This is a genomic window from Methylomonas rosea (assembly GCF_024505055.1).
Lineage (GTDB): Bacteria > Pseudomonadota > Gammaproteobacteria > Methylococcales > Methylomonadaceae > Methylomonas > Methylomonas rosea.
This window is the reverse complement of sequence record NZ_JANIBL010000003.1, coordinates 1-111718: the sequence shown is the minus strand read 5'-3', so window position 1 is coordinate 111718 and position 111718 is coordinate 1. Positions and strand designations below refer to the sequence as shown.

Genomic DNA, 111718 nt, shown 5'->3' with positions numbered 1-111718 from the left:
TATTATGATGCCGGTCATGGATGGTCTGGAGGCTATCAAAGCAATTAGAGCACTCACCCTGGACAAGTGGGTGCCGATTTTTGTGCTAAGCGCGCTAGCTGATGACCAAAATGTCTTGGATGGGCTGCAAGCCGGTGCCGACGACTATCTGCAAAAACCGTTCAATCGGGCCATTCTTGCCGCCAAGTTAGGCTCGGTGCAACGCGTGATCGATATGCAAAACCTGATTATCGCCGATACGCAGTTACTTAAAGCCTATCGCGACGAAAACGAAGCGGAGCAACAGTTTTTACAGAGTATTTTTGAAAGGCTAATTAAGCAGAGTGATCTTAAAGACGATCATTTGCAGTTTTGGTTATTGCCGGCCAAGCGTTTTAGCGGCGATTTGATTTGTGCCAGACGCGTCAGTAACCAACAAATTTATTTTATGCTCGCGGATTCGACCGGTCATGGCTTGGCGGCGGCGTTGCCGACGGTCATTGTCAATCAAGCGTTTCAGGCAATGACCAAAAAAGGACTGGCTGTCTCCATTATCGTCCGCGAGATCAATCGCCTGTTGCATAGTCAGATGCCGGCGGGCCGTTTCGTGGCTTTGGTATTGGGCATGATAGATGAGGAAAAAAAGTCGGTGGAATTGTGGAACGGCGGCTTACCCGATGTATTTGCGCTGGATAGCCAGGGCAACACAGTGCATGCGTTTCGTTCCACGCATCCCTCCGCCGGCATTCTCGGCAACCGGGACTTCGATGATACTTGCGAAATTTGGCATTGGCAGGAGGCTTGCGAGTTGTTTATGTACTCTGACGGCTTGACCGATGCCCAGGATCCGGATGGGCTGTTATTCGGTCAGGAGCGAGTGTTGCAAACCCTCAGAACGGCGCGGCCCGGTGTTGAAGTGACGGCGATACAACAGGCTTTGGAAGCGCATATGGCTAATCGGGAGACGCAAGACGATATTTCCTGTATGGCAATTCGCTGTCGATAAATATTCTCGACCTTGGGCAGAGCCGGACTTTTATTCCTGGAATCTTTTTGGCTGTTAGATTGAGTGCCTGCGTTAGGCTATAAAAAGCAGACTCGCCTAATTTGGCTATACTCAGAATCTCGCGGATAACCGACTAAGCAGGGGGACCGGCGCGACCGGACCGCTAGGTTTTCGCTCCCAACTTGACGACCCTTTAAAAACAGCAACGTGGACTTAAAACAGCATATTCTGCAAGCCGCCATTCTCATCGTCGACGACGAACCCGCTAACGTCAAATTGTTGGAAAAAATTTTGCAGCGCCAGGGTTACCGGAATATTCAATCGACCTGCGACTCACGCGAAGTAGCTCCCCTGTGCGATACCACCCGCTTCGATGCATTTTTACTGGACATCCGCATGCCGCATTTGAGCGGTTTCGATGTGATGGAGCAGCTGCAACAGCGCTTTAGGGGCGATTATTTGCCGGTGTTGGTACTTAGTGCGCAACCGGACATGGAGACTCGGCTGAAAGCGTTGAGTTTGGGCGCCAAGGACTTTCTGACCAAGCCCTTCGATCAACTGGAAGCCGTCACCCGCATACACAATCTGCTGGAAGTGCGCTTGATGCACAATCAGGTCCGCGACCAGAACCGTCTCCTCGAACAACAGGTAAAAACCAGAACCGATGAACTGTATCGTACTCGTCAGGAAGTGATACGCAGGCTGGGCCTGGCCGCCGAATATCGGGACAACGAAACCGGCAACCACATCATTCGCATGAGTAAATATGCCCAGCTATTGGCTTTGGCTTATGGTTTAACCGAGCAGGACGCGGAAATTATTCTGAATGCGGCACCCATGCACGATATAGGCAAGATCGGTATCCCGGACCGGATTCTGTTAAAAACCGGCAAGCTGGACCCCGAGGAATGGCGGATCATGCAAACCCATGTGCAAATGGGCGCAAATATCTTATCCGGTTCGCCTACCGAGTTGATGCGAGCGGCGCGCACCATTGCTCAACATCACCATGAAAAATGGGATGGTAGCGGTTACCCGAATGGCTTGAGAGAAGAGGATATTTCGATTGCGGGCAGAATTTGCGCGCTTGCCGACGTGTTCGACGCACTGACTTCGCAACGCCCCTATAAGCCGGCCTGGACAGTGGAAGAAACCTTGGCTTATATCGCCTCTGAATCCGGCAAACATTTCGACCCTAAATTGGCGCCGCTGCTGAAAAAGAATTTGCCGGAAATTTTAGTCATCAAAAGCGAATATGCCGATCCCGAGCTTATTCGGGATTCGAACTAATAGCCAGCTGTTTTAAGCTTTTTAAGCTGCGCGAATAGACTCGACACCGCTAATCAGCTCGGCGGTTGCCAATTCCATGCCGCGTTTGAAGTAATCGCAGGCTTGATCCTTGTCGCCTTTGGTAAACAACAACTCGCCCAGCAATTGATAGGTCGCTACCGACGCTTCGGTATTCAGGCTTTTCAACAAATATTGTTCGGCTTTCTCCATTTGCGCGGCTTTCAAAGCCAGCTTGCCCAGCACTCTTAACAGCACTGCATTGCTGGGGTAAACCGCCAGCCATTGTTCGACCGACTGCAATTGCTTGGCTTTATCTTCCGCTTCGATATTCGAAACCAATACCAGCAAAGTGTCGTCCCAATGCCGGCCCAATTGCTTAAGCATGGCCGATTCAACGCTGGCTCCGGCGCCCGCTGCAATCATCGCCGCAAAATAGATATTGGCGATACCCGGCAGGGCTTTGATGTGATCGGGGATGCCTTCCCAGCAGGTTTGGATCGCTTGGCGGTCGCCCTGGGCGATGGTCTGTTTCAGCAAGCGGCTAAAGGTTTCCGTTTCCAGCAATTTAACTTCGGTTTCCATCAACACTTTGTGCTGTTGCAGCGAAGGCAATAGCTTGCTCAAACCCTCCCAGTCACCCAGATGCTGATAAGCCTGATGCATCATTTTCAAAACCCGCGCATGGCCGGGATTGATCGAGTGCAATTTGCCCAGGGTTTCCAAGGCTTGCTCGAATTGTTTTTCTGACAGATGCAGTTCGGCCTGGGTTAAGCCGACAGTCATATTGGTGTCCGAGGATTGCTCGCTGGCTTTTTGCAGATATTCGTCGCGTTTGTCCAGTGCGCCGCGCGATTGAGCTGCTCTGGCGGCAGTCAGATAATGCAGTAAAGGTGCGCCACTATGCGCGGCATGTTTGATCAGCACTTTCTCCGCGCGCTCCCAATTGCCGTCTGCCGCGTCGAATAAGCCGGCGACCAAAGCCTCCTGTGAGCGATTGAAGCGGATATTGCGGCGGCGCTTGGCAAATTGGTTGGGCATGCGAATCAAGACACCCATCAAGCGGAAAAAATTGTATAGAAAGAAAAAGCCGATCACTTGCGCGACGGCGAATACGGTCAAAGAGGTTTCCAGCGACCAGTGGCCGAAACCGATCAGCACATAACCGGGATCGTTCTGTTTGACCAGCCAGCTATGCAGCAAAAACGCCACCAAAACGGCGCAAAGCAAGGAGCCGAGAAAATACATGAGATTTTTCATAATGCCACTCGCTTATTGCTGGCCGGCTGTGGGTGTTGCCGGCGAGGCCGTTTCCGCTGGCGGATTGTTCAGCACGGCTTTATCGGATTCGATGCGCAATTTGCTGATGTCTTTCAGTAGCTTCAACGAGCCGCTGACATCCGGATATTGACTGCGGATTTGTACATTGGCCAATTTATCGAGTTCCGCCACGAATTTATCGGTTTGCTGGTTTTCCGCGAAGTTTTTCTTCAGCCATTGCTTGGCGTCGGCGATACTGCTGGAAAACAAGGTGTCATTTTGTTGCACCAGCGCAATTTCGATCATTTCCAGCCGGACTTTCAACTGCTGCTTGATAAAGTGCGCTTCTTCCGGGGTCAGGATGGCGTTGACTGGTTGTTCGGTGTGACGCAATACCACGTAGCCTTCCAGTTGCTTGGCTACGGTGTTCAATATTTCATGGCCGTGTTCGGACAGGTCGCTATTGGGTTCGGGTTTTTCCGGCTGCTTGCCGGCGTGCGGCAAGAACACCGCCAGGCTTTCCACGGCATCCTGTAAATGTTGAATACCACTGTAGATGCCGACGATATCCGGCACGGTGGCGCCGTTCAACAAGGCAATTTCCTTGGCGATTTGCTCGCGGACTTTAAATACTGCCGCGTCGCCGCTCTCTCTTAATCGTTGATCGGCAGCTTCCAGCGCTTCGCGGGTGGTGGTCACGTCGCCGACCAGATGCAAACGCTGATTGGCAACGGTCAACAAGTATTCGGCATCGGCCAGCAGCCAGTCGCCGCGGGTTTTTCCCAGCTGCCGTTGTAAGGCCGTAATCGAGGCCTCCAGTTCTTTGCGGGCGGTGTTGAGTCGCTCTTCATGCAGCTTGGAGAAATCTGCCAAGGTCTCGTTGAAATGATTGTCCTTGCCGGTCATTTCCGCGTTGACGTTGGCGATTTGGGTTTGCACACCGTTCAATTGATCGCGCAGGCCGTTAAGTTCTTTATCGAGTTCGATCAGTTTCAGATTGTCCTGATTGTTTTCGGTATCTTGACTAAAGCGCAATTGCTGGAAAAAGAAAAAACCTGCACCAGCCAAAGCGATCACCAGCACGATGGAGGTGATGCCTATCCATAATCCGGCGTGAGACTTTTTAACCACCACTACCGGAGCTGGATTTTCTTGTTGTTCTTCAATTACTTCGGCCACTGTTTTCCCCGTTCAATAACGTCGTCAAGGTCTCTAAAATCGCTGCATCCGTGGGCTGTGCGCTCACTGCAATCTGTTTAAATCCGAAATCTTCGGCCGCTTGGCCGATCCGCTCGCTCATTACGACTAAAAGTATCGACTTCAACAATACTATCGACTCGTCATCCAGTATCGCTAACAAGTTTTGCAAAGCTTCGACGCTGGTAATAGTCACTGCGTCCAGCCGCCCTTGTGCAATGTCTGCCCGTAAATCCGCGCTGTCCGCCATCGGCTGTCGGCGGTTATACACTTCCAGATAAACCGCTTCCGCACCACGGCTGCGCAAGCTCTCCGCCAATTTCTCGCGGCCACCGACGCCGCGCACAATCACGCAGCGCATGCCGGCTACAACTTGCAATTCAGGTTCGGCCAGCAAGCCTTCGCTGTTAAATTCGCTGGCAGGTACGCAATCAACTGACCAACCTGCTAGTCGCAACGCGCCGGCGGTTGCTTCGCCGACAGCCGCGATTTTGAATTGTCGCAAGGCCGGCATTTTGCCACCGAACGCCTTGATAGCAAAATCCACAGCGTTGGTACTGGTAAAAATCAGCCAGTCGCTGGCCGCGGCTTGCCTCAATAAATCCGGATCGGGCTGCTCCTCGACAATTTCCAGCGTCGGAAAGCGTATCGGCACACCACCCCGTTGTTCAATCAGATGACACAAATTCTCAGCTTGCGCGGCGGGCCTCGTCACCAGAATGCGCGCGCCGTTTAGAGCCGAGTTCACTGATATAGCTCGCGCAATATCCTGTCTGCGCCTTGTGCCAATAAATCCTCGGCTATGGCTTTGCCCAAGGCATCGAAGTCCGCCAGGCTACTTTCCGCCTCGGCTCTATATAACAAAGAACCGTCGGGGCTGCCGACCAGGCCGCGCATGAACAAACGCTCGCCTTTGATTTCCGCAAAACCGGCAATCGGCACCTGGCAGCCGCCGTTGAGCCGGGCATTCATCGCCCGCTCCGCGCCGACCCTGATGCTGGTGTCTTTGTCGTGCAATACCTTTAAATACTCGTGTATCTCGGCGTCGTCGATGCGGCACTCGATGCCGATAGCGCCTTGGCCCATCGCCGGCAGACTTTCCGTCGGTTCCAGTTGGGCCGTGATACGTTCCCCCATCCCCAGCCGTTTTAAGCCGGCCGATGCCAGAATGATCGCATCGTATTCGCCGGCATCCAGTTTCGCCAGACGGGTGTTGACGTTACCGCGCAAGCTGAGAATTTCCGCGTTCGGGAATTTTTCCTTGATTTGGCATTGGCGACGCAAACTGGATGTGCCGATGCGAGCATTCGCCGGCAATTCGGCCAGGCTGCGATAGTGATTGGAAACAAACGCGTCGGTTGGATCTTCTCTATCCAGAATCACCGCCAGATGTAAGCCTTCCGGAAACTCCACCGGTACGTCTTTCATCGAATGCACCGCGATATCTGCCGTGCCTTCCAGCATGCCTTGTTCCAGTTCCTTCACGAACAAACCTTTGCCGCCAACTTTGGCCAGAGGTGCGTCGAGGATTTTGTCGCCGCGAGTGACCATTTTTACCAGCTTGGTTTGCAATCCGGGAAACGCCTGTTCAAGCCGCGCCGCGACATGCTCGGCCTGCCACAAGGCCAGCGGGCTTTGCCGGGTAGCGATACGAATAATTCTGTCTGCCAAAACTGCTCCTGCCGATTGCTGGCGGGCGTCTAAGCTGCGCCCTTTGTTGAGAATAAATGTTCGCTATTGTAATCCGATTTGGGGGGGAAGGTGCTTAGAAGTTGTTTGCATAGATAAGTAGCAGGTAACCGGTTGCCAGGTTAAAGATTGAGAAGTAGATGTTAAGTGGAGCGAATCAAAATGTCGCCCGACATTAGAGCACCTACCTAACCTCAAACATCTCAAAATGCTCGTCCACCTCATACGGGGTGGTGATTACTTCGCTAACCTTGGCCAATATCGGCCCCTTATGACACCATGCTACCAGCTTTTGTAGTTCGTCCGGATGGCCGCTGGCGACGATTTCGACACTGCCGTCGGCCAGATTTCTGACAAAACCTTTCACATTCAACTTCACCGCCTGCTTTTGGGTATAGGCGCGAAAATACACGCCCTGTACCCGGCCCTTGACGATGATGTGCAAACACTCGCTCATCGTGTAATCCTCCAGCAATAATGAATTTTTTGATCGCGGGCGAAATCCTCCGGAATGGTTTGCGCGCTGATGTCTTCTATTTGCAAATCCGCCAAGGCTTGCCTGTCCAGTTTGAAGCGGCGGAAGTTGGTGGAAAAATACAGCACGCCGTCCGCTGCCAGCAGCGCGACGGCACTGCGCAGCAAGTGCAGATGATCGTTCTGAATATCAAAGGCTTCGTCCATTTTTTTGGAATTGGAAAAAGTCGGCGGATCGAGAAAGATCAAATCGAATTGCGGCTTGTCTTTGGCGGCGGCTTGTTCCGCCAGCCATTCCACACAATTCGCGCGCACTAACTTGTGGTCGCCTTGAATCCCATTCAGGTCGAAATTGCGCTTGGCCCAATCCAGATAGGTATTGGACATGTCAACCGTGACGCTGGACACCGCGCCGCCGACCGCCGCATGCACGCTGGCACTGCCGGTATAGGCAAACAGGTTCAGGAAGCGCCTGCCCTTGGCTTGCTTTTGGATCAACAACCGTATCGGTCGATGATCCAGGAACAGGCCGGTATCCAGATAATCTTCGAAATTCACCCAAAACTTGCAGCCGCCTTCCTCGACCACATGGAAGCGGCCGGACTCGCCCTGTTTTTCGTATTGATCGGTACTTTTCTGCTTACGGCGGATTTTTAAAAACACCTGCTCCTTCGGTATGTTCAATACCTTGGGGATTTCCACCATCGCCCCGGCTAGACGTTGATTGGCCTTGGCCGGATCGATGGTTTTCGGCGACTCGTATTCCTGGACGTTGACCCAGGTCTGCTCGCCCTGATAAACATCCACCGCCACCGCGTATTCCGGCAAATCGGCGTCGTACAACCGGTAGCAACTGATATGGTTTTGCTTGGCCCATTTGCCGATTTTTTTCAGATTCTTGCGCAAGCGGTTGGCGAACATTTCCGCCTGATTATCCGGCTGTTCGGTTTCGGTACGCCGGCTGATTTGGGCTATGCGTTCCTGCTGGGATTTGGCTTTGGGTTCGAAGAAGGTCTGCTCTTCGATATTGAAGCGCAGCAATTTGCACTCCAGCGCGCCGTTGAACAAGGTAATCGGCTTTTGCGAACGTACGCCCAACCTGAAACCCAGCTCCGGGTTGCTGATGATCATCGCTACTTGCCAGCCGACGAAACGTTGTTTCAGCACCTCGCCAAAGCGGCGATACAACTCGGAGGTTTCCGCCTCGTCGCCCAGCCTTTCACCATAAGGCGGATTGCAGGCGATCAAACCTTTGGGCCAACTTTCCGCGGCTGTCGCATCGGCGATGTCGCGCCGTTCGATATGAATCTTGCCGGCCAGACCGGCGTTTTCGACATGCTGCAAGGCTGCCACTACGGTACGCCGGTCCTGATCGAAACCGACGATGACCGGCATTTTGCTCAAGCCGATGTCGCGGCGTTGCTTGGCTTCATCCAACAGGCTTTGCCACAGCGCGGCATCGTGTTTCTTCCAGCCCAGAAAGCCAAAGTAGTCGCGCTGTAAGCCCGGTGCATAATCGGCGGCGATCATCGCCCCTTCAAGCAGCATAGTGCCGGAGCCGCACATCGGATCAAGCAGCGAACCGCCTTGTTCGGCAATTTTCGGCCAGCCGGCGCGCAGCAAAATGGCCGCCGCCAGGTTTTCCTTGATCGGCGCGGCGATGTTGACATCGCGATAGCCGCGTCTGTGCAAACTCTCGCCGGATAAGTCCAGGCTCAGTTGTGCGGTTTCGTTATGTAGATAAACGTTGACGCGAATGCTGGGCCGATCCGTGTCGATATTGGGTCGTTTGTTGAACTTGGCGCGCATCTGATCGACGATGGCGTCCTTGACCTTCAAGGCACCGAAATGGGTGTTGTTGATGGCCGGGTTGTTTTTGCTGCTAAACGAGACCGCCAGGCTGTCGTCGGGCTTGATATGTTCGAACCAGTTGATCTTTTTCACACCGTCGTACAAATCCTGCTGGGATTTGACCTCGAAGCTGCTCAAGGGCAGAAACACCCGGTTGGCGGTACGCGACCACAAACAGACCCGGTAAGCCAAGGCCAGATCGCCATCGAAAGAAACGCCGGCCATTTTTTCGCGAACGTTTTGGCCGCCCAGAGCTTTGATTTCGTTGGCAAGAATGCCTTCCATCGCTTTGGGCGTGGTGGCGAAGAGTGGGTATTGGGTCATGATTTACGGCTGAGTGCGGAATGGTTGGCTAGGATACTAAAATGTCCCGCTACTGAGGCGGATATTTTTATCCCCGGCCCTTAACTTCCCGGTGGTGGTCATTCCGGTGCAAGCGTGATAGCGCGTGGATAATAGGCAAGCCGGCTGTCTGCACTCAGCCTACTTTGCTGCCCAAGCTGCTGATAGCCGAACCTATTGGCCCGGCCAGCATTGGCGCCAATGTCGCGACGATTTGGGGAAGTTGCCGGATGGGGGCGCTGGAAAAGCCGAATTTGTCCAGCCAGTCGGCCAACTCGGATTCCGACCAGTCCGGCAGCGCCTGCTGCAAGGAGCCTTCCGCCTTTATAGTGAGTGCCCAGGAGCAGGGAATGTAAAATGCGGCGATCATCAGTGAGTATGCGGTGCCGCAATACAGCGTGACGGATAGCGCCCATTCGCCTAAGGCTTTCTGTATGGCGGGGTCCGCGGTAAACGCGATGGGCCAACGCAGCCAAACCAGCATATGCAACGCACCCGCCACCAACAAAGCCGAACCCAAGTCGGTTAGGGTTTTCAATTGGGTCATGCGCCGACGTAGAAATCGTCTGGGATCGGTTGTTTTACTATGCGAGAGTTCGGTTAACAAACTACAGCCGGCCAGCATGACGAAAATCGGTGCAATCGCCGCCAATACATTCACTAGCGTAACCAGAGTGGTGATGGAGGCCAGATCGGTTTCGGTAAAACGAGCGGAATTGTGTAGGCCGGCATGGGTAATTCTAAAAATCAGCCCGAGGTTCGAATCAGGCACGGTGCTGGCCCAGAGCTGGGCCAGCCCGACCACGGATAATGTCGCGCCGGCCAACAGGAAGCTCATGAATCCCTGTGCGGACAAGACCGAGCGCATGATTATAATACTGGTCGCCATCACGGCAATTGCCAACGCGCCGAATAGCAACACCGCTGACAACCAGGTAACGCGAGCATGGTTTATATTGAACGTGGCGGATGATAACTCGGCCGGGGTATTTAGTTGCGGGTGGAGTGTTTCGGCTACTGCTGTGAACCCCAATCCGCCGAATTCCAGAATCGCCAACGCCATGCTATATACCAGTAGCGGTGCCAGCGCAAAACGTAGTGCTCTCGTTTCCGAGAAGTCTAGGGTGTTCATGGTAAGTGCCTTTGGGGTAATGTTGCGGCGCCCTGTCGATAGAGTTTGAACTGAGGTGCTTACAAGGAGTTTAACGGAATTATTCACCAAGGTCTCGAGTTTGCTGGGGGCGTATTACTGGTGCGACGGCTCGTGTTGCAGTTTGTCTGACGCAAAGCAGCCATGCGCCAATCCTGAGCAGCGTGCACCAAAACGGCCTAGGTGCGGACTCGTGTGGCGATCCTTGCTCCGATGCCGGTCCAAGCCTTGTTATGGCCGGTAAATCCTCAGCGATGTGTCGAAGCGTTTTACAATCGTCCCGACAGTGTGCGGCAATGAATTGCTAAAGATTTGAGGTGGCAGCCGAATTTTGTATTGGCCGAATTCTTGCTAAATATGTATTGGCACCAGGACATTCGACAGATTAACTTCCCACAACATTTAACACGGCCGTGGCTATGTATCCGCAAAAACGCTCCGAAACCTACTACGATCCCCACCAGCGCATCCGCGCCTTCAAGATAACGCCCGGCGAGTATTGCGTTATCAAATCCGCGGAAGTGATCGTCACCGTGTTGGGGTCCTGCGTTACTGCCTGTATCCGTGATCGTCGCCAGGGCATAGGCGGGATGTATCACTTCATGGTGGCTAACGTGAACGAAGACCAACGCATGGAGAACATAGCCAATGCCGGCATGGACAAGTTCATCAATCATCTGGTCAATATGGGCGCGCAAGCGGCTGATCTGGAAGCCAAGGTGTTTGGTGGCGGTAATATTCTTAACGGTCTGAAGCGCGATAATGTCGGCGCCCGCAGCGCGCAATTCTTGCGTGGTTATCTGGCCAGTCGGAACATTCCGGTCGTCGCGGACGACATGCTGGATATTTATCCCCGCAAGGTCTACTTCTTTCCGGAAACCGGCAAGGTACTGGTGAAAAAGCTTAAGGATATTAAAAACGAAACTATTTTGTTACGGGAGCAGGCGTATTCGGAGTGGTTGTTTGCGGGGAAATTGGCGTAGCGGTGTTTGTTTTGGTTAAGCTTGTTGGGTTTGTGTCGCTGACGCGACGGGTGTTTTAGAAGTCGGTTCTCGCACCGACAGGCGAGATACTTTCGTTACGAAAACCCTCCCTGGTTTTCGCCCTTCGGGCCAGCCTATCGGCTGTTCAAATTCGTTCCAGACGAATTTGTGCTTGGCCAAAAGAAAGTATCCAAAGAAAAGGCGGCCCGAATGCCGCTTGTTTCCTGCGTTCCTCGCTTTTGAACGGGATTGCCGAAAGGGGCTTCCTGCCCCTTCGGCAACGCGCCGCATCCCTGCGGCGCCCCTAGCGGGCTGATCCGTTCAAAAGCTCCGGTGCTCGGCGCGGCATACGGGAGAAAACCCTCGCGCGATTTGCAGAATTTGAGTTTGCAAAAATGTAGCCTAAGGGGAGTAGCTCCGAATAGCGAAGCGTATTCGGAGGAACGAAGGAAATACCGGGCATCGTTTGGCTTATTGGCGACAACGCAGAGCAGCGTAATCCAACATGCGTCCGATTACGCTCCGCTAATCGGTTCTAAGGCTCTAAGGCCATTTTTTCTTTCTAAGTACATAGGCTCTATCGTCCCAAATCCATTCGAGAAACTCTTGCATTTGAGGAAATGGAGGCTCTCGGCCTCCGCACGCATACGCCTTGTGGCTAACGTCGGATGTTAGGTCGCGTAGTTCTGTAAGCATCTTCATTATGTAGAGGACGGCGTAGCGAACCGCTTGATCATGAAGTTCGGGCAGTGCCAGTGCTTGCTCCGTCGTGAGAGACTGTTTGTCTAGTCCTTGCATTAAAGTAATAGCTTTCTCTGCAAGCGCGCTGGATACTGCGTTTGCTTGTGAGAGTATCCGGTCCTGCTTCGTTTTGGATACATCCTTCCTGAGAATGGACGTCATCACATTGTTCCAGTGCTCAAGAGGATCTGTCTGTGTTTGAAGCCTGCTCAAGGCGTCTAGGTTGTGATATCTGGTTGTTTGTGCAAAGTCGTTTAGTAAAGCCAGAATCTCCGCAGTTATTGGCTCAAGGTTTTGAATTGGAGTGAGTTTCGAGTTTTCTGCTGCTGAAATTGAGACACATGAAGTATACAGGCCGACAATGTCGTGACCGTATTCTTTCAATTTCTTTCGAGACGGAACTGCAAGTTGGTTCATCATCATGTGATCCATGATGATGATTGCTTTCATCAGTCGTTCTAACCCGACCGATATATTCAACAGTGCTGCGTAGAAGGCTCCTTTGTTATGGACGTGGGCACGCCGAAGTTCTGATAAGCCCGTCGCTAGGCACGAACTGATGAGGTAACCCTCTTGCTGAAGTAACAGGAATGAGGGTGGAAATGCTGGAGGGCTGACCATGTTTGTTCGTATGTCAAACGGGATATTAGATGGTTCCTTTACATTTTTCTGGATTAGACAATATTCACTTTCTGTCAATTCAAGGGACAGTCTAGCTAGAAATGTGTTTTTTCATGACCGGATTGTGTTTCGTCCCTAAAACAACATACCTACATGATGAAGGTTGAAAATCGATTTAGACTGGCTAGGGCTTCGATTTTGGGACGGGTTTATCCCGTATGCCGCGCCGAGCACCGGAGCTTTTGGCGGGATCAGCCCGAAGGGCCGCCGCAGGGATGCGGCGCGTTGACGAAGGGGCAGGAAGCCCCTTTCGGCACCCCCCGGCAAAAGCGAGGAGCGCAGGGAATAAGCGGCATCCGGGCCGCCTTTTCTTTGGATACTTTCTTTTGGCGGAGCAAAAGAAAGTGTCTCGGCTGTCGGGCCGAGACCCGACTTCTAAACAATCAGTCGCGCTAGCGACACCAACTCAGTTGACCTTAATCAACTCAACATCAAAAATCAACGCCGCATTAGGCCCAATATCCCGCCCCGCGCCACGTTCACCATACGCCAGATTGGAAGGAATAAAGAACCGGTATTTTGCGCCTTCTTTCATCAATTGCACGCCTTCGGTCCAGCCGGGGATGACGCGGTTCAAAGGGAAAGTGGCTGGTGCGCCACGGCCGTAGGAGCTGTCGAATTCCTTGCCGTCGATGGTGGTGCCCTTGTAATGGACGGTAACGTTGTCGCTGGCTTTGGGTTGGGCGCCGGTGCCTTCAGTGAATACCAAGTATTGCAGACCGCTCGCGGTGGTTACCACACCAGCGGTTTTGGCGTTGTCGGCCAGAAATTTTTCCCCGGCGGCTTTGTTTTCGGCGGGGGTTGGGGCGTTGGCGTTGGCCAGTGAGAACATAGCAAATCCTGTAATAAATGCGATTAAAATGGCGATGACACGTTGTTTCGTGGATTTCATGAAAACTCCCGTTATATGAGTGGGGCGGCTAGTTTATCAGTTTTTTTGTTCCAGCTCCTGTCGGCAGCTTGCCAGTTGTGCATCGTAACGCAAGGCGCGTTGATGGACTTTTTGTGCGGTATTCAGTAACCATTGCTTGGTTAAAAAGCTGTTGCGCTGATAGCCGCCTAAGCCCTCGTGATAGGTTAAATATAGGTTGTTGGTGTCGGAAGTGGGAATGCCCAGCTTGCGGTTGCTGGTTGCGCAATACCAGGCCACAAAGTCGCAGCTATCGGCAAAATCTTCTCTATCGGCCCAGCCGTTGCCGGCTTTTTGTTGATAGTCCGCCCAGGTCTCGTCCTTGGCTTGCGGATAGCCGTAAGCGCTACTGGAACGAAACCAGGGGATGAAGCCTAGTATCAATGGTCGGGGCGGTTGGGCGTCGGCGACGAAGCTCGATTCTTGATGGATGATGGCCATTTGCACGGCGATGGGTACGCCCCAGCGTCTTGCGGAAGTCAACGTCGCTTGGTACCAATCGTCTTTTTCCCGGAAGATTTGACAGATATTTTCCGGGTTTTTTGGCGGCATGGTTGTGCAGGCCGATAAAACGGCTAGACTTGCGAGACAAATTATTCTGCTTTTCATATCCCAACGAATCAGATTGCAAAAAGGACTTGCCTTTAGGAAGCCCTGCCTAACAGAAGGATTATTATGCCAACGACCGAAAATCGCGCCTATCGCAAAAATCTAGCAAGCCATGGATTGTTATATCTGGGCTTTGAAGAGCACGATATTTGGGTTGTGAATCTGTCTTTGACCGGCTTGTTGGCGCAGTTAAAGGTCAAGCCCCAGGTCAATGGCATCAAAGACATTTTTAATGCATTGCAAGTTTCCCCTATCGTCGATTTTTATCTGCCGGACATGCGCTTGGCCGGCGAGGCCGAAATGGTGCGTGCGGAAGCGACCGCAGAGGGGTTTGAAATTGCCATCGAGTTTCGCAACCTGTCTTACGACACCGACAATTTACTTTACAGCCGCCGCGCCTACCGCAAAAACATGACCGCACCCGGGCATATCGTCTTCAACGACACCGATTACGCGTTCAATACCGAAAATGTCTCGGTGGATGGCCTGATGATACGCATGCTGGGCAGAGTTGAAGTGCCGGACGGCACAGTGGCCAAATTCGATTATAAGCATTTGAATCTGGAAGGGCAGGTGAAAGTAGTTTGGGTCGATCACGACGACATTTCCACGCTGATGGGTCTGCAATACTTGCATATGCAGCGCGATTACATCAAGGGAATTCCCAACTTTAGCCACCCGCCGCTGGAAGCTGGCTAGACTATTTCGCTTTCTAAAACGCGGTCGGCCTGAGATTTAAAACCGTTGCCGATTGCGCGCCGCCCAAAACTCGGTCGCTAATTGCTGAGCGTGTTCTTGGTCATCGGCTTTGCCCAGCAGCTTCAATGCAATGGCGGCAGTCGCTATCACGGTGGCTTCACCGAATTCGTCGGTAAACTCCCCGCGCCAGAATTGTGCCAATAACTGCGGGTCCATGTCTTCGGCTTTCATATGCCGGCGTTCGAACATGGCCGGCCAGGTTTCGTCGTTAAGTTCGCCGTCGTTGACGCTTTGCACCAGACACTCAACGTCCGGATTCCGCTCGGTTTCGCCGCCTTCGCCTTTTAATACCGCCATGTGTTTTTGATTCAGCAGCAATGCCGCTTTTTGATGCACCTGGCGATAGCTGGGATGGAAGATGCCTTGAATGCTGGCTGTGGCGTCGAACGGATTCAACAATCTAACTAAGGTATGCACCGGCGAGCGCAGACCCATAATGGGCCGCAGATTGATCATGTCGTACAGTTTCGGGCAAATATATTCCAGCGATAGATAGCTGAAATTGTCTTGCTGCAACTGTTGGCCGGCTTCGGCAATTGATGTCGCGGCCTTGATTCCCAGGGCTTGCAGCGCATTCTCGGTATACAAGCGGCCTTGGGTGTGACCGCCGGCGCCGTGCATGAATACTCTGATGCCGTTCTCGGCCAGCAGCAATGTGGATAATAAAAACCAGGGCAGATGGCGGCGTTTGCCGGCGTAAGACGACCAGTCCAGATCGACCGCTACTTTGGATTCAAAAGCAAAACTTTCCCGCGCGGCCTGCACGAAGCCGGCCAGCTCTTCGCAGGTTTCTTCTTTCACCCGCATCAACATCAGGAAGGCGCCGAGTTGTATCGGCTCGACCTGGCCGTCGGCCAAGATCATTTGCATCGCCCGGTAGGCTTCGTCTTGGGTCAGCGGCCGGGCGCCTTTCTTGCCCTTGCCGAGTATCTTGATAAATTCCGCGAACGGATGTTCCTGGGTCAACAAGCTCATGAGAATGACAGTGGGAAGTAATGGTCGATCAGTAATGCCGCGAAAATCAGCATCAGATACACAATGGAGTAGCCGAAGGTGCGCATCGCGGTTTTATTGTCTTTCTTACGCATCATTTGAATCGCGTAATAGATAAAGCCCAGTCCCAGCAACACCGCAGCCAGCAGGTAAATAACACCGCTCATGCCGGTCAGATAGGGCAGCAGGGTGGAGATCAGCAACAGGATGGTGTACAGCAAAATTTGCAGACGGGTGAATTCCACGCCGTGAGTTACCGGCAGCATAGGAATGGCAACTTTGGCGTATTCTTCGCGCTTGGCAATCGCCAAGGCCCAGAAATGCGGCGGAGTCCAAACGAAGATAATCAAAAACAACAGCAACGCATGCGGATGCACTTCGCCGGTAATCGCCGCCCAACCCAAAACCGGTGGCGCCGCGCCGGCCGCACCGCCGATGACGATATTCTGCGGCGTCATTTTTTTAAGGTATACCGTATAAATTAGTGCATAGCCGATCAGCGACAAAAAGGTCAGGAAGGCGGTCAGCACATTGATCTTGATGGTCAGGATGGCCATGGCAACAAAGCCGATCAAGCTGGCGAATACCAATACTTGGTGCGAGCTCAAATGCCCGGTAGGCAGAGGTCTATTCTTGGTGCGGCCCATTTGGGCATCGGCTTTTTGATCGATGAAATGATTGATCGCCGCCGCCGAGGAGGCCGCTAGGGCGATGCCTATGCTGCCATAGAAAAAGTTATCCAGCGGCGGCATGTCGGGTACGGCCAGCAGCATGCCGACGATGGCGGTAAACACGATCAATGCCACGACTCTGGGCTTACAGAGTTCTAAGTAGTCTTTCCAGGATAGCGCGGAGGTTGTGTCGGTCATCAAGTACCAAATGGATTTGCAGGTCTTTAAACATATAGAATAACAGTGAACCATTGATTATTAAAATAATCACAAGCGCTCACCATCTTTTAGTCAACGAGGGATTTATGAACTATAGGCTCGCGGCGTTAGCGCTGCTTTGTCCTGCTGTCGCGGCACATGCCGAGGCCGGTAAGGTACACGAACATGTTTTTAGCAACGGCTTGAAACTATTGGTAAAGGAGGATCATCGTTCGCCGGTGGTAGTATCGCAAGTCTGGTACAAGGTTGGTTCCAGTTACGAGCCCGGCGGCATCACCGGCATCTCGCACATGCTGGAACACATGATGTTCAAAGGCACCCAGAAATATCCGGCCGGCGAGTTTTCCCGGATCATCGCCGAAAACGGCGGCAACGAGAACGCATTCACCGGGCAGGACTACACCGCTTATTTCCAAACCCTGGAAAAATCGCGTCTGGAAATCAGCTTTAAACTGGAAAGCGACCGGATGCGCAACCTGGATTTAAAGGCCGAAGAGCTGAAAAAAGAACTGGAAGTGGTTACCGAAGAACGACGGATGCGTACCGACGATCAGCCGCGTGCCAAAGTGCACGAGCAATTCATGGCGACGGCATTCACCAACAGCCCCTACCAAAATCCGGTGATTGGTTGGCCGTCCGATATTGCCAACTACAAAGTCGAAGATCTGCAAGCCTGGTATCAGCAATGGTATGCACCCAATAACGCGACGCTGGTAGTGGTCGGCGATGTCGATGCGCTGCAAGTCGAAAAACTCGCCGAGCAATACTTCGCGCCGCTGCAACCCAGCGTGTTGAAACCGGTAAAACCGCAAGACGAAAGTGAGCAACGCGGCGTGCGCCGGATTACCGTCAAAGCTCCCGCCAAGCTGCCGTATCTGATGATGGGTTATAAAGTGCCGGTGTTAAAAACCGCCAAGCCGGAATGGGAGGCCTATGCGCTGGAAGTGCTGGCTGGCGTGCTGGACGGCGGCGATAGCGCGCGCTTGTCTTCGCGTTTGGTTAGGGGCAAGCAAATCGCGGTAGCGGCCGGTGCGGGTTATGACTTTACCTCGCGCTTGCCTGAGATGTTCCTATTGGAGGCCACCCCGGCGGAAGGCAAAACCGTATTCGATCTGGAATACGCTTTGCTGGACGAAGTCTATCAATTGAAGAACGAGCTGATAGCCAAGGACGAATTGCAACGCATCAAGGCGCAAGTATTGGCCAGCGCGGTATATCAAAAAGATTCCAACTTCTATCAGGCCATGCAATTAGGCACGCTGGAAACCGTGGGTATCGGTTGGCAGAAAGCCGACGAGTATGTAGACAAGATCAACCAAGTCACCGCCGAACAGGTCAGGGAAGTGGCGCGCAAATACTTGATCGAGGATACGCTCACCGTCGCTTATCTCGACCCGCAACCGATTACTCAAGCCGCCAAACCTGCAAAAGCCATAGGAGGCCATCATGCGTTTTAATTTCATCGGCTTGGCACTATTGCTGTTGAGCCAGACAGTCTGGTCAGCGGCTAAAATCGAAAACTGGCAAACCCCGCAAGGCAGCCGGGTTTATTACGTGCGCACAGCAGGCTTGCCGATGGTGGATGTGCGGGTGGTGTTCGATGCCGGCAGTGCCCGCGACGACGCGCAATTCGGCGTCGCCGCGCTGACCTCCGCCTTGCTGGATAGCGGGGCTGGGGATTTGAGCGCCGATGACATCGCCCAACGCTTCGAATCGGTAGGCGCCAACTATTCGGCCGGCGTCAGCGAAGACATGGCTTGGTTGGCGGTGCGCACGCTAACCGAGAAAGCCTTGTTCGACAAAGCCCTGGCTACCTTCGAAACCGTGTTGAGCAAGCCGGCCTTTAATCAAGCCGACTTTGAGCGGGAAAAAGCCCGTACCCTGGCCGGTTTGAAACACCGGGAAGAATCACCCGGCGAATTGGCCGGCATCGCCTTCAACAAAGCGCTGTATGGCGATCATCCCTACGCACATCCCGAAACGGGGGTGGTGGAAACCGTGGCTGGTTTTAGCGCTGACGATCTGAAAAGCTTTTATCAAAAATACTATGTGGCGGCCAATGCGATGGTGGTTATCGTCGGCGACGTCAGTCGTGAGCAAGCCGAACAAACCGCTAATCAGGTGCTAAGCAAGCTGCCGGTCGGCAGTAAGCCTGCGGAAATTCCGGCGGTGACGATGCCCGGTAAAGCCAGCAAACAGCATATTGAGTTTCCGTCCACGCAAACCCATGTCCTGGTCGGTTTGCCCGGCACGTATCGCAAAGACCCGGACTATTTTGCGCTGTATGTGGGTAACCATATTTTGGGTGGCGGCAGCATGGTGTCCCGCTTATTTGAAGAAGTGCGGGAGAAACGCGGTTTGGCTTACGGCGCTTACAGCGTGTTCGCGCCGATGTACCGTCAAGGACCGTTCATGATGAGTTTACAAACCCGCAACGATCAGACCGAGCAGGCCTTGGACGTATTGCTGAAGACCTTCAACGAGTTTCTGGATAAAGGTCCGAGCGAGAAGGAACTGACCGCCGCCAAGCAAAACATCACCGGCGGCTTTGCGATGCGTTTCGATACCAACAGCAAGCTCACAGACTATGTGGCGATGATTGGCTTTTATCAGCAACCCTTGGATTATCTGGATACCTTTCAAAGCAATGTGGAAGCCGTCAGCATCGAGCAAATCAAGGATGCGTTCAAACGCCGGGTAAAACCGGAGTTGTTGCAAACCGTGACGGTGGGTGCCGGTAAGTAAAATGTCTAACCAAATCCGCATCATCGGTGGCGAATGGCGCAGCCGGCAAATCGTATTCGACGACGCGCCCGGCTTGCGGCCGACGCCGTCGCGGGTGCGGGAAACCTTGTTCAACTGGCTGCAAGTCGATATTTTAAACAGCCGCTGCCTGGACCTGTACGCCGGTAGCGGTGCCTTGGGCGTGGAAGCCGCTTCCCGAGGCGCCAAGCAGGTGGTGCAAGTGGAAAACAACCCGGCCAGCTGCCAGAAGTTACGGGAAAATATTGCTAAACTCGCGGCGACACAGATTCGGGTAGTCCAGCAAGACGTTGGACAATTTCTAAACACGGCGGCGCAGCCTTTCGATTTGGTATTCCTCGATCCGCCGTTCGGACAGGATTTAATCGGCCGGACCTGCCAGCTGTTGGATACCAATGGTTGGCTGGCCAATTACGCCAAAATCTATCTGGAATGCGAACGCAATTGGCCGTTGGACGATTTGCCCGCCGATTGGCGGTTGCTGAAAGCCAAGACCGCCGGCGAAGTCAGCTACAAGTTGCTGCAAAAGCAATCGGATACTTTTGCTGCGGCGAATGGTTTAAAATAAGCCGCTTTTGCCTGTTTCTAAAGCCGATGAACATTACCGCGATTTATCCCGGCACCTTCGATCCCATCACTAACGGTCACCTGGACTTGATCCACCGCGCCTCCCGGCTTTACCAACATGTCATAGTTGCCGTTGCAGTCAGCCGAGGCAAAAAGCCGCTGTTTTCCCTGGAAGAACGTGTGGCTTTGATTCAGGAAGTGGTCACGGAATTCAGCAATGTCAGCGTGATTGGTTTCGACATATTGCTGGTCGAATGCGCCAAGCAACATCAAGCCAGCGTGATCATCCGCGGCTTGCGGGCGGTGTCGGACTTTGAGTACGAATTTCAATTGGCCGGTATGAATCGCCGCCTGTCGCCCGATATTGAAACGGTATTTCTGACCCCGGCCGAACAATACGAATTCATCTCGTCCAGCATGATCCGCGAAATCGCCCAACTGAACGGCGACGTGTCCAGCTTCGTGCCGGATGTGGTCAAACAACGTTTAACCGAAAAATTTTCCGAGGAGTAATCATGGCGCTCATTATTAGCGACGACTGTATCAATTGCGATGTCTGCGAACCGGAGTGCCCGAACGGCGCCATTTCGCAAGGCGAAGACATTTACGTGATCAACCCGTCCCTATGCACCGAATGCATAGGCCACCACGACAAACCGCAGTGCATGGAAGTCTGTCCGGTGGATTGTATCGATAAGGATCCGGATGTGGTCGAGGATAAGGACAGCCTGTATCAGAAGTATTTGAAATTGACGAGTTAGCGCCCGGAATTGGCTGTTGCCCCGTCCGGTCACGTTAACTGGCTAGCGCGGGCAATAAGTGCACCCTCTAAACGCAGGAGATCGATATGCTTAAAACGGTTGGCTATGCTGCCTACAACCCGCAAACACCGCTACGCTCATTTCATTTTGAGCGCCGGCAACCCGGCCCGGAGGATGTGCGTATCGAAATTCTCTATTGCGGCGTTTGCCATAGCGATTTGCATCAGGTGCGCAACGAATGGCGCGGTACCACGTTTCCGATAGTGCCGGGGCACGAAATTGTCGGCAGAGTCGTGGAAGTCGGCTCCCACGTCACCAATTTCAAGCTGGGTGATTTGGCTGGGGTGGGCTGCATGGTCGACTCTTGCGGTGTCTGTCCCGATTGTCAGGATCATCAGGAGCAATTTTGCGATCAGACAATATTTACCTACAACAGCCCGGACAAACATACCGGCAAAATGACTTATGGCGGCTACTCCAACCAGATCGTGGTCGATCAGGGTTTTGTATTGCATGTTTCCGATAAACTTGAGCTATCCGCGGTAGCCCCCTTGTTATGCGCCGGTATCACCACCTATTCGCCGTTGCGGCACTGGAAAATCGGCAAAGGCCACAAAGTTGGCATCGTTGGGCTGGGCGGCTTGGGTCACATGGGACTGAAATTCGCGCATGCTTTTGGCGCGGAAGTCGTACTGTTTACGACTTCGCCAGGCAAGGAAGCCGATGCCAAGCGCTTGGGGGCGAGCGAGGTGGTGATTTCCAAACATGCCGACGAAATGGAAAAGCATTTAAACAGCTTCGATTTCATTTTAAATACCGTCGCCGCGCAACACGATCTGGATCAGTATCTGAGTCTGTTGAAGCGTGATGGCACGATGTGTCTGGTTGGCGTACCGTCGGAGCCGCATCCGTCGCCGAATGTCGGCAACCTGATATTCCGCCGCCGGGCACTGGCCGGATCGCTGATCGGCGGTATTAGCGAAACCCAGGAAATGTTGGATTTCTGCGCCGAGCACGGCATTGTTTCCGACATTGAGTTGATTCCGATGGCTGGGATCAATGATGCCTATCAACGCATGTTGAAAAGCGACGTGAAATACCGCTTCGTGATCGATATGGCAACTTTGCCGGTCTAAACACTCATCAAAAAGGCCTATCCCCCGGTTCTTAAATAGCGCAGCTCCAGCTTTCACGGGGAATTTAGGGCCGGGTTAACATTCCCACAGGCAGGGTGCTGAGAGGCCTTGCAACATTCGATTGTTCAGGTTTTGCTTGGCCGCCAATCCTATCAGCATTTGACCTATAATCTTCATCTCATTTCTGATAGTGTGTTGGACAGAGAACGCATGCGTTTGAGCTTTTACCGATATATTTTTCTGACAGCAAGCATTGTCGTGGCCGGTTGGGCAGCCCTGCGCTTGGCGATACCACCGGGCTATGCCAGCCCGATTTGGCCGCCGGCCGGCATTGCGTTGGCTGCGGTGCTGCTTTGGGGTAACAGAATCTGGCCGGGAATATGGTTCGGATCGTTCCTGACAAATCTGTTGTACGGGTACGATTTAAGCGGCTATTTGACGCCGCCGACGGTTTTCGTGGCGATGGGGATCGCTGTCGGCAGCACTTTACAAGCACTGGCCGGTGCCTGGCTGTCGCAACGCTTTCTGGAGCCTGGCGTACCGCGTCTGGATAACGGCAAAAATATTTTCCGCTATGTGTTACTGGTTGGGCCTTTGGGTTGCTTGATCGCTGCCTCCGCCGGGGTGGGTACTTTAGCGGGATTCGATGTGGTAACCCATGCCAACATTTCGATTGCTTGGTGGAATTGGTGGATAGGCGATTGTCTGGGAACCATCATCATATCGCCTCTGGTGTTTTGCTTGTTTGCAGAGCCAAGAATGCTCTGGCGCCCCAGATTACTGGGTGTAGCCATGCCTATGGTAGCGATGTTGGCGGGACTGATCGTGACTTTCGTGCTGGTTTTGCGAGCGGAAGACAGCCGGCTGCAACTGCATTTCGACAACAATGCCAGTGCGGTCAATAAAGCCTTGGCGGAGAACTTTTCCGCAGTTCTGAAAGCGTCTTTTTCGCTAAATAGTTTTTTTCAAGCGGCCGGCCCGGTTGATCGGGATAAATTCGGCGTTTTTGCTAATAGTGTGTTGACACAGAATACGCATATTCAAGCGCTGAGTTGGGTATCGCAGATCCCGAGCGAACAGCGGGCGTCTTACGAACAGTCGTTCCGTGATCAAGGGTACAAGGATTTTACGATCAAGGAGCTTGGCACGGATCGGCAGTTTATCAAGGCCCAGGAGCGTGCCGAGTATTTCCCTGTCACCTATATCGAGCCTTTAGCCACCAATAGACCAGCGCTGGGTTTTGATTTGAGTTCCGAGTCCGTTCGCAGAGAAGCGCTAACCGAAGCCAAGGCCAGTCAAGCAGTTAGCGTCACCCGGCCCATTCAACTGGTGCAAGACGGTCAACCTAATCAAGCCGTATTGCTGATGATGCCTGTCTACCTTGCTAGTTCCACGGGCGCGGAGTCGACGTTTAGCGGGTTTTTGTCGACAGTGGTGCGAATTGATTCTTTAGTGAATGCTGCCATGCAAGGTTTAAATCTTGACAATATGAATGTGGCGATTCTCTATTACGATGCGGAAAACCACAGCGCGCTTTTACACGGAACGCTGAACGCGGCGAAGACCGGTATAAGCGAGTCCAGGCAATCCATCCGCTTCGGCAATCGTATGCTGGAAATTATTGTCCAGCCGGAGGCTACCTTCGTTTCGACGCATGCCTCCTGGCTACCGTGGATGGTGTTACTGGGCGGATTGCTGTTTACCATGCTGCTAAGCGTGTATCTATTATCGGCTACCGGCAGAGCGGCGATGGTGGCGGCACTGGTCGATCAGCGTACCGCTCAACTCGATGCGGCAAACTTAAGTTTAAAGGATGCGTATATCAGTTTGGCGGAGAAGGGGCAAAAGCTTCAGGACCTGTATGAACTGTCGCCCTTAGGTATCGCTTTGCTGGACGTGCACGGCAAGTTCGTTGAATTCAACCATGCGTTCCAACGGATGACGGGATATGCGGCGGAAGAACTAAAACAACTCGATTATCTGAGCTTATCCGCCGATAAAGAGCAGAGTTTGGACGAGCAATTAAATTGGCTGGCGAAAACCGGACAATACGGTTCCGACGAAGCCACGTTCATCCATAAGAGAGGGCGGCCGGTGTCGTTGCAACTGAGCGGTACCAAGGTCGCCGGCACCGAAGGTCAAGATTATATTTGGTTCATCGCCGAGGACGTTACGCAAGCCAAAGCCAATAAAGAAGTTCTGCGGCAAAGTGAGTTGAAATATCGAAAGCTGTTCAATAGTTCGCATGATGCGGTAATGATGGCCGACAGCAGCGGATTTTTGGATTGCAATCAGGCCACCTTGGATTTATTCGGCTATGATGCCGTTTCCGAGTTTTGCCGTATGCACCCAGGCACGGTTTCCCCGCCAAACCAAGCCGATGGGAGAGCTTCGCTAGAGTTGGCGAACGAATATATGGCTACCGCGATCAAAAACGGTCACTTGGAATTCGAGTGGCTGCATCGGCGTGCCGACGGCAGTGTTTTCCCGGCGCAGGTGACGTTGGCTCGGGTTAGTCTGGACGGCCACTTGGTGTTACAAAGCGTGGTTCGCGATCTTAGCGAGCAGAAGCGGGTGGAGCAAGCCTTGATCGAAGCCAAGGAGGCTGCCGAGAGCATGGCGGCCTTCAAATCGGAGTTCCTGGCCAACATGTCGCACGAAATCCGCACGCCGATGAACGCGGTGATCGGTTTGTCGCAGCTGGCGTTGAATAAGCCGGTATCGGCGGAGGTAAGGGATTATCTGCAAAAAATCCACGGCAGTTCGGTCAGTTTGCTCGGCATACTTAACGATATTCTCGACTTCTCGAAAATGGAGGCCGGTAAACTGGGTATCGAACAGGTCGATTTCAACCTGAATAACGTGCTGGATAATCTGCATAATTTGTTTGCCTTGTATGCAGCGGAAAAATGTCTGGACTTCAAGATAGACGTTGCGCCCGGCGTACCCTTAAGCTTGGTGGGGGATGCATTGCGCTTGCAACAGATTCTCTCCAATCTGCTGGGCAATGCGCTTAAGTTCACCGAGCAGGGCAGCGTCACTTTGCGGGTGGCCTTAGTCGATTTAAACGGTGCCCAGGCCAGGATACGTTTTAGTGTTGTGGATACCGGTATCGGCATTCCCGAAGCGGATCTGCCCAAGCTGTTTCAATCCTTTAGCCAGCTGGATACGTCGATTACTCGCCGCTTTGGTGGTACCGGGCTGGGCTTGAGCATCAGCCAAAAACTGCTGCAAGTGATGGGTAGCGATTTTAATGTCGAAAGTAATCCGGGCTTGGGTTCGAATTTTAGTTTTGAGTTAGTGCTGGGCGTTGCCGCGCAGCAAGCCGACTTGCCGGCGGCGCGGCCACATACCGAAACCCAGGCGGGTGGGTTGGCAAAGACGCTTGGCGAGCGCGGCGCCGCATTGCGGGGTATGCGTATCCTGGTAGCCGAAGATCATGTGATCAATCAGAAAATTTTGCAGGAATTTTTGGCGTTATGCGGGGTTAGCGTCGATCTTGCCGGCAACGGCCGCGATGCCTTGGCCTTGCTGGCAGAGCATACTTATGATGCGGTGCTGATGGATATTCATATGCCGGTGATGAGCGGCCTGGCCGCCACCGAACAGATACGCCGGAACCCCGAGTATAAAGCGCTGCCGATTATCGCACTGAGCGCCGGCGTGACCCAGGAGGAGCGGGACAAATGCCTGGCCAGCGGTATGAACGAGTTTGTGGTCAAACCGATTCAACCGATGCTGCTGATTGAGGTGTTGTGCAAACAGATCGGTAAAGGCGCTGTTGGCGATTCGGCTAACGGGGCTTTTAAGAACGAGCATCGCGTTTCGTCGTTCAGCTTACGGGATTTGCCCGGTTTTGATTTCAGTAATACTCTGGATCTGTTGGATGGCGACGAAGGTTTTTTGAGCGAGTTGCTCAACAGTTTCAGAACTAGCTCGGCAAGCACGTTAACAGAACTTGATAATTTGCTGGATAAGCGGGATTTTCAAAAAGCGCGGGACATGCTGCACGGTTTGAAAGGCGTCGCCGCTAACTTGGGAGCAAGCCGCTTAGAACTGGCCGCGACGAAATTTTATATGTCGCTAAAGCATGACAGTTTAAATCAGGCCGACTACGCCGAGTTCAAACGGGTAATGACTGAAACGCTGACTGCGCTGGAACCATTGGGGTAGTTGCGCGATTTTTTATGTTTACCTGGTGGCTCCTGCCTGAGCGCTTTCGTTGAGCATTCACCTGCTTTGGCTTTAGACGACCATCATTTTTTTGAAATTGGTAGGCTGCTATGCCGATCAAGATCATCAGCGTCGGGTTAAGTTTATCAGTGTAAAATCCGGCGCCATATTGCCGTTAGTTCAACCATCCAGCCAAGGAGAACGCACAATGAATGATCTGGTGTTTTATACCAATCCGCAGTCGCGTGGGCGCATCGTCCACTGGATGCTAGAAGAACTACGCGAGCCTTACGAAACGGTCTGGCTGGAATTTGGCGCCGCGATGAAAAGTGCCGACTATCTCGCTGTTAACCCGATGGGCAAGGTGCCAGCGCTGAGACACGGCAATGCGTTCGTTACCGAAACCGCTGCGATTTGCGCATATTTGGCTGATCGTTTTCCGGAGAAAAATCTGCTTCCGGCCGCAAACCATCCCGCGCGCGCCGATTATTTCCGTTGGCTGTTTTTCGCGGCCGGTCCGCTGGAGCAGGCCGTTACCGCCAGGGCGCTCGGTTGGCAGGTGCCCGAGGGCAGGAACGGCTTTGTCGGCTTTGGCAATTACGAGGCAGCAATCGATGCCGTCGAAAAGGCGCTGTTGCCCGGACCTTATATTTGCGGCGAACAATTTACTGCGGCAGATGTGTACGTCGGCTCGCAGCTGGGTTGGGGGATGATGTTTGGCACCATCGACAAGCGTCCGCTGTTCGAGGACTATGTGGCGCGGATCTATGCACGTCCGGCTGCCCTGCAAGCCATTAGCCTAAACGAAGCGTATTTGCAACAGCGCCAAGCGTGAGCAATTTACAAATTGCCTAAAACCAGACTGCATCCATCAATGACAGCGTTGCGCACTGATGCCCCCATTGGCGTATTCGATTCAGGTGTCGGCGGTCTGTCCGTGCTGCGGGCAATCCGCGCAGAGCTACCTATGGAAGACTTGCTCTATGTGGCTGACTCCGGCTATGCGCCCTACGGCGACCGGGATGCGGATTTTATTGCGGATAGAGCCACAACGATCACCGAATTGCTGCTCGATGCCGGCGTGAAGGCCATCGTGGTGGCGTGCAACACCGCCACGGTGGTCGCGATTGAAAAGCTGCGTGCTTGGTGTCCGGTGCCGGTGGTGGCGATGGAGCCAGCCATCAAGCCGGCCGCGCAAACCACTAAATCCGGGGTGGTCGGCGTGCTGGCCACCAGCCGCACACTGGCCAGCCCAAGTGTGGCCCGGCTGTGCGCGGCTTACGGTAAGGACATTGAAATACTGTTGCAGCCTTGTCCCGGTCTGGTCGAACAAGTTGAAAAGGCGCAATTGCACAGCGAGGCCACGCGCGAACTTTTGGTGCGCTATCTAGCACCTTTGCTGCGGGCTGGCGCCGATACCATCGTGCTGGGCTGCACGCATTACCCGTTTCTGGCGCCGCTGATTCGTGACATCGTTGGGCCGGATGTGGCGATAATAGACCCGGCCACCGCCGTGGCAAAAGAACTGGTGCGGCGTCTGAACGGCAATCTTATGTCTATTTCCGGTGAGCGGGCCGCAGAGGTCAGCTTTTTTTCCAGCACCGCGATCGAAGAGGCAAGCTTGATTATATCGGCACTCTGGGGTAAACGCGTGTTTGTCCAGGGAGCCAGCCAGCTCGGCCATCGCGTCCAGAGCTCCAGGCTAATATCCACCGGATTTTAAAATACCGGGCGTGACGTTTAAGGCGTTAGGCTCGGCGCGCGGATTTCTACTTGCGGGACACCATGAACGATAAACATACTCCAATCGCCGTGCCGGCGGCAGACGTCACGGCACGAACCACATCACTCTATCCGGAACCGTTTGCCTCGCGCATGGCGGGGCGAGAAAAGCGCCGCCTCGGCGATGTATTCGGCCTGGCAAATTTTGGTGTCAATCTAACCAAGCTGGCGCCCGGCGCCAGTTCGGCTTTACGCCACACTCATTCGCTGCAAGACGAGTTTATTTACATACTGCAAGGCCACCCGACACTGGTAACGGACACCGGCGAAACCCCGCTTGCGCCGGGAATGTGCGCGGGATTTAAAGCCGGCACCGGTAATGCGCATCAACTGCTGAATCGCTCGAATGAAGAGGTGCAGTACCTGGAAATAGGCGATAGGACTGTTGGAGATGCGGTAATTTACCCGGACGACGATTTGCAAGCGAGTTTCGTTGACGGCAACTGGCGGTTTACCCGTAAAGACGGCGAACCATACTAAACAAAGGACCGAACGAGAGCGTCTATGCCACACGTATTAATCATCCATGAGGTCGCTGCATACCCGGCCTGGAAGCAGATTTTCGATCAGGCCGCCGAGATTAGAAAGCGCGCCGGAGAAATCAGCTACCAGTTGCTGCGCTACGACGACGATGCGAATAACATCGTCCACTTTTCTGCTTGGACCTCGCTGGATCATGCCCGGCGCTTTTTCGAGTCCGCGGAGTTGGCGGAAATCAGAAAACAGGCCGGCGTAAAAGCACCGGAATTTATCTATTTGCAGGAGATAGAGCGGGGTGTGCTTTAATCGCGACACATCCCCTGATGTCCTGCAGAGGTAAGTCGAATGACGATTTTGCTGACGCGCGAAGCACTCAGCTGAAGCAGCTTGCAAATCGGGAAAATCCTGCGTGACGGTTAGGGCGTTATGCCCGGATATCGAGCTTCCGCTTCCACGGGAGTGCCGCTATTCGCTCCTCCTTATCGGCCGCTAGGTCGGTGCTTCATCATTCCGCGTTATACAAAAGCACTGCCAATGATTTGCTATTGAAACTCTAAGCAACGAACGGCCCACATTACACGCCAACTGGTCATTTTAGGGTTAATGGCCTTACAGATGGCGATGCACAGCCCTTCTTCCATGTCTTAAATTCTCTTTGACTATCGGCTCCGCACAGGAGGCAGTTCAGTTGCCACAACCGATTTTTGCTCGGTCTAACTGCTCTAGTTTATGCGGATGTAACCCTATTTAGGGACCAAATTGATAAATCAGTGTTTTCCCTCAGGGTGTGTGCGATATGCCGTAAAAGCCATAACAAACCTGCGGTTAAGTCGGCGCAAAAAAGCAGCGATAAATTTGTAATCAATAGCTTACAAGGCAGATAGCTAGATGGCACGTATTTTGATGTCTTTAAATTAGAGAATTCCAATATTCTCAAAGACGACTATGTGGCCTGTGCAGACAAAAGCGACGGTCGTCAATCGCCAACCCCGTTGCGAAGCGGGTTCGGAAAGTTGCGGGGCTTGCAGCAAAGCAAGCTGGCCGAACTACTCCCAGGTGATAGGGGGGTGCGGCATATGCCGTATATCACAGACATCCCTTAATATTTTCAATGGAACACTTTATGACAAGACATTTTCAATTGACAGCCATCGCCGTTTTGCTGGGCGTAAGTGGTATCGCACAAGCGGCATTAACTGTGACCAGCGGACCAGTCAGTTTTAGCGGCTCCGCGTCGGTCACGGCAACCGGGGGACAGGTAGCTTCCGCAACCAATTCCAACAACGGCGCGACTATCGCCAATGTCGCGCTTGGTCAGTTTGACGCAGCGAACGGCGTACTTACCGGTGTCGATATACAACTCACTTCCAATCGTACCCAAACCATCAACGGTACTGGTAACAAGAATAATGGTCCGGGTAGAACAGTTAACGGTAGCGGCACCAGCAATGCATCTTTATCTGCGGCTGGGGTGAGCGCTATTTTTGCACCCAATTTGACTCAAGCCGGCTCCGGTTGCGCTTTAGCCCATGGTCCAACCGGTCCGGTAAGCTGCAGTTGGGGGCCAAATACCGCCGCCGCAGTCACAACCGACACCACGGTCGGTGCCGACGAACAGAACCTCAACGATTATGCCGGTGGCACTGTGAATACGTCGCTGACTTTGCCCTCTTTATCCGCTACTAGCACCATGTCTGCAACTCAAGGCCAAGCGGGTAGCGGCTCATCCGCTACCTACAAAGTTGATTGGGCCGGCTCATTGCAAGCCAATTACAGCTATTTGCTGCATTCGCTGGCGTCTTTCGACGGCAGTTCTGTGACCAACACCTTAACCCTGGATTTTGGCAACGTCACGCAAAACAGCAGTGCTGATCTGAGTTTTAGCTTGTTCAATCTCGCCGATGCCGACCGGATCGGTCTGGATCTGGATAGCGTCAGCGGCAGTGGCGATACCGGCACCTTGACCACGAATCTGACGTCGTTTAGCGATCTGGCGCAGGGTTCAAGCCTGGCATTCGTCGCCAATTTGCTGACTTCGACTACTGGCGTCTTCAACGCACAGTATCTACTCAATCTGTCCGATGCCGATTTCGGTGCCAGCAGCACCAGACAAAATCATCAGCTGACGTTAAATCTGGTTGGCAATGTGGTGGGTAACGTCACTGCGGTTCCCGTACCCGGCGCGGTTTGGTTGTTCAGCAGTGCGTTACTGGGCCTGCTGGGAATAAACCGTCGTAAACAAACGGCTTAATTTGATAGGCATCTTAGCTCGTTGGCCGCCGCCAACGAGCTTCCAAAAGGACAGTGTATGAACGCAATCAATTCTAAAAATATACGACTCTTCGCTCTGTTGTTAGGTACGTTTTCAGCGGCATGCGCGGATGCCGCGACTGTGACGCTGCTGGACGAAAATTTCGATGACGGCAGCAACACTTCGATACAGAGCTTATTGTCATCAAATCCGACAGCACTGCCGACCGGCACCCTCTGGTCGTCAACGGCAACGGCCAATTCCGTCAATCTGCGTTTGGGTACAGACTCAATCAACACTTACAACTCAGGTAATCCGTTACAACGCTTTGCGTTGGCCGCCGGCAGCAACTTCTTTCTGCCGGCGACTTCTGCCAACAAATTTCTGGTGATGGGTGACGACAGCGGCCAATTGGCCGGGTCGCCGACCGCAGGCACTTTTGGTTTCGCCACGCCTTTTACGCTGGCCAGCGGCACCACCGACATCACGATCAGTTTCGATTGGGTGTTCAGCGCTTTCCTATTCGGCAGTGCAACTCCCGATACAGATCAGTTCAAGGTGGGCATCTCCGGAAGCGGATTCAACATCAACTCGCCGCTTACCACTACGGCTAGTGTCATTGATCAATCTATTTTTAGCTATGGCAAAACTTACGGGCCCGACAGCGTGACCTTGGCGGTTGCCAGTCTCGGTGCGGCGGATGTCAACGGCAATTATTGGTTGAGTTTTGGCCTATTCGAGAATGCCAGCTCGGTGACCAACGGCGCTGTCGGTATAGACAATATCAAGATCACCGCCAATCTGGCTCCAGTGCCTTTGCCCGCCGCCACTTGGTCATTCCTGACCGGTTTCATGGGTTTGCTGGCACTGGGCAAACGTAAACGCTCCGCCTTGTAAGCTGATTTGAAAGAGGCTTTTCAACAGATTATGCAAGGATGCTGCGGGCAAATTTGACGTGAGACAATTCATGATAACTATAAAAACCATCATGCTGTTACTGGCGGCGGTGTTCCCGCTGCCATCGGCCATGGCCGCCAATTTGCTCGGCAACGGCGGCTTCGAAAGTCCGGGGACGGTGACTACTTATAAATTCCTCAGTAACAACGATACCACCAGCGTCACCGGCTGGACGGCGATAGACGATGCAGTCGGTGAAAGGCCGTATCTGATGTACAAGAATCGGGCCGGCGGCAACTATACCAAACGGGTGTTTGACGGCCTGTATGCCGTGGCGATCAACCAGGGCTCCGGCATAAAAACCACGTTTCCGGTCATGGCCGGCGTAACCTATACCTTGTCGTTCCAGGCTCGCAAAGGCACAACGGCCGGATATACGCCGCTTGAAGTGTCGGTGGCCGGTTTCAATACCAGCTTCGCTAGCGTGACCGGCAGTTTCCAGCTGTTGACCTATACCTTTACCGCCAGCGCCACCAATCCTGTGGCGGAACTGCGGTTTTTCAATAGCGCGCCGACGCCCGATTACAAGACCTACGACATCGATGCAGTGGTAGTGGAAGAAGGAACCGGACCGACCACGCCGCCCAGTCCCTTCGTCGGCCTTCCCGCAGATGCGGGCGATCCGGCCTTTACCACCAGTCATTTCTCCGGCTCGCAGAATTGCGCGATGTGCCACAACGGTATCGTCGACAATCAAAGTAAAGACGTTTCCATCGTCACCGATTGGTCGTCGACGATGATGGCCAATTCGTCAAGAGATCCGTTCTGGCGTGCCAAGGTGCGCAGTGAGATGTCTCGCCACCCTGAGCTGCAAACCGTCATCAACGATAAATGCAGCAAATGCCATGCACCGATGGCTAACGCTCAAGCTAAAAAAGACGGCAGCAGCGCCAGCCAAACCATTTTCGACGGCGGGATTCTCGACGTCGGCCACGCCAAACACGATGCAGCGATGGATGGTGTTAGTTGTACCTTGTGTCATCAGATTCCGGCTACACCGGCCCTTGGCACCTTGGCGACCATGTCCGGCAATTATGCCATCAACGACAGTAAAACCATCTACGGACCCTACGGCGGTCCCGGCGATGCCGCGCTGTTCACCATGCCGATGATAATGCATACCGGCTATACGCCTACCTATGGTGCGCAGATCAAGGAGTCCAAGTTATGCGCATCCTGCCATAACCTGAAAACACCTTACGTCGATCAAAACGGCACCATCTTGAGCACCACGCCGGAAAGCGAATTCCCCGAGCAAACGCCATACATGGAGTGGGAACAAAGCAGTTATGTCGGCCAAAAAAGTTGCCAAGGCTGCCACATGAGCCGCACCGATGGCGTGAAAATTTCGACCATGGGTATGTCCGGTTTACGCAACAATTTTGCGATTCATGATCTGGTGGGTGCCAACAAATTGATGCTGGATATTCTCAGCAACAACAAAAACCAGCTGGGGGTGTTATCCAATAATTTCGCCGAAACCCTGAGAAAAACCGATGCGATGTTGAAAAGTGCGGCGACGGTTACGGTTGCCGAGCAGCGATCTACCGCTAATGCGCTGGACTTTACCTTGCAGATTAACAGCACTACCGGACACAAGCTGCCAACCAGCTATCCGTCGCGGCGAGCTGTCGTGCATGTCATGGTCACCAATGCGCAGAATCAAATCGTTTGGGAATCCGGAAAGGTCAGGGCTGACGGTAGTATTGTCGGAGTAGATGCCGATGAAAACCGCGCGAGTTTTGAGCCCCATTACGATCAAATCACTGCTGAAGATCAGGTGCAAGTCTACGAAGCGATCATGGGCAACGACCAAGGCGAAGTGACTTACACCTTGTTACGCGGTAAGGAGTATTTGAAAGATAACCGCATTCTGCCGCCTGGGTTTAATAAAGCCAGTGCGCCCGCCGATGTGCGCGTCGCAGGTTCGGCTGCGACCGACAGCAACTTCATTGGCGGTGGCGATCAGATCAGTTACCAAGTCGGCGGCCTGCCGGTGGGTAATTATACGGTCAAGGCTGAGCTGGTTTATCAAACCCTGTCGCATGCCTATGCCGAGGATTTGTTCAGCGACACGGCCACGCCGGAAGTCGTGGATTTTAAAACCATGTTCGATGGCTCCTCGCAAAAGTCCAGTGTAATAGCCAGTGCCGAGTTCGCCGGTGCGGTCGCAGCACAGCCAGCGCCGGATTCCGACGGCGACGGCGTGGCTGACAATCTGGATAACTGCAAACTGGTCGTCAACGCCAATCAGCGCGATACCGACGGCGACAGTTTCGGCAATATCTGCGATCCGGACTTCAACCAGAACAACGTGGTCGATCCGGCCGATTTGTCCAGGCTGAAATCCAAGCTCGGCACGGTGTCGGCAAATGAAGACTTAAACGGCAATGGGGTGGTCGATCCCGCCGACTTGAGTCTGTTGAAAACCTATTTGGGCAAAGCACCCGGACCAACCGGTATCACGCCCTAAGTTTGGCGGCGGGGGCTCGTTTAAAGCCCCGCCGCGAGCAGGGTCAATCTCGTTTACTTTTAATTGAATGGAGCATTACATGAAACATCCTGTTTTACTTATCGGCGCGCTTGCCGCGACACTACTATCGACCGCGCCTGTTTCGGCTACGGTTGTCGCCACCAACGTCGTAAAATTCAGCCAGGGCGAGAATATTAACGTTTCAGCCGGCGATACCTTTACCGTGGACCTAATCGGTGAAAACTTTCCGGATGGTCCGGACGGCGCAGCATTTTCCTTGTCTTGGAGTAGGGAGGGGTTGGAAAACGGATAGGTTTACATCAAACAAAACACCCCGGACGCCCCGAAAACTCTAGTTTTCAGCCAAAAACAAAAAATTCTTGAATTCCGGACAGAATTGGCATGAAAGCGCGGAAAAACTCATCGCTTAGTCGGAAAAATACCGATGCCGATTGCGGATTAATTACCAATTTAATGCCGTTTATTCGATCATCGAACACGATTTAAAACCCGTGTGAGATGATCGATAGTCACATGCTCAACCAGATTTTTATCGCTATCCGGAAAGCCTAGTAACTCCCGTTGTGGCAAACCAGGATGATTGACTCGTCGGCGAACAATACCGGCAAATGCCAACGCTTTACGTTGTCGAGGTGTAATCAAATAAGGTTCCGTTCCGCCTTGGTGCCATCCCGCCAACTTGGCGTCCCGTGAACCGTCAAAACCCAAAATCAACGTATCCGCCGAAACCTGATAATTCAAACTTGCCAGCATCCGACCAGTTTTTTTCAGCGGACCGCCTTTCCGATCTCCTGCCGCCAACGTTAATTCAGACAATTGCTTCCACGCCTTTTTCTCCGGATCGACGCCTTGCTCGTGCCGCTTTCTGTTTACCCGCAACAACGACTCGCCAATACTGCCCAGCATTTCATCCGGCGTTGCAATTTCCCGCCGAGCAGCTTCCAAAATCCTATCCAGATGACTGGTATCAAACTCGATCTCAAATTGCATAATCCCTACCTATATATATAATGAGGGCGTGGCGATAGGAGACTGGCCGACTGTACGGCAGACCCAACCAAAACCACAGACCGGTTTACAGCACCAACCGGTCGTTACTTCTTAAACAGCAACCGTCCGATTCGCTGTTTGTCAAAATACTTCAGCCGCTGTTTTGCACTACTTGGTTCCGCCATAAACGCCGTCGAACCAAACCATCCATTTCTTCCCCATTCAAATGCCGAAATCGCATATTCGCCGGTACCATCCACTTCAAACGCTCGCAAATAGCGACGTTTCAACCGCCAACGTGCCGGTTTGTCGGGATTTTTTTTGGCCCATAACTGATCTTCTTCCCACTGCCACCATATTTCATCCGGTTCTATCAATGCCATTGCCAGCAAATTGGCATATTGCATTCGAGCCGCCTTTTCCGGCTTGGCCAACCACTTAAACTTACCAGACCCATCTTGAAATAATGCTTTCGTAATCGCCAACGTACTACCTACAGCATCCGTAAACGCCGCACCTTCATCCATCGTTGCCCCGAAAATAGACAAAAACTCCGCCACCGCCACTTCCGGCGCGATATCGGCCGGTAACAAAATATTTGGCGAAACCTTAGTCGGCTTCGGCATATCCGGCAATTTAAAGCCGGTCGGCCACGGCTTATCCCGCTGTTTTAACACCGCATCGTAACCCGTCAACGGCGGGACCGTCAGCGGTTCCAGATACGCCTTGCCAGGATTGTACGCAAAGCCGGGGTCGATCCCCTTCGGCACCCGCACAGTACGCGGCGACGCACCTTTACTGCCGACCGTCTTGGTCTCCCATTCGAGTACCAAATTATCAGGCCCGGACATACCCTTGGCAGTCCACAACTGCTCCGCCTCCCATTGCGACAACGAATTCCAGCGACATTTGCAGCCCCAACCGTTCTGCGGTGAAATGACGTCAACTACTGGATCATCAACCGAAAAAATCAGACCATCCCAGGCCTTATGTTCCAGGCGCGGATGCTCAATGGAGGTATGGTCATACTCTAAATAAGGCCGCAAGTGTTTGACAGCCTGTATTTGCTGCCACCGCCCGGCGTTATAAGACTGATTGATATTGGTGTCGTAGATGATTTTGCTCCGCCAGCCCGCCGACCCGTTGTAGCTCCAGCCATGCTTAGCAACAATCTCGTCAAACCGTCCGCGAAAATCCTCATAACCGCCGCCGTTCTGCTTGGCATCGAAAATCGCGTTATAAAAGTCCTCGACCAAGGCATCGTGAGCTGCGCCGGCCACTACAAAGGCGTGGCTATGCTGTTGCTCCCAAATATCCGTCCAACTGGCGGTCGGCAGCTGGATTTTGGCCTTATAAAACTCAATCGCCTGGCTAAACGGCAACTTCGCAGGCGAATCGCTCAAAACACCATCTCCCAATACACCAAATTGTCGTCTTCGCGAATAGCCTTGCCTGGATAGGGTGGCTTATGGCCCTTGGCCCGCCAGCAATACAGGCGCTTGACCTTATGGTCTTCGATCAATTGCCGCTTTAGCTCACGCAAATCCGCCCTCGTGATGGGCGCTTCCGGAAACGCCAAATCGCCGCCCATCTGCACCTCACCGCGACCGATAAAATCCAGCGTGGTAATCAGATTAAACGGGTCGGCGTTATCGTAAGATTTGCCAACATCGAAACGTCTGACGGTCGCTTGTTTAATCTCGATATGTACTGTACTCATTTGCCAGTACCGATATCGCCGCGCCCCGCCAAATGCGCCGCCGCCATCCCCAGCTGCAACGAACCGGCCCAGGCATTGCTGTCCAAATTAAGCGCCTCGATGCCGGCAATCGCCTCATCAAACGACCCCGCCGCCGCGACCACCGCCGCAATCTGCTGAACCGCTGCCTCTTCGTGCGGCATGCACAGCGCCGCCAATTGTTGGCTGTAATTACCGACGATATCGCCGTCTGCCTGTTGCCTGGCCAGCGCCGCCAGGCGCGTCAACGCCGCCCCTGCTTGATTCGGTACCGGCGATTTGCCGGACACCGTCAAAATCTTCGCGTCCTTGCCGGCTTTCGGGATCTGCAATGCCTTATGCGCCCAATCCACGTCAATCTCCATGCCCATCGCCGCTGCCATATCCAGCACTTCGGCCATCGCTTTTTGATCGACTTCATCAGAGGTGTCATGCCGCGCTTCCGGCATACGGTCCTCGGTAAACATGCCGTTCAGCACCGCAATTGGCCGGACGATATCGCGGTTGATGGTCGGATCGATCTGCCGCACGTCGTGCAGCATGATCTCGCGCCGTACCTTGTCATGAATCGCCCCCAGCGCATTGGTGCTGGTCTTGCCGTCGGCCTGGCTGGTCAACGTGCCGCCCAGGATCGCCATCGATTGCTTGCGTTCCCAATATTGGATCGCATTCAAGAAGTCGGTGACGTTGCCGGTCGAGGTTTGGGTGACAAAATCGATGTCCATAGTGCTGGGCACGATGCCGGCGCCGTCGTTGCCAATATTGCGCACCGCGCGCAATAACTGGTCGCGCTCGGTCTTGCCGATGCCGGCCGGGTATTTGCCCAACCGTAGCGGCATGCCGTAAATTTCCAAAAACCGCTGCATGTCGCGCACGTTGTAGGCTTTGTAGGCATATGTCCAGGCCAGCACCCTAAACAACGCCGCCTGCTCGATATACCCCGACTTCGCCCGGTGTTCGTGAATCACCCAGCCCCACGGCCGCAAGGCTTCCGTCATGCCGCTTTTTCGGTACAGCAGATCGCCAGTTTTGATGTCAATCTCAAACTCGCGCTGTGGCACCCAGTGCAGCGCCGCCGGCACCCATTCCGATCCGGTCCGCCATTCGATCTCCAATGCCGACAAGCCCTTGCCGATGGCATCGGTTAAATCGTACTGCGCATCCTCAAAGCGCGGGATCTGACACAGCATGTCTTTCAGCTCTTTGGCCCGGTCGATCTCCGCCTGGGTTGCATCGTCCTTCGGATGCAGATCCCAATTCAGCCCGGTCACCGCGCGGCGGCGCTTGGATAATTCGCTGAAAATATGCGCGTCTTGTTCCTCCACCAGCTCGAACAGCGTCGCCTGGTCGGTGATGTAACCCTGGTCGGCCTGCGCGAAGGCATTCGCCAGCCGGGTCGGGTCCAGCGTGTTGACGCTGTTGTAATTCATCGGCGTGCTTTGCGTGGAGCGGGCACCGGCTTGCAACACTTGCAGGCCTTTCTTGCTGACGCCGGCCAGCGCGGCCAAGGCGGCTTTGGCTTGTTTAATCATGGTTATGACCCCAGCAATTTTCGACAATCAACAATAAATTCAGGATCAAATAGCTCTTCGTTATATAAATTAAGCGTCCTTAACAGTCGTTTTGCCTCATATAACTCCTGCTCGATTTTTTTTAGAGCGGGGTCAATCTCTGTACCATCTGAAATCAAGAGACCAAACGGATCGGAACCAATATCTTTAGGATCGCGATTAGTTCCTGTCCATGGGTTAACGAGCCACGCGACTTTTCCGTGATACTTACGGTAATGATCTGCATTTGATGGAAACGGATTAGATGTCCCATAAGCGGGGCAGCAAATCATCAATTTATTCTGGTTAGTCATCATCCCAATCCTCGTCATAATCGCTATTGCCCCGACGGGTCGAACGCCGCTCACCGCGTCGCCCGCCCGCCGGCGTGTAATCCCACTCGCCGCCAAACTGTTTGGCGATTTGCCACAGCATTTCCAGCGCGTCCGGGCCGTCGTCGTAGTCCGCTTCGGGCCAGAACTTCAATTGCTCGATTAGCGTGGACTGGCTGCGGTGTAAGCGAATCAACCCGTTGTTGATGTGCGGCTGCAGGCTGATAATCCGCAACGCCTTGTCGGTATCCGGCTGCACCGGAATGCCGGGAAAGGCAATACCTTTCAGCGCCGCGCGTTTGATCAATTCGGAATGCAAAAACGCCTGGAACTGCACGGTTTCCACCGCCCAGGCCAAACAGCCATACTCGGCTTGCAGATCGATGGCCCGGCTGATGATCAAATCCGGCACGCGGCGGGCGATGTCGGCCTCTACCACGTCCAGAACCATCTTTTTGCGGTCCAGGCCGCCCACCAGAATCGCCGACGGGTCGCCTTTGACCGTGCCTTTTTTGCCCAATGAAGGGTCTATGGAACCAAAGTAAACCCAGTCCGACAGCCTATTAACCCAAAACTGAATATCCTTAAACGGCGCATTTTCGTCGTTGCCGGCTTCGTTCTGTTGTTCCTGACTGAAGGCGTCGTGATCGGTCGCCCGCATGCACATCAGCCGGTACAACGGCCGCACCTCCGGCCAACTGACCACGGCGCCGGCTTCCATTTCCGCCTTGTTGGCTTCGTAAAACGCCAGCGCCTCGGCTTCAAACTGCTCCTTTTCCTCGTCTTCGCCACTGCGGGTGTACAGGGCTTCCCACTCATCCCACAGATCCATGCGGTCCGGCATTTTTACGATCGACTTAAATACCTTCTTGCGCCAACCCGGCTTGCGGCCCACGCGATTAATCGCGGCGTCGTAATGTAGCGACGTGCCCACGTAAAACACGTCCATGCCGCCGCCTGGTCCGGCCAAGCCAATCACCGCCTTCAACACCACATCTTCGATTTTGTCGCGCTGGCTTTTGACCTTAACGTTCTCGTCGTTTTCCAGGTCATCTAAGAAGATTGCGTCAGGCCGGTGCGGGCCGTGCTTCATGCCCCGGATTTTCTTGCCGGTACCGCCAATGCGGACTTTGATATTGTTGTTTGTGATGGCCGTGGTGGACTGCCACTTTTTGCCGGCCCCCGTGCATTCCGGATAATCCATCAGCAAACGGGGATTGGTGTCCAGCTCCGCCTTAATGGCTTCCAGCATCTCGGCCGCTTGCTCCTCCGTGTTCATGACGATGCCCATCATGTGCTTTCTAGCCTTGGCGGGTAATCCCAACGCCTGTACACCGCCTTTTTCGTCGATCAGCACGGCCCGGCAGATGCACCACAATAGGCCCAGCTGCGTTTCGTAGGTCGATTTAGCCTCGCCGCGCGGCGCCAGATGAACTTCGCGCGCATCCCGAGTGGCATCGATACATTCCGGCAGCCGCTTGAAAATAAACCGATGGAATTGGCTGAAATACGCCGTGGGCACGTAGTGCGGGAAATAGGTCTGGCAGAAAAATTGATAATCGAACAAGCAGCGCTCGCGGCGCGCCTTCGTCGCCGCCGGATCAGTGGCAAATGCCTCCACCTCCAGCTCGATCATCTGGCGGATTTGCTCGCCGAGTACCGCCAGCTCTTTTTCGAACTCGCGCCAATTGCGGACTTCTTGGATGTCGACGATTTCAGACATGTTCCACCGCTACAAAAGGAACAGGTGTCAATTTTTTTGGAAGATATAACGGATGGCCGGGATGACCGTTCTTTGTTAACCTCAAATAATGCAATCCCGGCACCATATTCAAAACATGCATATTTCGCTCTAAGAGTTTGCCGTGAACTCCCCAGGCAGCAACTACAATCCCAGCCCTGGACGTCGCATCACGCAGCCAATAATCATTATCGGGTCCAATAGGATTGTCAGCTTTCATCATTACCGATGGGTCAGTAGCTCGAAACGCGAATAAATTCGCCATTATTAATCCGCCATACCCCCAATCTTTTGCGTATTGGATACACCGTCTGATAGTCGGATCATCATTATTTTCATCAGCCGTACTTGGATTTAGGCCGATAAACATCGCGAAATATTTGCGTTTATCCCACCTCCGCGTCAGCAAGTAACGGTATGTTCGACATTGACTAAATACAGCAGACATCTTCATTTGATCAGCCATACCTTTTCCCCAACACCGCCCCAATCTCATCAATATGCGGCTGCAAGGCCCGCAGTGCTTGCGGATCGCGCTTTTGCAGCAAATCCACCACGATTTTCAACGTATCCAGCGCCACGCTCAGCCCGCTAAACTGCGGATTGATGCGGCTAAATGCCTTGGCAAACTTGGCATGCGCGTCGGCCAGTTGCGACAACACGCCGGCTTTTTCATGGGCCGGAATCGGCGAGCTGTCCAGCTCGCGGGTGGTGGTCAACACCAGCCGGGCAAAATCCTCGATCATGGCCTTGTTCAGCTCGTCGATGCCTTGCCCACTAATGCGATACGCCGCCCGCGCGGTGTCCCAATCGTCGCCGCGTTCCTTGCCCAGCCGCTTCCACTCGCGCGCCGTGTCGTAGCTGACATTGCCGCAGGCAGCCGCAGCCGTCAGGGCCATGCCCTCCACATACATGCGGCGGACGTTGCTACGGGTCTCAGGCGTGTGGGCCATGCTCAGTTCATCCGTTTCAGGATTTCGACCATGCCGGCCACTAGCGCGCCGCCGGCACTGCCGCCCAAGGCGCCGATCTTGGCTACCTTTTCGATGATGCGCTTATCTTCGCTTTGCAAATCGCCAATCTTCGTTTCCACGGCATCTAACCGGTCGGTCATTTTGTCTTCCAGCCGGTCGATGCGGGCGTTGCTGGATGTTTCGACCCGGCGCATGTCCTCGCGTAAATGCTCGATAGACGCCAGTACGGCGGCATGCATCGCCCGGATTTCACCGGTCAAATGGCCGATTTGTTGCGCCAATGCGGCTTCGTTGTTTGGGTCGCTCATAGCGCATCCTTGAGTAATGAGGGGTTGAGTAAATCCGCCGCCAGGCATATTTTTAAGCCCAGCTCTGTAGCTACTTGGTGTTCAAGCCGCGCGCCACGCGAACCTTCCCAACCCGGCAAAAATGCGATCACGTCGCAAGCCAACACCTGACGCAATGCGATGCGCATATAGCCCGCCCAGGTACCGCATTCCGGCGCCTGGTTCTCGGCGGGGTTTTCCACCGTAAAGCCCTTGGCGCGCAGCTGCTCGGCTACGGCATTAAATTGCGGATAGTTGTAATCGGGGATGCCGGTCATCGGCCCGGCGAGATACAGGCGGGGCATGTTAGCCACCCCGCAAAAGGTTGGGTTTCATCGGTGTCTCCGGCGTGTTACTGGGTTACTGGTGAGGTTGCAGCTTACGCGCGCGCGAGGCAGTAAACAGGCCTGGAAACGTTTCCGGCGCTGCCGGCGATTAGCGCCCGGCGTAGAGTGCGAGACCATTCCAACCCTATAGGTGCACATATGAAAAAAGCGCTGGCGTATTTGCTCTCTCACGCGGCGGGGCTGTTCCTGTTGCTCTTACACACCGTATTGCCTGCGTTCGGCAAGCTGTGGCAATTTTGCCGAACGCGGGACTTGATCAACCTATGGATACCGCTGCGAATCATCCAGTGGCTGGTCTACCTGCCGGTGCACGTGTTTTTGGTGGTCTTGGTGCGGCCTTGGCTGGCCTGGGTGGCGGTGAAATGGTTCAGCACTAAAGACAAGCTGGGCCTACAGCCCTGGCTGTTTTGGTTTATGACCATCGATAATCCATTGAGCGGAGACCACGGCTGGCAAACCGAACACATCCCGCCAGGCAGCGATCCGCTTGACGACGCCAACCGCATAGACTGGATGCGCCGCAACGGCTTTAACTGGCTTAACCATTGGATGCTGGGCTGTAAAAACGACGCCGTATGGGCGCTGTTTAACCTGGCAATACAGAACGAGCACTGGCTGTGGGTGCGGCCGGACGGCTATTGGATGATCCGAGCCTACATACCGGTAGGCAAAAAATATCTAAATCTGTTTTGGGGCTGGTCCTTGTTCGGCGAGATAGATGGCCGCTGTAAATTTACCGTGACCATTCGTTTTAAAGACACAAAGCCGGAGTAGTAATCATGCGCGTCACTCGCCCCGCCAAACCTTTTCTACAGCCAGAACCAACGCCCGATGTAGCGTCAATAAACATCTGGCGCTACGGATGGCTGATTCGGCCCAGCTCATTCTGGATCGGCGCCCACTGGTCGCCGGCCAATAAACGCCTGTGCATCAACTTGCTGCCTTGTTTAACGATCTGGGTAGTGATGCCGGGAGGGTTTGCACCATGACCGCCGACGAACTGAAAAAAATCGCCGCCAAAATCGGCAAGTGCCTGGCCCTGGCGGCGAGCGACAATCCGGCGGAAGCCGAAGCCGCCAAACGCCAGGCCGATGCGCTGATGAAAAAGTACAACCTCACCAGCGGCGACGTGGCGGCAGCGGAGGTGCATGAAGAACAAATCGGCCTGGATACGCCCTACAAACCGCCGGTGTACTTAGGCCAGCTGGCCGTTCTGATCGCCAAAGCTTTTGGCTGCGGGTCTCATGGCGAGATTGGCCTTACCAATACCCGGTTTCATTTTTATGGCCTGGGCATCAAGCCGTCACTGGCCGCGTATACGTTTGACGTGTTGCGTCGCCGGCTAGCCAAGGACCGCAAGACATACAGCGCCACGCTGACCCGATGCAAACGAACCACCAAGGTTCGCCGCGCCGATTTGTTTTGCCAAGCCTGGGTTGCTCGCATCGCCCGCCAGGTCAGCGCCTTTGCCGGTAACGAGCAAGAACAGCTCGCCATCGAAACCTACAAGAAACAGCAGCACGGCGACAGCTTAAGACCCGATGACCGAGACCAAGCCCGCGCCAAACATTACAACGACTGGCGATCCAGTCAGGCCGGCTACCAAGCCGCCGAAGATGTTTCGTTGCATAAACCGGTGCAGAGTAAGCGCGGAGCGTTGCTGGCGGCACAATGAGCTGGCAAGCCCGTGTTAACAGCAACTACCAACGCATCAAAACGTATTACGAAAGCCGAGGCGGCACCCGTTGGCACGACGTTACCGCCGATCCTCGTTTTTTTAACCGCGTGTGGCGCAACATGTTGCGGCTACCAAAGGGCGATAACCCGCCACCCAAGGAGTATCGATGAAAGCATTTTTTGATAGGCCGCTATTTACCGGCAGCGCCGCCGTGGCGGCCTTGCTGATATTGATTGCCATGCTGGCCGGCGAAGGTTGCAAGGTGATGACCGGGAGGTTGCATGCTCAATAAAGTCCAACTCATTGGCCGCCTGGGCGGCGATCCGGACGTGCGCTACCTGCCGGACGGCACGCCTACCGCCACCGTCAATCTGGCGACCACCCGGCGCTGGAAAGACCGCAACACCCAGGAACGCAAGGAAGAAACCGAGTGGCACCGCGTGGTGTTCTTCAGCGGCCTGGCCGATATCGTCAAACAATACCTGGCAAAAGGCGCGCTGATTTACGTGGAGGGCCGCTTGAAGACCCGCAAATGGCAGGACAGGGACAGCCAGGAGCGCTACACAACCGAGATTATCGCCAGCGATTTGAAAATGCTATCCGGCAAACCCGGCGACACCGCCCCGGCCTCGACCAACAGCCCGGCGCCGGCGGCTGACGATTTTGACGACGACATCCCTTTTTGACCCTTACCTTAGGAGCAACCATGAAACTAGGCATAGACTGGAGCCAAAACTCCACCAAACGCGGCGCTATCTGGCTAATCGCCGGCCTGCTGGGAATATATTACAGCTGGGGAACCCACGACGTTAACCAACTGCTGTCCGTGGCATCCGCCGTGGCGGGTGGATTGGGTGTGGGAATTAAAGATTGAGCTAAACTAAATCGGCCGGGGATGGGGTAATACAAGACCCGTAAGGGGAATAGCCCTAGCCGATCCGGCCGCCGCCGGTGGACAAACGTTAACCAGCTATCTATTCAAGATGTCATCAGCCAATCGATTTGCTGCATCTTTCAAGAACTCAGTAAATTTTCCTTTTCCGTACGCTTTTTCCGCCGCCCGTTGCCATTTGCCTTTGTCCTCCGATCGACAACGGAATTGCACTTGTGCTTTAGCAATATCGTCCTCTGCTTTTTTTGGGTTTTGATTGCCTGCCTGACCGCCCGGTTTTCGTTTAGCATCACTCACAACGTATCTCCAGCTGTGATTCAATCGGGATATTTCGATCCATAGCATACAACCCGGCGTCTTTGCCCGCGGTCACCGGATAGCCGATTACACCGGCTTTCTGCAGTTTGTCGCACAACGGTTTGTATCGATTAATATCGGCCGAATGATCAACTAAAAAATCTTTCAATGCTCGCTCAAAAACTGTTTTGCACTCGAATAATTGATTGGCATTTTCAGTAATCAGCGACATATCCATGTTGTCATCAATCAATAACTCAATCGAGCTATTGTTTTTTCTCAGTACAACTATATGCATTGTCGGCACCTTGTTTTGTGCATGCGATTAAAAAATGGGTGGTATTTGCGACAGCGATAGATGCTCCGCAGCCGTCGTCCAGCAGCTCGGCGTATTCATGAGCCGAAAGCGGCGGATAGTATTCGCGGTCCAGCAATTTTACGAATGCGCAATCCGGCTCTTTCACATCGCCGCGCACTCCGACTATTCGGCGATGCGCAATCGACGTCGGGTAATGCGACGGATGTTTACGCTGAATCAGCGACAGCAGAGCATCGCGCAACGATGCGAATTCCCACACTTCGCGCTCGTAACCGAAAATTCTATTTTTGAAGTCGAATGCAATCAGTCCCGCATATTGAGTCTCTGTCAGTAGCGGCGCGGCTGCGCTAAAGTCGTCCATCGTTACCGATTTATCGAACAATCTTGCCCGCAGCATCTTGCGCAATAAAATCTGCAAGCGGTGAATATCGGCGTGTATCGCCCATATTTTTTTAAGTTCTGTTGTACCGATCAGTTGCAGTCGCAGCAGCTTTATTTCCGCCGCTACCGGTGCAACGGGGGCGGAATAACGGCTTTTGGCAATCGCCTTTTGCTTAACAATTCGACGATGCAGAATTGGCGCGGGAGCATCGGAATAATGCGCGTCGCCATACCATTCCGCGCTGCGGCGGCGCTGATCTTCATCGGTCAATATAACTTCGACAAATTCCATGACAACCTCTAGTTAGCAGTACAAAAAGCAAACGGTGTCGCCTGGCTTAACGCCAATCGATAGATTCATTTTTAAAAATGCGCCGTCTTTCAATACGAAGGGTTTGCTGACTTTTTTCGCTGTTTTTTGTGTCCAGGGTGTGCCGGCGCCGGTACCGGCAACAGGTCCGACTTTTGCAATATTTGATTTGACCAGGATTTTTGATGCGTTCATGAGCTTCTCCAAGCAGGTTCCCGGCACCTCCGGGGCGGCGTGTTTCGCTAAAACACGGCTTCAGTATAATTGTTTTTTTCGTTTTGTCAATACAAAACGAATTATCTTTTGATCTTACTTTGCTTGCTAGCATCACCCGGCTTATTCTCAGGCAAGTCGAACATCCCAACCAACTGCACCGCGTGAGCCATGCCGCCGGCACTGTTCGGATAATGCTGTTGTCCGGTGACAATGCCGCAGAATCCGACGTGGGTATTTGCTACGATTTCACCGGTAGACGCCACAGCCAAAAATCGATAGATTCTTGCGGCATCGTCGAACATCCCGCCGCTGTATAGTGGTTCGTCTATTGTTCTGTCGCGCTCTATTTCAATAACCTGGCCTTTTACACATAGGCGTTTCCCAAGTTGCGGAGCAGAATCCTTCATTACTAGACCGTGTTTGGTATTTGGTAAGTCTGTCAATTCATCCCATTTCAAATTAGTCGATGCCCATAGGGCTAGCATCGCCGTCCCCTTGCTAATATCGCCACCTTGGATGTCTTCCATTTCCGGCTTTGTTAAATCGATTACTTGTTGGAGCGTATATGAGCGAATCAGGGCAATAACGGCTTTGCGTTTATCTTCCTCGGATGGTTCTTTTTCTATGTGTTGGCTGGGCGTTTGAATACTTTCCGGGGCTGTATTTTGTTTTTCTGGCTCTATATCTGAAGGCTTAACTGCGGCCTGCGCCACATCAACCTCTACAGGCACATCTGACTTAACCCAATACCCGCCAGTAAACCCAATGACTAGCGCAAATGCGTAGCCTAACCACTGTTGTTTCATTCCCTGTCTCCTTTAGTTTTTTGATTCGATTTCGCTAGCTTTAGCTATCAGCCGCTGAATTAGTATCTCATCCTCCACAGTAGGCTGCCAAAAACTCGCCATGGCTCGAATCAAGCCCGGCGCAGTTTGGCTGGTGGCCGTAACCGTGCCTTGGGTTAGTGATGATTTGCCGAATCCGTTCTTTTCAATATGGCGCCGCTCAGTTTCGTCAAATTCCGTTAGCCACCAATCTTCCAAGCCAAAATAGGCGATAAAGCCATCAACCTGGGCGCTCACTCGCCGTCCTCGCCATTCCGTTCGTGATGCACGGCATTGGAATGCACCCCAATGACCAAGCCGCCGTCATTCGGCATATAAGACGCCGGAACATCCATGTCGTTTTCGGTAACTTTATTGGCCCGTTCCAGCGCTCGTCCCGTTTCCGCCAGTAACTTGCTCACGCCTACCTGTACCTCCGGACCGCTATGTCGGAAGTTGTCCAACAGCGCCACTTCGCGCGGATTGGTCGCACTGCTTCCGGTTTGTAAGCCGGTCAATACATAAACAATATCCACGCCCGCCTGGGCGATGCCGGACAGGTATTCCGCATCCGGCGAGCGGTCGCCTTTTTCATATTTCAGTTGCGCCTGCTTTTGTACGCCGCCCAATTCGCCAAAAGCCGGCTGGCTTAATTTCAGTCGTTCGCGCTCTTCTTTCAATCTGCTGCCAATCGTACTCATACGGATACCAAATAAATGTTGACAGATACTCAAATGAGTACCACAATGTACGCAACTGAATTACACAACAGGAGCTTATCACATGACAGCAGCAGTCGATAGAGATGCCGCCCTACACGCGTTGCGAAAACGCGGCAGCACTCTCAAAAAATGGGCAAAGGACGAAGGCTACGGTTACCGCAACGCATCCAACGTCATTCGCGGCACCAGCCGCGCGCACTTCGGCGAAGGCCGCGAGATTGCGGAGAAACTGAACAAGTTGATTCAGGAGACAAACAATGTCTGAACAAGAAATAGATTTTGGTAAAGGTATCCAATTGTCTACCCAGGACAAAAGAAGCCAAAAAGAATTCTGCCAAGACTTAATGCGGAAGGCACCGGAAAACAGTGACGAATATTGGGCGTTTCACCGTGCTGCGCATTACTACGAAGAGGCCGAGTTTCACAAAAACAAAAACCGCGCCGCGCATCTTGCCCGTATGAAAGCTGTTAGGGCTTATAAAAAAGCATGGAAGTTACGCTACTCACGGTATCAACCGTGCATCGCTATTGCTGTAAATAAATCAATACAGGAAGCGTGTCATGTCTGAGATCGATTTTGAATTGGATATACCGGAAGAACCCAAACAGCCCAGCGGACAATCGCTGATACCGTCTACCGATACCGCTGGCGATGAACGCGAGTTGGCGCAAGCCAGGATGTTTGAATGGATTGGTCAGCGTAAATTTTCGGCGGCGCTGCAAAAACTCCTGACCGTCTCCGATTTGGTGGAGCTACAAAAACTTAAGGAATCCAAAGCCTATAAGGGTTTGAAAGTCGTTATCGATGGAAAAATAAGAGACGTCTCCACTTTTGGGCAGGTCTGCGACTCTATCGGCGTGTCGGAACGGCATGTCAGCGAACAGTTGTTAAATCTAAAAACCTTCGGCCCGGAGTTTGTCGAATATTCGGACAAGTACCTGGGGTTTCGCGATGTTCGCGCGCTACGAAAATTGCCGGACGATGAGCGCGAAGCGCTAATAGAAGTCGCCAAGGCGGGCGACAAGGATCAACTGTTAGACCTTGCCGAGTCGTTGATCGTTAAACACGCCAGTGAAAAGGAGGCATTCAAACAGCAGATGGCAGCCAAGGATGAGCGCCTAAGCGACATGGAAAACGCCGAGTCTCGCACAGTCAAAATACTGAAAGCGGATTTAGAGGCCGAAAAAGCCAGGAACGAACTATTAACCAAAAACGACCACCGCGTTTACAACTTTGATCTGCAAACACACTTGGTTCGCGAGGAATGCCTGGCGCACCAAGCCGAGGCCGAACTGGCTTTTAACAGCCTGCGACAGTTGTTTGAAGACTGTGTAAACGACGATAACAAAACCGAGCGCGACCTACGCATCGAGCAGGTTTGGGTCACGATTCATGTCGCGGCGGCGCGGGCGGCAGATGCCTTGGCGTTTCTGCGCGGCTTTGGCCTGGAGGGTATGCCGCAATCGATTACGCCACAGCATTGGATGACCGACGACGAGGCCTTGCGCTGGCTGGACGACTACGAGCGCGTCGAGCATAAGCATATCAAGGCCAAGATCGACCGCCACGACCAGCGCGAAGCGGCTAAACCCAAAGGCCCGGGCCGCCCACGTAAGGACAAATAAGGGGCATGCGTGATGAAAGCCAATCCACTCGTACAAAAAATGGACGGTAAAAGCCTTTCCGTGCGCCCTACTGCCCAGGTGATTGCGCTACGTCAGCGCGATCCCTGGAATGAGGCTAGCGAGAAGCAGCGCGACGTGGCGCGTGCGCGGATGGTGATTGTCGAAAAGATTTTAGACATGGAAAGCAACGGCTTTCGTAGCAGCAATATGGCGGTTGAAACGCTGTTGGCTAAAGCCGAGGTCGGCAACTTGCACTCGCACTTGATGTGGGCCATGCAAACAGCCGCTAAGGCTGGTCGCGCGTTTCCCAGCCGAAGCGCTGTTTTCGAATGGTTGAAGGTGGTCAGCGCCGGCGGCGGTAGAGTCGATCTGTTGGAGCAACACAAAGGCAAAGTGGTGAAAGAGCAACCCGCCTGGTGGGGTCCGGCGTTGGAGTATTACAACCAGCCCGGCAGTCCGGAAATGTCGGTGGTCTGGCGGCAATTGGCGGAGGTGGACGGCTTTGCCTGCACCTACGATCAAGTGCGCCATTACTTGAGCAGCGTACCGGCCATGCTGGGCCGCCATAGCCCGGCGCGGATTGGTCGCCGCCTGTATCGGTTGACCGAAAAGGCCTACATCCGCCGCTGCACCGAGCGCGCCTTACCCGGCGACGTGTATGTGGCCGACGGGTATATGGCCGATATTTTTTTGTTTAACCCAGTAACCGGTAAGTTGATGTGGCGCCCTGAGTTGACTGTCTGCATGGACCTCCGCAGCCGCGTAATTCCAGGCTGGCGCATGGACGAGCACGAAGGCACCACCGCTGTACAGAACTTGTGGGCGGAAACCTTCGCCCGCTGGAACCACGTGCCGCTGTTTCTGTATGTGGATAACGGTTCCGGCCATAAAAACAAGCTGATGAGCGATGAGGTTACCGGTTTTTATGCCAGGCACAACATTGAGGTAATCCACGCCATACCGGGCAACCCGCACGGTAAAGGCTGGATCGAGAGGTTTTTCGTGGAGGTTAAGCGCGACTTTCTGAAAATGTGGCGCCCCGCCTTTTACTGCGGCGACGACATGAGCGATGAGGCAAGAGCGGAAACCCGCAAACAAACCGAAAAAGCCTTTAAAGAAGGCCGGATCAATCCGCCCACGCCGCAGGAATTTGCCGAGGCGTTTAATGCCTGGCTGGCGCGCTATCACCAGCGCCCGCATCCGGAAAACAAATACGTCACGCGGGCATCGCTGTGGGCCGATTTATCGCCGCTGCCGCCGCATGCCGACCTGGATGAAATGAAACGGCAAGCGGTGACGCTAACCGTGCGCCGTGCCAGCGTCAAGCATTGCAAGGTGGAATACGGCCATCCGGACCTGCATGCCTATAACCATAAGGAAGTGGTGTTGGAGTACGACCTAATGGATTACAGCGTAGGCGTCATTCGCACCCTGGACGGCCGCTGGATATGCAACGCCAACCTGATTACTGCCATCGATCCTATCGCCCCCAATCGGATGGCGAAAAAACGTCTGGATCGCGAAGAGAATCAACAAAAACGCGTCCAGCGCAAGCTGGACGAGCTGAAGGAGCAGGCGGGGATTTTCATCGACGCCGACGCCGTCGCCAGCGATGCGCAAACCCTGTTGGACCAAACCCCGGCGCAGCCGGAAACCATTGAGATAGACCTATTTAACTTTGACTGAGGTAACCCCCGTGAGCAACTACCCCCAACACTACACGCCGGACGACATCGGCCTGATCGAGCAGATCAAAGCATGGTTAACCGAGCGCGACTACAAACAAGCGGCGCTGGCCCGGCTGGCCCGCGTATCCAGCAGCACGCTGAGCCAGATCCTGGGCGGCAGTTATGCCACCAGCCCCAGCAAAATGCTGATCAACGTCGCCAACGCCATGCGCCACGCCGACGACACCGCCAGCGACACCTTGGCACCGGTGGAAACTAGCGTGTTCCGCCTGGCGCTGACCGCCTGCCAGATGGCCCGCCGCTACCGCAACTTTGCGGTGCTGTCGGCCTTCGTCGGCACCGGCAAGACCTTTGCCGTGCGCCATTACCAGCGTACTACGCCCAATACCTATCTGATTGAGGCCACGCCGACCATGACCGTGCAAAGCCTGATCAAGCTGCTGGCTCGCACCGTTGCTGGTTACGAGGGCAAGGGCAGCATCGACGACAAGTTTCAATCGGTCATCAACTCGCTGCGCAACACCGACAGCCTGTTGATTGTGGATGAAGCCGACACGCTGACGCCGCACGTCCTCCACACCCTGCGCCGCCTGCGCGATCTGGCCAACATCGGCATCGTCCTGGCCGGTACCGAACACCTGACCGGCCTGATCAGGCCCGCCCACGGCCAGTTCGATCAAATCCGCAGCCGCACCGGCTTCTGGCCGGAAACGGTGAAAGCCATCACCGCCGACGATGCCGCCGCGTTGACCCAGGCCGCGTTCGGCGACGAGGACGTATCCGACGAGGTGGTCAAACGCCTGTATGCCTACAGCAAAGGCTCCGCGCGGATGCTGATCGAGGGACTGGTGGCTGCCATTACCCAATTCCGCAACGGCCGCGACTTGAGCGTAGCGCTGGTGGATGCGGTGGCTAAACAGGCGTTGTGCCTGCAATCGGTAGCGTAGGGGGCGACATGATCGTATTGGAAGCTATCGAATGGCTGGACGTGAACGAGTCGTTACCCGACGACGAAATGACCGTGCTGCTGTACCACAGGGCGATGTGTGAGCCGGTATGGCTGGGCTATTGCCTGGGCGAAGGCTGGTTTACAGCGGATGGAGAGCCGTTACCCGACGGCGTTGTCACTCACTGGGCAGAAATGCCCGCAGGCCCGGAGGATGCATTGGAGGTCATCGAAGAACCGTCAGCAGAACCGCCATCGCATACCGACGCCGAGCGTTATCAATACCTGCGCCAGCGCCCGCTGGATGCAATTGAGAACGGCGGGGTTTTTGCGGGCATGACTCCGGAAAACATCGTGTTAAACGGCAAAGACCTGGATTTCGAAATTGATTGCGCTATGGCGCAGGAGATATAGCAATGAGCATTTACCTAATCAAAATCCGCGACACCGAACACGGCGTGGAAATCGAAGGCACCGAAGTCGCCAACCCCGGCGAGCGCAATGCGCCGTCGGCGGTGCTGGGCAACGCGATGGTCGCCAACGCAACCCGCTACCTGGAACAACATGGTCGGCATATCACGCTGGCCGAGACGGTTACCCGTCACTGAGGCCGCCATGAAGAACTATCTCGCTAATCGATTCTTGCGCGGCGAATACGTCGGCAAAACCCAGTGCCAGGCCAATCAGTTCAAACAGCTGGTAGCCCGGCAATGCCACAAACCACACACCCGCTTGCGCGTGCGCGTGCAATCGGACTGGGCCATTTATTAGGAGGCTTTATGCAACGCAACCACCAACGCCGCCACGTCGATGAAATTCGCAACGACCTGATGACGGCCTATCAACAACGCCGCACGTCCGATGCCGCCCAGCAACTGGTCGCGCTCAACAAGATCATTGATGAGCAAGGTGCAGAGCTGCTGCATAAGGACTGGCAGCTATTTACCGCCCGCGCCACGGCATTGATTGCTGCTGTCACTGCCGGCATCGTGCTGTACCACTGGCTAGCCGCACCGGTTATCGCCATGGCCGGCCTGGAGTGCCGGCTGTGAGCAATGGCTGCGCTATTCCTTGCCCATACTGCGGCAAGGATGTCGACATTATACAGGCCATGGAAATGGTGGCCGGCAACGAGTGGACTGGCTTGCTTAACGGCCTGCCGATTAGCCTGGTCGGCGCATTGCTGCGATATCTGGAACTGTTCAAGCCCAACAAACAAGAGCTGCGCTGGTCCAGGCGCTTGGCATTGACCAAGGAGCTGGTACCGCTGATCAATGATGCACAGATCAAGCGTAACGGCATCGTCTATTCGGCCCCGGCCGGTATCTGGGAAGCGGAGATGATGAAGCTGGTGGTCAACCGCCCCGAATCGTTAGTGCTGCCGCTTAAAAGCAACGGCTATCTGCTGAGCATGATCGCCGGTCGCGGCGAGCGGGCTGCGGCCAAGCTGGAACAGGACAAGATCGAGCAGCAGCGCAACCGCAGCAACGTCGGCGGCGCGCCGGTGTCGGTGGCCGATTTGGCTGCCCAGGCGCAAACCAAAACCAAATCCAAGCCGCCGGCTAACTGGAAAGGCGGCGTTGCGGCACCGGATACATCGTAAATCCCCCTCTGTCCCCCTTTTGCAAAGGGGGAGGATTGTTCCCCTCTTTGATAAAGAGGGGTTAGGGGAGATTTGCAAACTACACAATCATAGGAGCCAAACATGGCCAAAAAACACAAAGCCCCGGCAGCCAGTTACGTCTGCCAAGACAAAGAGCAAACCCAGGCGGCCATTCGTCTGCTTGGCGATACCCAGCGCGAGCTGACTCGCGTGGAAACCGACCTGAATGACGAAATCGCCGCTATCACCGACGCTCGCAAAAACCAAATAGAAGCGCTAAAAACCCGCGTCGATAGCCTGTTGACGGGTATTCAAACCTGGTGCGAAGCCAACCGCGCCGACCTGTGCAAAGACGGCGGCAAAACTGCCAACCTGATCACCGGCGAGGTGTCCTGGCGGCAGCGACCGCCTAGCGTGGGTTTGCGCTCGGCCGATAAGGTGCTGGAAACCCTACGTAACCTGGGTCTGAGCCGCTTTATCCGCACCAAGGACGAACTGAACAAGGAAGCGGTATTGGCCGACCCAAAAGCTGTACAAGGCATTGCCGGCATCACTATCAACAGCGGCGTCGAGGATTTCGCCGTGGTGCCGTTCGAGCAGGAGGTTGTGTAATGACTCAGCAACGCATAGATGAATTACGCGCCCGTGCCAATCGCCTGCGCGAGAGCGCTGCCCGCGCCGACAATCGCGCCGCGTATAACGATGACATGGCCACCGCTGCCAAGTATGACGACGAAGCCGACGAGTTAGCCGATAAGGCGCAAGATAGGCTGAAGAGGAAACCATCAGGGTTTCCGCCAGCCGATAAAGACATTGATCGCCCTTTTGGGTTGCCGTACCCATCCGGTCAAAAAATATGAGCGACTTAGTTAAACACTATCTGACGCTGGTCGGCATCGCCAAAACCTGGGCAGAAAAAACCCTGCCCGGTTGGGATGATGACATGCACCGCACGGTGCTAGCCCGCCATGGCGCCACCGAGCATAACGGCCATATCAGCGCAAAAACGCTGAACGTGCCGCAGCTCGGCCAAGTGCTGGACGACTACGCCGCACGCGGCTGGCCGCGCCATAAAACCTACAACGGCCAGGCGTCAAGTCGTCCGAAGGTCGTATCGCCGCAGATCGGCATGGTGGTTAAGCTATGGGGCAAGTTGGGCACGGCAGGCAAGGTCAACAACGCCGGTCGCCCGGCGCTGCTGGCATTTTGCGCTAGACAAACCGCGCACAACGTCCCCGACCTGGATAGCCTGACGAGCGAAGAGCTGCAGACCATCATCGAAGCACTCAAAGCCTGGATGGCCCGCTAAAATGGATTTGCCCAACGTCGACCCAGAACTGTTAGCCACGCTGCCGCCCGTCTTGCGGGCGGTAGTGCGGGCGCTTGGCTATGGCCGCGCCCAGGAATGGGTGACCGAGTTTGGCGGCGGCTGGGTGTACGTTCCGGCGCGAGACAATCCTCGGGCCGCATTGCAGATTTCGCTCGCGGACGATGAGGCCACGCGTCTGATTGACGAGTTAGAGCCGTTGTGCACGGCTAATCGATATGTGCGAGTGCCTGCCTGGGAAAACCGCAAAATCGCGAATAGATGTCCTGCATCATCCGTCCAGCCGCTGGACGATGACGATGACGCCGATACACTGCAAAACCTGCCGCCCGTCTTGCGGGCGGTGGTGCGGGCGCTCGGCTATGGCCGCGCCCAGGAATGGCTGCGGGAATGGGGTGGCTTGGTGATCAATCTGCCAAAACATTACACCTTCGCGCTTGGCCTCAGCCGGGATGAACTACAACGCCTGCGCGTCGAGCTGGCACCGCATCTGGACAGCAACGACCGGTTCAGCGTGCCCAAGATCGACAAATTGTGGATTCGTCACCGCAATGCATTAATCAACGCTAACAAAGATTGGCAAAGCGCGTCTAAACAAGCTCGCGCGTATCACCTGACCGTTCGCCAGATTACCAACATCCGCCGCGAGGGCGAAACCGACGACCGGCAGATGAGTTTATTCGATTGACCGAACAAGCCGCACAGGCGGCACGGCTCCAGCGGGCGGTGAGCTAGTGAAAAAAACACCCGCAGTCGATCCGGCGAATTACCTCCCGCCGGCGCATCGATCGGCATGGCCCCACGAGACGGGGCCTTTTTTAATTCACACGGAGACACAGATGATTCATCACTTAAAAACATATCCAGCATTCTTTGAAGCCACCGCGCGCCATGAAAAGCTATTTGAAATACGCAATAATCGCGACAGAGGCTTTCAGAGGGGCGACACCGTGATACTTCACGAATGTGATCAAATCAGCGGCATCGCGACAGGCCGGGAGATAATGGCAAAAATCACGTATGTACTGAATTTTGCGCAGAAGTCTGACTACGTCGTGTTTGGGATGTCTATCATAGACCCAACCTTCGACTTATAACTGAGGAAATAATATGAAAGAAATTTGGATTGTCGCTGCAAACAGTGCCGAGTATGGACGAGTGTATCTGCCAGATTATGCCGGAGTGATACGCCAAGAAGTGGCCACAAAAGTTATGGACGGCGCGCATCGTGAACGTTTTCGCGGAACGCTTGATGAGAGATTGAAAATGTTAGGCTGGGAAATTGTCAAAGTTGGCCTAATCGAAATACAGCCCCGCTAAGCCCCGTTAAACAAAATCCCGCCATCATTGCCTATCCCCAAAATCTTTAAACGCGCCTGCGCGTTTTTAAACGGGGTTTTGGCTGGTTTCCAATTGCGTTACTAGGCGAATCCTTTCGAATACTAACACCACTCCCCCGGAAACATTTCCAGCCTGATCAACCCCGCCCCAAATCCGGACAATGGCCTCAACTGATTTTTTGGGGTCATCATGTCCAAACCCGCCGTCAAACTTGCATCGCTTGCATTCGAAATAGCTGCCGATGCCGCTGTGCCCGGCGAAGCGCATTTGTTGCCGGTCGGTCCTTTCCGTGCAGCAGATGGCAGGCCGGAAGATTGCGATGCCTGGCTGTTGGACGCCACGATTGCCGCTAGCGTGATTCAGCGCCTGCGCGACCGCCAGAACGACACCCTCATCGACTACGAGCATCAATCTCTGCGCAGCGAGTGGAACGGCCAGCCCGTTATCGCCGCCGGCTGGTTTCATGACATGCAATGGCGCGATGGCAAAGGCCTGTACGCCGTTGGCGTGGACTGGACAAAAACTGCAAAGCAACGCATCACAGACAAAGAGTATCGCTACATCAGTGCGGTGTTTTGGTACTACAGCGGCACCGGCGAGGTGCTGGATGTGATCAGCGTGGCTTTAACCAATACCCCCGCCATCGACGGCCTGGATGATTTAGACGCCGGCGAACTGGCAACCCTGACCAAACGCTTTTCCCTACCCGACCCGGAGCATACCGATATGGCTACCCCGCAAGAAGAACTGGCCGCGCTGCGCGTGACGCACGCCAACACTGAAACCGCCGTGGCGGCACTCACCGCCGAACGCGACACGCTGAAAACCCAGCTGGCCGCACTCACTACCGAGCGCGACACGCTGACAGGCGAGCTGGCCGCGTTGAACAAGCAAATCAACGACACCAAAGCCGCCGCCGAAACCCAGCAAAAAACCGACTTGATCACTGCCGCCTTGACCGATGGCCGCTTGGCTCCAGCTTTGAAACCCTGGGCGGAAAAACAATCCGTCGCGGCGCTGACCGAATATCTTGAAACCAGCGGCCCGCTGTCGATCACTCAGCGCCAAGCCGGCGACGGCCATACGGTCGGCACAGCGGCATTGACCGCCGAACAAAAGGCAATTGCCGACAAAATGGGCGTGAGCGAGGAAGAGTTCCTGGCCGCGCAGAAAAAACACGCCCGCTAACCGCCGGCACCGATTACCTGACTTTAGGAGCATACGATGCTGACACAAGCGCAAATCGACGCGTTAAAAACCACGCTCCAGGCCAATTTTGATAAAGGCCTGGTCGCAACCCCCAGCAATTGGAAGATGATTGCCCGGCTGATGAAATCCACCAGCAAAAGCAGCACCTATGCCTGGTTGACTCAATGGCCATCCTTCCGCAAATGGGTAGGTTCGCGGCTGCATAAAGCCATCGCCGAAAAGGCCTACACCGTCACCAACGACAAGTACGAAGCGACGATTGACGTACAGCGTACCGACGTGGAAGACGATGATTTCGGCCATTACGCTACCGTGGCTTACGGCCATGGCGAAGCAGCGGCCCGGCTGATGGATGAGATCATGTTCTCCGCGCTATTGGCCGGCTGGTCTACCAACTGCTACGACGACCAGTTTTTCTTCGATACCGATCACCCGGTGTATGCCAACACCGACGGCACCGGCACTGTAACCGCCACGTCCAACATTCAGGCCGGCGCCGGCGCGCCTTGGTATCTGTTTTCGCCGAATGCGCCCGCTTTAATTTTGCAAGAGCGCGTGCCGGCAACATTGGAATCCCAAACCAACCCCAACCAGTCCACCAACGTCTTCGAAAACGACGTGTTCAGTTTCGGCGGTCGTTGGCGCGGTGCGGCAGCGTATGGCTTTTGGCAATGCTGCTACGGCTCCAAAGCCACGCTGGATGCGACCAACTTTGCCGATCTTTACAACCGCATGTTGAGCCAAGTGGGGGATGGCGGTATCAAGCTGGGCACGGTACCGACCTTGCTGGTCTGCGGCCCAACCAATCGTGTCGCGGCGGAAAATCTGCTGTTACGTGATCGCCTGGCGACCGGCGAGACCAATATCAACTACAAAAAAGTTGATTTGCTGGTTACCCCTTGGGTTGCGTAAGTTCTGATTGATAACCCTCACCCCGGCCCTCTCCCAATGGGAGAGGGAGCATAATTTGGAGACTGATATGCCAAAAGTTTATGTCCGCGTGAATCTGCGCACCGATTTGGAAAAGCGCGACCGTTGCGCCGAACGTTTTACCCGCGATTGGAAAGAGATCGACATCGACGACGCCACCCGCGCAGCGTTGGAAGAAGATCCGTATCTGGAAGTCAGCGATACGCCCACCGTGCTGGTGGAAGTGGCCGCGACTGTTCAAGCCGCTGTTGAAACCGCTGGAGACCTTACAATCCACCCTGAGAGCGAAGCGACTGGGGAGACTGCGGCGGAAGGAACCGAAACCGGTACTGCATCCCCGGTGCCCAATGCCGACGCGACTAACAACGAGGGCGACCATGTTATCGATACTGTTACTGACGGCAGGGTTGGCGATGTCGCCGTCGCCGCCGAAAACAATACCACCGCAACCGATGGCGCTGATTTATCGACCGATCAGGCCGGCACGGCCGAAAGCGGGACCGAGTTATCCGCTGCCGAAGCGGCGCAAACGGTAACAGCCGACACGCGCATGGAAACCATCAAGGCCGCCATCGGTCAGCTCGACCCCAACAATTCCGAGCAATGGTTGAGCGATGGCAAGCCGGTGATCGATGCGATTACTGTCCTGACCGGTTTCAGAGTAATGGCCGTCGAGCGCGACCAAGCCTGGAGCCAAATCAAAACCCAAGCGGCGGCTGAGTAATGCCCTTCGCCACCCGTGCCGATCTGTTAGCCCGCACCAACGCCCGCCGCCTGGCGCAGTTGGCGGTGCCGGCTGACATGGGCATGCCACCCGAGGACGCGCTACGCGTGGCTATCGATGGCGGCGACTTGACCGGTTATACGAGCGCTGAGCAAACCGCGCTGGCGGCGGCATTGGATGCTATTGACACAGCGCTGGCCGATGCCGACCAGGTATTGATCAGCGCCGGTGTGCCGGATGGCACCCAAACCAGTTTGTTAGCCCGGATGGTCTCCACGATTGCGCTGTTTTATCTGCAAGGCGCTGAACGGATGACCGCGGAAGTGCAGCGGGCTTACGATGGCGTGATGGACATGATCAAGATGTTCAAGCGCGGCGAGCTGGACTTGGTACCTGCGCCACCGCCCGGGCCGCTCGATCCGGTTGTGTCTGATGATCTGGTGCAGTTTGAGAGCGCGTCTCGCCGTTACGGCGGCACGTCGGCTGTTATTGAGGACTGGTAATGATCTCGCTGACGTCCGTCCTCGATCACATCAAGTCTAAGCCGGCCGATTTTGCTCATGCCTGGTTCCGCGACTTCGGCCTGGCCGCCGAATACGCACAGATCGAACCGACCGCATTGCCGTTGCCGGCGGTGTGGCTGGTCCGAGCCGCCGACAAATCCGACGAGCTGGATGCCGAGGCCCGCGCCGCGAATATCACGCTGGGCTTCGACGCAGTGATTGCCATCGAGAACATCCGCACTCAGCGCGCCGGCGAAACCGACGATGTGCTGCTGGCATACCGCGATGCGGTGCGCGTGTTGTTGCAAGGCTGGGAGATCGAGCCGGACCTGAAACCGATCAAATTCAAAGGCGGCAAAGTGCTGGAGTACACCGCACAGGACATTTACTGGGCCGACCGTTACGAGTTCAACGCCCTGATCACCAATTATTTACCCGACCCCGGCCCCTACAGTGGCCTGGTTTACATAGGAGCACCCGCATTATGACGATGGCATTTGATTACATTCCGGCAGCGCTGCGCTATCCCGGCGTTTACATCGAGATTGACAGCAGTCAGGCCAGTCTGGGCGCGGATATACCCGCTGCGCTGCTGGTCGGGCAAAAACTATCGGCCGGCACAGCGCCGGCGGGCGAGGTTGTTAGGATTACCTCCGTGTTTGATGCTCAGCAAAAATTCGGCGCAGGCTCGATGCTGGCGCAAATGGCGGCCCGTTATCGGGCGGTAGATGAGTTTTTTGATGTTTATGTCTTGCCTTATGCAGACAACGGTGCCGGCGTGGCCGCGACCGGTACCATTACCGTCACTGCGGTGGCGACGGTTGACGGCACACTATCATTATATGTAGCCGGCAAATTGATCAGCGTCGGCATTACCAGCGCGATGACTACTGCCCAAATCGCCACGGCTATTGCTGCGGCATTTACCGATTTGGACATCCCCGTCACGGCTGCGGCAGTTGCCAGCGTAGTGACTCTGACTTGTCGCCACAAAGGCACCTGCGGCAATAATATCGATATTCGCCTCAATTTATACGGCGAAATCAAACCGACCGGCCTGGGCTTGACCTTGGCGGCGATGACGGGCGGCACTGGCGATCCGGCTCCCGGCAACTTGCCGGTATTGATCGGCAGTAACCGCCGCTATCGCTACGTAGCATTAGGCATTAACGATGCTGCTACGTTGGCCGCCTGGCACACCGAAAGTCAACGCCGCTATCAACCGCCCGTTCAAGCCGGTTTTAGAGCGTTTACCACGCACCGGGGCGACGCGGCGGCGGCGATGGCATTTGGCGAAACCAAAAACTACGAACACATTTGCGATCTGTCGCTGGAGATTAACCCGACTACTACCTGGGAGGGGGCTGCGATGTTGGCAGCGGCCGCCGGCCCGCAAATCTACAACAACCCTGTCGAGTCTCTTGAAGGGGTACTGTTGACCGGCATGATTGGTGTGACCTATCACGATGATTTCCCCACGGCCAACAGCTTGCTCTTCAAGGGTATGTCGGTGATGGAAGTTGGCACAGACGGCAGTTGTTACATCAAAAGCTTGATTACGATGCACCAGTACAAGCCGGACGGCAGCGAGGATGATGCATATCTGGACATCAACGCGCCGGAGGTGATGGACCGCATCCGCGAAACGCAAATCGCGGCGGCCAAAAAAGCCTTTACGGGCACCGCAGCGGCGGAGACCAACGAGGGCTATAAGCCTGGGCTGCGCATTACCACCAAAGACTCGGTCACGTCGCTGTTGTTGAGTCATTATCAGAACGTCTTGGTGCGCGAATATGGCTGGTGCCAAAAATACGCGTACTACAAAGCGAATTTGTTTGTCGAACAAGACCCGGACAACCCCAGCCGTTTCAATTTCCGCGATACCCCTGTGCCGTTATCGCCATTCAAAATACTGGCTGGCCGCGCGCAGTTTGTTAAGCGGGTTTAAAAATCTCCTCCTGCCCCCTCTTTGCCAAAGATGGGGAATTATCTCCCCCTTTAACAAAGGGGGACAAAGGGGGATTTACAAACAGGTTAAACGCACTTTATGGGAGATTTAAACCATGGCTGAATTAAATAACATCCGCACCGTCTCGGTGCCATCCATCGGCAAACTGCCGCTGGCCGCCCAGCCGGGCACGTTTACCCCGTCCGGCGAATCGCGCGAGCACAGAGCCGGCCGCTTGGCCGAAGACGGTGGATTTTTGACAGGCAATAAGCCGGCGGTGCTGGAGTTGAATATCAACATCCAGGCCGGCGTGGATCTGGACGCGATCAACGCGATCAAAAACGAGGACGTGACGATCCGCTTGACCAGCGGCCAGGTGTACATGATGTCGCAAGCGTTTCGCTCCGGCGATCCAGCTGGATGGGGGGATGGTGAAAGTAAGATCACCATTATGGCTAATGTGTCTGAGAGGATTTAGGAATGCCTAATCGTCAAATATCATATTACAAAAACGTAATCGATCTACCCCCGCCCAGCGAGTTCGGCGATGGTCTGGCGATGGCAGAAGGGGCTTTGTACTACTGCGATAGCAAAACCTGGGGCGACATTAGAGAGTTTTCGAAAATGCCGCCTGAAAAGCGCAGGCTACGGAAGAACTTATATCCGATCAACAGCGAAACGTTTATCGGCAGTAACAGCAACACCGGCAACCCCATTCAGAATGTCGCGTTTCCGGGTCACCACTGGGGTATTGCATCCGGTGTGCAGCTGAGCAGCGGTGCAGCGAATGGTTTTTGTCAGCGCAACCAGACCGTCATCGCTGATAGTAATTTTATTGTGTATTCGTTTTTTGCTCACGTGCCGCCGGGAGTGACGGGCGCAAAGGTCCTCGTCACGAATATGGGATTTAACGGCGGCGAGCTGGCGTCTCTGTCATACGATTGGGATGCCCCGCTCAGTGCGTCGACCGGAATTTATGGCACGAACAACGTCACTACATTAGGTAATCGCTGGACGGTGCAAGATATGGGTGGCGGTGTACGGCGCTTTTCTCGCCCCTTCTTGAACGACGGCACAAGAACGACGTTCATTTATCAGTTAAACAGCTCTGTTGACGGTGATAAGCCGATATACTCCGGCTTTTTCGCGGAAAACGTGCCGAACAACGGTAGTGCGTTATTGCCATCGCCGTACGTCAGAAGCGGTAATGTTGCGCCCTATCACGGCGGAGGTCGTGCAAACGCTGGGTTCGTGTCTGCGCCGTCGCTACCGTTTTCGACGGTCCGGTGTTATACAGATTCCATTTTTCAGAGTGGCACCAATGCAAAGTTAACAGTGCTCTTAGCATCAATGTTTGGCAGGACGGGTAATAATACACTTGGTGGCACTAAACTCGTGACTGACGGCTTCGGCGAGGGGTCGCAAAAGGCTGTGCTCACGCGGTTGCGCGAAGACCGGGTTGCCGCAGTCGGTACGATTAACGATTTTTCGAAATCGTTAGTCGTTATTAATGGTGGTTTTAATGAAGGGCCTCAAAACGAAGCTGGGCGTATAGCGATGACGGCAGCGTTGCAAGCCGAAATCGAAGCATTAGGCCATGACAACTATGTCATCTGTGGCTTGTTGATGAAATTTAACACAGCGGCGTTTCCGGCTAAAGCCGAGAATCTTTCTACAAACATTGACGCCTATCTGGCAAAAAAAGCACTAAACGAACTGTGGCGACAAACGTTTGGCTGGCATTTTTTCGACACTCACGCGGCGTCTGTCAACGCATATGATCCGCTATCCGCTGCAGACGTGGCTGCGTATGCGCTGGACATGCGTCCGCCGTCATTAGCGCTATCCACGGGAGACGGCGATCATCCTGGTGATGAAGAAGCGATGGTGATAGCGGCGGCGTTGCGGGATCATATTTTTCATTTTTTTTCGAGGCACAAATGAGACTAATTAACCCGCTCAATATCGGCAAAACCCACATCACCGAACTGAAATTCCGCGCCTACACCACCGCCGCCGACTACTTGTCATTCGACAAGCGCGGCGGGGTAGCGCAGCGGATTGCGTTGATTGCCTCGCTGACTGGCACCGACGAAGCGCTGATCGAGCAGCTGCGCGGGCCGGATTATGTCCGCGCGGAAAAGATTGCCAGCGACATGCTGGCCGCTGACGAAGAAGCGGCAGGAGACGACGCCGAAAAAAAGTTGTCAGAATCATCACAGCAGTCGGATTAGTCGCTAAAGTGCTGAATCAACCGCTGCCAATTGCCAAAGCCTTGCCGCTGGCCGAGCTGTTCATGTGGGCCAAGGTGGCGGCGGCGATGGATGGGCGGAAGTTTGAATAAACTCCCCTTCTCCCGCCGGGAGAAGGCTGGGATGAGGGGATAAATCTAATTCTCCTCACCCCAACCCTCTCCATCAGGAGAGGGAGTGAACCGCTGGAAATATTTCCTGCCTGATCACCGTTGCTCTACCGCTATAAACTCCGGTTACATCCCGTATCCGGAGTTTTTTTATGTCCAGTGCCGCCGAGGCCGCCGAGGCCGAGTTAAGGCTCAAGTTTGTCGACAAAGGCGCGACGACCGGCATCGATAAGTATGCCAAGCACGTCGAGCAAATCACCAAGCGCACAGAAGACCTGGCGACCCAGTCCAACAGTCGCCAGCGCACGTCATACGAGCGATTGTCTCTAGCCCGCGAAACATTGGGCATTCGTTCTGAAACTAAAATCCGCGAAGAAATGCGGAAAACCACAGCTGCTTATCAAGAGCTGCGCAAATCCGGTACCGCAACACAAGACGAACTCACGCGCGCCGCTGAAAAGACTCGGCAAAAGATCACCAAGCTGACCAACGAAATGGGCAAGCTGACCAAGGAGCAGCAGAAAGCCGCCAAGGCCGCAAAGGATTTTGAAACGGCCCAAGGCCGGATTAGAACCGGCGTGGCGGTGGGTGCTGGCGTAGCGGCGGCTGGCTATGCACTGAAATCGCCGGTGATGAATGCGATGTCGTTTGATGAAAGACTGGCAAGCATGGCGAATACCGCCTATCCGGAGCGTACAGCATCCGGCCGCTTGCAGGGCGCTAAAGCGTTGGAAGCTGTCATCAATCGTTCCGTGGACCTTAAGCAAGGCGGCGGTGGTACGCGCGACCAGGCGGCGGAAGCACTGGATGCATTGATCGCCAAGGGTACGCTGACGCGCGAGCAATCAACAGCGTTTTTACCTACCGTGATGCGCACCGCTTACGGTTCGTCGGCAGCTCCCGTCGATATCGCCAATCTGGCCAGCGCCTTGGTCGGCCAAAACATCGTCGGCAATGAACGCGATTTAAAGCGCGCGTTGAACATGGTCACCGCCTCCGGCCAGGCCGGCGGCTTTGAGATTAAAGACATGGCCAGGGCGCTGCCTGGTCAATTGGCAGTCGGTAAAACCGCCGGTTTGGTCGGTCTGCCGGGCTTGCAAAAAATCCTGACCATGAATCAGGCGGCGATCATGACGGCCGGCGATACCTCCACAGCCGGCAACAACGTGCTCAACCTGCTGACCAAGTTATCCTCTGGCGATACCGCCAAGGATTTTGATAAGGCTGGCGGCGGCGACCTGAATAAATTCCTGATCGAGCAGCGTATTAAAGGTATCGACGCGGTCGACGCCTGGATGAATTTAATCGATAAGCTATCGCTGCGCGATCCACAGATGAAAGCGGCGCTGGCCAAGCTGGAAAAGGCCGGTAATAAAGCCGATCAACAAGCAGCCATCGAATCGATTTCGCAATTGGCGGAAGGCGGCGTGATCGGCAAATTCTTTCAAGACATGCAGGCGCGCGCCGCGTTATTTGGCATGCGTAATAAAGCGCTGACCGAGCGGGTTGGCGGATTTATCAGCGCCAACAATACCGAGTTTGGCGCTAACGACCTCAATTTCGAAACTATGGCCGGCACGGGTGCGGCCGCATTGCGTAACGCAGAGCAGGAAGCGGCGATCCGGCAGAAAGATGCTATGGATAAGCTGATTCCGACGATTACCCGCGCGTCGGAAATCTTTGTCGACCTCTCGCAAAAGTATCCGAATTTAAGCGCCGCCGTGGTGGGTGCTACGCCGCCGATAATTGCCTTGGGTACGGCGGCAGGGTTATCTGCATTGGCTATGGGTGGCGGCAAGGGCGGCCGATTTGCCGAGCTGGCTACTAAATGGGGCGGTCGTGGCGCTGGAACGTTCGGTGTTTTGGGTGCCGCTACTGCCGGTTATGCAGTCGGCGATATGTTGGTCAGGCCCGGTATCGATAAATTAACCCAATGGGGCACGGGCGATAAAAACGCCACACTAGGTACCGCCCTGGCCGATTACTTTAATAAGCCTGCGCAAAAATCCGAAGTGCATCTGACGGTGGAATCCACTGCACCAGGCTTCATGGTCAAACAAAAATCAAAGTCAGACGGGGTTAGCGTGACGACCAAGGGCAACACCGGCAACCTGTTTAACGGAGCGCCCTGATGGCAGAAACCTACCGCGACCGCTGGAGCACCGCGCGTTGGCGTGAGATCGAGTTTTTGACTGAGAGTCATGACGCTAAAGGCGGCCGCCGAAAAGCCATTCACGAATTTCCCGGTGCCGAAGAGCCGGTCGTCGAGGATATGGGCGGCAAGGCTGGCGATTATCAGCTGAACGCGTATTTCATCGGCAACGATTACGATCTTGAAGCGGTTGCGCTGATAAAGGCGTTGAATCAACCCGGCGCAGATTGGTTATTGCATCCCTGGTTGGGTCGTATTTGGGTGACGCCTATTAGTTGGTCGCGGCGCGATAGCAATGATGCCAATGGCTTTTGTACGGTTGCGATTAGCTGGGTAGCGGGCGGCGAACAGCCACCGGAAGCAACACCGGACCAAGTCGATATCGCCAACGCCAGCATCGCGGGGTTTGCTGATGCGGCGGTCGCCGATTTCGATCTGTTGGCGATGAGCGCCGACGGCCTGGGGGCGTTTGTCGCGCAGGTGCAAGGCAAGTTGGAATTTGTCCGGCAAGCGATCAGCTTTGCGACCTTGCCGTTAATCTGGTCCAGCCAGTTGCTGGGCCTGGTCTCAGGTATTAAGGGCGATCTGGGCGCGCTGGCAGCCATACCCGGCAGCTATGCCAATGCGTTTCGCAGTCTATCCAATGCCATTGGCCTGGGGGCGGACGATGCCGGCTTGGCCGACACAGACCGGCCACGTCTGGTGTCGCGGCTAGTCGCGTTGTCCGCCAACGCCAACCACGGCACATTAAGCGGCGTGGCGGCGACCGATAGCGCGGTGCGCGGTAATTTAACCCGCGAGGCCGCTTTGCAAAGCCGCTTGTATTTAGCCGCGGCGATGCAAGTGGCGTTGGTGGATTATCGCGCCGAAGTAGACCGCACGGCGGTGCTTGCGGCTATCGATACCGCTTACGACGCCTTGTTACCGACGTTGCCTGACACCGTGTTTCAGGCCGCTGTGACCGCCCGCACCGCGTTGGTGGAAGCGGTAATGGCGCAAGACTTACAGCCACAGCAAATACGCGACCTGGTCGGCAACTTGCCGTCTACCGTGTTGGCCCACAGGATGCGGATCGATGAGTCGGTGTTTTTGGCCCGCAATGGCGTGCGGCATCCGTTGTTTGTGCGTGGGCGGGTGTATGGTTGAGATCCGCTTCAACGGCCAGCGCTATGCGTACTGGCAAAACGTGCATGTCAGCGCCTCGGTGGACGATCTGGCGGCCTCGGTTAGTCTGGCGGTGACGCGGCCAGGCACCGGCGAGCGCCTAGGCGTGGATGCCAACACAGTGATCGAGGTATTGATTGCCGATATCGTCGTCGCCACGATCCGCCCGGATGTAATCAACCGGCATATTGATGCCAATAGCCACGGCATAGCGATTGAAGCGCGCTCGTTAGGGCGCGAGTTGATCGACTGCCAATACTCAAAAACCCTGTCAGGCCTGAAATTGGGCGAGATTGTGAAGCAGCTTTGCAGCACGTTTAAAGTGCCTGTGAAGATCGATGCCGACACCGCTGTGGTGCCTGATTTTGCCATGCAATGCGAGTCGCCCAGCAACGCGCTGATCAATGCCGCCCGCGCTGCCAATCTGTTGTTGTACCCCACGCCCGACGGCGGCTTATTGCTGACCAAACCCACTGAGGCCGCGCCGGTTGCTACGCTGGTGTATGGCGAGCAGGTCGAGAGCTTTTCGGTGGTGGACGAATACAAGCTGCGCTTTTCCGATTACCTCGTAAAAGGTTACGACTACGCCACCGATAAGGCGCTGAAAGGCGCGGTAAAGGATGGCGGTATTGGTTATTTCCGGCCGCTGCACATCCTGGCGGACAAAACCGGGCAAGGGCTGGGCGGCTGCGACCGGCGGGCGACCTTGGAGCGCAATCGCCGGCTGGCCCGCGCGCATCGCATCGATCTGGACGTATACGGCTGGACGCATGCCAACGGCGTGTGGGACATCAACACCCAGGTGCGGGTGATTATTCCGGGTGAGGATATCGACGGCGTCTATTTAATTGGTGAGCGGGCATTTACGCTGGACGACCAGCGCGGCAGCATGACCAGACTAACGGTGATGAAGCGCGAGGCGTTTATTGGCGAAGAAAAGCCCGCCAGTAGCAAGGCAAAAAAAGGCGCTAAACACAAAGCCAAAAAGGCCGAGGAGAAAATTATTTATGCAACAGATCTGGGCTAGGTTGCAGCTGTTGTTTGCCCACGGCGTGGCGACGCTGGTCGGTGCCGATCGTGTCCAGGCGCGTGTGCTGGATAACGAGGTTCTGAATAATCTGGCACGGGTGGAGCCCTACGGATTTAGTTATCGGCCCCAGCCTGGCGCGCAAGTGTATCTGGCATTTCCGGGCGGTGACCGCTCGTATGGCGTGGCGCTGGTGATCGGGGATAAGCGCTATCAAATTGAGTTGCAAGCCGGCGAAGTGGCGCTGCATGACGATATTGGCCATGTCATCAAGCTGGGCCGGGATGGCATTGCGGTGGATGGCGGCGGGCATGATTTGACGATTACCAACGCGCCTACCGTCATTGTCAACGATGGCGACGTGCACGTGAGCGGCGGTGATATCGTTGCCGACGGTATCTCATTAAAACAGCATGTTCACGGCAACGTGCAGCCCGGCAGTGGCGACACCGACTTACCGCATTGAGGCACTTATGTTGAAACTGGTCCAAATTGATAACGGCGTGTTTGATCTGCAATTTGACGACCCCGCGCTAGCCGATGAGCAAGCCGCGCTGGAAACCCTGGTGTTTGCGGCGCTATTTACCGACGCCGAGGCACCGTCCCGCCGTGTGCCAGATCGTTACGAGCGGCGCGGTTGGTGGGCCGATCCGGCCAAGGGTACAGGTTTATGGTATCTGCGCCGCCAAGGGCTGGGTGATGCCGCCCGGCGCGAGGCGATTTTTATGGTTGAGCAAGCCTTGCGCGATCATGGTCTGAACGATGTCTCAGTGATAGAAGACCCCGCCGCCGCCGGAAATGTTTCCGGGGTGTTTCTGTTGATCAGTGGTTCGCATAATGGTCGCACCTTTAATATGAGTGTGCCGCTGTGACCGACTACGTCCGCCCCTCTTATGCCGAGCTAAAAACCCGCATCGAAACTGACCTGGCCGCTGTGCCGGCGGTGTTGCGTGGGCCTTTGGCGGCGATGTGGGCGCGGGCTTGTCACGGCCAGCACGGCTATTTGGAGTGGATCGATAAGCAATGCAGCCCGCTGACGTGCGAGCTGGAGCGGCTGTATGACTGGGCGGCGCTGTATGGCGTGGAGCGGCTAGATGCCACTGCCGCGACCGGTAATGTATTGGCAACCGGCACGGTGGGTACGCTCCTGTTGGCCGATACCATTCTACGCGGCCAGAATGGCCTTGATTACACGGTGATGGCGGCTGTTGCGTTAGGCGCCGGCTCTACGCCGGTCTCTGTGCGCTGCAACACCGCTGGCAGTGCCGGCAATTTGCTGGCCGGCCAAACATTAACCCTGGTTGACCCGGTGCCTGGCATATCCGGCACGTTGACTGTCGCTTTAGGCGGCCTGACTGGCGGCGCGGAACAAGAGACGCTTGAAAGCTGGCGGGCACGGGTAGCCGACGAATGGCGCACGATGGTGACGCGTGGCGCTCGTTCGGGCAAGCCGGACGACTATCGCTATTGGGCTAAGTCTGCCCACCCGTCCGTGACCACTGCGTTGGTACAGCCGCAAGTATTGGGCTTGGGCACAGTGATTGTCAGGCCTATTTGTAACGGGCTTTTGAACCGCTTGCCTTCGCCGGCCGTACTGGCAGCGGTGTCGGCGTACTTAACCGACATCGCCCCGGCCACGGCGGATTGGTCTGTGGTTGCGCCGTTGGTGCATGCCGTGACCATCACTATCGATTTGCTCCCCGGTTACGATACGCTGGATAACCGCAATGCGATTACGGCGGCGCTGGCAGCTTTGGGATTGGCCGAGTCTAGCGAGACCTCGTTATTGGCGATGGCCGAGATCGATGCGGCGATTGCGACGGTCACGACGCAATACACCCGCATTGCCCCGCTGGCCGATATCGCCATCGGTGCCGGCGAGGTATTCGTACTGCAACCGGTGGTGTGGGTGTAATGCAAATCACCCCGCACACGGTCGCTGAATTCGCCCAGGCGCAACAGCGCTTGTTACCGCCGGGTGCCGCCTGGGATTGGCCGGCAGGCAGTACGGGCAACGTTTTATTAACTGGCATGGCCGCAGAATTGGCGCGCGTCGAAGCCGCTACCCAGTTGGTATTGGATAACGCCATCGATACCCACCGGCCCAAGATTAGCAGCTGGCATATCAGCGAGTATCGGCGCGTGGCGAATGAGGCTATTGCCGGCGTAACCGAGACGATGCCGCGCAAAATGCTGGCGGTGGGTAGCCATGTTGGCGACCGGTGTTGGAGTGCAGCCGGGCCGGCAACGACGTTTCCGGTGGATTTGGTGCAGGTGGATCATTTAGTGACTAAGCCGCTGCGCGTCGGTAGTCGTGTTGGCGATAGGTGTTGGAGTACGCGCGGCCGGTATGTGTTGCGGGTGCGTTACTACCGGTCGGTAGTCGATCCGAAAGTGTTATGGGATGCGTTGGCGGAATTTAAGCAAGCGCACGTGTTTTTATGGTTTGAGGACATCACGGGTAGTGGTGGCGAGGTGAGTTATGCATAAGATTGATGGGGCTGGACATATTGGTAACCAGTTTGTCCCCGAGGATGATTTGATCAGTCGCCCACCGACCGAATTGACAGGCGATTGGCTGAATGCGGTGCAAGGGGAGATTGTGTCGGTTGTGCAGGCGGCAGGGTTGGTATTGTCCAAACCTGATAATACCCAGCTACTACAGGCTATTCGTATATTGAAACAGCCCAATTTAGTCAAAATGACGAGTAGCGGCAATTTCATAACCCCCGCCGACATTACTGCCGATACGGTTTTTGAAATCACGTTGGTTGGCGGTGGCGCTGGTGGCGGTAGTGGCGCTCAACTAGGGGGTGGCGGTGGCTCTGGCGGATGTTCAACGTTTTTTATCAGTGGTCTGCTGCCTTCCACAGCATATGCGGTACTGATTGGTGCCGGTGCTAGTGGTGGCTCTGGCGGGGCAGCCGGAGGCACCGGCGGCACAACTCAAATAACTATTGGCGGTGTGGTGTATTCTGTTGATGGTGGTCAGGCAGGTGGCAGTAATACATCGCCTAATTCTAGGACGTCTAGTCAAGGCGGGGTTTCGGCCACAATAACAGCGTTGCCCTACATTAATTATTTGTCGCCTGGTACGACCAACGGCTCGAACATTTCGTCTGTTTATACAGGCTCTCCTGGCGGTAGTAATGTATACGGCCAGGGTGGGCGAGGTGGGGATAGTACAGGTAGCGCCGGCGGTTTTGATGGCGTGGGGTTCGGTGCTGGTGGCGGTGCCGGCGTGGGCGGTAACCCTGGTGGCGCTGGTACGAGTGGTTTGGCAATTTTCAAATGGGTTGGGTGATGAGAGCGGTCGAGGTATTAAGTAACGTGGTGGTTAATGCTGTTGTCGTTGATCAGCTGCCAGATGGATATATCGCATCTGAAACGGCAAATATCGGTGATCTCTATGATGGTGGTGTTTTTGTACCTAATTCGCCATCTGCACCGATCACGCGAGATCCATTGCATGCGGCTGTAGATGGTGAGCGATCCCGACGTTGGCGCGCCGGATTCCCTGTGCAAATTGGCAGCGTTATAAAGTGGTTCCACTCGGATGAATTTAGTCTGACTCAGCATCTGGGCCTGAAAGATAAGGCCCGTGATATGTTGGCAGCCGGCGGCGCTATGACCGATAACATCACGATTGGCGGGCAACCAGTGCAATGGTCAACGATGGATGGATCGTCCGTTACGATTTCGGTGCAAGTGGCGTTTGATTTGGTCAGTGCTGCCGGACTCCAGCAAGCGTTGATATTCGCGGCCAGTCAGGCTCATAAAGCCGCTATCGATGTTGCGGAAGATTTATCCGGCTACAACGTCATGGCGGGGTGGCCGCTTGTGTTTGGCGAGTGATTAAACGGTGCGACCGGCGATGGTGCGCTAACACCGCCGCCGGCCACCCTTTGCAGAGCGAGCTGCTTCAGGCCTTGGCACCGTGCCGTGTACACAGCGTGTCAAGCCTAGTTCAAAGTGGCTTTTTATGGAAATTGTACGTTGCGGCCTGGCTAAGTCTATCAAAGGCAAGATGATCGTGTCTGCGAATGATATTCCGGCAATGCGAGAGGTGTTTCAAGGCCTGGTTATCGAGTCTATTGACATCGATTATACAGTTGGCGGAAGCGGCCGAAGAAAGTCGGCATGCGAGCTGATAATTAGGAATTTTTAACCGTTTATTGCGCGTCCTGAATTCAAGGCAAATATGCGTTTATTCCCCGTCCGGAATTCAAACGCTTTTTGTCCGGAATTCAAACGCGCTTTACTCTTGGAATCCGGATGTACTGAGTTATGTTAGCACTGCAATCGCCAATCCGCCCTGGGATAGTAGTTTCATTAGCGACGGTAATGCCGGCGCCGGTGTTATCGATTACGTTTTTCTTGGTAAGAGTGTAGGAAATGCTGGTACTGGTTTTGCCTTGGCGTCCTTCACTTTCAACGTGGTGGGTAACCAAGGTGAATCCAGTGCACTGAGTTTGAGCATTGATCCCTTCAATTCCGGCTTCGTCAGTCCGGGTGCGTTGCTGATCAATACCAGCTTCATCGGCAGTCAAGTTCAGGTTGTACCAGTTCCGGCCGCCGTCTGGATGTTTGCTACAGGCTTGGCTGGGCTGATGGGCTCCAGCAATCTGCGCAAGAAACACGGTTTAACCGTATAAATCTATTTGCCCCGGCCGGCTGAGCCGGGGCATTTCCAATCATCGTTCCTCGACTAACCGCAAGACTTGCGGTTTTCATCATGGCGGAGTAGTCGCCAACTAAGGCAGTAAAATCACACTGCATTGATTTGCACAAACCCTTTTTTTGAGTTGGTCGTACCGGGTTGTGTATCCCTTGCTCGGCATGAATGAATCAGGCAAGGCCGGAGACGATTACGCAGCGCGGTTTTACAGGATATTAAAAGGCGGTTTGGCATTTTTGATTATTACCCCTTTCATTACCGTCGCCCCCGCGCTGGCGGGAGCCCAGTTTTCATGCTGGATTTGCTAAGCGGATGGCGGCTCCCGCTCTTGGGGAATGACTGCCGCCGGTTAATTGAAAGGCGGGTCGATAATTACCCCTTAGTAGGTGAAGCCGCCAAGTATGCATCTGGCACAAAGCCTTTGCCGGCGATCACGCGATGATGTTAGCCCGCGCGATCCGGAAGCGTCATTGAATGTCTGGCTCAAGGAAAAACGTAACGGCAGAGCCGACTTGCCAAAACTATTCGGCGACGACATCAGCTACATCGACGCGGTAGCGCTGATGGCCGACGCTGACAACAGCGGCGGTCAGGCTTCGGCATATTACGGCGACATTTGGTTCTCTAAAGACTAAAAAACAGAGAAAGTATTCAACTATCTCATTCGCTAGCGTTCATCGATCGCCAAAACATATTTTCTAAGTTGTCTATTGTCTGATTATACTTGGCGCCATTGAAAAGAATCGGCTGCGATCCCCGGCCTTTTTGCCTGGCGAAGTAAAACAAAGGACTGCCATGACTCTCAACCAAAACCCAGAACAACTGGCCCGGGACAACATCGACAAGTTGTTGCTGCAAGCGGGTTGGATCATCCAGAACAAAAAGCAGATCAATCTGCATAGCGGCCCAGGTCAAGCGGTCAGGGAATACCAAACCGACACCGGCCCTGCCGACTACATTCTGTTTGTCGGCGGTAAAGCGGTCGGCGTGATTGAAGCCAAAGCCGAACAGCACGGCCATAAACTCACCAGCGTTGAAGAGCAAACCGCCGAATACGCCACAGCTAAACTCAAGTGGGTCAATAATAGCGAGCCATTGCCGTTTCTATACGAAAGCACGGGTGTGATAACCCGTTTTACCGATACTCGCGATCCCAAGCCGCGTTCCCGCGAAGTGTTCAGCTTTCATCACCCGGAAACCTTGCAGGAATGGCTGGAACAAGGCAGCTCATTGCGCAGCCGCTTACAAAGCTTTCCGAAGCTCGACCCAACCGGCTTGCGCGCTTGCCAGGAAATCGCCATCAACAATCTGGAAGACTCGTTCAAACACAACCGCCCGCGCGCCTTGATCCAAATGGCCACTGGTTCCGGTAAAACCTACACGGCCATCACCGCCATGTATCGCTTGCTGAAATTTACCGACGCCAAACGTATCCTGTTTCTGGTCGATACCCGCAATTTGGGCGAACAGGCCGAGCAGGAGTTGATGAGCTACTCGCCCGCCGACGATAACCGCAAGTTTACCGAACTCTATAGCGTGCAGCGCCTGCAGTCGTCCTACGTCGCCAAAGACAGCCAGGTGTGCATCAGTACCATTCAGCGCCTGTATTCCATCCTCAAAGGCGAAGAACTCGACAGCAGCCTGGAAGACGTCAATCCCGCAGAACTGCTGACCAAACCCAAACAACCGATGCCGGTGGTCTACAACGCCAAAGTGCCGCTGGAGTTTTTCGACTTTATCTTCATCGACGAATGCCACCGCTCGATTTACAACCTGTGGCAACAGGTGCTGGATTATTTCGACGCCTTTCTGATCGGCCTCACCGCCACCCCGGATAACCGCACTTACGGCTTTTTCAAGAAAAACGTGGTCAGCGAATACACCCACGAAAAAGCCGTGGCGGATGGCGTTAATGTCGGTAACGAAACCTATGTGATCGAAACTCAAATTACTCAAGCCGGCGGCAACATCCCGGCCAAGCTGCAAATTCAAAAACGCGAGAAACTCACCCGCAAAAAGCGCTGGGAGCAGCAAGACCAGGACGAAATCTATACCAGCAAAGAGCTGGATAACAGCGTGGTCAACCCCGACCAAATCCGCACCGTGATTCGCGCCTATCAGCAAAACTGGCCCGGCATGTTTCCCGGTCGAAAAGAAGTACCCAAAACCCTGATCTTCGCCAAAACCGACAGCCACGCCGACGACATTATCCAGACTGTGCGCGAAGAGTTCGACGAAGGCAACGCCTTCTGCAAAAAAGTCACCTACAAAGCCGACGAAGACCCCAAATCGACGCTGGCCGATTTCCGCAACGCCTATTACCCGCGCATCGCCGTCACCGTGGACATGATCGCCACCGGCACCGACGTTAAACCGCTGGAATGCCTGCTGTTCATGCGCGACGTGCGCAGCCGCAACTACTTCGAGCAAATGAAAGGCCGTGGCACCCGCACCCTGGATTTGGACGGCCTGAAAAAAGTCACACCGTCCGCCGTCAGCGCCAAAACCCATTACGTGATTGTCGATGCCGTCGGCGTCACCACCTCGTTAAAAACCGCCAGCCAACCCTTAATTACCAAACCGACCGTGTCGCTTAAAGATTTGGCGATGGGCGTGATGATGGGTGCCAACGATACCGATACCATCGGCTCGTTGGCCGCGCGGCTGGCGCGTTTAAACCAGCAACTTAATTCGGCGGAACAACAAAAAATCCAAAACCTGGCCAATGGCGTTTCCCTGACCCAGCTCATCAACAACCTGTTCAACGCCATCGACGCCGATAACGTTAACCAGACCGCCTGCCGACTGGCCGGACTAGCTGCCGATGCCGAACCCAGCGAACAACACTACCAGCAAGCCCAGGCGCAACTGGTCAAAGATGCCGCCAAAGCGTTGAACGGCGAACTGATTAACCTGCTGGACAGCATCCGCCGCGACAAGGAACAGACCATCGATCACCTTAATCTGGACCAACTCAAATTTACCGGATGGTCCGCCGATGCTCAGGCCAATGCGCAAAATCTGGCGCAGGAATTTGCCGACACCCTGGCCAGCTACAAGGACCAGATCGAAGCGCTCAGCATCTTTTACGACCAGCCGCAGCGCCGCCGCGACATTACCTACGCCATGCTGCAACAGGTATTGGATATCCTCAAAACCGACAAACCCAAACTGGCCCCGCTGCACGTCTGGCACGCCTACAGCCAACTGGATAACTATCAAGGCAAACAACCGCTCAGCGAACTGACCGCCCTGATCGGCTTGATCCGCCGCGTTTGCGGCATCGATAGCCGGCTGACCGATTACGACAGCAGCGTGCGCCGCAACTTCCAAACCTGGATCATGCGCCACCATGCCGGTAACCCGGACAAATTCACGGAAGAGCAAATGGCTTGGCTGCAAATGATCCGAGACCACATCGCCACCTCCTACCACATTGAACGCGACGACCTGGAACTGGCACCGTTCGACGGCCAAGGCGGCTTGGGCAAGATGTATCAATTGTTTGGTACGGAAATGGATACGGTATTGGATGAATTGAATGAGGCGCTGGTGGCGTGAGTTTGCTACAATCCACATAGCGCAAATACATGTGGAGTAGTTATATGACCCAGTTACACTGCTATGTTCCAGAAAACATTGCCGAACAATTGCAACAGCGCGCCAACCAAGCGGGCTTAAGTATGTCGCGGTATTTAGCCGAACTGATTAAGCGTGATGTCGCAATAGATACCGCATGGACAGAAGCCTACTTTGATAACTTAGGCACCTGGGAAGGCGAACGATTGCAGCGTCCAGAGCAATTGCCCTTAGAAGAACGGTTAGTATTGAAATGATTTACTTGCTTGATACCAATGCCTGTATTCAACTTCTCAACGACAAACATCCCGTAATCTTGCAACATTTTCGCCGACATTCCCCGGTTGAAATCGCCTTATGTAGCATCGTTAAAGCCGAATTATTGTTTGGCGCCTATCGTAGTGGTCGGGTTGAAGCCAATTGCCAGCGCTTAAAAATATTTTTTGAACCGCTGCAAAGCTTGATGTTTGATGATGTCTGCGCCGACCATTACGCCAGAATTCGTGCCGATCTACAGGCACAAGGTAAATTAATTGGTGGTAATGATATGTTAATCGCTGCGACTGCTCGAGCACACAATGCTACGTTGGTGACGCATAACACGGCGGAATTTAATCGGGTAGTGGGATTGCGTTTGGAAGATTGGGAGCTTGAGTAATTAGCATGGATAGCCGAATAAGGGAATTGCCAAAAGGCTGGCCCATAACCGATGGATTAATTGAATCAGGCGTTGGCGACGTGATTTTTATCCCCCTTTTTAAAATAGACGACAGCAAGGATTCAGGAGGTAGGGTAACGCAGGGAGCAGTTACCACGGGTTAAGGGAGATTTTTCAAATAAATCCCCCTCGATCCCCCTTTTTCAAAGGGGGAAGAGTGAATGAGGCACATATGGAAGATTACCGCAAAGACCTAAAACAACCGGCCCGCACCCTTAGAACCAACATGACCGACGCCGAGCAACTAATCTGGTATCGTCTGCGCCGCAAGCAAATGCATGGTGTCCAGTTTTACCGGCAAAAACCCCTGCTGTCGTTTATCGTTGATTTTTATTGCCCAGCCGCCAAACTGGTAATTGAACTGGACGGCGGTCAGCATTTCGAACCCGAGCATCAAGCCAAGGACGCCAGCCGGGACCAGGCTTTGGCTGCACTGGGTTTGCGCGTATTGCGTTTTGATAATCGGCAGGTATTGCTGGAAACCGAGGCCGTGTTGGCGGTGATTGAGGAAGCGGTGAGGATTGGATTGGGAAATCCCCCCTAGCCCCCTTTATGCCCTCCGGGTACTTTTTCAAAGGGGGGAATGGCTGAGCGAACGGTAGGGATATTACCCACGCCATTCCGACCAAGCCTCTGCCTTTGAAAAGGGCAAGGCCTTTCTTCCCCCTTTGAAAATGGCTGCATCCTGCCTCCCCCTTTGAAAAAGGGGGATCGAGGGGGATTTTATAAATAAACTTCTACCGCCCTGCATTTTGAGCAATGGCGGGTAATGAATTGGATGAGGCGTTGGCTGCTTAAAATTGAATAATATGAACTTATCGGATAAATCTTTCAAAATTCCTGAATCATGGATTGAGGTTGAGCTAGCTGACATTGGCAAAATTGTTTCCGGTGGTACACCCTCTACCAAGGAAACAGCGTATTGGGGCGGTAGTGTTAGTTGGATTTCCCCAGCCGATCTCACAGGATATTGTAGTAAATACATTTCCGAAGGAAATAAATCAATTACAGAAGAAGGGCTAAAAAATAGTTCAGCGACGATAATGCCTGCGGGTAGTATTCACTTTTCTTCAAGGGCGCCAATTGGTTATGTCGTAATAAGTTCCTGTGATATGACAACCAATCAAGGGTTCAAAAGCCTTGTTCCCGCCAACGGCGTTTTCAATGAATATGTTTATTACTATTTTAAAGGTGCAAAACAATTAGCCGAATCAAAAGCAACCGGGACAACGTTTAAGGAGATTTCTGGAGCGGCATTCAGTAAATTACCAATTCCAATCCCTCCAACTAACGAACAACACCGCATCGTCGCTAAAATCGAAGCCTTGTTTTCCGAGCTGGACAAAGGCGTCGAAAGCTTTAAAACCGCCCGCGAGCAACTGAAAATCTACCGGCAAGCGCTGCTAAAACATGCCTTTTCCGGCAAGCTCACCGAGCAATGGCGGGCGGAAAACCAAAATAAATTGGAAAGCGCCGAAGCCTTGCTGCAACGTATCCAAACCGAACGCCAGCAACGCTATCAGCAGCAGCTTAAAGAGTGGGAGCAATCAAAATCCCCCCCAACCCCCCTTTTACAAAGGGGGGAGCAGGCAGAAAACCCGGAAGCTTCCGCCACCACCATCACCAACCCAGTCCCCTCCTTTGAAAAAAGCGCACAAACAGTTCCCCCCTTTGAAAAAGGGGGGTTAGGGGGGATTTCCAAACCCAAGCCCCCAAAAACCCTGCCGCCGTTGACGGCTGAGGAATTGGCCGAGTTGCCGGAATTGCCAAATGGTTGGAGTTATTTTAAGGTTGCTGAAATGTGCGATGTCGTTCGTGGTGGCTCCCCTAGACCGGCTGGTGATCCAAAATTTTATGGCGGAAATATCCCCTTTTTAAAAGTTGCAGACCTAACGAATACAGCTTCGCCTTACCTGAGTAGTTTCAATTTTACGATTACTGAAGCAGGCTTATCAAAAACTAGGAGAATAGACCCTAATACGCTTTTACTGTCTAACAGTGGTGCGACACTCGGTGTACCAAAAATATGTCTTATCTCTGCAACCATGAATGATGGAGTAGCTGCATTTTTAGGGTTGGCCCCAGAATCTTTGTTGTACCACTATTATTTTTGGCAAAGTAAAACTGAGTATCTGCGCAATATAGATCAGGGAGCTGCACAACCAAACTTAAATACTGACTTAATTAAAGAAACTATCATCCCGTTATGTTCAGCATTAGAACAAATGGTAGTTATTGAAAAATTAGAAGCCGTATTTTCAGCACTTGACCAACTCGACCAAACCATAACCACCGCCCTGCAACAAGCCGAAGCCCTACGCCAATCCATCCTGAAAAAAGCCTTCTCCGGCCAGTTAGTCCCGCAAGACCCGAACGACGAGCCGGCCAGCGTGTTGTTGGAACGGATCAAGGCGGAGCGGGCTGCGCTATCGGCGCAACCTAAAGCGCTCAAAGCCAAACGGAGCAAGCCATGACGCCTTTGTTTATCGAGATACGGCAGCTCATTGTTGAGGCGCGCAGTCGTGTGGCCGTAACGGTCAATGCGGAATTAACTCTGCTTTATTGGCAAATCGGTTCCCGCATCAACACGGAAATTTTGCAAGGGCAGCGGGCGGAATATGGCAAACAGATTGTCGCGACTTTGGCGCAGCAATTAACCGATGAATACGGCAAAGGCTGGGGAGTGCGACATTTGCGGGATTGTTTGCGATTCGCCGAGGCGTTTCCTGACGAACAAATTGTGCACACGCTGTGTGCCGAATTGAGCTGGTCGCATTTGCGGTTGCTGGCGGGTGTTGACGATGCGCTCAAACGAGAATTTTACATTGAGGTGGGGCGTCAGGAACGCTGGAGTGTTCGCCAGTTGCAGGAGCGCATGGGGTCGATGCTATTTGAGCGTACCGCCATCTCCAAAAAGCCGGAGCAAACCATTGCGCAAGAACTGAACAAGCTACGACAAGAAGGCCAGGTGTCGGCGGACATGGCTTTTCGAGATCCTTATGTGCTGGATTTCTTGGGGCTAGCCGACAGTTACTCGGAAAAAGATTTGGAGTCTTCCATTCTTGCCGAATTGCAACGTTTTATCATTGAACTGGGGAATGACTTTGCCTTTATGGCGCGGCAAAAGCGCATCACTATCGATAATCGGGATTATCGTATCGACTTGTTATTTTTTCATCGGCGCCTGAAATGTCTGGTGGCGATTGATCTGAAGATTGGCGAGTTCGAGGCGGCCTTCAAAGGCCAGATGGAATTGTACCTTCGCTATCTGGAAAAGTATGAGCAGATGGAAGGTGAGAATTCGCCTATCGGTTTGATCCTGTGTACGGGTAAAAACGATGAGCATGTCGAATTGATGCGATTGGATCAAAGCAATATTCGGGTTGCGGAGTATTTAACCGTGCTACCGCCACGCGAAACATTACAGGCCAAGTTGCACCAATCAATTTTGATTGCTCGCCAACGATTAATGAATAAGGAAGAAGAGTGAACGCCGAATCCATCGTTTCCAAAGTCTGGAGTTTTTGCACCACCCTGCGCGATGACGGCGTGGGTTATGGCGATTATCTGGAGCAACTGACTTATCTGATCTTTTTGAAAATGGCCGACGAATACAGTCGGCCGCCGCATAACCGCGATGTCGGCATTCCCGCCGAATACAACTGGCAAAGCCTGAAAGCCAAAAAAGGCGCGGCGCTGGAAGGCCATTACGTGGTGCTATTGCGCGAGTTGGGCAATAAGCCGGGCATGTTGGGACAGATCTTTACCAAGGCGCAAAACAAAATCCAAGACCCGGCCAAGTTGTCGCGGCTGATCGATATGGTCAACGACACCGATTGGGTGGTGATGGGCGCGGATACCAAAGGCACCATCTACGAGGGTTTGCTGGAGAAGAACGCCGAGGATACCAAGTCTGGCGCCGGGCAATACTTTACGCCACGGGCCTTGATCAAGGCGATGGTGGAATGTGTGCGGACGGAACCGGGTAAGTCGATTGCCGACCCGGCTTGCGGCACCGGCGGTTTCTTTTTGGCGGCCTATGACTTTTTGAAAGCCAATTACCCGCTGGATAAAAAGCAGTTGGCGTTTTTAAAACACGAAACCTTTTACGGTAACGAAATCGTCGCCAATACCCGCCGCATGTGCTTGATGAATATGTTTTTGCATAACATCGGCGAGATCGACGGCAATAGCGCCATTTCATCCAACGATGCTTTGGTAGCGCCACCGGCTGAAACTGTCGATTACGTGCTGGCCAATCCGCCGTTCGGCAAGAAAAGCAGCATGACCTTTACCAACGAGGAAGGCGAGCAGGAAAAGGATGATCTGACCTATAACCGCCAGGATTTTTGGGCGACGACATCGAACAAGCAGCTGAATTTTGTGCAACATATTCGCAGCCTGCTGAAAATCAGCGGTCGTGCGGCGGTGGTGGTGCCGGATAACGTGTTATTTGAAGGCGGTGCCGGTGAAATCGTGCGCAAAAAGCTGATGCAGAATACCGATCTGCATACCATCCTGCGCTTGCCGACCGGGATATTTTACGCCAACGGCGTTAAGGCGAACGTGCTGTTCTTTGATAACCGTGAAGCCAGCCCCAACCCGTGGACCAAGGAAATATGGTATTACGATTACCGCACCAACATCCACCACACCCTGAAAAAGAAGCCGCTGCGGTTTGAGGATTTACAGGATTTTATCGCCTGCTACAACCCGAGCAATCGTCACCAACGCCACGAAACCTGGCACGAACAAACCAACCCGGAAGGCCGTTGGCGCAAGTTTAGTTATGAGCAAATTCTGGCGCGGGATAAGACGAGTCTGGATATTTTCTGGCTGAAGGATAAATCATTGGCCGACCTGGATAACCTGCCGGAGCCGGATGACATCGCCGCCGAGATTATCGAAAACGTGGAAGCGGGGCTGGCTTGTTTTCGAGAGATTGCCGGGGTGTTGGGTTAAATGCAAATCGCACCAAGGCTATAAGGCTTTAGGCGAAATCACTCCATGAAACCGCAAATCAGCATCATCATCCCGGTGATAAACGAGGCGGCGCAGCTTGCCGACAAGTTGCAAGCCATGCGGGCGCTGAGATCGCGATGCGAATTACTGTTGGTCGACGGCGGCAGTAACGATGCTGGTCCCACTGTTGCCGCGCCTTTGGTCGATCAGATTTTGCTCAGTCCGCGCGGCAGGGCCAGGCAAATGAATTTGGGTGCGCGACATGCGCAAGCGGAGGTGTTGTTGTTTCTGCATGCCGACACCCATCTGCCGGATCAAGCCATCGATTTGATTTTGTCAGCGGTAGAGCAGGGCGCGGTTTGGGGGCGTTTTGATGTGCAATTTGATAGCCGCCAAGCTATTTTCAAGGTGATTGCCGGCATGATGAACGCGCGCTCCCGGCTGACCGGTATCGCCACCGGCGATCAGGCCATTTTCATCACCCGTCAGGTATTTCAGGCCGTGGGCGGTTTTCCGGAGATTGCCTTGATGGAAGATATTGCTATCAGCGCCGCACTGAAAAAAATGGGCAAACCTTGCTGTCTGAAGGCTAAGGTCGTGGCTTCCGCACGGCGTTGGCAACATCACGGTATCCTGAGAACGATTTTATTGATGTGGTGCTTGCGGCTGCGGTATTTTTTCGGGGCCCATCCGGATGAGTTGGCGGCGCGGTATTATCGGAGGCAGTGATGGAAGCAATGGTGCGCTTGGGCGTGTTTTTGGGGATATTCGTGTTAATGGCGGCTTGGGAGGGGTTTCGACCCAAACGCCAATTAAGTGTGGAGCGGCGCCGACGCTGGCCGGTCAACCTGGGCTTGGCGGTTCTAAATGTGGGGGTAATGCGCCTGAGTATCGGTGCGGCGGCTTGGCTGGCGGCGAACTGGGCAGCCGAGCAACATATCGGCTTATTCAATGTGATGCCGGTGCCGCGTTGGCTGTCGATAGCGCTGAGTTTGCTGCTGCTGGATCTGGCGATTTACGCCCAACACATAGCTGCCCACCGTTGGCGCTGGTTTTGGCGGTTGCACCAAGTGCATCACAGCGATATGGATTTCGATACCACGACCGCAGTGCGCTTCCATCCCTTGGAGATCATGCTGTCGATGCTTTATAAGGTCGCGCTGGTGGTTTTACTCGGTGCCGATCCTGTCGGGGTGATCGCTTTTGAGGTGATATTGAACGGTTGCGCGTTATTCAATCACGGTAATGTTGGCCTGTCGCCCGTGGTCGAGCGCGGCTTGCGCTATTTGATAGTGACACCCGATATGCACCGGATTCACCATTCTGCCTTTCAACCTGAGACCGACAGCAATTACGGCTTCTCGCTGTCGTGTTGGGATAGATTATTCAAAACCTATTGCCCGCAAGCGCGAGAAGCGCAGGCGACAATGACGATAGGTTTATCCGAGTTTCGCGAGAGTGCCGAGCTGGGTTTTGTCGGCCTATTGGTGCTGCCGTTTCGGCGTCCACGCAGTAGATAAGCCAAGTCAAACCTGCCTACAAACTGCCTTGAGTGCCACGCAATTGTTAAGGCACCTGCCGAGCCGATGAGCTTGGCGCCGTTTTAACAGCTTGCTTGGGCTTAAGCCTGAATCGCCATCGGCTTTGGTTTATTTGTTTGTTTCCTTTTGGCGATCAATCAATGCATTTTTAGTGTCATTGTTAATGAATGTAATCGGGCATATAGTCTAAATGCGTTTATTACTTCGGGAAGCGACCATGAACCGCTTACATAAAGACATATTGACCGGGCTGGTGTTCGTCACTGGTGTTATCGAATTTATTTCGGGCGATTTTATTGTTTCCTCGGCATTGTTCGCGGCGACCACTTTTGCCAGCACTATGGGTTCGAATCGCAAAAAACCGTAGGCTTTGATGTTCTTGCGGCTCGGCCGGTTCGGCCGTTGTATCGCCAAACTCACTTAGCGCCAGGTTTTCAACAGGTAAGATTGGATTATCCGCGTCGTTTGCATAAGCAATGATTTACAATATTGCGATGCAATTAATTTTGAACCGGCTGCGGTAAATGGCTGACGCGAAAACTTACCTGAACGTACCCTATGCCGAAAAGGACGCGGCGAAAGCGCTTGGCGCCAGATGGGATGCCGCTGTCAAGAAATGGTATGTCCCCGCCAATAAAGACATGGCGCTGTTTGCCAAATGGCAAACCGAGTCTGGCCCGGCGCAGTTGCCCAACGACGAGCCGGGAAAACCAAAAGCCGATACCGTGGTTGGCGGAACAACCCGGTCCAGCGATAAAAACTTTATAGCCTATGACGGCGACGAGCCGCCATGGGATTGAGCCTACCGGAGCGCGGTTTTAGCGTATGCGCCCGTTAAAATATCTGGCCGGCTATGCGCCTGCCATCACCGAGCAAGTGCATGCGCTGATCGACAGCGACAAACTGCCTGCGCTACTGCTAAAAAAATACCCGCAGCCGCATGATATAAAGACCGACAAGGCGCTTTATACCTATACGATGGATCTGAAAAATCAATTCATGCGGCAATCCAACCCGCTCAGCAAAGTCGTTTACGACGATAAAATCGATGTATTGCATCAGGCCTTGGGTTTGCATTCGGTGGTTGCGCGGGTACAGGGTGGCAATTTAAAAGCAAAAAATGAAATTCGCATCGGCGCGATCTTTAAACTTGCGCCGCCGGAGTTTTTGAAAATGATCGTCGTCCACGAGCTGGCGCATTTGCGCGAAAAACAGCACAACAAGGCTTTTTACAAATTATGCGAGTACATGGCGCCGGACTATCACCAATTGGAATTTGATATGCGGCTTTATCTGACCTATCTGGATTTGGGTGGGACGCTGTATTAAGTCTTTCACTCGCTATGGAGTAACGGTTCGCGGTCCGTTTTTCGCGCCTTAATGGCTGTGCTTATCCATAAGGCTGCGATATTTCTTAATTTTGCCTGGCTATAGTGTCACTATTGCGTCAGAATTTACTTACTTTTTTACAGACATTTTTATTGGAGAAACAACATGCGCGTAGCAGAGTTAATGACCACCAAGGTATTTACCGTAGAACCGCACGATCTGATAGATCGCGTGTTCTTTTTGATCCATTACGAAAAAATTCGCCATTTGCCAGTGGTTGAAAAAGGCAAATTGGTCGGTATCGTTTCCGACCGGGACTTATACAAAGCCCTGGGGCCAAAAAGTAATTCCAATGCGGTGGAGACCAGCAAAGACAACACCCAATTGCATGTGGTCTCGCAAAAAGTCGTGCATATCATGCATCGCGGTGTTTATACCGTTACCCCGGAAACTCCAGCGTCGGAAGCAGCGGCAATGATGGCGGAACACCGGGTTGGCGCTTTGCCGGTGGTGGAAAAAGATAAACTGGTAGGCATATTGTCCGCCACCGATATTTTAAGGGTGTTCGCCAAGTTGGAGCGCGCGCACGAAAAGCTGGAACAACAGATCAAAGAAGGCGCCGCGCACGGCTAAAACGGACTGAAATAGTTGGGGCGATGCTGGTTGTTTCGCCCCGGGCCAAGGTTTCAACTGTTTATTGTGGCTCGTTTGTCCACTAAATAGATCCAATCATCTTGTTCTTTGACCTTGAGAGCAGTCAGTTTTTTGCCCAGGCAAATTTCGCTTAAAGACTCGCCGCTGACCGGGTCGTAGCAAATGCTGTGCATGGAACACTGCAAATAGCGTCCGGATTCGTCGAAAATGTTGCTGTTCTCACAATCCAATGCCTTAGGCATATGTACGCATTGGTTTAGATAGCCGTAAACCTCTCCTTGGAAGCGGACCAAAACCGCGTTATGCGGCGTGCCGCGATAGAGCAGCTTAAACGAAAATTTGCCGAGTTCGGGAAGTTGTTGCGCGGGGCAGATAGTAAATTGGTGTTTCACCGACATGATTTTTATCCTCCGTTAGTTTCGGAAGCAAACCTCAGGCCACAAAACTTTCGGTTTAAATGACCAGCCGTCGGTGAATTAGCATTTGTCGCTAATGTTTAGCGAGCATATCCGAACCAGCGGATATTAAGACGCTGTTGCCTGTTTTTTGGTTTTATTCAATTGTGCCAGGAAATAGGTGTCGTAGTGCCAGCCGATACGGGGTGGCGGTGGTGTGCGTAAAATCATAAAGCCTCGATTTTGCTGGGGTGGTGCTGAATTAATTAAGACGTTTCTTTGGGCTGCCGGAAGGCAATTACAAGAGGAGACGGTAGGAGTACGAGGGGCAAGGTTGCAGTTTTGCTGTCATTGTCGGTCGTTTATGATCTCACTGCGGTTCGATCACGGCTTCGAATCTACCAGTAAACTGCCGACAATGAAAGCAATAACTTACTTTGGCGCTTTTCAGTCTAGTTTGGGGGCCGGCAATTCGCGTTGGTATTGCAGGTAAATAGCCGCAAAATTAGCTGTCATTCAAGCCGGTTTCGCTGCTTTGTTCTTCGTGTTCGTTTCGGATCAGCCAGTCCAGAATCAAGGCGTAACTGGTTGCCAGCAAGGTTGGGCCGATAAATACGCCGATAAAGCCAAACGCCAACAGGCCGCCGAAAATGCCGAATACGATCAACACAAACGGCAATTCCACTTCCCTGCTGATCAGAATCGGCCGCAGCCAGTTGTCGATAGTGCCGACGAACAGTAAAAACCACAGCGCTATAAAGATTGCCCAGCCGGTCTCGCCTTCCGCCAGCAACCATAAGGCAATCGGCAGCCAGATCACCGTGCCGGCAGCGGGAATGATCATCAAAAAGAAGGCGATTACGCCCAACACAAAGGCGTAAGGCACGCCGGCAATCACAAAGCCGAGGATAGAGGCCAGCGCTTGCACCAGCGCGGTGCCGAGTATGCCGTATACCACAGCGCGCAGACTGGAACGCACGATATGCAGGATGCGTTGGGTGCGCTCGCCGGCCAGACGTTCGACGCCAATCACGACATGCTGCGCGACGTGTTCGCCGTCACGATAGAAAAAAAACAGCACCAAAATAGCCAGACCCATATGCATCAGTTCGCCGGCTAGACCAATCCCCTGTTGCAGCACCCAGCTACTGGCGCCCAAGGCGTATTGCCGGGCCAGATTGACGAGCCGGCTGGAGTCTTCGCCGACACTTTGCCAGGCAGCGACGGCGTTGTCGCCGACTACCGGCAACGATTGTAACCAAGCCGGAGGCTCCGGCCACACATGCCGGCTTTGATTAAGCCATTGCAGCAAGTGATTTATATCTTCGGTAAATGTCAGCGTGGCGGCTACGAACGGCGTCAGCAGCAATATGCCTATCGGCAGGACCATTGCGGTGGCCGCCCAGTTGGCGGTTAGCTTCCAATCCCGCAAACGCGCATACAGCGGCCAGGTGACGAAACACAGAATCGCCGCCCACAACAAATCGAAAATAAACGGCCTTAATACTTGGTAGCAGGCAAATAGCAGCAGGCACAAGGCGGCCAGACTGGCAATTTTTTCGTAACGGGAAATCTGGATAGGCATTATCGAGTAGGCGGCGGCTAACTGAATTGGAATCAATACCCGGAGTTTACGGCATTATCGGTTAAGCGGGTATGACAGCCGGCGAATTAAACAATGCTTGCTTGTCCGGCGGCGCTTTACATAGAATGCGGTAGCCTTTACATGGAGCCCTGCCGTGAGCGAAGTCCGAGAGTTTATTCCTATCAATATCGCCGTGTTGACTGTTTCCGATACGCGTACCGAATTGGACGACGTATCCGGGCAAACTTTGGTCACCGGTCTGACCGCTGCCGGGCATAACTTGATAGATAAAAAAATCGTTCCCGACGATATTTATCAAATCCGCGCTGCCGTTAGTCATTGGATCGCCGATCCGGCCGTCAATGCGGTTATTACGACAGGCGGCACCGGTGTGACGGGGCGCGACGGCACGCCGGAAGCGATTCAGCCACTGTTGGATAAAGTGTTGGATGGCTTTGGCGAAGTGTTTCGGATGATTTCCTACCAGGACATCAAAAGCTCGACGATGCAGTCGCGGGCTATCGCCGGCGTGGCCAACGCCACTTATATATTTTGCGTACCCGGTTCGTCCGGCGCCTGCCGCACCGCTTGGGAGTCCTTAATTAAGGAACAATTGGATTACCGCACCCGGCCGTGTAATCTGGTGCAACTGATGCCGCGCCTGTTGGAGAAATAATGCGTCCACCGTTTCTATTTTTGTCCGCCGTCGGCGGATTTATCGGCGTGGCGATGGGTGCATTCGGAGCACATGGCTTGAAGCATTTATTATCCGAGCATCTGCTGGATGTTTATAAAACCGCGGTAAGCTATCAGATGTGGCATGTGTTGGCCTTGGCCTTGGTGGCCGTACTGCCGGAACATAAATTGTTGCGCTGGGCCGGCTGGTTGTTGGTGGCCGGCGTCGTGCTGTTTTCCGGCAGTCTATACTTACTGGCGATATTCAATATCGGTTGGCTGGGTATGATTACGCCGTTTGGCGGCCTGGCCTTTTTAGCGGCATGGGCCTTATTGGCTTATGTGGCTTGGCAGAAAAACCAGGAGTTGTAGATGGACACTAAACCGCCCGCTCGACCTTCCATGCCGCCACCGGCATCTTCCCGACCCAGCGCTAACCGCAATTTGCGCGAGGAAAGCCATGAAGTAAAAGTGCCGCCGGTTCCGGAAGATGCCATGCTCAAAGTCCTGCACGCGGTAATCCATTTCGCGGTCAGAATTTTGGCGGTACTGATGGTACTAGTCATTTTGTGGGGCGTGGCGGACGTGGGCTTTGTTATGTATCAACGAGTGGTCGCGGCACCATTTTTGATGCTGACGGTCTCCGACATACTGGTGATTTTTGGCTCGTTCATGGCGGTCTTGATCGCGATAGAGATATTTATCAACATCACGCTGTATATTAAACACGACACACTACCGATTAAAATGGTCATAGCCACTGCCTTGATGGCCGTGGCCCGAAAAGTCATCATGCTGGATTTCAAGGATTTGGATCCGGCTTATATTACGGCCATTGCTGCGGTCATCGTGGCGTTGGGTCTTACTTACTGGCTGATTTCTTATAAACCGCCACAACCTGTCAAACAAGACGAGCGATAAATAATGCGTGATGCGAGCCCGCAAACTGTTTTCCTGAAAGACTACACCCCACCCGAATATCTGATCGAGCAGATTGAACTGAATTTCGATTTGGATGAGCAACACACGCTGGTCCGCTCGACCTTGAGTCTGCGCCGCAACCCGCAGAGCCAGGACAGCAGTGCTGCATTGACCTTGCTCGGCGAGGAATTGCAATTGGTGAGTATCGCGATAGACGGCCGACTGCTTATGCAAAGCCAGTATGTGCTGGGCGAAGAAGCCTTGGTCGTGCATGAAGTGCCGCAGGATAGACCGTTTCAGATCGTTATCGAAAACACCATTAATCCCCAAGCGAACACGGCGCTGGAAGGTTTGTATTTATCCAGCAGCATGCTGTGTACCCAATGCGAGGCGCAGGGCTTTCGGAAAATCACCTGGTTTCTGGACCGGCCGGATGTGATGAGCCGTTTCAAAACCACGTTGACCGGCGACAAGAGCAAATATCCGGTCTTGCTGTCCAATGGCAATAAGGTCGGTGAGGGTGAGCTGGAAAACAACCGGCACTGGGTCAGTTGGGAAGATCCGTTCGCCAAACCTTGCTATTTGTTTGCGCTGGTAGCCGGACAGCTGGAATGCGTGGCGGACGAGTTTGTCACGATGAGCGGTCGCCGTATCGCATTGGAGATATTCGTCGAGAAGCACAATGTCGATAAATGCGACCACGCGATGCAATCCCTGAAAAATGCGATGCGTTGGGACGAGGAAACCTACGGGCTGGAATACGATCTGGACTTGTACATGATCGTCGCCGTCGACCATTTCAATATGGGCGCGATGGAAAACAAGGGCCTTAACGTATTCAACACCAAATTCGTGTTGGCCCGCCCGGATACCGCCACCGACAGCGACTACGAGCATATCGAAGGCGTGATCGGTCACGAATATTTCCATAACTGGTCCGGTAACCGGGTGACTTGCCGCGACTGGTTTCAATTGAGTTTGAAGGAAGGTTTTACCGTTTTTCGCGATCAACAATTCAGCGGCGACCGCACCTCGCCGGCGGTAAAACGCATTGAAGACGTCAATGCCTTGCGCACCCGGCAGTTCGCCGAAGATGCCGGCCCGTTGGCGCATCCGATTCGTCCGGAAGCTTATATCGAGATCAACAATTTCTATACGCTGACTGTCTACGAAAAAGGCGCGGAAGTGGTGCGGATGCTGCATACCTTATTGGGTGCGGCCGGTTTTAGGAAGGGCTGTGATTTATATTTTCAGCGCCATGACGGCCAGGCGGTGACTTGCGAGGATTTCGTCAAGGCGCTGGAAGATGCTAACGGCGTGGAATTAAATCAATTTCGCCGCTGGTATTCGCAAGCCGGTACGCCGGTGTTGACGGTGAGTCAGCAATACGACGCCGAAGCGCAACAACTGCATTTGACCATTCAGCAAAGTTGTCCGCCCACCCCCAACCAGCCGGTGAAAGCGTCGCTGCATATCCCGGTAAAGCTGGGCTTGCTCGCTGCCGACGGTTCGGCGGCGCCGATTTACTGCAACGGCTCCAGTCAGGCGGAAATTACCTTGAATGTCACGGAAGCCGAGCAAACTTTTAGCTTTGCTAAGCTGCCGCAACAGCCGGTCGTGTCCTTGCTAAGAGGTTTTTCCGCGCCGGTCACCCTGAAAATGGAGCGTAGCCTGGACGAATTGGCATTTTTGCTGCGGCACGACAGCGATACCTTTAACCGTTGGGAAGCAGGTCAGCAACTAGCGGTACAAGTGATTTTCAAGCTGATCGACGCGATAGAGTTGGGCCGGCCTTTGCAGTTGGAGCCGGTTATCGTCGATGCTTACCGTAGCGTGTTACTCGATAGCGGCGGGGATTTGTCGTATCAAGCCTTGTTACTGGCCTTGCCGGAAGAAAGCTATTTGTCCGGGCAGATGGCCATCATCGATGTCGAAGCCATCCATCAAGCCCGCGAATTTGTGAAAAAGACGCTGGCCGAGCAATTGCAAGCCGAGTTTAAACAGCTGTATGTGCAACATCATCGCGACGAATCCGGCAGTTTCGATGCCGGTGCGGTGGGGCGGCGGCGTCTGAAGAATGCCTGTTTGAGTTATTTGAGCAAACTGGAAAACGCGGACGTTTATCATATCGCCGAGCAGCAGTTCTACAGTGCCCGGAATATGACCGATCAACTGGCGGCGTTGTCGGCCATCGTCAACAGCAATCATCCGGCCAAAGCCAGAAGTCTGGATAGTTTTTATGTGCAGTGGCGCCAAGAAGCGCTGGTTATCGACAAATGGTTTACCTTGCAAGCCACCAGTAGCATGCCCAATACCTTTGCTACGGTGCAGGCCTTGATGAAGCATCCGGCTTTTGATATGAAAACGCCTAACCGGGTACGTTCATTAATCGGCGCCTTCAGTCAAGCCAATCCGCTGCATTTCCATGCCCAAAACGGTGAGGGTTATCGCTTCCTGGCTGATCAGGTCTTGGCGCTGAACACCCTTAACCCGCAAATTGCTTCAAGGATGGTCACCGGGCTGGCGCAATGGCGGCGTTATGACGCAGGCCGGCAGGGCTTGATGAAACAGCAATTACAGCGTATTGTCGCCACCGAGCATCTGTCAAAGGATGTTTATGAGATCGCCAGCAAGAGTTTGGCGTAGTTGTCACAATCACGTAAACTAGCGCCGAAATAAGCCATTCGCATCAAGCATGAACCCACGCACCGCCCAGGTTGAGCGCAATACGCTCGAAACCCAGATCAAAGTTTCCATTAATCTCGACGGCAACGGCACGGCCGCGTTTACCACAGGCTTGCCGTTTTTGGATCACATGCTGGATCAGATAGCCAGACACGGTTTGATAGACATAGAGGTGGTCTCCCACGGCGACCTGCATATCGATGCCCACCACAGCGTGGAAGACATCGGCATTACGCTCGGTCAGGCCTTTGCCAAAGCGCTGGGCGACAAAAAAGGCATTTACCGATATGGTCACGCTTATTGCCCCTTGGACGAATCCTTGTCGCGGGTGGTGGTGGATTTCTCCGGCCGTCCCGGCTTGTTTTATCAAGTGGAATTCAAACGCGCGTTTATCGGTAGTTTCGATGTGGACCTGTTTAAAGAGTTTTTCCAAGGTTTTGTGAATCACGCCGGCGTGACCTTGCACATAGACAATCTGAAGGGCGGCAATGCCCATCATATTGCCGAAACCGTATTCAAGGCATTCGGCCGAGCCGTGCGCATGGCCATCAGCCATGACGAACGCATGGCCGGCATCATGCCTTCCACTAAAGGCAGTCTATAATTCCCACACTTTCCGCCTAGAAACCCCGACCTTGTATCTCTAGTTTTATGTCATCAGTAGCCGTTATCGATTACGGAATGGGAAATCTGCATTCCATTGCCAAAGCGCTTCAACATGCCGATAGCCGGGTAAATGTACAAATAACTGCCGATGCCGCAGTGATCCGCACGGCTGATCGTGTAGTATTTCCGGGCGTTGGCGCGATACGCGATTGTATGCATGCCTTGAACGAAAGTGGTTTGGCTGAAGTGATCCGTGAAGTAGCCCAAAACAAACCTTTTCTAGGCATTTGCCTGGGTATGCAGGCCTTGCTGACCGACAGCGAGGAAAACGACGGCATTGCCTGTCTGAATATATTTCCCGGGCATGCCCGCCGTTTTGCCGATCATATGTTGGATGCCGAAGGCAATGTTTTGAAAATCCCGCACATGGGCTGGAATCAGGTCAAACAAAACCCTCATCCGCTCTGGCACAATATTCCGGATCATAGCCGCTTTTATTTCGTACACAGCTATTATGCTGCGCCGGACGACCCGCGTCACAGCGCCGCAACGGCCGATTATCCGCAAGCATTTACCTGCGCACTGGCAAAAGAGAACATGTTTGCCGTGCAATTTCATCCCGAAAAAAGCCAGACTGTCGGATTGCAACTACTGCAAAACTTCCTGGCATGGGATGGAGTCGCGTAACTCCCCAACCCTTAGATGTTGGCTTTACTAACCTTTAGATTTAGTGTTTTAACTGTCGAGATTTAAATATGTTGCTGATACCCGCAATTGACTTGAAGGAAGGAAAATGTGTCCGCTTGCGCCAGGGTCGTATGGAAGACGACACCGTATTCTCGGACGATCCGGTGGCGGTGGCCGGGCGCTGGGTTGAAGCAGGGGCAAAACGATTGCACCTAGTCGATTTGGACGGCGCCTTCGCCGGTAAACCGAAAAATGCCGAGATAATCAACGCAATCGTCCAAGCCTATCCGGACGTGCCGGTGCAAATCGGCGGCGGTATTCGCGACGAAGATACTATCCAGGCTTATCTGGAAGCCGGCGTGCAATATGTCATCATCGGTACCAAGGCTGTCAGCGAACCGCACTTTGTTCGCGATGTTTCCATCGAATTTCCCGGCCACATCATCATCGGTCTGGACGCGAGAGATGGCAAAGTTGCCATCGACGGGTGGTCGAAATTGTCCCGCCACGATGTAATTGACCTGGCGCAAAAATTTGAAGCCAACGGCGTAGCCGCAATCATTTACACCGATATCTCCCGCGACGGCATGATGCAAGGCGTCAATGTCGAAGCTACCGCCAAATTGGCGCGCTCGGTGCACATTCCGATTATCGCCTCCGGCGGCATAACTAATCTGGACGACATTCGCGCCCTCGGTGCTGTTGCGCACGAAGGGATCATGGGTGCCATCACCGGTCGGGCGATCTACGAAGGTACCCTGGATTTTGCCGAAGGGGAAAAGCTCGCCGAGTCTTTCGGCGGAGCCGATGTCTGAGCTATTAGCCGGTAAATCGTAAACAATGAGCTTAGCCAAACGTATTATTCCCTGTCTGGATGTCGATAACGGCCGCGTCGTGAAAGGCGTGAAGTTCGTGGATATTCGCGATGCCGGCGATCCGGTGGAAATTGCCCGTCGTTACGACCGAGAAGGTGCGGATGAAATCACCTTCCTGGACATCACAGCCACCCACGATAATCGCGACACCATTGTGCATGTGGTTGAACAAGTGGCCAGCGAAGTGTTTATTCCGTTGACCGTGGGCGGCGGCATCCGGGTGTTGGAAGACATTCGCCGCATGCTCAATGCCGGCGCGGACAAAGTGGGCATCAACAGCGCTGCGGTATTCCGGCCGGAATTCGTCAAGGAAGCGGCCGAAAAATTCGGCTCGCAATGCATCGTAGTCGCTATCGACGCTAAAAAAGTCAGTCAGGACGGCGAGGATAACCGCTGGGAAATTTTTACCCACGGCGGCCGCAAACCAACCGGCATCAACGCGGTCGAGTGGGCCGTCAGAATGAAAGACTACGGGGCCGGCGAAATTTTGTTGACCAGTATGGACCGCGACGGTACCAAATCCGGCTTTGACTTGGCTTTGACCCGCGCCATCAGCGAAGCGGTCAGCATTCCGGTCATCGCTTCCGGCGGCGTGGGCAATCTGGATCATCTGGCTGACGGCATCATAGAAGGCAAAGCCGATGCAGTACTGGCGGCCAGCATTTTCCATTTTGCCGAATACACCATCGAGCAGGCCAAAAAGCACATGCAAGCCAGAGGCATAGAGGTGCGTTTATGAGCGCGGCATGGCTGGAAGAAATCCAGTGGACCGAAGACGGCTTGGTGCCGGTCATCGCGCAACTACATGATAGCAGCCGCGTGGTGATGTTTGCCTGGATGAATCGCGATTCGCTGGCCTTAACGGTTGCCGAAGGTTATGCGGTATATTGGTCGCGTTCCCGCCAGCGTTTGTGGCGCAAGGGCGAAGAGTCCGGCCATCGCCAAAAGGTTATCGATATACAACTGGATTGCGATGCCGATGTGATTTTGCTTAAAATTGAACAGGAAGGCGGTATCGCCTGCCATACCGGTCGGGAAAGCTGTTTTTTCCGAAGCCTGACAGACGGCGAGTGGCAAACCACCGAGCCGGTACTGAAAGACCCCAAAGCCATCTACAAATAGACAATCACACGCCGGCATAGCTCAGCAGGTAGAGCAGCGCACTCGTAACGCGAAGGTCGTAGGTTCGATTCCTATTGCCGGCACCATTAAAATCAACACATTACCCTTTTTTAAATTTGCAAAAGTTGCCTCGTCATACTCAGGTGCAAAGTGCCGGGAAGATTGAGAGAGCTGGCAAAAATATGGATGGTGTATAGACTTATGCCATCTTTTCGGTCAGTCGATTTGCCCCGTTTTGACTGGTTTTAAGGCCGCTATTTGTTAGCGCGGTCCGGTGCCTTCCAATCCGGATTTTTTATTTGAAGGTTTTCAAAATCCTTCCCTTGCACTTTTCAGAGACAACACATTTTGAGCTTAAATAGTTACCAGTCGGTTGATCGCGAGCAATTAGCCAAAGACATCAGTCAAATTCACAAACAAGCTTTAGCGGATATTGGTCCCGCCGATTTCGACCACTTAAAAAAGGTGGAACGTTGGGGAAAGGTTTGTTCGCTTATCGGTTACGCTACCGCCTGGATTTTCCCCAATCCGATTTCCGCGTTGTTGATCAGTCAAGGTAGTTTTTCCCGCTGGACTGGGGTGGGCCATCCCATCGTGCATAAAGCCTTCGATAAAATGCAGGACGTGGATAAAAATTACACCAGCAAGAAATTCGCGAAGGGTTGGCGGCGGTTTCTGGATTGGCCGGACTGGATGACACCGGCCGGCTGGCATCACGAACACGATTTATTGCACCATTACAACCTGGGTGAAGAAACCGATCCCAACAATGCCCAACACAACATGGAATGGTTGCGGCAATCCAAACTGCCAATGTGGCAGCGCTATGCCATCGTGGCGTTTTTTTCCGGTATCTGGAAAATTATTTATTACACCCCGCGCACCCACAAAGAATTGGTTTTGAATGCCGCCCGCTTGCAAGGTAAGCCCAGACCAGAAACCACACGTATCGGCGCCTGGAGTCTGTTTACGCCCCAAGGTAAGGCGTTGTGGCTACAAAGTGTGTTGCCTTATACGGCGTATCGGTTTGTGTTGTTACCGTTACTGTTCTTACCGCTGGGTTCGTTTGCGGTTGTCAGTGTGTTGATCAATTCCCTGCTGGCGGAAATTCTCACCAATATGCATAGCTTTCTGGTGATGATCCCCAATCATGCCGGCGACGACGTGATGATGTTCGATGAAAAATCGCATAGTAAGGGCGAGTTTTATCTGCGGCAGATCTTGGGATCGGTCAATTACCCAACCGGCTCGAATTTCAACGATTTTTTCTACGGCTGGTTGAATTATCAAATCGAGCACCATTTATGGCCGGATTTGCCGCTAAGCCAATACCAAAAATTGCAGCCGCAAGTGAAAGCGCTGTGCGAAAAACATAATATTCCTTACTGCCAGGAATCGGTATTTAAACGCATGTTGAAAGCAGCGGATATTATGGTAGGCAAAACCTCAATGCTGAAGCCGGCGGTTGTTTAATACGTCCAGCGCGACTTGCTCAAATAGCCTCTGAATCAAACTAATGTTTTAGGCAATTAGCCTATTCGATTCCCGGTTACTGGCGATACGCGCTAATTTATGTCAATGCAGTTATTCTGCTTACCACAAGAGTGCAATCAACCAAAATACTATGAGCGACATCAGAGATACCAAACCCGAACCCATCGCAGCAAAACCAAACTGGAATTACGACTCGTATTTTCTTGCTCAGCTTGAACGCATCAATCAGCAGTCCGCTAGTAAGCAGCCGAAAAAGCGCGTTGTCGAGCAGGCTCCGAAAGACGAGGCCGATGCAGTCGACGAACAGAATAAATAGTTTATCCGCGTAAACCGTGCAATACGGTTTAGTCTTGTTATGTCACCTATTAGCGTAAAGGACTTCGCGCAGATTTTTGTACACTAATTCAGGCAAGGTTCCCCCAATCTTTCTGAACCCCTCTCTGGAGTAAGGTGACGGCAATCTTGATGAGGCTGCGCGTTTGCTATTTACCGGGATTTGTTTGGTTACTTGTGCGCCGCGCAAGGATGGTGCTGTGGCCATACTGCAAGTGGTTTCATCCTTCCCGTCAAAGCTGCTAAACGAAACTGAGTGAAAATGTACGAGCGGACTACACATTTTTCGATATCGCAGTAATATCGCTGTTTCAAGAATCTGCTCGGAGATCAAAATGTACTGCCCAAATTGTGGAAAGCAAAATCCGGAGAATGCGAAGTTCTGCCTTGAGTGTGGTGCTGCCATTCAGTCAGATACCGCCTATCTCGGACCGATGACAGGTAGACCGGATATGACGTTTACCGAATCGGTGTCCAGCTGTTTTTCAAAGGCATTTGTATTTCAAGGTAGAGCGTCCCGAGCTGAATACTGGTGGTTTGCTCTTTTCACGCTATTAGTGTCCATGGTGGCTGGGATCATAGACCAATCGGCTTACGGCGAGCCGGCAACCGTCACGGCAATCACTAACTTGGTCATTTTATTTCCTTCGCTGGCCGTTAATATCCGCCGGTTACACGACACCGGGCATAGCGGCTGGTGGTATCTGATCATTCTGACTATTATCGGAATTATCCCGTATTTCATCTGGATGGTGTCAAAAGGCGATGATAGGCAAAATGAATACGGGATGCCTGTTTAATCAAATCATTTCGCAGGGCGCTGAGCTGGAATGATGACCCATATTGGCCTGCTCGCATCGATAGCGTTGAATGTTATTTTGCTTGGATTCGTCGTATTCAGCGCTAGAAAAAATCGACTTAAAAAGCAACGGCAAAAAAAGCCTGCCTTTAAGACCCCTGCAAATCTAAGAACAATTTCCTGCCCATCCTGCGCGCAACACATCAAATTTACCTTGCCCATTGATGGTAACAAAGCGCGCTGCCGAAAATGTTACGCGCAGTTCAAACTGGATATTGACGAGCACCGCAATGTTTATATAACCGAAATAAAACTCCCGGAAGATGAGCAAAGCATTAAATCTTTAGCAGATTGCTACCTGATTCTTGGCCTGAACGCGGACGCCATTCCCATGGATATAAAAGCGGCCTACAAAAAGAAAATCTCCGAATATCATCCGGACAGGGTGGGTGTCTTAGGCATAAAAATCCAGCAAATCGCCGAGGAAGAAACCAGGCAGATAAATGCCGCCTACGCCATGCTGCAAGAGCATGGCATGGTCTAAGATCGCCTATCCGAATCCAGGGTGGCAGATATGCTTTATATCTTTGGTATCTGTCAATAGTCTTCAGCGGATTTAGTTTTTAATGGATTGGCGTATGAAAAAATGACGTGCAGCGCAATATTTGGGCGGGGGCTCTAGGTATGTAAACCAAGTATCTTCGATAACTTGGTGGATTAATAAATTGAAGTTTTTAATTGGGTAAAGGTACGCGAGGGCGAATGTCAAGTAACCTGTGCGGTTTTAACGGGCTATACGTGCATGGCGCGGGTTAAGTCTCACACAGGGGGCGTGGGATCATAATTGGGGTTTTGGGAGATGTCAAAATGGCGCGCCCGAGAGGATTCGAACCTCTGGCCTCAGCCTCCGGAGGGCTGCGCTCTATCCAGCTGAGCTACGGGCGCAATCTGATTTGCGGTCAAACAATGCAATCTTTTCGGTCCAGCGGTGTGAACCGTTACCCTAATTCTGAAAACCGAAGAACTGTTTCTTTGGGAGCTATCTAGTGGCTAAGGCCACTTTGGGTAAGTGCGCCATTATAAGATTAAATGCCGTTAAAGTCATTGCCAATCCGGGATTAAACGGTGGTTTTTCCTTTATTTAGTTTTGCCAGCAGCTGTTTTTGCCGGTTCAACCGCTCGGATTTTTCCGCTTCCGCTTTGACTTGCCGCTGGTTTTTGGCTTGATGACGCAGTCTGGACAGGTCGGCATTGGCTTTGGTCCATTCGGTGTTGGTTGAGACGACCATGCTGATGCAGTTGACGGGGCAGGGTGCGACGCATAATTCGCAGCCGGTACACAGTGCGGCAATAACGGTATGCATTTGCTTGGAAGCACCGAGGATGGCGTCGGTGGGGCAAGGCGGCAGGCATTTGGTGCAACCTATGCAGGCAGTTTCATCTATCACGGCTATTTGTAGAGGGCGCTGGACACCAAATTCCGGATTCAAAGGCTTGGCAGGTACGTTTAGTAATTCCGCCAGTAATTGGATGCCTTGGTCGCCGCCCGGCGGGCACTGGTCTATGTCGGCTTCGCCGTTACTGATGGCTTCCGCATAAGGCCGGCAACCCTGATAACCGCATTTGCGGCATTGGGTTTGCGGTAGTAGCGCGTCGATTTGGTCGGCTAGAGATGCCTCGTTTCGCTCGCTCATTGCCAATAGTTATGAGGCTATTTAACCCGCATGCCCGGCTGCGCGCCTTGATCCGGTGACAGTACCCAGATGTCTTTACCGCCGGGTCCGGCAGCCAAGACCATGCCTTCGGAGGTGCCGAAGCGCATTTTGCGCGGCTTTAGATTGGCGACGACGACGGTCAGTTTGCCTTCCAGGTCTTCCGGTGCGTAAGCCGATTTGATGCCGGCGAAGATGTTGCGGGTTTCGCCGCCCAGATCGACGGTCAGTTGCAGCAATTTTTCCGCGCCTTCGACCGATTCGGCTTTCACGATGCGGGCGATGCGCAAATCTATTTTGGCAAAGTCTTCAATCTCTATCGCTTCGGCGATGGGTTCGGAGATGGCTTTTGCCACTTGTTCGGGATTGGTTTTGACAGCGGCCGCCTGTTTGACCGGCTTGGCTGTAACCGATGGCGTCTTTTCCAGATTTTCCTTGGAGGCTTCCACAATCGCGGCAATCTTGTCCGGCTCTACGCGGGTCATCAACGGTATGAAGCCATTGATTTTATGACCGAGCAGCGGTTGAGCATCACTCGGCCAGCTTTGCGCGGGGATGTTCAAAAAGCTTTCCGCGTTGTTTGCCAGCGTTGGAATTACCGGGCGCAGATAGGCTACCAGCATCCGAAACAGATTCACGCCCATGCTGCATACCGCGTGCAACTCGGCGTCCTTGCCTTCTTCCTTGGCGATCAGCCAGGGTTTTTTTTCGTCGATGTACTGATTGGCCTTGTCGGCCAGTGCCATGATCTCGCGCATCGCTTTGCCGAATTCGCGGCTTTCGTATAGATCGGCGATGGTGCTGTTGGCGTCGATAAACTGTTGGAATAAAGCCGGTTCGGAGCATTCATTTGAAAGTACGCCATCGAAGCGCTTGGCGATAAAGCCGGAACAGCGGCTGGCGATGTTGACCACTTTGCCGACCAGGTCGGAGTTGACGCGCTGGCTGAAATCGTCGAAGTTTAAATCGATGTCGTCGACGCCGGCGCTGAGTTTGGCGGCGAAGTAATAACGCAGATATTCGGGGTTCAGATGATCCAGATAGGTGCGGGCTTTGATGAAAGTGCCGCGCGATTTGGACATTTTCTCGCCGTTGACGGTTAAGAAACCGTGGGCAAATATCGCACTGGGGGTACGGAAGTTGGCACCATGCAGCATGGCCGGCCAGAACAAGGCGTGGAAGTAAATGATGTCCTTGCCGATGAAGTGGTAAAGCTCGGCGGTGCTGTCTTTTTGCCAGAAACTGTCGAAATCCAGGCCTTGGCGGTCGCAGAAGTGCTTGAAGCTGGCCATGTAACCGATGGGTGCGTCCAGCCAGACGTAAAAATACTTGCCAGGAGCGTCGGGGATTTCGAAACCAAAATACGGCGCATCGCGGGAAATATCCCATTGCTGGAGGCCGTTTTCCAGCCATTCCGCCATCTTGTTGCTCACTTCCGGTTGCAAGTGGCCGGCGGTGGTCCAGTCACGCAACATCTCGGCGAAATGGCCCAGTTCGAAGAAATAATGCTCGGAGTCTTTTTCGATGGGGCGCTCGCCGGAGATGGCGGAGACGGCGTTTTTCAGTTCAGTGGGCGAATAGGTGGCGCCACAGGCTTCGCAGCTGTCGCCGTATTGGTCGGCCGCGCCGCATTTCGGGCATTCGCCTTTGATGAAGCGGTCCGGCAGGAACATGTTTTTGACCGGATCGTAGGCCTGGGTGATGCTGCGTTGGCTGATATGGCCGCCGTCGCGCAGGCGTTTGTAGATCAGCGCCGAGTATTCTTTGTTTTCCGGGGAATGGGTGCTGTGGTACTGATCGAACGCGACGCCGAATTCCTGGAAATCGGCGCGATGCTGCTTTTCCACATCGGCAATCAATTGTTCCGGGGTAATGCCTTCCTTGTCTGCCCTGAGCATGATAGGCGTACCGTGGGTGTCGTCGGCGCAAACGTAATAGCAATTGTGCCCGCGTTGTTTCTGGAACCGCACCCAGATGTCTGTTTGGATGTATTCGACGAGATGGCCTAAATGGATAGGGCCGTTGGCATACGGTAAGGCGCTGGTAACAAGGATTTTTCGGTTAGACATGGGGTTAAAACAGCCTGGGAAAATGAGGGCGGATTATGGCATAAATCGCCTGGGGTTTCATGGTTTGGGCGGCGGCTTGCCGATTGCTTGCGTGTTGCACAGATGTGGGGGCGAGGGGTGTTTGGTAATAGGGATCAGTAAGGTACAATCCCAATCAAGCCTCCAGCTTAAGCGCTATACCGTCCGGCATGGCATACTAAAGTCGGATAGGCCTTAGCCATTTTTGAACCACTTAATCTTATAAGAAGAGGTAACATCATGAGAAAAACGTTGTTTCTGGCCATCGCGATGCTGGCTTCCGGTACTGCCGCGGCTGCTACCGATCATTATCTGTTGCGCGACGGCAATCATGTTCAGCACATGAAGGTTACGACCTTGGGTAAAGAGATAAATGCCACGGTGGATGTGGACTTCGAACCCAATCCCGACGAAGCCGGCAAGCACGCCTGTTCTGCGACGGTGTCCGATGAAGCTAAGAGCGTCGGCGAAAACGAATTGGTATTGAAAAAACACATCGAGGGTGAGGCACGCTCTTGCTCGGTGAAAATTCATCTGACGCCTAACGGTGCCAAGCTGGAGCAATCGGACGAATGCACTTACTTCGCGGCCGGTATATGCAGTTTCTCCAGCAATGGTAAGGAACTGGTCAAAATTAAATAAATTCTTGGCGCAATGGCTTTGGCTTATTGCGCCGTCTTCTATTTTTCTCAACGAACTTGTCTGGGCTGACCAACTGTCTTTTGTCGATAGTTGTAATTAACGCTTTTTGTCAGCTGCACTTATGGGTTTTTGTTCATAATTGTGTGATATGCCGCACTGTAGAGACATATTGTCGCGCGGCAATCGGCCACATTTTAAACGTTAGGTTTCTTTGTTAGATTATCGCCAGCTCATGCGGATTAGCATGGGCTTTAATCGTCCCCCCGATAATCGAGAAGCCAAGGAGTTTTTTATGAAAAAAGCACACATGATGATAGTAGCCGCTGCCGTTGCCGCGCTGGGTTTGACCACAGCGTTGAATGTTACTAATGCTAATGAAGCAGCTGGCGAGGATGTAAAAACTGTCGCCTGGTATGTAGCTAACATTAAGGAAGCTCGCGCCCAAAACCAAGCCTGTCACGATGACCCGGCTATTCAAGGTAGCGCCAATTGCGCCAATTCCTTGCACGCGCTGGAAATCACTTTCAAAGGTGGCAACTAATACCTGGTGTGGTCTGGCTTTTACCTGTTAAACCTATCCAGTTCGACAACTTGCCTGCTAAGACTTTACGAGATAATTGTTTTTGGCGGGCACGTCCGCCTGATTTGTGACCGGATAATCTTTCCCTCCATTGATTGTCCGGATAGCGTTTACCGGTTTGCTTAGTTGACGGCCGCCGTCTAACTAAGCAAGCTGGCAAACGCAATGTAAATCCCCTCTTTCCGAGTGTTTTCTTTAGTCGCTGCGGATGAATAATCGCTAAAGCGCATGATTTTAGCGGTAACTTTATAAGTCCCTCCTTTCTTCATTCCCATAGCATGTGGCCGAGCGGTAAGCGAAGCCTCTGAGCTAGCGTCGGTTGTTACTGAAATAATTCTGAAAACTGAAAATCTGCTAAATTAACCTTTCAATTTGTCAGACAATTCGATCATTCGACCATGTACAAAGCCAGCCAAAATCAAATTCATATTTCTGCCAACTTGGGTGAATACGCTATTCCACCGCTAAAAGATATGTTGGTGTTAGGCAAGGAGTCGCCGATTGGTTGTATTGCCATGCGCCGGGCAATCGAACTATTGGTAAAAGCGCCGTTTGAGCATATTGAGTTTGATGACGATGTGATCAGCGATCTTTTAGTGAGACAAAGCTTGCTGAAACGCATCAGCAAGGCTGCGTTAATCGATTTCGTGTTGACTCAGATAAAGCCCTTGATGAGTGCCGATGAAATATTGCATGCGGAAATGGATATTTCCGTCCAGCTAAATACCAAGTTATGAAACAACTGGCGGTTGGCGATTGTTTATGGCCGCACGTTCGTCGGGTTATGGAGGAGGAGCGGCCTTGCAGCGTTGAGCGCAATATCGTTTTTGCCGTTTTTCGGGAAGAGCCGGTGGAAGAGTTTTGCGGTTTGGCCACCGATCACGATATATCAAAACATCCAAATTGGATTTTTGCAGATTTGGTCGAGCATCGGCCTATGCTTAGTGTCGCTCCTAAGCTTGGCGTCCGCAAAGCCCTATGCCTGATGGATGAAAATCAGCTGGGAGCCTTGGCTGTGCTTAACAAAGGTCAGTTCGTCGGCGTGGTTACCCGGCAAAGTATCCTGGAAGTTCTGCTGAACCGTGAGCGGCTGCTGCTGAAAGAGACTATGCGCCTTAAAATTGCGGCGGAAACCAACCACGAGCAAACGGTGGTATGGGTCGGGCGTCTGGCCGCATTGAATGACGCTGCGCGCAGCTTGCTGGGGGTGCTGGCGCATACCTCAATCGAAAACGAGTTATTGCAGGCCGGCATTGATGCACTTTGCAATCTGTTGGATGCCCGTTATGGTGCTATTGGGATAGTCGACAATGTCGGCGCGTTGACGGAGTTTATTTATGCCGGTATCAGCGACGAACAGGCTCAGCAAATTGGTCACTTGCCGGAGGGAAGGGGCTTGTTGGGGGTGGTCATTGAGGAAAACGTCTCTTTGAGGCTTGCGGATATGGGCAAGGACCCGCGCAGCGCCGGTTTTCCGCAGCATCATCCGCATATGACATCCTTGTTGGCGGTGCCTATTTCCCATCAAGGCCGGGTGTACGGGCGTATCTATCTTAGTGATAAATACAGCGGCGAATTGTTTACCAAGAACGACGAAGAGTTGGCGTTGAGTTTTGCGCATTCATTGTCGCTGGTAATCGATAATGCTCGGGAAATCGAGGAAGTCAAACGCGCCCGCCAGCGCCTGGATTACATAGCTCATTTCGATGCGCTCACCGAGTTACCGAACCGGACTTTGCTAACCGACAGAGCCTTGCAGTTCATTGCGCAAGCGCAGCGCAAGCACGACATTATCGCGTTTCTATTTCTCGATCTGGATAATTTCAAGGTGATCAACGATACCTTCGGGCATGCCGTGGGTGACGAATTGCTCAGAGCTGTTGCCAAGCGAATTTCCGGTTGCTTGAGGGAAGGCGATACGCCCTCCAGGATGGGCGGCGATGAGTTTATTATCATGTTGCCCAATATTGCAGATAGCCTGGATGCTGCCAAAGTAGCCATCAAAATATTACATGCCTTGAACGAGCCTTTGCAGGTTCAACAACATCAAATCTATTCCCGGGCCAGTATCGGTATCAGTATTTATCCGGATAATTCGCTTTCGTTTGATGAATTGCTGGCGCAGGCCGACTCTGCTTTGTATCACGCCAAAAAACTGGGCAAAAATAATTATCAGTTTTTTACTCCCGAAATGAACAGCGCCGCTCAGCATTATCTGAAGCTGGAGCATCATTTGCGTCAGGCCTTGGAGTTGGAGGAACTGGTATTGCATTATCAGCCGCAGGTGAAAATCGATAACGGTTGCATCATCGGTATGGAGGCGTTAATACGTTGGCACAATCACGCCATGGGTATCGTCATGCCGGATCAATTTATCGGCTTGGCTGAAGAAACCGGGTTGATCGTGCCAATTGGGGCTTGGGTATTGCAAACTGCGTGCAAACAGGCGCGGGCCTGGCAGTTGGCCGGTATGCCGATTCGAATTGCGGTCAATTTGTCCGGGCGGCAGTTTCACCGCTTCCAAGATCAGCGTCAGCTGCTGGATGTGGTGTTGGATGTGCTTAAAGAAACCGAACTTTCGCCGGAGTTGCTGGAGTTGGAAATTACTGAAAGCATCTTGATGCATAAGCTGGATACGACACTTGACACGCTGAATCAGATAAAGCAGCTGGGAGTGCGGATTTCGGTGGATGATTTTGGTACCGGTTATTCTTCGTTAAGTTATTTGAAGCGTTTTCCGCTCGATACCTTAAAAATCGATAAATCGTTCGTGAAGGATATTTGCACCGATGCCAACGATAGAGCGATTGTGTCGGCTATTTCGGCAATGGCGGGCCAGCTGAAACTGGAGCTGGTAGCCGAAGGCGTTGAAGATCAGAGCCAGTTGGATTTTTTGGGCGGACAGCAGTGCAATTACGGACAAGGGTATTTTTTCAGCAAACCCGTGCCGGCCGAACAGGCGTCGGCCCTGTTGCGGCAGTCCGTGTTGCAAAAGCAATAAGGCTTGGCTGCGCTCAGTTTCTTGAAGTCTGTTTCGGATCGATCGCTTTAACGTCCATATCGAAGTTCTGCTTGATGCGTTGGGCAACGGTTTTGGCTTCTTTCTTGTTCTTGAATGGCCCGGCGACCACTTGAAAACCACCGTCCTTGGCAATTTTACGGGCAGGAATCGGCGGCCCTTGGTGATTGAGCATGGCGGCGAGTTTTTGGGCATCGGTTTCATTTTCGAAGCTGGCAGCCAAAATCGACCAGTCGTTATCGCTCAATTCGTTGATGACCGGTTGACCGTAGAATTGTCCGGGATGTGCCAGTTGCACCGCATCGGCAACCAGTTCCGGTAAGTCGGCACTGTCCGGCAATACCGGGGTGGGGACGCCGTCGGCACGTTGCAAGATGCGTTCGACTTTGCTCCAATCAACCGTTGCTTGCTTTTCGCTTGCCAGTTGTTGCAATTTTTTCCGAATATCTTTTTGAAGTTGTTTTTGCTGTTTTTCCCATTTGTCTAATGGCCGGTGGGCTTCCAAGTAAAGCATGTCGTCCTGCCAGGTTGCCATATAAGGTTGGTGGACGATGCGAACCGGCGTGCCGACTTCTACTTTGTTGAACAGGACTTCTATATCTTCGGGATATAACTGAACACAGCCGTGACTGACTTGCAAGCCGATTCCATAAGGTTTGTTGGTACCATGGATCAAATAGCCGCTGAACCCTAAGGGCATGGCATAGCTGCCCAAGGGGTTGTCCGGGCCGGAACGTATCACTTTCGGCAGCGGGTCGCCCAATGCCTGATGTTCGCGGTGAATCGATTCCGGCACCGTCCAGTCCGGATTGGCCTTTTTGGCGACAATTTGGGTTTGTCCTAACGGCGTGTTCCAGCCTTGGCGGCCAATGCCCACCGGATAAGTCAGGACGGTATTGGCTTGATTTTTAGGGTAATAGAACATGCGCATGTTGGCCAGATTCAGCACGATACCTTTGCGCGGGGCATCGGGCAGTACAAAACGCAATGGCAAGAGCACGGTTTGTTCGGCTGGCAAAGTCCATGGGTCCAGATTGGCATTGGCGATAGTAATGTCGTTGTAACCCAAGCCGTAATGGCGGCCGATGTCGGATAGCGTATCGTTTTCGCGGCTACTGATACTGGCCAGCGAGCCAACCATGCCTTGGTTACTGCTCAGGTTAAACTCATGACTGGCTATATTGTCCGGTTTGGAGTTCCAGACTATGTGTTCCGGCTGGTTGTCGGAAAATAACGGTATGCTTTGACAGCCGCTAAGCAAGGCGCTGACTACGGCTAACACGAATACTAGCGGTATCGGTGAAACAGTACGGTTTTGAATGACTGCTGACATGTTTATGATAGGCGCGGATAGTGACGGAGCTGGACGTTTGAAGTTAAGCGATCCAAATTAAAATCAGATTAAGGCGGCATTAAGTCTTAATTAAGAATTAACTATTAAGGCTAATTGTTAAGTCGTTACGATAAATCATTATTCTGCAAGAGAAAACTATTTTTTAACAATGGCGCGGATTTAATGGCTTCCTGTTAAGGTGTTATTATATTCGCACTATTTTACTTGGTTATTATTTCCCTTTACTTCGGAGTTCCGCATGGCGAGCATTGACAAAACGGCTGTCGAAAATTTACTCAAACACTTTATCGATCCGAATGTAGAAACCGACTTGGTTTCGGCAAAATCCGTTAAGAAAATCAGTGTGGATGGCAATGATGTCAGCGTCGTTATCGAGTTGGGTTATCCGGCTAAAAGCTATCTTGAAGAATTGAAGGCGGCGGTAACGCAGCGTCTGCAAACTTTGCCGGACGTCGGCAAACTGGATGTGTCGATCAGTTTCAATATCGTTTCGCATTCGGTGCAAAAGGCATTAAAACCCCTGCCGAACGTGAAAAATATTATTGCAGTGGCCTCCGGCAAGGGTGGGGTAGGTAAGTCCACCACTTCCGTGAATCTGGCTCTGGCGCTGGCGGCGGAAGGAGCCAATGTCGGTATTCTGGATGCGGATATATACGGCCCCAGTATTCCGACCATGCTGGGACTATCCGGCAAGCCCGACAGTCCGGACGGCAAAAGCATGTTGCCGAAAATCTCGTTTGGCGTGCAGACCATTTCGATCGGTTATTTGATCGACCCGGATCAGCCTATGATCTGGCGCGGTCCCATGGTTACCGGTGCTTTACAGCAATTACTGAATCAAACCCAATGGCACGATGTGGATTACCTGATCATCGATTTGCCGCCCGGTACTGGCGATATTCAGCTGACGCTGGCCCAACAGATTCCGGTGAGTGGTGCGGTGATCGTCACCACGCCACAGGATATTGCACTGATCGACGCGCAACGCGGCTTAGGGATGTTTGAAAAGGTCAACGTGCCGATATTGGGGCTAGTGGAGAATATGAGCGTCCATATTTGCAGTAACTGCGGGCACGAAGAAGCGATATTTGGTCAGGGCGGCGGCGTGGCGATGGCAGTTAAGAACAAACTGGATTTGTTGGGCTCTTTGCCGCTGGATATTCACATCCGCGAGTACGCCGATAGCGGTAGGCCTACAGTAGTGGCTGATCCGGATGGTCGGCCGGCGCAAATCTACAAAGCGATTGCACGGAAGATGGCGGCCAAGTTGGCGATGCGTGCGCGGGATTATAGTGGCCGGTTTCCGAATATTGTTATCCAGAATACCTGAGATTGGTGGCAGACGACTTCGCTATCAGCTAAGTCGTCGGGCCTCAGACTAACACTAGATTATCGCGGTGAATAAGTTCGTCTTCGTCGGCATAGCCCAGCAAAGTTTCGAATTCACTGCTGGGTTTGCCGGCAATTTTACCGGCGTCTTCCGAACCGTAATTGATTAAACCGCGGGCAATTTCGGTGCCATGCAAATCCAGGCAAGACACCAAGTCGCCGCGCTTAAAGGCGCCTTGCACAGTCTTTACGCCGACTGCCAACAGGCTTTTACCGGCGCCTTTCAGAATTTTTACCGCGCCATCGTCCAATACGACACTGCCTTTCAATTGCAATTGCCCGGCCAGCCATTGTTTGCGTGCGACAAGCGGTGCAATATTCGGTATTAGATAAGTACCTAAGTCATTGCCGTTGAATACCGCGTGGATGACGTTGTCGATCTTGCCGGACACAATTACGGTGGCTGCACCGGAACGGGCTGCCAAGCGCGCGGCGCGGACCTTGGTATACATGCCGCCACGCCCCAGACCGCTGATGCTGCCGCCTGCGACTTCATCAAGCAAGGTCTCGTTGACGCTAATGCTGGAAATTAGTTTGGCATTAGGATTTAGGCTGGGATTAGCGTCGAACAAGCCGGTTTGGTCGGTAAGAATGATCAACAAATCGGCTTCTACCAGGTTGGCAACCAAGGCGCCCAAGGTATCGTTGTCGCCGAAGCGGATTTCTTCGGTGGCGACCGCATCGTTCTCGTTGATGACGGGTACTGCGCCAAAGTCAAGCAAGGTTAATAGCGTGCTGCGCGCGTTCAGATAGCGCTGGCGGTCGGACAGATCGTCATGGGTCAACAGAACTTGTGCGGCCAGCAGGTCGTGAAGTTGAAATTCATCTTCAAAGCGCCTGACCAGGCCCATTTGCCCGACCGAGGCGGCGGCTTGCAATTCATGCAGGGTTTTCGGGCGGGTTTTTAACTTCAGGCGGGACATGCCTTCCGCCACGGAGCCGGAAGATACCAATACGACATCGACGCCTTGGCGTTTGAGTGCGGCCATTTGCGCGACCCAGCCGGCAATAGCCTGTTTGTTGAGGCCGCGTCCGCCGTCGGTCAGCAACGAGCTGCCGATTTTGACGACTACGCGCTGGGCTTGGGAAAACTCAGAACGGCTCATGGCGCGGCTCCTGTGCTTGCAGATCCCGCTCGGCTTTTTGTTGATCGAGGAAGTCCATGATGGCGTACATCAGTGCCTGGGTGCCTTGATTTTTTAATGCGGAAATCAGGAACACCGGGCCGGTCCAGCTGAGTTCGTCGACGATGGCTTGGCAATGCTGTTCGACTTCATCGTCAGGCACATTGTCGATCTTATTCAATACCAGCCAGCGTGGTTTGCTGGACAGGTCGTCGCTCCATTTTTCCACTTCGTGGATGATTTTGCGTGCCGCGCTCACTGGTGTCTCGTCACTTTCGTAGGGGGCGATGTCGACGATATGCAACAACAAGCCGGTTCGGGACAAATGCTTTAAAAATTGTAAGCCAAGGCCCGCGCCTTCCGCGGCGCCTTCGATAACGCCGGGAATATCGGCAATCACAAAACTGCGCAAATCGTCCACTCTAACCACACCCAGGTTGGGGTGTAAGGTGGTGAACGGGTAGTCTGCTACTTTCGGGCGTGCGGACGAAACGGTGCGAATCAGGCTGGATTTGCCGGCATTTGGCATGCCCAGTAAGCCAACATCGGCAATAACCATTAATTCCAGGCGAAGCATCCGGTGCTCGCCGGCAGAGCCTTTGCTGGTTTGTTGCGGTGCGCGATTGACGCTGCTCTTGAATCGGGTGTTACCGAGACCGTGGAAGCCGCCTTTGGCGACCAATAATTGCTGGCCGGGTTTGGTCAAGTCGCCGATTTTCTCGCCGGTATCGGCTTCGTAAACGATGGTGCCGGGTGGAACCGGGACGAAGCAGTCGTCGCCTTTTTTGCCGGTGCAGTCTCGACTGCCGCCGTTTTGTCCGCGTTGGGCGCGATGCACAGAGTGATAGCGAAAATCCACCAGCGTATTGACGTTTTCGGTAGCTACCAGATAAACGCTGCCGCCGTCACCGCCATCGCCGCCATCAGGGCCGCCCAAGGGAATATATTTCTCGCGGCGAAATGAGGCCTTGCCATTGCCGCCGTCGCCTGCTTCTACGCGGATTTCCGCTTCGTCAACAAATCTCATAATCTACCGGTATAAACAAAAAAGCCCCGCTGAAAACGAGGCTTTTCTTTTCAGTTGTGCCAATCAGCACAGCCAAGAAATTTACGCTGCTGCGATGCTGACGTATTTGCGGTTTTTAGGACCTTTCTCTTCAAAAACCACTTTGCCATCGACTGTTGCGAACAATGTGTGGTCTTTGCCGATGCCAACGTTGGTGCCAGGGTGAAATTGGGTGCCGCGTTGACGAACCAGAATGTTGCCCGCTTTAACCACTTGTCCACCGAAGCGTTTAACGCCCAGGCGTTGAGCTTGCGAGTCGCGGCCGTTACGAGTACTACCGCCTGCCTTCTTATGAGCCATTTTCTATCCTCGTTATATTATGCAGAAATGCCAGTAATCTGGATTTCTGTGTAGTATTGACGATGCCCCATTTGTTTCATGTGGTGCTTACGTCTTCTGAATTTAATGATTCTGACTTTTTTGTGTCTGCCCTGGGAAACCACAGTTGCAGTCACTTTGCCGCCTTCGACAAATGGCTGACCTACTTTTATGGAGTCGCCTGATTGGACCATCAGCACTTTGTCGAACTCTACGCTGTCGCCTGCGCCCAACTCAAGTTTTTCTATTTTTAAGGTAGTACCCTCTGCGACCCGATACTGTTTACCACCTGTTTGAATTACCGCATACATCAGCGTAAGCTCCATCAAGCATAATCTGTTAATAGTGAACAGAGGATTATATTTTTTATTTGAGCCGCAGTCAAACTTAAATTCCAGGAGAAACCAGTGGTCCAACAGGTGTTTGCGGGAAGTACT

Annotated in this window: 131 protein-coding genes, 2 tRNA genes and 1 riboswitch (1 of these 134 cut by a window edge); of the genes, 94 read left to right on the top strand and 39 right to left on the bottom strand. The window is 53.4% G+C overall.

Annotation, left to right across the window (positions count from 1 at the left end; all coding sequences use genetic code 11):
* A protein-coding gene (locus NP589_RS01995) for a PP2C family protein-serine/threonine phosphatase (RefSeq protein ID WP_256605453.1) crosses the window boundary here: on the top strand, positions 1 to 985 show its 3' portion. The gene continues 152 nt to the left of window position 1, outside the view; 985 of the gene's 1137 nt are visible here — the last part of the coding sequence; the start codon falls outside the window, past its left edge; it ends in the stop codon at positions 983 to 985.
* A gap of 207 nt (positions 986 to 1192) precedes the next feature.
* Positions 1193 to 2275, top strand: coding sequence for an HD domain-containing phosphohydrolase (locus NP589_RS01990; protein WP_256605452.1), 1083 nt, complete (start codon positions 1193 to 1195; stop codon positions 2273 to 2275).
* Positions 2276 to 2296: 21 nt separating this feature from the next.
* Here NP589_RS01990 and NP589_RS01985 read toward each other — a convergent pair whose 3' ends face one another.
* The 7 genes from NP589_RS01985 to NP589_RS01955 form a co-directional block, all read right to left on the bottom strand.
* Positions 2297 to 3532, bottom strand: a complete 1236-nt coding sequence (locus NP589_RS01985) for a heme biosynthesis HemY N-terminal domain-containing protein (protein ID WP_256605451.1) — start codon at positions 3530 to 3532, stop codon at positions 2297 to 2299.
* Between the two features lie 12 nt (positions 3533 to 3544).
* Positions 3545 to 4711, bottom strand: a complete 1167-nt coding sequence (locus NP589_RS01980; protein ID WP_256605450.1) for a uroporphyrinogen-III C-methyltransferase — start codon at positions 4709 to 4711, stop codon at positions 3545 to 3547.
* On the bottom strand, positions 4695 to 5477 hold the full coding sequence (locus NP589_RS01975) for a uroporphyrinogen-III synthase (RefSeq protein WP_256605449.1): 783 nt from the start codon (positions 5475 to 5477) through the stop codon (positions 4695 to 4697). Before NP589_RS01975 ends, NP589_RS01980 begins: the two co-directional genes overlap by 17 nt.
* Positions 5474 to 6400, bottom strand: coding sequence for a hydroxymethylbilane synthase (gene hemC / locus NP589_RS01970; protein WP_256605448.1), 927 nt, complete (start codon positions 6398 to 6400; stop codon positions 5474 to 5476). The genes NP589_RS01975 and hemC overlap by 4 nt, the downstream gene beginning before the upstream one ends.
* 202 nt (positions 6401 to 6602) lie before the next feature.
* Positions 6603 to 6875: an acylphosphatase gene (yccX, locus tag NP589_RS01965; RefSeq protein WP_256605447.1), complete on the bottom strand. Its 273-nt coding sequence runs from the start codon at positions 6873 to 6875 to the stop codon at positions 6603 to 6605.
* Positions 6872 to 9067, bottom strand: a complete 2196-nt coding sequence (rlmKL, locus tag NP589_RS01960; RefSeq protein ID WP_256605446.1) for a bifunctional 23S rRNA (guanine(2069)-N(7))-methyltransferase RlmK/23S rRNA (guanine(2445)-N(2))-methyltransferase RlmL — start codon at positions 9065 to 9067, stop codon at positions 6872 to 6874. Before rlmKL ends, yccX begins: the two co-directional genes overlap by 4 nt.
* A gap of 154 nt (positions 9068 to 9221) precedes the next feature.
* A complete protein-coding gene (locus NP589_RS01955) occupies positions 9222 to 10217 on the bottom strand; it encodes a hypothetical protein (RefSeq protein ID WP_256605445.1) in 996 nt (331 codons plus the stop codon).
* A gap of 437 nt (positions 10218 to 10654) precedes the next feature.
* On the opposite strand from NP589_RS01955, the gene NP589_RS01950 reads away from it, so the two are divergent.
* Positions 10655 to 11218 (top strand): chemoreceptor glutamine deamidase CheD, encoded by a 564-nt coding sequence (locus NP589_RS01950; protein WP_256605444.1) that lies wholly within the window; start codon positions 10655 to 10657, stop codon positions 11216 to 11218.
* A gap of 543 nt (positions 11219 to 11761) precedes the next feature.
* Here the strand turns inward: NP589_RS01950 and NP589_RS01945 are convergent.
* From NP589_RS01945 to NP589_RS01935, 3 genes are all read right to left on the bottom strand, one after another.
* A complete protein-coding gene (locus NP589_RS01945) occupies positions 11762 to 12409 on the bottom strand; it encodes a hypothetical protein (protein WP_256605443.1) in 648 nt (215 codons plus the stop codon).
* A 637-nt stretch (positions 12410 to 13046) separates the two neighbouring features.
* Positions 13047 to 13532 (bottom strand): FKBP-type peptidyl-prolyl cis-trans isomerase, encoded by a 486-nt coding sequence (locus NP589_RS01940; RefSeq protein ID WP_256605442.1) that lies wholly within the window; start codon positions 13530 to 13532, stop codon positions 13047 to 13049.
* Between the two features lie 36 nt (positions 13533 to 13568).
* Complete coding sequence (locus NP589_RS01935; protein WP_256605441.1) at positions 13569 to 14159, bottom strand: transglycosylase SLT domain-containing protein; 591 nt, start codon at positions 14157 to 14159, stop codon at positions 13569 to 13571.
* 66 nt (positions 14160 to 14225) lie between these two features.
* Here NP589_RS01935 and NP589_RS01930 point away from each other — a divergent pair, with 66 nt between their 5' ends.
* Positions 14226 to 14858: a PilZ domain-containing protein gene (locus tag NP589_RS01930; RefSeq protein ID WP_256605440.1), complete on the top strand. Its 633-nt coding sequence runs from the start codon at positions 14226 to 14228 to the stop codon at positions 14856 to 14858.
* A gap of 36 nt (positions 14859 to 14894) precedes the next feature.
* On the opposite strand, the gene NP589_RS01925 is transcribed toward NP589_RS01930, so the two are convergent.
* Positions 14895 to 15893: a glycosyl transferase family protein gene (locus NP589_RS01925; RefSeq protein WP_256605439.1), complete on the bottom strand. Its 999-nt coding sequence runs from the start codon at positions 15891 to 15893 to the stop codon at positions 14895 to 14897.
* On the bottom strand, positions 15890 to 16780 hold the full coding sequence (gene cyoE, locus NP589_RS01920) for a heme o synthase (protein WP_256605438.1): 891 nt from the start codon (positions 16778 to 16780) through the stop codon (positions 15890 to 15892). The genes NP589_RS01925 and cyoE overlap by 4 nt, the downstream gene beginning before the upstream one ends.
* A gap of 107 nt (positions 16781 to 16887) precedes the next feature.
* Between cyoE and NP589_RS01915 the strand changes: the two genes are divergently transcribed.
* The 15 genes from NP589_RS01915 (at position 16888) to NP589_RS01845 (ending at position 34457) form a co-directional block, all read left to right on the top strand.
* Positions 16888 to 18258 (top strand): M16 family metallopeptidase, encoded by a 1371-nt coding sequence (locus tag NP589_RS01915; RefSeq protein WP_256605437.1) that lies wholly within the window; start codon positions 16888 to 16890, stop codon positions 18256 to 18258.
* Positions 18248 to 19546, top strand: coding sequence for a M16 family metallopeptidase (locus NP589_RS01910; RefSeq protein WP_256605436.1), 1299 nt, complete (start codon positions 18248 to 18250; stop codon positions 19544 to 19546). The genes NP589_RS01915 and NP589_RS01910 overlap by 11 nt, the downstream gene beginning before the upstream one ends.
* 1 nt (position 19547) lies before the next feature.
* The gene (gene rsmD / locus NP589_RS01905) at positions 19548 to 20132 is read left to right on the top strand and encodes a 16S rRNA (guanine(966)-N(2))-methyltransferase RsmD (RefSeq protein WP_256605435.1); all 585 of its coding nucleotides are present in this window, start codon (positions 19548 to 19550) and stop codon (positions 20130 to 20132) included.
* Positions 20133 to 20158: 26 nt separating this feature from the next.
* Positions 20159 to 20644, top strand: a complete 486-nt coding sequence (gene coaD, locus NP589_RS01900; protein WP_064037190.1) for a pantetheine-phosphate adenylyltransferase — start codon at positions 20159 to 20161, stop codon at positions 20642 to 20644.
* A gap of 2 nt (positions 20645 to 20646) precedes the next feature.
* Positions 20647 to 20892, top strand: a complete 246-nt coding sequence (locus tag NP589_RS01895; protein WP_020484474.1) for a YfhL family 4Fe-4S dicluster ferredoxin — start codon at positions 20647 to 20649, stop codon at positions 20890 to 20892.
* A gap of 86 nt (positions 20893 to 20978) precedes the next feature.
* Positions 20979 to 22028: an NAD(P)-dependent alcohol dehydrogenase gene (locus tag NP589_RS01890; protein WP_256605434.1), complete on the top strand. Its 1050-nt coding sequence runs from the start codon at positions 20979 to 20981 to the stop codon at positions 22026 to 22028.
* A 210-nt stretch (positions 22029 to 22238) separates the two neighbouring features.
* Positions 22239 to 26201 carry a CHASE domain-containing protein gene (locus NP589_RS01885; protein WP_256605433.1) on the top strand — a complete coding sequence of 1321 codons (3963 nt, stop codon included), beginning with the start codon at positions 22239 to 22241 and terminating at the stop codon, positions 26199 to 26201.
* Positions 26202 to 26409: 208 nt separating this feature from the next.
* Positions 26410 to 27036, top strand: coding sequence for a glutathione S-transferase family protein (locus NP589_RS01880; RefSeq protein ID WP_256605432.1), 627 nt, complete (start codon positions 26410 to 26412; stop codon positions 27034 to 27036).
* Positions 27037 to 27075: 39 nt separating this feature from the next.
* Positions 27076 to 27924, top strand: coding sequence for a glutamate racemase (gene murI, locus NP589_RS01875; RefSeq protein ID WP_256605431.1), 849 nt, complete (start codon positions 27076 to 27078; stop codon positions 27922 to 27924).
* A 62-nt stretch (positions 27925 to 27986) separates the two neighbouring features.
* Positions 27987 to 28463 (top strand): cupin domain-containing protein, encoded by a 477-nt coding sequence (locus NP589_RS01870; RefSeq protein WP_305890900.1) that lies wholly within the window; start codon positions 27987 to 27989, stop codon positions 28461 to 28463.
* Positions 28464 to 28487: 24 nt separating this feature from the next.
* Entirely contained in the window at positions 28488 to 28769 is a 282-nt protein-coding gene (locus NP589_RS01865; RefSeq protein WP_256605429.1) for an antibiotic biosynthesis monooxygenase, read from the top strand.
* A 666-nt stretch (positions 28770 to 29435) separates the two neighbouring features.
* Positions 29436 to 29517: riboswitch (cyclic di-GMP riboswitch) on the top strand.
* A 69-nt stretch (positions 29518 to 29586) separates the two neighbouring features.
* On the top strand, positions 29587 to 30714 hold the full coding sequence (locus NP589_RS01860) for an autotransporter outer membrane beta-barrel domain-containing protein (protein ID WP_256605428.1): 1128 nt from the start codon (positions 29587 to 29589) through the stop codon (positions 30712 to 30714).
* A 57-nt stretch (positions 30715 to 30771) separates the two neighbouring features.
* The gene (locus NP589_RS01855) at positions 30772 to 31611 is read left to right on the top strand and encodes a hypothetical protein (RefSeq protein WP_256605427.1); all 840 of its coding nucleotides are present in this window, start codon (positions 30772 to 30774) and stop codon (positions 31609 to 31611) included.
* A gap of 70 nt (positions 31612 to 31681) precedes the next feature.
* Positions 31682 to 34144, top strand: coding sequence for a dockerin type I domain-containing protein (locus tag NP589_RS01850; RefSeq protein WP_256605426.1), 2463 nt, complete (start codon positions 31682 to 31684; stop codon positions 34142 to 34144).
* A 79-nt stretch (positions 34145 to 34223) separates the two neighbouring features.
* A complete protein-coding gene (locus NP589_RS01845; protein ID WP_256605425.1) occupies positions 34224 to 34457 on the top strand; it encodes a hypothetical protein in 234 nt (77 codons plus the stop codon).
* Between the two features lie 176 nt (positions 34458 to 34633).
* Here the strand turns inward: NP589_RS01845 and NP589_RS01840 are convergent, their stop codons facing one another.
* The 10 genes from NP589_RS01840 to NP589_RS01795 form a co-directional block, all read right to left on the bottom strand.
* Positions 34634 to 35155, bottom strand: a complete 522-nt coding sequence (locus tag NP589_RS01840; RefSeq protein WP_256605424.1) for a phage virion morphogenesis protein — start codon at positions 35153 to 35155, stop codon at positions 34634 to 34636.
* 104 nt (positions 35156 to 35259) lie between these two features.
* On the bottom strand, positions 35260 to 36558 hold the full coding sequence (locus NP589_RS01835) for a PBECR2 nuclease fold domain-containing protein (RefSeq protein WP_256605423.1): 1299 nt from the start codon (positions 36556 to 36558) through the stop codon (positions 35260 to 35262).
* A complete protein-coding gene (locus NP589_RS01830; protein WP_256605422.1) occupies positions 36555 to 36875 on the bottom strand; it encodes a hypothetical protein in 321 nt (106 codons plus the stop codon). The genes NP589_RS01835 and NP589_RS01830 overlap by 4 nt, the downstream gene beginning before the upstream one ends.
* Positions 36872 to 38425: a DUF935 domain-containing protein gene (locus tag NP589_RS01825; protein ID WP_256605421.1), complete on the bottom strand. Its 1554-nt coding sequence runs from the start codon at positions 38423 to 38425 to the stop codon at positions 36872 to 36874. Before NP589_RS01825 ends, NP589_RS01830 begins: the two co-directional genes overlap by 4 nt.
* 2 nt (positions 38426 to 38427) lie before the next feature.
* Positions 38428 to 38757: a hypothetical protein gene (locus NP589_RS01820; RefSeq protein ID WP_256605420.1), complete on the bottom strand. Its 330-nt coding sequence runs from the start codon at positions 38755 to 38757 to the stop codon at positions 38428 to 38430.
* A complete protein-coding gene (gene terL, locus NP589_RS01815) occupies positions 38750 to 40498 on the bottom strand; it encodes a phage terminase large subunit (RefSeq protein WP_256605419.1) in 1749 nt (582 codons plus the stop codon). The genes NP589_RS01820 and terL overlap by 8 nt, the downstream gene beginning before the upstream one ends.
* Positions 40491 to 40982 carry a DUF1643 domain-containing protein gene (locus NP589_RS01810; RefSeq protein ID WP_256605418.1) on the bottom strand — a complete coding sequence of 164 codons (492 nt, stop codon included), beginning with the start codon at positions 40980 to 40982 and terminating at the stop codon, positions 40491 to 40493. Before NP589_RS01810 ends, terL begins: the two co-directional genes overlap by 8 nt.
* Positions 40975 to 41469, bottom strand: a complete 495-nt coding sequence (locus NP589_RS01805) for a DUF1804 family protein (RefSeq protein ID WP_256605417.1) — start codon at positions 41467 to 41469, stop codon at positions 40975 to 40977. Before NP589_RS01805 ends, NP589_RS01810 begins: the two co-directional genes overlap by 8 nt.
* 2 nt (positions 41470 to 41471) lie before the next feature.
* Positions 41472 to 41798, bottom strand: coding sequence for a hypothetical protein (locus NP589_RS01800; RefSeq protein WP_256605416.1), 327 nt, complete (start codon positions 41796 to 41798; stop codon positions 41472 to 41474).
* A complete protein-coding gene (locus tag NP589_RS01795; protein WP_256605415.1) occupies positions 41795 to 42121 on the bottom strand; it encodes a DUF4406 domain-containing protein in 327 nt (108 codons plus the stop codon). The genes NP589_RS01800 and NP589_RS01795 overlap by 4 nt, the downstream gene beginning before the upstream one ends.
* Before the next feature lie 180 nt (positions 42122 to 42301).
* Between NP589_RS01795 and NP589_RS01790 the strand changes: the two genes are divergently transcribed.
* Genes NP589_RS01790 through NP589_RS01760 form a run of 7 tightly spaced genes read left to right on the top strand, consistent with a single transcriptional unit; the run spans position 42302 to position 44715 of the window.
* The gene (locus tag NP589_RS01790) at positions 42302 to 42937 is read left to right on the top strand and encodes a DUF7338 family protein (protein ID WP_256605414.1); all 636 of its coding nucleotides are present in this window, start codon (positions 42302 to 42304) and stop codon (positions 42935 to 42937) included.
* Positions 42938 to 42942: 5 nt separating this feature from the next.
* The gene (locus NP589_RS01785) at positions 42943 to 43152 is read left to right on the top strand and encodes a hypothetical protein (RefSeq protein WP_256605413.1); all 210 of its coding nucleotides are present in this window, start codon (positions 42943 to 42945) and stop codon (positions 43150 to 43152) included.
* A complete protein-coding gene (locus NP589_RS01780; protein WP_256605412.1) occupies positions 43149 to 43838 on the top strand; it encodes a DUF2786 domain-containing protein in 690 nt (229 codons plus the stop codon). Before NP589_RS01785 ends, NP589_RS01780 begins: the two co-directional genes overlap by 4 nt.
* Positions 43835 to 44011, top strand: a complete 177-nt coding sequence (locus NP589_RS01775) for a hypothetical protein (RefSeq protein WP_256605411.1) — start codon at positions 43835 to 43837, stop codon at positions 44009 to 44011. The genes NP589_RS01780 and NP589_RS01775 overlap by 4 nt, the downstream gene beginning before the upstream one ends.
* Positions 44008 to 44133 (top strand): hypothetical protein, encoded by a 126-nt coding sequence (locus NP589_RS01770; protein ID WP_256605410.1) that lies wholly within the window; start codon positions 44008 to 44010, stop codon positions 44131 to 44133. Before NP589_RS01775 ends, NP589_RS01770 begins: the two co-directional genes overlap by 4 nt.
* Positions 44123 to 44527, top strand: a complete 405-nt coding sequence (locus tag NP589_RS01765) for a single-stranded DNA-binding protein (protein WP_256605409.1) — start codon at positions 44123 to 44125, stop codon at positions 44525 to 44527. The genes NP589_RS01770 and NP589_RS01765 overlap by 11 nt, the downstream gene beginning before the upstream one ends.
* 20 nt (positions 44528 to 44547) lie before the next feature.
* On the top strand, positions 44548 to 44715 hold the full coding sequence (locus tag NP589_RS01760; RefSeq protein ID WP_256605408.1) for a hypothetical protein: 168 nt from the start codon (positions 44548 to 44550) through the stop codon (positions 44713 to 44715).
* 96 nt (positions 44716 to 44811) lie between these two features.
* On the opposite strand, the gene NP589_RS01755 is transcribed toward NP589_RS01760, so the two are convergent.
* From NP589_RS01755 to NP589_RS01725, 7 genes are all read right to left on the bottom strand, one after another.
* Entirely contained in the window at positions 44812 to 45030 is a 219-nt protein-coding gene (locus NP589_RS01755; RefSeq protein ID WP_256605407.1) for a hypothetical protein, read from the bottom strand.
* A complete protein-coding gene (locus tag NP589_RS01750; RefSeq protein WP_256605406.1) occupies positions 45023 to 45328 on the bottom strand; it encodes a hypothetical protein in 306 nt (101 codons plus the stop codon). The genes NP589_RS01755 and NP589_RS01750 overlap by 8 nt, the downstream gene beginning before the upstream one ends.
* A complete protein-coding gene (locus tag NP589_RS01745; RefSeq protein WP_256605405.1) occupies positions 45297 to 46022 on the bottom strand; it encodes a hypothetical protein in 726 nt (241 codons plus the stop codon). Before NP589_RS01745 ends, NP589_RS01750 begins: the two co-directional genes overlap by 32 nt.
* Positions 46023 to 46034: 12 nt before the next feature.
* Positions 46035 to 46235 carry a hypothetical protein gene (locus NP589_RS01740; protein ID WP_256605404.1) on the bottom strand — a complete coding sequence of 67 codons (201 nt, stop codon included), beginning with the start codon at positions 46233 to 46235 and terminating at the stop codon, positions 46035 to 46037.
* A 101-nt stretch (positions 46236 to 46336) separates the two neighbouring features.
* A complete protein-coding gene (locus NP589_RS01735; RefSeq protein ID WP_256605403.1) occupies positions 46337 to 47062 on the bottom strand; it encodes a hypothetical protein in 726 nt (241 codons plus the stop codon).
* A 12-nt stretch (positions 47063 to 47074) separates the two neighbouring features.
* On the bottom strand, positions 47075 to 47338 hold the full coding sequence (locus tag NP589_RS01730) for a hypothetical protein (RefSeq protein WP_256605402.1): 264 nt from the start codon (positions 47336 to 47338) through the stop codon (positions 47075 to 47077).
* Positions 47335 to 47781, bottom strand: a complete 447-nt coding sequence (locus tag NP589_RS01725) for a helix-turn-helix domain-containing protein (RefSeq protein WP_256605401.1) — start codon at positions 47779 to 47781, stop codon at positions 47335 to 47337. The genes NP589_RS01730 and NP589_RS01725 overlap by 4 nt, the downstream gene beginning before the upstream one ends.
* 82 nt (positions 47782 to 47863) lie before the next feature.
* Here NP589_RS01725 and NP589_RS01720 point away from each other — a divergent pair, with 82 nt between their 5' ends.
* The 49 genes from NP589_RS01720 (at position 47864) to NP589_RS01480 (ending at position 85792) form a co-directional block, all read left to right on the top strand.
* A complete protein-coding gene (locus NP589_RS01720; protein WP_256605400.1) occupies positions 47864 to 48067 on the top strand; it encodes a helix-turn-helix domain-containing protein in 204 nt (67 codons plus the stop codon).
* Positions 48060 to 48371, top strand: coding sequence for a hypothetical protein (locus tag NP589_RS01715; RefSeq protein WP_256605399.1), 312 nt, complete (start codon positions 48060 to 48062; stop codon positions 48369 to 48371). Before NP589_RS01720 ends, NP589_RS01715 begins: the two co-directional genes overlap by 8 nt.
* Entirely contained in the window at positions 48364 to 49428 is a 1065-nt protein-coding gene (locus NP589_RS01710) for a hypothetical protein (protein WP_256605398.1), read from the top strand. The genes NP589_RS01715 and NP589_RS01710 overlap by 8 nt, the downstream gene beginning before the upstream one ends.
* 12 nt (positions 49429 to 49440) lie before the next feature.
* A complete protein-coding gene (locus NP589_RS01705; protein WP_256605397.1) occupies positions 49441 to 51114 on the top strand; it encodes a Mu transposase C-terminal domain-containing protein in 1674 nt (557 codons plus the stop codon).
* A gap of 10 nt (positions 51115 to 51124) precedes the next feature.
* The gene (locus NP589_RS01700) at positions 51125 to 52063 is read left to right on the top strand and encodes an AAA family ATPase (RefSeq protein WP_256605396.1); all 939 of its coding nucleotides are present in this window, start codon (positions 51125 to 51127) and stop codon (positions 52061 to 52063) included.
* A gap of 8 nt (positions 52064 to 52071) precedes the next feature.
* Positions 52072 to 52476 (top strand): DUF551 domain-containing protein, encoded by a 405-nt coding sequence (locus NP589_RS01695; RefSeq protein ID WP_256605395.1) that lies wholly within the window; start codon positions 52072 to 52074, stop codon positions 52474 to 52476.
* A 2-nt stretch (positions 52477 to 52478) separates the two neighbouring features.
* Positions 52479 to 52670 carry a hypothetical protein gene (locus NP589_RS01690; RefSeq protein WP_256605394.1) on the top strand — a complete coding sequence of 64 codons (192 nt, stop codon included), beginning with the start codon at positions 52479 to 52481 and terminating at the stop codon, positions 52668 to 52670.
* A 7-nt stretch (positions 52671 to 52677) separates the two neighbouring features.
* Positions 52678 to 52833 (top strand): hypothetical protein, encoded by a 156-nt coding sequence (locus tag NP589_RS01685; RefSeq protein WP_256605393.1) that lies wholly within the window; start codon positions 52678 to 52680, stop codon positions 52831 to 52833.
* An 8-nt stretch (positions 52834 to 52841) separates the two neighbouring features.
* On the top strand, positions 52842 to 53114 hold the full coding sequence (locus NP589_RS01680) for a hypothetical protein (protein WP_256605392.1): 273 nt from the start codon (positions 52842 to 52844) through the stop codon (positions 53112 to 53114).
* Complete coding sequence (locus NP589_RS01675) at positions 53111 to 53665, top strand: HI_1489 N-terminal domain-containing protein (RefSeq protein ID WP_256605391.1); 555 nt, start codon at positions 53111 to 53113, stop codon at positions 53663 to 53665. Before NP589_RS01680 ends, NP589_RS01675 begins: the two co-directional genes overlap by 4 nt.
* A gap of 102 nt (positions 53666 to 53767) precedes the next feature.
* Positions 53768 to 54277: a host-nuclease inhibitor Gam family protein gene (locus NP589_RS01670; RefSeq protein ID WP_256605390.1), complete on the top strand. Its 510-nt coding sequence runs from the start codon at positions 53768 to 53770 to the stop codon at positions 54275 to 54277.
* Positions 54277 to 54525, top strand: a complete 249-nt coding sequence (locus NP589_RS01665) for a hypothetical protein (RefSeq protein WP_256605389.1) — start codon at positions 54277 to 54279, stop codon at positions 54523 to 54525. Before NP589_RS01670 ends, NP589_RS01665 begins: the two co-directional genes overlap by 1 nt.
* Entirely contained in the window at positions 54522 to 54974 is a 453-nt protein-coding gene (locus NP589_RS01660) for a regulatory protein GemA (RefSeq protein ID WP_256605388.1), read from the top strand. The genes NP589_RS01665 and NP589_RS01660 overlap by 4 nt, the downstream gene beginning before the upstream one ends.
* A 1-nt stretch (position 54975) precedes the next feature.
* A complete protein-coding gene (locus NP589_RS01655; protein ID WP_256605387.1) occupies positions 54976 to 55680 on the top strand; it encodes a hypothetical protein in 705 nt (234 codons plus the stop codon).
* A 151-nt stretch (positions 55681 to 55831) separates the two neighbouring features.
* Positions 55832 to 56089: a DUF3850 domain-containing protein gene (locus NP589_RS01650; protein WP_256605386.1), complete on the top strand. Its 258-nt coding sequence runs from the start codon at positions 55832 to 55834 to the stop codon at positions 56087 to 56089.
* Positions 56090 to 56102: 13 nt separating this feature from the next.
* On the top strand, positions 56103 to 56312 hold the full coding sequence (locus tag NP589_RS01645; RefSeq protein WP_256605385.1) for a hypothetical protein: 210 nt from the start codon (positions 56103 to 56105) through the stop codon (positions 56310 to 56312).
* A 210-nt stretch (positions 56313 to 56522) separates the two neighbouring features.
* A complete protein-coding gene (locus tag NP589_RS01640) occupies positions 56523 to 57521 on the top strand; it encodes a phage protease (RefSeq protein ID WP_256605384.1) in 999 nt (332 codons plus the stop codon).
* A 36-nt stretch (positions 57522 to 57557) separates the two neighbouring features.
* Positions 57558 to 58454: a Mu-like prophage major head subunit gpT family protein gene (locus NP589_RS01635; RefSeq protein WP_256605383.1), complete on the top strand. Its 897-nt coding sequence runs from the start codon at positions 57558 to 57560 to the stop codon at positions 58452 to 58454.
* Positions 58455 to 58521: 67 nt separating this feature from the next.
* Positions 58522 to 59196: a hypothetical protein gene (locus NP589_RS01630; protein ID WP_256605382.1), complete on the top strand. Its 675-nt coding sequence runs from the start codon at positions 58522 to 58524 to the stop codon at positions 59194 to 59196.
* On the top strand, positions 59196 to 59699 hold the full coding sequence (locus tag NP589_RS01625) for a phage protein Gp36 family protein (RefSeq protein ID WP_256605381.1): 504 nt from the start codon (positions 59196 to 59198) through the stop codon (positions 59697 to 59699). Before NP589_RS01630 ends, NP589_RS01625 begins: the two co-directional genes overlap by 1 nt.
* Positions 59699 to 60187, top strand: a complete 489-nt coding sequence (locus NP589_RS01620) for a phage tail terminator protein (RefSeq protein ID WP_256605380.1) — start codon at positions 59699 to 59701, stop codon at positions 60185 to 60187. Before NP589_RS01625 ends, NP589_RS01620 begins: the two co-directional genes overlap by 1 nt.
* Positions 60184 to 61647, top strand: coding sequence for a hypothetical protein (locus NP589_RS01615; protein WP_256605379.1), 1464 nt, complete (start codon positions 60184 to 60186; stop codon positions 61645 to 61647). Before NP589_RS01620 ends, NP589_RS01615 begins: the two co-directional genes overlap by 4 nt.
* A gap of 115 nt (positions 61648 to 61762) precedes the next feature.
* A complete protein-coding gene (locus NP589_RS01610; protein WP_256605378.1) occupies positions 61763 to 62125 on the top strand; it encodes a phage tail tube protein in 363 nt (120 codons plus the stop codon).
* Positions 62126 to 62127: 2 nt separating this feature from the next.
* Positions 62128 to 63591, top strand: coding sequence for a hypothetical protein (locus NP589_RS01605; protein ID WP_256605377.1), 1464 nt, complete (start codon positions 62128 to 62130; stop codon positions 63589 to 63591).
* On the top strand, positions 63588 to 63881 hold the full coding sequence (locus NP589_RS01600; RefSeq protein ID WP_256605376.1) for a phage tail assembly protein: 294 nt from the start codon (positions 63588 to 63590) through the stop codon (positions 63879 to 63881). Before NP589_RS01605 ends, NP589_RS01600 begins: the two co-directional genes overlap by 4 nt.
* A gap of 280 nt (positions 63882 to 64161) precedes the next feature.
* On the top strand, positions 64162 to 66141 hold the full coding sequence (locus tag NP589_RS01595) for a phage tail tape measure protein (protein WP_256605375.1): 1980 nt from the start codon (positions 64162 to 64164) through the stop codon (positions 66139 to 66141).
* Complete coding sequence (locus tag NP589_RS01590) at positions 66141 to 67307, top strand: DNA circularization N-terminal domain-containing protein (RefSeq protein WP_256605374.1); 1167 nt, start codon at positions 66141 to 66143, stop codon at positions 67305 to 67307. Before NP589_RS01595 ends, NP589_RS01590 begins: the two co-directional genes overlap by 1 nt.
* On the top strand, positions 67300 to 68352 hold the full coding sequence (locus NP589_RS01585) for a phage baseplate assembly protein (protein WP_256605373.1): 1053 nt from the start codon (positions 67300 to 67302) through the stop codon (positions 68350 to 68352). Before NP589_RS01590 ends, NP589_RS01585 begins: the two co-directional genes overlap by 8 nt.
* The gene (locus tag NP589_RS01580) at positions 68333 to 68818 is read left to right on the top strand and encodes a phage baseplate assembly protein domain-containing protein (protein WP_256605372.1); all 486 of its coding nucleotides are present in this window, start codon (positions 68333 to 68335) and stop codon (positions 68816 to 68818) included. The genes NP589_RS01585 and NP589_RS01580 overlap by 20 nt, the downstream gene beginning before the upstream one ends.
* Before the next feature lie 7 nt (positions 68819 to 68825).
* Positions 68826 to 69224 carry a phage GP46 family protein gene (locus NP589_RS01575; protein ID WP_256605371.1) on the top strand — a complete coding sequence of 133 codons (399 nt, stop codon included), beginning with the start codon at positions 68826 to 68828 and terminating at the stop codon, positions 69222 to 69224.
* Positions 69221 to 70267, top strand: coding sequence for a baseplate J/gp47 family protein (locus NP589_RS01570; protein ID WP_256605370.1), 1047 nt, complete (start codon positions 69221 to 69223; stop codon positions 70265 to 70267). The genes NP589_RS01575 and NP589_RS01570 overlap by 4 nt, the downstream gene beginning before the upstream one ends.
* Positions 70267 to 70842, top strand: a complete 576-nt coding sequence (locus NP589_RS01565; RefSeq protein ID WP_256605369.1) for a hypothetical protein — start codon at positions 70267 to 70269, stop codon at positions 70840 to 70842. The genes NP589_RS01570 and NP589_RS01565 overlap by 1 nt, the downstream gene beginning before the upstream one ends.
* Positions 70835 to 71656: a glycine-rich domain-containing protein gene (locus NP589_RS01560; RefSeq protein ID WP_256605368.1), complete on the top strand. Its 822-nt coding sequence runs from the start codon at positions 70835 to 70837 to the stop codon at positions 71654 to 71656. Before NP589_RS01565 ends, NP589_RS01560 begins: the two co-directional genes overlap by 8 nt.
* Entirely contained in the window at positions 71656 to 72207 is a 552-nt protein-coding gene (locus tag NP589_RS01555) for a DUF4376 domain-containing protein (protein WP_256605367.1), read from the top strand. Before NP589_RS01560 ends, NP589_RS01555 begins: the two co-directional genes overlap by 1 nt.
* 320 nt (positions 72208 to 72527) lie before the next feature.
* Entirely contained in the window at positions 72528 to 73007 is a 480-nt protein-coding gene (locus NP589_RS01550; RefSeq protein ID WP_256605366.1) for a hypothetical protein, read from the top strand.
* Positions 73008 to 73431: 424 nt separating this feature from the next.
* Positions 73432 to 73665, top strand: coding sequence for a DUF3047 domain-containing protein (locus tag NP589_RS01545; RefSeq protein WP_256605364.1), 234 nt, complete (start codon positions 73432 to 73434; stop codon positions 73663 to 73665).
* 160 nt (positions 73666 to 73825) lie between these two features.
* Positions 73826 to 76591 (top strand): type I restriction endonuclease subunit R, encoded by a 2766-nt coding sequence (locus NP589_RS01540; RefSeq protein WP_256605362.1) that lies wholly within the window; start codon positions 73826 to 73828, stop codon positions 76589 to 76591.
* 44 nt (positions 76592 to 76635) lie between these two features.
* The gene (locus NP589_RS01535) at positions 76636 to 76866 is read left to right on the top strand and encodes a hypothetical protein (RefSeq protein ID WP_256605361.1); all 231 of its coding nucleotides are present in this window, start codon (positions 76636 to 76638) and stop codon (positions 76864 to 76866) included.
* Positions 76863 to 77267, top strand: coding sequence for a type II toxin-antitoxin system VapC family toxin (locus NP589_RS01530; RefSeq protein ID WP_256605360.1), 405 nt, complete (start codon positions 76863 to 76865; stop codon positions 77265 to 77267). The genes NP589_RS01535 and NP589_RS01530 overlap by 4 nt, the downstream gene beginning before the upstream one ends.
* 217 nt (positions 77268 to 77484) lie before the next feature.
* Positions 77485 to 77871, top strand: a complete 387-nt coding sequence (locus tag NP589_RS01525) for an endonuclease domain-containing protein (protein WP_256605359.1) — start codon at positions 77485 to 77487, stop codon at positions 77869 to 77871.
* A gap of 265 nt (positions 77872 to 78136) precedes the next feature.
* On the top strand, positions 78137 to 79801 hold the full coding sequence (locus tag NP589_RS01520; protein WP_256605358.1) for a restriction endonuclease subunit S: 1665 nt from the start codon (positions 78137 to 78139) through the stop codon (positions 79799 to 79801).
* On the top strand, positions 79798 to 80817 hold the full coding sequence (locus NP589_RS01515) for a PDDEXK nuclease domain-containing protein (protein WP_256605357.1): 1020 nt from the start codon (positions 79798 to 79800) through the stop codon (positions 80815 to 80817). Before NP589_RS01520 ends, NP589_RS01515 begins: the two co-directional genes overlap by 4 nt.
* Positions 80814 to 82289 carry a class I SAM-dependent DNA methyltransferase gene (locus NP589_RS01510; protein WP_256605356.1) on the top strand — a complete coding sequence of 492 codons (1476 nt, stop codon included), beginning with the start codon at positions 80814 to 80816 and terminating at the stop codon, positions 82287 to 82289. The genes NP589_RS01515 and NP589_RS01510 overlap by 4 nt, the downstream gene beginning before the upstream one ends.
* A 45-nt stretch (positions 82290 to 82334) precedes the next feature.
* The gene (locus NP589_RS01505) at positions 82335 to 83018 is read left to right on the top strand and encodes a TIGR04283 family arsenosugar biosynthesis glycosyltransferase (RefSeq protein ID WP_256605355.1); all 684 of its coding nucleotides are present in this window, start codon (positions 82335 to 82337) and stop codon (positions 83016 to 83018) included.
* Complete coding sequence (locus NP589_RS01500; protein WP_256605354.1) at positions 83018 to 83809, top strand: sterol desaturase family protein; 792 nt, start codon at positions 83018 to 83020, stop codon at positions 83807 to 83809. The genes NP589_RS01505 and NP589_RS01500 overlap by 1 nt, the downstream gene beginning before the upstream one ends.
* A gap of 211 nt (positions 83810 to 84020) precedes the next feature.
* Positions 84021 to 84197 carry a hypothetical protein gene (locus NP589_RS01495; RefSeq protein ID WP_197492556.1) on the top strand — a complete coding sequence of 59 codons (177 nt, stop codon included), beginning with the start codon at positions 84021 to 84023 and terminating at the stop codon, positions 84195 to 84197.
* A gap of 157 nt (positions 84198 to 84354) precedes the next feature.
* Positions 84355 to 84630, top strand: a complete 276-nt coding sequence (locus tag NP589_RS01490; protein WP_256605353.1) for a DUF5710 domain-containing protein — start codon at positions 84355 to 84357, stop codon at positions 84628 to 84630.
* Between the two features lie 25 nt (positions 84631 to 84655).
* A complete protein-coding gene (locus tag NP589_RS01485; RefSeq protein WP_256605352.1) occupies positions 84656 to 85159 on the top strand; it encodes a M48 metallopeptidase family protein in 504 nt (167 codons plus the stop codon).
* Positions 85160 to 85324: 165 nt separating this feature from the next.
* Positions 85325 to 85792, top strand: a complete 468-nt coding sequence (locus NP589_RS01480) for a CBS domain-containing protein (RefSeq protein WP_256605351.1) — start codon at positions 85325 to 85327, stop codon at positions 85790 to 85792.
* A 53-nt stretch (positions 85793 to 85845) separates the two neighbouring features.
* Here NP589_RS01480 and NP589_RS01475 read toward each other — a convergent pair whose 3' ends face one another.
* Together NP589_RS01475 and NP589_RS01470 are read right to left on the bottom strand one after the other, a co-directional pair.
* Positions 85846 to 86211 (bottom strand): Rieske (2Fe-2S) protein, encoded by a 366-nt coding sequence (locus NP589_RS01475; protein ID WP_256605350.1) that lies wholly within the window; start codon positions 86209 to 86211, stop codon positions 85846 to 85848.
* A gap of 502 nt (positions 86212 to 86713) precedes the next feature.
* On the bottom strand, positions 86714 to 87793 hold the full coding sequence (locus tag NP589_RS01470; RefSeq protein ID WP_256605348.1) for an AI-2E family transporter: 1080 nt from the start codon (positions 87791 to 87793) through the stop codon (positions 86714 to 86716).
* Between the two features lie 154 nt (positions 87794 to 87947).
* On the opposite strand from NP589_RS01470, the gene moaB reads away from it, so the two are divergent.
* The 14 genes from moaB (at position 87948) to NP589_RS01400 (ending at position 98534) form a co-directional block, all read left to right on the top strand.
* The gene (gene moaB / locus NP589_RS01465) at positions 87948 to 88469 is read left to right on the top strand and encodes a molybdenum cofactor biosynthesis protein B (protein ID WP_256605347.1); all 522 of its coding nucleotides are present in this window, start codon (positions 87948 to 87950) and stop codon (positions 88467 to 88469) included.
* Entirely contained in the window at positions 88469 to 88840 is a 372-nt protein-coding gene (locus NP589_RS01460) for a DUF423 domain-containing protein (RefSeq protein WP_256605346.1), read from the top strand. The genes moaB and NP589_RS01460 overlap by 1 nt, the downstream gene beginning before the upstream one ends.
* Positions 88841 to 89389 carry a phosphate-starvation-inducible PsiE family protein gene (locus NP589_RS01455; protein WP_256605345.1) on the top strand — a complete coding sequence of 183 codons (549 nt, stop codon included), beginning with the start codon at positions 88841 to 88843 and terminating at the stop codon, positions 89387 to 89389.
* 3 nt (positions 89390 to 89392) lie between these two features.
* Positions 89393 to 92035 (top strand): aminopeptidase N, encoded by a 2643-nt coding sequence (gene pepN, locus NP589_RS01450; protein WP_256605344.1) that lies wholly within the window; start codon positions 89393 to 89395, stop codon positions 92033 to 92035.
* 49 nt (positions 92036 to 92084) lie between these two features.
* Positions 92085 to 92678, top strand: a complete 594-nt coding sequence (hisB, locus tag NP589_RS01445; RefSeq protein WP_026602368.1) for an imidazoleglycerol-phosphate dehydratase HisB — start codon at positions 92085 to 92087, stop codon at positions 92676 to 92678.
* A 47-nt stretch (positions 92679 to 92725) separates the two neighbouring features.
* Positions 92726 to 93367, top strand: coding sequence for an imidazole glycerol phosphate synthase subunit HisH (gene hisH / locus NP589_RS01440; RefSeq protein WP_256605343.1), 642 nt, complete (start codon positions 92726 to 92728; stop codon positions 93365 to 93367).
* A 68-nt stretch (positions 93368 to 93435) separates the two neighbouring features.
* The gene (gene hisA, locus NP589_RS01435; protein WP_064008126.1) at positions 93436 to 94182 is read left to right on the top strand and encodes a 1-(5-phosphoribosyl)-5-[(5-phosphoribosylamino)methylideneamino]imidazole-4-carboxamide isomerase; all 747 of its coding nucleotides are present in this window, start codon (positions 93436 to 93438) and stop codon (positions 94180 to 94182) included.
* 25 nt (positions 94183 to 94207) lie between these two features.
* Entirely contained in the window at positions 94208 to 94981 is a 774-nt protein-coding gene (gene hisF / locus NP589_RS01430; RefSeq protein WP_256605342.1) for an imidazole glycerol phosphate synthase subunit HisF, read from the top strand.
* On the top strand, positions 94978 to 95364 hold the full coding sequence (hisI, locus tag NP589_RS01425; RefSeq protein WP_256605341.1) for a phosphoribosyl-AMP cyclohydrolase: 387 nt from the start codon (positions 94978 to 94980) through the stop codon (positions 95362 to 95364). The genes hisF and hisI overlap by 4 nt, the downstream gene beginning before the upstream one ends.
* A 10-nt stretch (positions 95365 to 95374) precedes the next feature.
* Positions 95375 to 95450: transfer RNA gene (locus NP589_RS01420), tRNA-Thr, on the top strand.
* A gap of 262 nt (positions 95451 to 95712) precedes the next feature.
* Positions 95713 to 96837, top strand: coding sequence for a fatty acid desaturase family protein (locus tag NP589_RS01415; RefSeq protein WP_256605340.1), 1125 nt, complete (start codon positions 95713 to 95715; stop codon positions 96835 to 96837).
* Positions 96838 to 96988: 151 nt separating this feature from the next.
* Positions 96989 to 97174 (top strand): hypothetical protein, encoded by a 186-nt coding sequence (locus NP589_RS01410; protein WP_256605339.1) that lies wholly within the window; start codon positions 96989 to 96991, stop codon positions 97172 to 97174.
* A gap of 352 nt (positions 97175 to 97526) precedes the next feature.
* Positions 97527 to 97991, top strand: coding sequence for a DUF805 domain-containing protein (locus NP589_RS01405; protein ID WP_256605338.1), 465 nt, complete (start codon positions 97527 to 97529; stop codon positions 97989 to 97991).
* 213 nt (positions 97992 to 98204) lie between these two features.
* Complete coding sequence (locus NP589_RS01400) at positions 98205 to 98534, top strand: J domain-containing protein (protein WP_256605337.1); 330 nt, start codon at positions 98205 to 98207, stop codon at positions 98532 to 98534.
* 324 nt (positions 98535 to 98858) lie between these two features.
* On the opposite strand, the gene NP589_RS01395 is transcribed toward NP589_RS01400, so the two are convergent.
* From NP589_RS01395 to metG, 3 genes are all read right to left on the bottom strand, one after another.
* A tRNA-Arg gene (locus NP589_RS01395) sits at positions 98859 to 98935 on the bottom strand.
* A 173-nt stretch (positions 98936 to 99108) separates the two neighbouring features.
* Positions 99109 to 99684 carry an RnfABCDGE type electron transport complex subunit B gene (locus NP589_RS01390; RefSeq protein WP_256605336.1) on the bottom strand — a complete coding sequence of 192 codons (576 nt, stop codon included), beginning with the start codon at positions 99682 to 99684 and terminating at the stop codon, positions 99109 to 99111.
* 17 nt (positions 99685 to 99701) lie between these two features.
* Positions 99702 to 101771, bottom strand: a complete 2070-nt coding sequence (metG, locus tag NP589_RS01385) for a methionine--tRNA ligase (RefSeq protein ID WP_256605335.1) — start codon at positions 101769 to 101771, stop codon at positions 99702 to 99704.
* 258 nt (positions 101772 to 102029) lie between these two features.
* Here metG and NP589_RS01380 point away from each other — a divergent pair, with 258 nt between their 5' ends.
* The 4 genes from NP589_RS01380 (at position 102030) to NP589_RS01365 (ending at position 106012) form a co-directional block, all read left to right on the top strand.
* On the top strand, positions 102030 to 102431 hold the full coding sequence (locus tag NP589_RS01380) for a hypothetical protein (RefSeq protein WP_256605334.1): 402 nt from the start codon (positions 102030 to 102032) through the stop codon (positions 102429 to 102431).
* Between the two features lie 292 nt (positions 102432 to 102723).
* A complete protein-coding gene (locus NP589_RS01375; protein ID WP_020484530.1) occupies positions 102724 to 102972 on the top strand; it encodes an EexN family lipoprotein in 249 nt (82 codons plus the stop codon).
* A 437-nt stretch (positions 102973 to 103409) separates the two neighbouring features.
* On the top strand, positions 103410 to 103748 hold the full coding sequence (locus tag NP589_RS01370; RefSeq protein WP_033155833.1) for a hypothetical protein: 339 nt from the start codon (positions 103410 to 103412) through the stop codon (positions 103746 to 103748).
* On the top strand, positions 103745 to 106012 hold the full coding sequence (locus NP589_RS01365; protein WP_256605333.1) for an EAL domain-containing protein: 2268 nt from the start codon (positions 103745 to 103747) through the stop codon (positions 106010 to 106012). The genes NP589_RS01370 and NP589_RS01365 overlap by 4 nt, the downstream gene beginning before the upstream one ends.
* 13 nt (positions 106013 to 106025) lie before the next feature.
* On the opposite strand, the gene NP589_RS01360 is transcribed toward NP589_RS01365, so the two are convergent.
* Positions 106026 to 107363, bottom strand: coding sequence for a L,D-transpeptidase family protein (locus NP589_RS01360; RefSeq protein WP_256605332.1), 1338 nt, complete (start codon positions 107361 to 107363; stop codon positions 106026 to 106028).
* A gap of 259 nt (positions 107364 to 107622) precedes the next feature.
* Here NP589_RS01360 and apbC point away from each other — a divergent pair, with 259 nt between their 5' ends.
* Positions 107623 to 108714: an iron-sulfur cluster carrier protein ApbC gene (gene apbC / locus NP589_RS01355; RefSeq protein ID WP_256605331.1), complete on the top strand. Its 1092-nt coding sequence runs from the start codon at positions 107623 to 107625 to the stop codon at positions 108712 to 108714.
* 43 nt (positions 108715 to 108757) lie between these two features.
* Here the strand turns inward: apbC and proB are convergent, their stop codons facing one another.
* The 4 genes from proB to rplU form a co-directional block, all read right to left on the bottom strand.
* Entirely contained in the window at positions 108758 to 109879 is a 1122-nt protein-coding gene (gene proB, locus NP589_RS01350) for a glutamate 5-kinase (RefSeq protein WP_256605330.1), read from the bottom strand.
* The gene (cgtA, locus tag NP589_RS01345) at positions 109866 to 110924 is read right to left on the bottom strand and encodes an Obg family GTPase CgtA (protein ID WP_256605329.1); all 1059 of its coding nucleotides are present in this window, start codon (positions 110922 to 110924) and stop codon (positions 109866 to 109868) included. Before cgtA ends, proB begins: the two co-directional genes overlap by 14 nt.
* A gap of 81 nt (positions 110925 to 111005) precedes the next feature.
* Positions 111006 to 111263 carry a 50S ribosomal protein L27 gene (gene rpmA / locus NP589_RS01340; protein ID WP_020484554.1) on the bottom strand — a complete coding sequence of 86 codons (258 nt, stop codon included), beginning with the start codon at positions 111261 to 111263 and terminating at the stop codon, positions 111006 to 111008.
* A 17-nt stretch (positions 111264 to 111280) separates the two neighbouring features.
* Positions 111281 to 111592, bottom strand: coding sequence for a 50S ribosomal protein L21 (gene rplU / locus NP589_RS01335; protein WP_020484555.1), 312 nt, complete (start codon positions 111590 to 111592; stop codon positions 111281 to 111283).
* Positions 111593 to 111718: the final 126 nt, after the last annotated feature.

Bases quoted from the DNA above. Each gene is read 5' to 3' on its own strand.
- NP589_RS01785 (WP_256605413.1), top strand. From the start codon at position 42,943: ATGCGCGTCACTCGCCCCGCCAAACCTTTTCTACAGCCAGAACCAACG.
- NP589_RS01660 (WP_256605388.1), top strand. From the start codon at position 54,522: ATGAGCGACTTAGTTAAACACTATCTGACGCTGGTCGGCATCGCCAAA.
- NP589_RS01935 (WP_256605441.1), bottom strand. From the start codon at position 14,159: ATGAAAAGCAGAATAATTTGTCTCGCAAGTCTAGCCGTTTTATCGGCC.
- NP589_RS01515 (WP_256605357.1), top strand. From the start codon at position 79,798: ATGACGCCTTTGTTTATCGAGATACGGCAGCTCATTGTTGAGGCGCGC.
- hisF (WP_256605342.1), top strand. From the start codon at position 94,208: ATGAGCTTAGCCAAACGTATTATTCCCTGTCTGGATGTCGATAACGGC.
- NP589_RS01505 (WP_256605355.1), top strand. From the start codon at position 82,335: ATGAAACCGCAAATCAGCATCATCATCCCGGTGATAAACGAGGCGGCG.
- NP589_RS01500 (WP_256605354.1), top strand. From the start codon at position 83,018: ATGGAAGCAATGGTGCGCTTGGGCGTGTTTTTGGGGATATTCGTGTTA.
- NP589_RS01645 (WP_256605385.1), top strand. From the start codon at position 56,103: ATGAAAGAAATTTGGATTGTCGCTGCAAACAGTGCCGAGTATGGACGA.
- NP589_RS01615 (WP_256605379.1), top strand. From the start codon at position 60,184: ATGACGATGGCATTTGATTACATTCCGGCAGCGCTGCGCTATCCCGGC.
- NP589_RS01560 (WP_256605368.1), top strand. From the start codon at position 70,835: ATGCATAAGATTGATGGGGCTGGACATATTGGTAACCAGTTTGTCCCC.
- coaD (WP_064037190.1), top strand. From the start codon at position 20,159: ATGAACATTACCGCGATTTATCCCGGCACCTTCGATCCCATCACTAAC.
- NP589_RS01860 (WP_256605428.1), top strand. From the start codon at position 29,587: ATGACAAGACATTTTCAATTGACAGCCATCGCCGTTTTGCTGGGCGTA.
- NP589_RS01710 (WP_256605398.1), top strand. From the start codon at position 48,364: ATGTCTGAGATCGATTTTGAATTGGATATACCGGAAGAACCCAAACAG.
- NP589_RS01655 (WP_256605387.1), top strand. From the start codon at position 54,976: ATGGATTTGCCCAACGTCGACCCAGAACTGTTAGCCACGCTGCCGCCC.
- metG (WP_256605335.1), bottom strand. From the start codon at position 101,771: ATGTCTAACCGAAAAATCCTTGTTACCAGCGCCTTACCGTATGCCAAC.
- NP589_RS01745 (WP_256605405.1), bottom strand. From the start codon at position 46,022: ATGGAATTTGTCGAAGTTATATTGACCGATGAAGATCAGCGCCGCCGC.
- NP589_RS01530 (WP_256605360.1), top strand. From the start codon at position 76,863: ATGATTTACTTGCTTGATACCAATGCCTGTATTCAACTTCTCAACGAC.
- NP589_RS01605 (WP_256605377.1), top strand. From the start codon at position 62,128: ATGCCTAATCGTCAAATATCATATTACAAAAACGTAATCGATCTACCC.
- NP589_RS01740 (WP_256605404.1), bottom strand. From the start codon at position 46,235: ATGAACGCATCAAAAATCCTGGTCAAATCAAATATTGCAAAAGTCGGA.
- NP589_RS01940 (WP_256605442.1), bottom strand. From the start codon at position 13,532: ATGAAATCCACGAAACAACGTGTCATCGCCATTTTAATCGCATTTATT.
- rpmA (WP_020484554.1), bottom strand. From the start codon at position 111,263: ATGGCTCATAAGAAGGCAGGCGGTAGTACTCGTAACGGCCGCGACTCG.
- NP589_RS01890 (WP_256605434.1), top strand. From the start codon at position 20,979: ATGCTTAAAACGGTTGGCTATGCTGCCTACAACCCGCAAACACCGCTA.
- yccX (WP_256605447.1), bottom strand. From the start codon at position 6,875: ATGAGCGAGTGTTTGCACATCATCGTCAAGGGCCGGGTACAGGGCGTG.
- pepN (WP_256605344.1), top strand. From the start codon at position 89,393: ATGCGTGATGCGAGCCCGCAAACTGTTTTCCTGAAAGACTACACCCCA.
- NP589_RS01720 (WP_256605400.1), top strand. From the start codon at position 47,864: ATGACAGCAGCAGTCGATAGAGATGCCGCCCTACACGCGTTGCGAAAA.
- NP589_RS01475 (WP_256605350.1), bottom strand. From the start codon at position 86,211: ATGTCGGTGAAACACCAATTTACTATCTGCCCCGCGCAACAACTTCCC.
- NP589_RS01765 (WP_256605409.1), top strand. From the start codon at position 44,123: ATGCTCAATAAAGTCCAACTCATTGGCCGCCTGGGCGGCGATCCGGAC.
- NP589_RS01640 (WP_256605384.1), top strand. From the start codon at position 56,523: ATGTCCAAACCCGCCGTCAAACTTGCATCGCTTGCATTCGAAATAGCT.
- NP589_RS01780 (WP_256605412.1), top strand. From the start codon at position 43,149: ATGACCGCCGACGAACTGAAAAAAATCGCCGCCAAAATCGGCAAGTGC.
- NP589_RS01410 (WP_256605339.1), top strand. From the start codon at position 96,989: ATGAGCGACATCAGAGATACCAAACCCGAACCCATCGCAGCAAAACCA.
- rlmKL (WP_256605446.1), bottom strand. From the start codon at position 9,067: ATGACCCAATACCCACTCTTCGCCACCACGCCCAAAGCGATGGAAGGC.
- NP589_RS01690 (WP_256605394.1), top strand. From the start codon at position 52,479: ATGAGCATTTACCTAATCAAAATCCGCGACACCGAACACGGCGTGGAA.
- NP589_RS01485 (WP_256605352.1), top strand. From the start codon at position 84,656: ATGCGCCCGTTAAAATATCTGGCCGGCTATGCGCCTGCCATCACCGAG.
- NP589_RS01365 (WP_256605333.1), top strand. From the start codon at position 103,745: ATGAAACAACTGGCGGTTGGCGATTGTTTATGGCCGCACGTTCGTCGG.
- NP589_RS01545 (WP_256605364.1), top strand. From the start codon at position 73,432: ATGCATCTGGCACAAAGCCTTTGCCGGCGATCACGCGATGATGTTAGC.
- NP589_RS01880 (WP_256605432.1), top strand. From the start codon at position 26,410: ATGAATGATCTGGTGTTTTATACCAATCCGCAGTCGCGTGGGCGCATC.
- NP589_RS01850 (WP_256605426.1), top strand. From the start codon at position 31,682: ATGATAACTATAAAAACCATCATGCTGTTACTGGCGGCGGTGTTCCCG.
- NP589_RS01455 (WP_256605345.1), top strand. From the start codon at position 88,841: ATGGACACTAAACCGCCCGCTCGACCTTCCATGCCGCCACCGGCATCT.
- NP589_RS01625 (WP_256605381.1), top strand. From the start codon at position 59,196: ATGCCCTTCGCCACCCGTGCCGATCTGTTAGCCCGCACCAACGCCCGC.
- NP589_RS01535 (WP_256605361.1), top strand. From the start codon at position 76,636: ATGACCCAGTTACACTGCTATGTTCCAGAAAACATTGCCGAACAATTG.
- NP589_RS01490 (WP_256605353.1), top strand. From the start codon at position 84,355: ATGGCTGACGCGAAAACTTACCTGAACGTACCCTATGCCGAAAAGGAC.
- NP589_RS01585 (WP_256605373.1), top strand. From the start codon at position 67,300: ATGGTTGAGATCCGCTTCAACGGCCAGCGCTATGCGTACTGGCAAAAC.
- NP589_RS01945 (WP_256605443.1), bottom strand. From the start codon at position 12,409: ATGAAAGCAATCATCATCATGGATCACATGATGATGAACCAACTTGCA.
- NP589_RS01885 (WP_256605433.1), top strand. From the start codon at position 22,239: ATGCGTTTGAGCTTTTACCGATATATTTTTCTGACAGCAAGCATTGTC.
- NP589_RS01375 (WP_020484530.1), top strand. From the start codon at position 102,724: ATGAAAAAAGCACACATGATGATAGTAGCCGCTGCCGTTGCCGCGCTG.
- hisI (WP_256605341.1), top strand. From the start codon at position 94,978: ATGAGCGCGGCATGGCTGGAAGAAATCCAGTGGACCGAAGACGGCTTG.
- NP589_RS01495 (WP_197492556.1), top strand. From the start codon at position 84,021: ATGCGTTTATTACTTCGGGAAGCGACCATGAACCGCTTACATAAAGAC.
- NP589_RS01595 (WP_256605375.1), top strand. From the start codon at position 64,162: ATGTCCAGTGCCGCCGAGGCCGCCGAGGCCGAGTTAAGGCTCAAGTTT.
- NP589_RS01670 (WP_256605390.1), top strand. From the start codon at position 53,768: ATGGCCAAAAAACACAAAGCCCCGGCAGCCAGTTACGTCTGCCAAGAC.
- cgtA (WP_256605329.1), bottom strand. From the start codon at position 110,924: ATGAGATTTGTTGACGAAGCGGAAATCCGCGTAGAAGCAGGCGACGGC.
- NP589_RS01390 (WP_256605336.1), bottom strand. From the start codon at position 99,684: ATGAGCGAGCGAAACGAGGCATCTCTAGCCGACCAAATCGACGCGCTA.
- NP589_RS01775 (WP_256605411.1), top strand. From the start codon at position 43,835: ATGAGCTGGCAAGCCCGTGTTAACAGCAACTACCAACGCATCAAAACG.
- NP589_RS01650 (WP_256605386.1), top strand. From the start codon at position 55,832: ATGATTCATCACTTAAAAACATATCCAGCATTCTTTGAAGCCACCGCG.
- NP589_RS01590 (WP_256605374.1), top strand. From the start codon at position 66,141: ATGGCAGAAACCTACCGCGACCGCTGGAGCACCGCGCGTTGGCGTGAG.
- NP589_RS01575 (WP_256605371.1), top strand. From the start codon at position 68,826: ATGTTGAAACTGGTCCAAATTGATAACGGCGTGTTTGATCTGCAATTT.
- rplU (WP_020484555.1), bottom strand. From the start codon at position 111,592: ATGTATGCGGTAATTCAAACAGGTGGTAAACAGTATCGGGTCGCAGAG.
- terL (WP_256605419.1), bottom strand. From the start codon at position 40,498: ATGTCTGAAATCGTCGACATCCAAGAAGTCCGCAATTGGCGCGAGTTC.
- NP589_RS01705 (WP_256605397.1), top strand. From the start codon at position 49,441: ATGAAAGCCAATCCACTCGTACAAAAAATGGACGGTAAAAGCCTTTCC.
- NP589_RS01470 (WP_256605348.1), bottom strand. From the start codon at position 87,793: ATGCCTATCCAGATTTCCCGTTACGAAAAAATTGCCAGTCTGGCCGCC.
- NP589_RS01630 (WP_256605382.1), top strand. From the start codon at position 58,522: ATGCCAAAAGTTTATGTCCGCGTGAATCTGCGCACCGATTTGGAAAAG.
- NP589_RS01760 (WP_256605408.1), top strand. From the start codon at position 44,548: ATGAAACTAGGCATAGACTGGAGCCAAAACTCCACCAAACGCGGCGCT.
- NP589_RS01840 (WP_256605424.1), bottom strand. From the start codon at position 35,155: ATGCAATTTGAGATCGAGTTTGATACCAGTCATCTGGATAGGATTTTG.
- NP589_RS01360 (WP_256605332.1), bottom strand. From the start codon at position 107,363: ATGTCAGCAGTCATTCAAAACCGTACTGTTTCACCGATACCGCTAGTA.
- NP589_RS01955 (WP_256605445.1), bottom strand. From the start codon at position 10,217: ATGAACACCCTAGACTTCTCGGAAACGAGAGCACTACGTTTTGCGCTG.
- NP589_RS01635 (WP_256605383.1), top strand. From the start codon at position 57,558: ATGCTGACACAAGCGCAAATCGACGCGTTAAAAACCACGCTCCAGGCC.
- NP589_RS01950 (WP_256605444.1), top strand. From the start codon at position 10,655: ATGTATCCGCAAAAACGCTCCGAAACCTACTACGATCCCCACCAGCGC.
- NP589_RS01915 (WP_256605437.1), top strand. From the start codon at position 16,888: ATGAACTATAGGCTCGCGGCGTTAGCGCTGCTTTGTCCTGCTGTCGCG.
- NP589_RS01870 (WP_305890900.1), top strand. From the start codon at position 27,987: ATGAACGATAAACATACTCCAATCGCCGTGCCGGCGGCAGACGTCACG.
- NP589_RS01370 (WP_033155833.1), top strand. From the start codon at position 103,410: ATGTACAAAGCCAGCCAAAATCAAATTCATATTTCTGCCAACTTGGGT.
- NP589_RS01725 (WP_256605401.1), bottom strand. From the start codon at position 47,781: ATGAGTACGATTGGCAGCAGATTGAAAGAAGAGCGCGAACGACTGAAA.
- NP589_RS01380 (WP_256605334.1), top strand. From the start codon at position 102,030: ATGAGAAAAACGTTGTTTCTGGCCATCGCGATGCTGGCTTCCGGTACT.
- NP589_RS01830 (WP_256605422.1), bottom strand. From the start codon at position 36,875: ATGAGTACAGTACATATCGAGATTAAACAAGCGACCGTCAGACGTTTC.
- hisH (WP_256605343.1), top strand. From the start codon at position 92,726: ATGTCATCAGTAGCCGTTATCGATTACGGAATGGGAAATCTGCATTCC.
- hisB (WP_026602368.1), top strand. From the start codon at position 92,085: ATGAACCCACGCACCGCCCAGGTTGAGCGCAATACGCTCGAAACCCAG.
- NP589_RS01695 (WP_256605395.1), top strand. From the start codon at position 52,072: ATGATCGTATTGGAAGCTATCGAATGGCTGGACGTGAACGAGTCGTTA.
- NP589_RS01825 (WP_256605421.1), bottom strand. From the start codon at position 38,425: ATGATTAAACAAGCCAAAGCCGCCTTGGCCGCGCTGGCCGGCGTCAGC.
- NP589_RS01805 (WP_256605417.1), bottom strand. From the start codon at position 41,469: ATGGCCCACACGCCTGAGACCCGTAGCAACGTCCGCCGCATGTATGTG.
- apbC (WP_256605331.1), top strand. From the start codon at position 107,623: ATGGCGAGCATTGACAAAACGGCTGTCGAAAATTTACTCAAACACTTT.
- NP589_RS01540 (WP_256605362.1), top strand. From the start codon at position 73,826: ATGACTCTCAACCAAAACCCAGAACAACTGGCCCGGGACAACATCGAC.
- NP589_RS01580 (WP_256605372.1), top strand. From the start codon at position 68,333: ATGCAACAGATCTGGGCTAGGTTGCAGCTGTTGTTTGCCCACGGCGTG.
- NP589_RS01810 (WP_256605418.1), bottom strand. From the start codon at position 40,982: ATGGCTGATCAAATGAAGATGTCTGCTGTATTTAGTCAATGTCGAACA.
- rsmD (WP_256605435.1), top strand. From the start codon at position 19,548: ATGTCTAACCAAATCCGCATCATCGGTGGCGAATGGCGCAGCCGGCAA.
- NP589_RS01930 (WP_256605440.1), top strand. From the start codon at position 14,226: ATGCCAACGACCGAAAATCGCGCCTATCGCAAAAATCTAGCAAGCCAT.
- NP589_RS01750 (WP_256605406.1), bottom strand. From the start codon at position 45,328: ATGCATATAGTTGTACTGAGAAAAAACAATAGCTCGATTGAGTTATTG.
- cyoE (WP_256605438.1), bottom strand. From the start codon at position 16,780: ATGACCGACACAACCTCCGCGCTATCCTGGAAAGACTACTTAGAACTC.
- NP589_RS01520 (WP_256605358.1), top strand. From the start codon at position 78,137: ATGAACTTATCGGATAAATCTTTCAAAATTCCTGAATCATGGATTGAG.
- NP589_RS01865 (WP_256605429.1), top strand. From the start codon at position 28,488: ATGCCACACGTATTAATCATCCATGAGGTCGCTGCATACCCGGCCTGG.
- NP589_RS01665 (WP_256605389.1), top strand. From the start codon at position 54,277: ATGACTCAGCAACGCATAGATGAATTACGCGCCCGTGCCAATCGCCTG.
- NP589_RS01460 (WP_256605346.1), top strand. From the start codon at position 88,469: ATGCGTCCACCGTTTCTATTTTTGTCCGCCGTCGGCGGATTTATCGGC.
- NP589_RS01685 (WP_256605393.1), top strand. From the start codon at position 52,678: ATGAAGAACTATCTCGCTAATCGATTCTTGCGCGGCGAATACGTCGGC.
- NP589_RS01555 (WP_256605367.1), top strand. From the start codon at position 71,656: ATGAGAGCGGTCGAGGTATTAAGTAACGTGGTGGTTAATGCTGTTGTC.
- NP589_RS01565 (WP_256605369.1), top strand. From the start codon at position 70,267: ATGCAAATCACCCCGCACACGGTCGCTGAATTCGCCCAGGCGCAACAG.
- NP589_RS01770 (WP_256605410.1), top strand. From the start codon at position 44,008: ATGAAAGCATTTTTTGATAGGCCGCTATTTACCGGCAGCGCCGCCGTG.
- NP589_RS01925 (WP_256605439.1), bottom strand. From the start codon at position 15,893: ATGAGCTTGTTGACCCAGGAACATCCGTTCGCGGAATTTATCAAGATA.
- NP589_RS01800 (WP_256605416.1), bottom strand. From the start codon at position 41,798: ATGAGCGACCCAAACAACGAAGCCGCATTGGCGCAACAAATCGGCCAT.
- NP589_RS01715 (WP_256605399.1), top strand. From the start codon at position 48,060: ATGTCTGAACAAGAAATAGATTTTGGTAAAGGTATCCAATTGTCTACC.
- NP589_RS01790 (WP_256605414.1), top strand. From the start codon at position 42,302: ATGAAAAAAGCGCTGGCGTATTTGCTCTCTCACGCGGCGGGGCTGTTC.
- NP589_RS01820 (WP_256605420.1), bottom strand. From the start codon at position 38,757: ATGACTAACCAGAATAAATTGATGATTTGCTGCCCCGCTTATGGGACA.
- NP589_RS01405 (WP_256605338.1), top strand. From the start codon at position 97,527: ATGTACTGCCCAAATTGTGGAAAGCAAAATCCGGAGAATGCGAAGTTC.
- NP589_RS01680 (WP_256605392.1), top strand. From the start codon at position 52,842: ATGCAACGCAACCACCAACGCCGCCACGTCGATGAAATTCGCAACGAC.
- NP589_RS01910 (WP_256605436.1), top strand. From the start codon at position 18,248: ATGCGTTTTAATTTCATCGGCTTGGCACTATTGCTGTTGAGCCAGACA.
- NP589_RS01620 (WP_256605380.1), top strand. From the start codon at position 59,699: ATGATCTCGCTGACGTCCGTCCTCGATCACATCAAGTCTAAGCCGGCC.
- NP589_RS01480 (WP_256605351.1), top strand. From the start codon at position 85,325: ATGCGCGTAGCAGAGTTAATGACCACCAAGGTATTTACCGTAGAACCG.
- proB (WP_256605330.1), bottom strand. From the start codon at position 109,879: ATGAGCCGTTCTGAGTTTTCCCAAGCCCAGCGCGTAGTCGTCAAAATC.
- NP589_RS01795 (WP_256605415.1), bottom strand. From the start codon at position 42,121: ATGCCCCGCCTGTATCTCGCCGGGCCGATGACCGGCATCCCCGATTAC.
- NP589_RS01855 (WP_256605427.1), top strand. From the start codon at position 30,772: ATGAACGCAATCAATTCTAAAAATATACGACTCTTCGCTCTGTTGTTA.
- NP589_RS01610 (WP_256605378.1), top strand. From the start codon at position 61,763: ATGGCTGAATTAAATAACATCCGCACCGTCTCGGTGCCATCCATCGGC.
- NP589_RS01845 (WP_256605425.1), top strand. From the start codon at position 34,224: ATGAAACATCCTGTTTTACTTATCGGCGCGCTTGCCGCGACACTACTA.
- NP589_RS01600 (WP_256605376.1), top strand. From the start codon at position 63,588: ATGAGACTAATTAACCCGCTCAATATCGGCAAAACCCACATCACCGAA.
- NP589_RS01735 (WP_256605403.1), bottom strand. From the start codon at position 47,062: ATGAAACAACAGTGGTTAGGCTACGCATTTGCGCTAGTCATTGGGTTT.
- NP589_RS01895 (WP_020484474.1), top strand. From the start codon at position 20,647: ATGGCGCTCATTATTAGCGACGACTGTATCAATTGCGATGTCTGCGAA.
- hisA (WP_064008126.1), top strand. From the start codon at position 93,436: ATGTTGCTGATACCCGCAATTGACTTGAAGGAAGGAAAATGTGTCCGC.
- NP589_RS01985 (WP_256605451.1), bottom strand. From the start codon at position 3,532: ATGAAAAATCTCATGTATTTTCTCGGCTCCTTGCTTTGCGCCGTTTTG.
- murI (WP_256605431.1), top strand. From the start codon at position 27,076: ATGACAGCGTTGCGCACTGATGCCCCCATTGGCGTATTCGATTCAGGT.